Here is a 94,702-nt window from a genome sequence, read left to right on the forward strand (position 1 = left end):
CGACGTCGCGATCACGTTCGCCTGCATCATCCGGCTCATCCCCGCGACCCCGATCGCCGACAACAGACCGCCAATGGTGGTGGGGATCAGACAGACCAGAAGAGCGACAAGTGCGGTGATCGTCACCACCTGACCCGCTTTCGCGACTTCGACGGAGAACATCGAAAACGGCAGTAGCGTCGCGGTGGCGAACAGAAGCACGAGCGTCAGCGCCACCAGCAGGATCGTCAGCGCGATCTCGTTCGGGGTCTTCTGCCGCTTGGCTCCTTCGACCATCGCGATCATCCGGTCGAGGAAGGCTTCACCGGGATTGACCGACACCCTCACGACGATCCAGTCCGACAGCACGCGCGTGCCGCCCGTCACCGAAGAAAAGTCGCCGCCGGACTCACGGATGACCGGCGCGGACTCGCCCGTGATCGCCGACTCGTCGACGGACGCAACGCCCTCGATCACATCGCCGTCAGCCGGAATCGTGTCTCCTGCCTCGATAAGCACGACATCGCCCTTGCGCAGATCGGTCGATGCCATGATGCGCACGGGTGCTTTCGGGTGCGGTTCGTTGAGCTTCTTGGCCATCACGTTGTGCTTCGCGCTGCGCAGCGACGCCGCCTGCGCTTTGGAGCGTCCTTCCGCAAGCGCCTCGGCGAAGTTTGCGAACAGCACCGTGAACCATAGCCACAACGTAATGGCGAGGATGAATCCGGCAGGCGCCTCGGCCTGCCCGGCGAGCGCCGCGAACCAGAGGATGGTCGTAAGAATGCTGCCCACGTATACGCAGAACATCACCGGATTGCGCAACTGCGTGCGTGGCGTCAGCTTCCTGAACGAATCGACGATCGCCGGTTTCACGAGCACCGGGTCGAACATCGAGCGTGCCGCGGTACGTGCCTGGCCAAGATTATCGGGACGATGGGCAGGCGGTTGAACGGAAGTGGTCATGCTTTCCTCGAATTCAGTGACCTGAAATCATCGACAGATGTTCGACAACCGGGCCCAGTGCAAGCGCGGGTACGAAGGTGAGCGCCCCGATCAGCAACACGGAGCCGAGCAACAGCACGACGAACAAGGGTCCATGCGTGGGCAGCGTACCCTCGGTGGTCGCGATACGCTTCTTTTGAGCGAGGGATCCGGCGATCGCCAGCACCGCAACAACCGGAACGAACCGGCCAAGCCACATCGCGATAGCGAGCAGCACGTTATAGAAAGGCGTATTGACAGACAGTCCAGCAAACGCGCTACCGTTGTTGTTGGTAGCTGACGTAAACGCGTAGAGGATCTGCGAGAACCCGTGTGCACCCGGGTTGCTGATGCCGGTAGTCCCGAGCGGAGACAGCACGCCGATGGAGGCACCAACCAGCACGATCATCGGCATGACGAGTACCGCGATCGATACCATCTTCATCTCATAGGACTCGATCTTCTTGCCGATGTATTCGGGCGTTCTGCCGATCATCAGTCCCGCGATGAATACGCCGAGCAATGCAAACACGAGCATCCCGTAGAGGCCCGATCCCACCCCGCCGAACACCACTTCGCCCAACTGCATCATCAGGAGCGGCACGAAGCCGCCCATTGGCGTCAGTGAGTCGTGCATGTTATTGACCGCGCCGCACGATGCGGAGGTGGTGGCCACGGTGAAAATGCCCGAATCGGCAATGCCAAAGCGCGTTTCCTTGCCCTCCATGTTTCCGCCCGGTTGCAGCGTCGAGTGGACCTGATCGACGTGCAGCGGCGTGAGCAACGGATTACCGGCCTGTTCAAAGGCAATCTCACCCCAGCACGCGATTGCGAACGCGATCGTCATCGCGGCGAGTACCGCAAAACCCTGTCGCTGGTCACCGACCGTTCTGCCAAAAACGATGCATAAGGCCGCGCCGATGCACAGCATCGCCACCATCTGAACAAAGTTGGCCAGCGGCGTCGGGTTCTCGTACGGATGAGCGGAATTTGCATTGAAGAACCCGCCCCCATTGGTGCCCAGCATCTTGATCGCTTCCTGCGACGCGAGCGGACCCATGGCAATGGTCTGTTTATCGGCCTTTATGTCCTGCATGACGGGATTGCCCTTCGCGTCCTTGACAGCATTGCCCTGGGCGTCGGTCTTCGGCACCTGATACGTCGTGACCTGAACCGTCGGCACCTCGACATACGCCCCGAGGTTCTGGATTGCTCCCTGACTGATGAACACCAGCGCTATCACAAATGAGATGGGTATGAGGATAAACAGCGTGGTGCGCGTCACATCGACCCAGAAATTGCCGATCGTCTTCGCAGTGTGACGGGCAAAACCCCGTATCATCGCGATGGCCACGGCAATACCCGTCGCTGCCGAGAGGAAGTTCTGCACGGTCAGCGCCGCCATCTGGGTCAGGTAGCTGACCGTCGTTTCCGGCGTGTAGTTCTGCCAGTTCGTATTCGTCGTGAAGCTCACTGCCGTGTTGAAAGCGGCGTCTGGCGTCATTGGGCCAAAACCCTGCGGGTTGGCGGGCAGCCATTGCTGTAGCCTCAGAAAGCCATATACGGCGAAAGCGCCCAGTGCATTGAAAATCAACACTGCGAACGCGTACTCTTTCCACGACATTTCGGCGTCGGGATCGACCCCGGCAAGCCGGTAAAGAAGCCGTTCAACCGGTTGCCCTAGCTTGCGCACAACGACCGATGAGCCGTCAAGGACGGCGGTCATGTAGCGGCCAAGCGGAATTGCGACCGCGATCAGCACCACGATGAACAGCGTCAGGTGAAAAAGGTTATAGGAGTTCATTCGAGATCCTCCGCACGCAGCAGCGCATACACGAGGTAGACCAGCAGCAGTAGCGTCGCAGCGGAGGCCAGCCAGATCATCCATGCGTTCATGGCCGGCCTCCTGAGACGCGGCGGTGCAATTTCTCGCAGCCGTTGGCAAGCGCGAGGCAGAGTGCGCAAAAAATTGCAATGCCGGCGATATAAATCACGTCCATCTTCGTCCTCCGTCGCTGACCCAGCACAGCCGGAACGCAGCGAGAGTTGCCAATCAAAAGCTAGGCGATGCGAAGTAAAAATTGTGCAAATTTGGAAGGATTACCCAGTTCTGGGTCTGGATCCGGAAACCCGGCCGGTTGGAAACTGCCGAGGGCACGAGTAAATGAACCTTTTAACGAGTAATGGGCAACGCCACCACACGTTACCTAATCGAAGCGCTCAGCAATCGGCACCGCTTATCGTCTTGCGGTGAACCCTGTCGTTTGATGCTAGGTCGCCCGTACTGGCTGCCATCGACCAAGGTCAATCCCGCACCATTGCGAGTGGGTCTGTGACTCCCGACGCCGGACAACCCGTTCTGTACTCGCTGCGCCGACCCGTGGCGGAACCTGCCCAAGGAGCGAACAAAAATGAGCGTGACCATTCGACGGCGCATGCCCTGAGATGGGTCACGTGCTGGACGCGGCTAAACTGATACAGGAACCAACTGTTGCTCTGGTCGACGCCGACAACGTCGGCAACCCGCCGCATTGCTGAAGCAGATCCCAGTCCGATCCAATGTCGGTTTTGGCCGACGACTTGCCGGCCGATACGCCGCGCGAATGGCCGTTCCAGTTTTCAACCGGCCATAGGGCTCGTGTTGGGTCAAAAGGCAGTTGTGGGTCGCGTGCTGCCGATCGACGCCTTCCGACGTTCAGGCTGCGTATGCAGATCGTATCAGGCAATGACCGGCCATAAGCGGCCGCCCGCGAGCACTGAGACGTAGACATCCGAATGTCTCCTGCGCACATCCAGGCTGGCATTTCATTCGAACGCCCCCCGGCAGGTTGAAACTTTCTGGTGCGATGCGCCGCGCTGGCAGCGCCCTCTTCAAACGTCGTTCGGTAGAAACGTATACCCCCGCACCCTATATGAGGTAAGATAGTCCCCTACACTATTTTGGGGCTAGCCGTGAGCCATACGATTCGCGAAAAACAGAAGCTGCTCAACCGGGTTCGCCGCATCAAGGGTCAGGTCGAGGCCATTGAGCGCGCACTTGAAGAAGAGCGCGGATGCATGGATGTGCTCCAGCTCATCACCAGCAGCCGTGGCGCGATGAACGGGCTGCTCGCGGTGGTTCTCGAAGACCACATCCGCACGCATCTCGTCGACGCAGAACCGCACGACGATGCGCACGGCAGCGGCACCGAGCAACTGATTGAAGTGGTGCACAGCTACTTCAAGTGAGAGAAATATGAGCCAATTTGAGGACACCGCTTTCGGGGCGGGACACGATCACATTTTTCTGGGCGCAGCCCACGAAGACAACGAGCGCAGAACCTGGATGGTGATTGCGCTGTGCAGTGCGATGATGGTGGCTGAAATTGTCGGCGGGAGTCTCTTTGGCTCGCTGGCACTCGTCGCCGACGGTCTGCACATGTCGACACACGCTGGAGCGATGCTCATTGCCGCTTTGGCTTATACGTACGCCCGCAAGCATGCCGGCGATTCCCGCTTCGTGTTTGGCACCGGCAAGCTGGGAGATCTCGCGGGCTTTACCAGCGCCATCGTACTCGCGATGATCGCGCTGCTGATCGCGTACGAAGCTGTTTCGCGCTTTCTCTCGCCCGTGCCCATCCACTTTGGTCAGGCGATCCCCATCGCCGTGCTTGGACTGCTGGTCAATCTTGCGAGCGTCTGGTTGCTAAGCGGCGATCACCACGGCCACAGCCATGGACATAGCCACGGGCATGGCCATGGTCACGAGGACGAACACAGTCACGAGGAAGAGGTGCATCGCATCTCCGGTAGCGCTGGCGTACTCGCCGTATCGATCTTCGAAGACGGTGTACCGCCTGTCTTCCGCATTACAGCCGAAACGGGTTCCTCGAAACTAAACGCCGATGCTGTTTCCGTTACGACGATCCGCCCCGACGGCGCGCGCCAGACCTTCGCGTTTGCCGATCGCGGAGGCTATCTGGAGTCAAAGGACGACATTCCTGAACCGCATGCATTCAGGGCCGTTGTCCGCCTGCCCGATGGTGAACATCAGGTCGAGTTCGAAGAACACGAGCACGAACACGACGATGCACAAGCTGCCGCACACCGTGACCACAACATCCGCTCGGCCTATATTCACGTCATTGCCGACGCTGCGGTCTCCGTGCTGGCGATCATCGGCCTGCTGCTCGCACGTGCGTTCGGCTGGGTCTGGATGGACCCGCTGGCGGGTGTAATCGGCGCACTGGTGATTGCGAACTGGTCGTGGGGCTTGATGCGCGATACGGGCGGCATTCTGCTCGACATGAATGTGGATAAACGTATGTCCGAGAGCGTCCGTCATGTCATCGAGGACAACGGCGACACCGTGCTCGACCTCCATGTCTGGCGCGTCGGTCCGGGGCACATGAGCGCGATAGTGTCGGTAGCCACCGGTGAGGCGCGGCGCAACCCGGGCTTCTACCGCGCGGCACTCAAGCGTTTCAAGGGACTGTCGCATGTGACGGTCGAAGTGAATCCAGCGCCCGCGGCCTGACCGATGGCAATCAAATCGCCATGCATCGATGTCTGTGCGTTCGATGGCAAGTCCGGGCTCTGCATCGGCTGCTTTCGGACGTTGGACGAAATCCGCTGCTGGAAGAAGATGACGGACCACCGTCGTCATCAGATACTCAATGAGAAGACCCGGCGACAGGCGAAAGTAGCACGCGAGGTGCAGGACGCTGAGGTGAAAAGCTGAAGGAATAGACACGTTCACTGCTCGGGATGTCCGCAGTACAGCATCGTGGGCCGATGGCCGCGAAGGCGAAAGCGGGCCGATCGACTCCAGCTCCACCACACACACTCTCAAGCCCTCGGACGGTGGAGCATTTGCGGCCGCATTTGATTAGCGGCCATTTTTTATTTCTCGGACGGTGCCTTCATGAGGGCCGATACGGCTGCGATCAGTCCGACCGCGTTCACCGGTTTTTGTACGAAGAGATTGTGCAAGGTCGTCTCAGGACCGCCGGTAAAAACTTCAGACGAGGTGAGGATAATCGGGACGGCGGCAAAGCTCGGGTCAGCACGGAACGCGACGCACAACCCGAGTCCGTCTAGACCTGGCATGGACCAGTCCGTGACCAGTAAATCCGGCGTGGCCAACTGCGCCAGCGCGAGCGCGGCTGCGCCGTCCGGTGCCCAAACGACTTCGAAGCCGTTCTGTCGCAGCACCGCCATCCACGCGGCTGCGGATTGGGCATCGTCTTCAGCTAGAAGAACGACCTTGGGCCGCTGTTCAATTGCTCGGGCCTCCGTCGAATCTGACGGCTGGCAGCAGGTAACGTGCCCGAGAGGGCGGATCGGCCCTGTCCGTCAAACGGTCGTCTGCCGGCTCGTGCGTAAGTTGTCCGCAAACCGTCATTGCAGATGGGATTGCGGACCTGTGACTTTGTTGCCATTTGGCACCGGATATCGGCGCTATATGGCACCTTTTTGGAGGCGCACGCGACGGGCGGCAGTCGGCCGATGCTGTTGAAAAAGTCACTGTCCGTCCTTTTCGCTAGGTTTTCAGGGGTCGTCTTACCCTTGACCGGTGTGCGCGAGCGGTTTGCGGGCCGATCTGAGAGGTCGATTTTCTCGCGACAGAACTGAGAAAACCACGCAGCGACTTTTTCAACAGCATCGGCCACTTTCTGCCGCTCGCCAAGGCCACGCAGTCGACACTCGAATGGCTGGTCCACTCGGAAAACCGCCCGATGCTCAGAGCGCGCTTGTCGGCCAAAGCTGACGTTGGTGTGACGACGCTGATTCGCCTGCTTACGTTTGCGGATTCAACCGGTCGATCGCCGATGATTGACTACGAACGACCCTTGCCAAGATGCGTGCTGCCGACCCGGTTTAACTATCCAATACGCCAACGACGAGACGTCGCCTAATGGTTTTGTAAGCGACCTTCACAAGCCACGGTCGCAAGGATAGTTCAACAGAATCAAACTCCCATATGGCCTACGTCAACCAATTACGCTGCGGTGGACGCGTAGGGCCATACTGACACACCCTCTGGCGCAATGGAGAACTGACATATCTGCCCCTCCCAGAGAGGGCTGTTACCGATCGCGGCATCGAAATGAACGGTCTCGATACTTATCTTGGCGAAGCGCTCGCCGTTGCGCAATTCGATCGACTCGATGACAGCATCAAACCCGCTCGATTCCTGCATCGGTCGAATTGCCTGCGAGGCCACGCGCCACATCACGCGGTGGCCGACCTCGATCGACCGCGCCGAAGTTTCGACCAGCAACCGGTCGTTGATTGCAATCAAGCCGGGCGCGTGAACTACGCCGACGCCAACATTGCGCAAGCCCAGTAACTCCGCGACACGCATGCTCGCCGGTTCCTCGAACACACGCTCGATCGCCCCGGACTGCAGCGTCCGTCCCTGATCGATGACGAGCACTTCGTCGGCGAGAAGCGCCGCTTCGTCGGGATCGTGTGTGACGATGACGGTGACCGCATCGATCTCGCGTTGCAATTCGCGCAGTGAGCGCTGAAGCCGTCGGCGTCGCGGCGTATCGAGCGCCGAGAAGGGTTCGTCGAACAGCAACAGTTGACTGTGGCGCGTGAGCGCCCGGGCGAGTGCTACCCGCTGGCGCTGCCCGAACGAAAGTTGGTGCGGCAGACGGTTTTCGAGCGCGGCAAGTCCAAGGTGGCTGACCCAGTAACGGGCGGCCGTCGCGTCCGCATGGATGGGAAACGCCAGTTGCTCTGCCACTGTCATATGCGGGAAAAGCCCATAATCCTGCGGCATGTAGCCAATCTGACGCTGTTCGGGCGGCAGGGTCCCGAGGTCCGCCGTGCCGAGCGTAACCGAGCCGGCCTCATTGGCATCGAGACCGGCGATCAGGCGCAAGCAAAGCGACTTGCCTGAGCCCGATGGCCCGATGATCGCGAGCCGACGCGTCGACGGGGCCCAGTCGATGTCGAGATCGAAGGCACCGAGGCGCCGTGCAAGCCGGAAAGTGAGGCGCAGGTCATTGCTGGCCGCTCCGGAAGCGGGGCGAGCCGCGATGACGTGCGGTTCATCGCCCGACTCGGTCGTGCTGGCGCTCGCCGGCTCCGGTTCGCCGCGGCGATAGGCCGACGAAGCGGCGCAGGCCACGGCGATCGCAAGCGTGGGCAGCAGCAGCGGCATCATCGCGGGTAGCCCTTGTCCGCCAAACACCACATAGGTGTAGACCGGCAACGAGTACGGGTGGTAGGCCACCATCACGGTCGCGCCGAATTCGCCGAACGCGCGGAGCCACGAGAGCACCAGTCCGGCGCGAATCGCGGGCCAGGCGGCAGGCAGCGCGACCCGGAAAAAGCGACTGGCAGCGTGGTGACCGAGCGTTGCCGCGACGTCTTCGAAGACTGGATCGACCGCGACGAATGCCGAGCGCGCCGCGACCACGAGGAAAGGCGAGGCAACGAAAGTCCCGGCGAGCACGATGCCCGTGAAGGTATCGGTGAGGCCGCCTACAACGCGGCCGATCGCGCTGTACGGCCCGACGAGGAACAGAAGCAGCACACCGCTCGTGAGCGGGGGCAATGCCAGTGGCAACTGCACGACGAAGCCGACTATCGAGAGCAAGCGCGACGAGGAGCGTGCCAGCCAGTAACCGAGCGGCACGCCGCCCACCAGAATGATGAGCGAGGCGACGCTCGCGCTGCCGACGGAAACGGCCACTGCGGACAATGCCGCATGCCAGTCGACGCCCACCCAGTCGGCCCTCCCGATCTGCGGGATACTCGCCACGAATGGCGCGCACAGATAGATGGCGAGGAGCAGTGCGAGTCCGGTCAGCGGCCGGGCCGCCTCACGCTTCATTGCGCGGCGTCGAGCACGGCCTGCACCGAGGGCGGTACGGCCTGCCGATGACCGGTGACCGTCGGCTTCACGATGTCCACGCCATGTTCCTGCAGCAATGCGCGTCCCCTGGCGCTCAGCAGAAAGTCAACGAAGCGCACGGCGCCGCTCGCATTCTGCGCATCCTGAAGGATCGTGAGCGTGTAACTCGCCTTCGCCTGCAGTTTGGGCGCGGGACGCACGGACGGAATCTTCAGATCGGAAGTTTCGGTCGAGTAAAAGAAGCCGGCGTCGAGCTGGCCCGATTGCAGCCTGCCTACGAGCGTCTCCTCCGGTAGCACCTGAGCCGGGTTGTCCGGGGCGCCGATTGTCTTTTCGACGAGATCCGGTTGCTGATAGAGCGTCGCGGCTCTGGTCATCATTTCAACCGTGAACGCGCCCTTCGGATCGAGCTTTGGATCCGTACGGCCGACCCGGATGCCGGGTTCCTGTAACACCTGATCCCAGCGTTTCGTCCTGAAGTCCTTGGCGAAGTGGCTTTGCGGGTTATAGCCGATCATCAGCGGCGACTCGGCAAAGTTGACGTACCACGTGACATGATCGCCATTGGCCGAACCCATCAGACCGGTGTTGACCTTCGGGCTCGCGCTGATGAACACGTCGCCGCGCCGCAGATTGCCCTTGATCTCGTTGGCGATCTTGGTCGAACCGGCGGCGTAGCCCTGGAAGTGCAAACCGGTTTCCATCTCGAACGCGGGGCCTACACTGCGCTCCATCAGGTTGACGAGGGAACCGGCATAAAGCACGTTGACTGTGTTTTCGTCCGCAGCGCAGACCTGCGCGGTGAGCGCACCCACCATGACTGCACTGGAAACCAGGAGTTTGCGAAACATTGGACGGTCCTCGCAGCACTATAAAGATCGATATATTACGGTCGTCGGATCGACTTATGGTTGCAGAAATGCGAGTTTCTCCTGGGAGAAAGAAAGGAAAATCGAGGTGGCCTGAAGCGGATGGCGGGGTAAACTGCGCTATGGCTATTCATGCAGGTCGGCGACTCGGACATCGCGGTCACTGCCAACCCGCAGCGCTGACGGATGCCCATATCGGCTCGACAAGCTGTAAAAGACGCGAACGATTCTGTCAGCAGCAGACCGAGCCGAACGATTCTCCCGTCTGCGCTCCGGGGCACTCGAGCGCTTCTACATCCGTGCCTGATCCGGCGCGGCTCCACGGTCGCCTGCGCGCCGGCCTGCGACCATCTGCACCAGCCAGTTCACGACAAGCGCTGTATACGCCCGCTGGCTCGGATCGTCCGATAGCCCATGGTCGGCGCCTTCGATGATCCGGTACGTGAGCGAATGCGCCTGTAAAAAGGCCTGAAGATAGCTGGCGATTACGGTGTGCGGCACGATCTCGTCATGTTCCGATTCGACGAGCAGAACATCGCCGCCAAAGCGGGCTGCCGCGCGCAACGCGCGATTGTCCGACGATGGCACGATGCGTTTGCGATACGCGACGAGATCATGTTCGACGTGCAGGGCGCGCTTCGGCGTGTTCCATCCTTCGTCGAGGTAAAGCGCCGGTACGCGCAGACCCAGCCAGCGCACGGGGCGCAGTTCCGTCAGGATCGCCGCGAGATAGCCCCCGTAGCTGCTGCCGATCACGGCAACCGCATCGCGATCAATCAACGGATGGTCAACGAGCGCGTCGTAGGCTGCAAGCAGGTCCTTCAGATTGGTTTCCCGGGTCACGTTTTGCTGTTCGTCCAGCGTGCGCCCATGTCCCGTCAGATCGAAGGTCAGGCAGACGCAGCCGAATGCGGAAGCCTGCCGGGCGCGCTCGAGATATTGCTCCTGATTGCCGCCCCAGCCGTGCACGAAAAGAACTCCTGGCACCGTTGTCTTCGGCGCGAGCAGGGTCCCGTCGAGGTAGCCGCGTTCGACCTTGATCTGCACACCATAACGCTCAGCTGTCATATGCCACTGCTCCGTTTGAAGGTATGGCGATCCACCGTGTAGTACTTCGTGATGGCTCCCACTCGCGCATCAACGCCCTGATAGATGAGGCAGGCGCCGTCAGGCAGCTGCACGTCTTCTCCGTAAAGCTCCCGTGTCGAGGCGCGCACCGCATATACCTGAGGGTTCTCCCTGAACATGCGCAACGCGCCAATCTCTGCGCCCGTTGCGCCGCCGATCCGCCACGACTGCTCGAGCACGCCGCAATGGCGCACGCCCCGCGCATCGATGCCCCAGGCGACGTCATAGTTGCGTCTCGATGCGAAAAAGCCGGCGTAGTCTTTTTGCACGGCGGCGTCGAATGCACGCGCCTTGATGATCGCCTCATGGATATCGCTCGTGACGTCGAGCTGCGCAAGCATATCGAAGCCACCATGCATGACAACCAGGTCTGTGCCGCCATAGACGTGATGGCCATGGTTGTTGACGGTCAGATGCTGCACACCATAGTAACTCGCTACCAGATCGTCGAGCGTCACCTGGCCGACGCTCAACGTTTCAATGCTGTCCAGATGCCGTTCCACGACGATGCCTTCGGCTCCCAGCGCCGCGTCCCCGAGCGCATCGAGTTCCGCTTCCAGTTCATCCATATCGGCCACCAGTGCCTGTCCCGCTCCGCCGATCCCATAAGGGCGCTTGATCCGCACACGCCCCCCCGGCCAGAGCATGCGCGCCGCGTTGAAGGCATCGTCGCGCGAAAACGCGGAATAGCCCGGCAGCACCAGCGAAGCGGTGTGCTCGCCGAAGACGCGCGACCAGCCAGGGGGCGAAGCCTCTGCGTCGTCGGGCAGCGCGTGTGCGATCACCTTCGTCGCGACGAACGGAAATGGCACGACGCCGCCGAACAGATCGCGCACGGATCGCACGCCGAGCTTGCGCGCTTCGGTCAGCGTCAGCGTGTCGTCGGGGACCAGGTAGCGATGCGCGGGATATGCTTCACCCGTGTTGAACTCGCCAGCAAGCGTCGTGCCTTTGAGTTCAGCGATCTGCCTGGCGAGCGCCCAAAGCGTGTCGACCTCGTGGCCGGTTTGAACGGCCTTGCGTTGCCCACGATATACGAGGACAACGGGCAGCGCTGGCTTCGCCGGAGATAAACACACCTTCAAGTTGTCCTCCCCGCGCCGGGGCGCAATAGTCGCGGTATTCGTGGTCATGCGCGGGCATCATCGGTCGACGGGATTTTTGCGAGTCAGCCACGCCTGTCTCTTGCATCTCCAAAAGACATCATCCGGATGCCATTACGCGCAGCACCGGGTGTCCGTCTACGTTCTTCAGCGGGAAATACGAGTGATGGGTGGCAGGGTCGATGGCGACCACGTGCGCGTTTGGCCCGAGCCGACCCTCGCCGATTTTGGCAACGTTCGGGCCTTTGACACCGAAGATCGAGACAACGCCATCTTCGCCCGCGACAAAGACCCTCCCCAGGCCGGGATCGAACGCGAGCACATCCGGGTCTTTACCGATGGGGAATGACCGGACGACTCGCCGTGCTTGCATATCGAAGACGAGCAGCTTGTCATTACCCTGACAGGCGACAAAGGCAAGCCGGTCTGTCGAATCGATCAACAGTCCATGGTTGTGGTCGGCCCCCGGGAGGGGAAACCGGGCGACGATCCTGTCGACTGTCGGGTCAATTTCAACGAGTTCATTGCGCGTCTGCACGTTGACAAAGATGTGATGCGATTGCGCATCGTATTGCGTGTTGCCAACCTCTCCACCAAGCGGAATGGTCGTGATGCGCTGGTTGGTCCGGACGTCAACGACTGTCTCCGTGCCCCCGGTCTCGTCCGACGCGTAGAGCTTATGCACATCCGGCGCATAAGCCATCCCGTCCGGGTAATGTCCGCCCGGCATGCGCGCGACGATCCTGAGTGTTGCTTCATCGATGGCCACGATCTCGTCCGTTCCCGTCGCTGAGGCATACACGCGCGACATCCCGGGAATGGCGAGCACGCCATGCACCGATGAAACATCAGGAATCCGTGCGACCACGCGCGAAGCATTCACATCAACGACAATCACCTCTCCGTCGCCGAGGTGCGCGATGAACAGCAGATGGCGATCGGGATCGTAGCTTTCGTAGTCAAGCCGGGTGGCGCGACCCGGCAGCGGAATATCGGCGACGTGTGTCAGTGGGAGATTGCTGATCTCCTGCCCGGCAGCGGGCGGAATCAAGTGCACCAGAACGCCCAGGGCTGTACACAGTCCGAGCAGGACGAGGTACAGGAGCACCGCCGGGCGCAAACTCCAAGGTTGCAAGATTTTCATAAAACCCTCCTGCGGCACGACGGCCACCGCTACGCGCGAATGGCGGCTGCGGTGGCATCGCGCAGAATATGGCCGCGCAGCGTTAGCGCGTGATTGCGGCCTGCGCATCCAGAGCCGCCTTGACACCCCTGGCCAGGTCGGCGGCCTTACCCTTGCCCCAGTAATGCAGGAACATGATGCGGGGCGACTCGCCCGTCATATGCTGATGGATGGCCACGATATTGATCCCCGATGCGCGCATGCTCTTGAGTACCGCCTGCAGCTCGCTTTCACGCATCGCGAAATCGCCATCGACAACCGCTTCGTCGTCTGTGCCGGCGAAGGCGGCCCACGTGTTAACTCCCATCTCGTTGCCGACGGTGACGCCGTGCATGCTCGCTGTTCTGCCGACGACGACCTTGAACATGCCGTTGTTCGTCTGGCCCTTCGCGCCGAACACCGCTTCCAGCGGCGCCGGACTGATATTGCTCGGATCCGCAATGTGGCCGGGAAAGACGTTTTCCGGATTCAGGTGCGCAGCCCGATATTCTGCGATGGTGTCGTAGACCTTCTTGACGCCCTCCGCGAGCTTTCCAGCATCGCCCGTGCCGCCGATATGCATGAAGTACACCTTGGGCTGGTCAAAGAAGAAATGATTGTGAAGTGCCGTCACTTCCAGGCCGGCGTCGAGCGCTGCACTCATGGCCGGATTGACCTCATCTTCGAACAGTACGGTGTCGCCCATCATCATGACCTGCGAACCGTGTGCCGGCTTGAATGCTGCATAGGACGTGAGTCCCATGAACGGTGGCATCGTCCAGCCGTCTACCTGGACCTTTACGTCGTTGCGCGGTTTCGAGATCTTGAACACGTCCTCCTGTTTGGAAAATGTGCCCTTCAGGCCGGTGATCTGTTCAATGCGAGCCGTGTCTATTGACGCAGGCTGCTGTGCATTGGCTGGGCTGGTGAACGCACAGACACTGGTGGCGATGATCAATGCGTGCGAGAGGCGTCTTAACGATGACATCAGAAATTCCTCCTTGAACTGGGTGCATCAGCTACGCAGCATTTTTTGTGATCTTCGGGAACTGCGCTCTGTCTGGTTTCCTCCCGCCTGCGTGGTGGAACTGGTCCGGGCCGTTTCGTTCAGCGATCCGGTTTGACGTGACGGAAGACGAAAAGTAGCGAAAGGTCATAGGCGATCTTCAGCGCGCCGCAGGCGACAAGCGGCGCGCCAAGCCACCCGATGCCAATCAGGCCGCCCGCCAGAGACGGTGCGAGCGATGCAGCGAGGCTCCGTGGTACCGAAGTGAAGCTTGCCGCGGCGGACCGCTCGGCCGGCGTAACGACGGCCATCACGTAGGCGGTGCGCGTGGGAACGTCCATCTGGGACAACGCGCTGCGCGCGAGCAGCAGCGCCAAAGTCACTGGCAACGAAGCAGCAAAGGCCGCGGCGATGAGGCACAGGCTTGCTGGGATGTGCGTGAACACCATCGTATTGAGCAGCCCGATCTTGCTGGCGAGTCGCGGTGCAGCCAGCTGGGAGAGAGCGGTAAGCAGCCCTGCCCAGAAAAAGAACTGGCCCGCCGCGCCCGCGGACAGGCCGAAGCGTTGCATGAGCCACAGCGACATCAGAGAATTGACGACCAGACCGCCGGCAAACGCATCGATGCTGAACAGCAACGCCAGACGTGTCACGATGTGCCGTGACTTGCCGAGCGGTGCGCTCAGGCCAGAAGTGTGTGCGCCAGCAGGCGGCAAGCGACGATAGAGCAACCAGATCGCACCGCCCGTCGCCGCATACACGATGAACATCGTGCGCATGGCCGTGAGTTCCGCCATGTGTGCATGTGCTACCAGCCACGCGGGCACGCCCGCTGCGAGCGAACCGACTGCGGCTGAAACGGCACCGACCAGGCTGTAGCGGGCGAATAGCGCCGTTCGTGCATCGCCCGTCGCCATCCCGGCAAGCTGGGATTGTTCGAGGGGGAGAAAAAGGCTGACGTCGCCAGAGCTTGGGTTGAGCGTACCAACAAAGGCGACGATGAGCAGAGGCAGCAACGACGATAGCCCCGCAAAGCCAAGGCCAGTCGCGACCATCAGTACAGCGGCGAAAATAAACATCCGGCGTGCCGCGAAGCGATTGGCCAGCACGCCGACCGCGATCGTGGCCACCGCGGAGCCGACCAGCGTCGCGGTGCTGATCAGCCCGACGTCGACCTTGGCGAACCCAAGCGCGAGCAGATATGCGGGTAACAGCACCGCGATGAAACCGTCACAGAGGCCCCGCAGTCCACGGCTTACCAGCAGCAGTTGCGCCGCGCGGTCGGCTCCTGCTGGCAATACCCGTCTTGACATCCGCGCTGCCAGCGAAACAGTGTGACCTTCCTCACGTGTGTTCATTGCTGCTCTTGCACCAGGCATACAGCGCGTCGTAGACGATCATGCCTTGTCGCAACTGCTCATGATCGTCTGTGAAATTGCGTGACAGGCCGATAGAGATGGCATAGAGCCCGGCCGCCTCAGGAGCCAGATCGAGCCGGCTGGTGTCGGCGCCTCGCACGATGCGCGCGAGCCTGATCAGCGCGGGTTCGTCCAGTTGATATTTCTGCAGGAAGGCATCGAAACTGCAGAGTTCGCCGTGATGACCGAGTTCGACGTCCGGCACATCGAAGGGAATCGCCCTTGTTTGCTGAGCGAGGCGCATGACCTCGTCGCGAGGCACGTAGAGGAACTCCGGTTCCTTGTCGATGAAACGGGCAATCAGCCACGGGCAGGCGATACGGTCGACTTTGGGTCGTTCGCGCGTAATCCATTTCATAACGCTGCTCCTCCTTGAACACAGCTGTGACAAAACGCTTGATCAGTCGTCGTCTTCCTCGTCGCCCCCCGTCGCGACGACCTTTCCCGTCTCGTCGAGAATCAGAGTCTGTTTCTGGTCGCCAGACCCGAGGGTGACGTCGTATTGGGTCGCGCCCCGGGCAGTGTGTTTTTCGATTTCACTTACCGGGCGACCCTGTGCCTGCTGGTCGATGGTCGCTTTGACAGGGGCCGGCACCTGTGAGAGCTCGATGGTCTGTCCACCCGCCTTTTCGCCAGGCCGCTGCTTGCATCCGGTAGTCGCAAACATACACGCCAGCAACAGACTGGCGATCACATATCGTCCGTTGGGAATCAACATCACGTTCTCCCTCTTCGCGCTGAATCGATCATCTGGACCGTCAGATGAGCAGCGCCTCGAATCGTGTCTTTAGCATTTGCGGGCGGGCGCATTCCCTCATGGATTTGTGAGCAGCGCTTCCATTAGCCGTGCGCATGGATGAGCGGGTACACAGCCAGACCGATGAGGGCCGCGGCGATGACGATGATTGGCTCCTGCAGCTTCTTGAAACGCCACAGCAGCAGCACGGTTGCGAGAGCGAGCAGAACCGTGGGCCAATCGATGATCGAACGCCGCGCAATCACAATCACTGAGCCGGTAATAGCGCCAACGGCAGCTGCTGTGATGCCGTCGACGAATGCCTTGATGGCGGGCAGCTTGCCGTACTTCTTGAAGTACGGCGCCGGCAGCACCGTGAAGAGATAACAAGGCAGGAAGGTGCCGAGGGCCGCCACGCAGGCGCCCGCGAGTCCCGCGACCAGATAGCCGATGAAACCAACCGTGATCACGACCGGTCCGGGCGTAATCATCGCGACGGCCACAGCATCGACAAACTGTTTGTCGTTGAGCCAGTGATGCTCGGTGACCACACCGCCGTAAAGGAACGGGACGATTGCGAGGCCGGAGCCAAAAACGAAAGCGCCTGCCTTCGTGAAGAACAGTCCGATCTGGCCGAGCAAAGGCCAGTCGAGGCCGCTGAGCACGCCGCTCGCAGCCGGCAGCTGGGCCGCTGCTGCAGCATTCAGTCCGCCCCTGATCAACCATTTCGGCGGAGAGACGACGAACCAGTTGATGAGGCCGCCCGCAATAAACAGCCACGCGATCTCGGATTCGGTGATGACGGTCACCACCGCGAGTGTCAGGAAGATTGCCCACAGGAGCCTGTTCCTGCCGATGGTCTTCGTGGTGAGCTTGTACGCGCTCATCGCGATGATCCCCACGACTGCGGCACCGACCCCGTAGAAGGCAGCCTGCATCCATGAGAGCCCGCCAAAGTGGGAGTAGGCCCAGCCAAGGCCAACCACCATCAGGAAGGACGGCAGCACGAAGGCGATACCGGCAAGCGTCGCACCGACGATGCGGTAGTGCACATAGCCCATATAGATGCCGAGCTGCGCTGCCAGTGGTCCCGGCATCATCTGTGCGAGCGCCAGTCCCTCACGGTAATCCGAGTCGCTGATCCATTTACGCTGTTCGACGAGATCGCGATGCATATAGCCGACGAGCGCGACAGGTCCGCCAAACCCGAACGTGCCAAGGCGCAGCATGTACAGGACCAGCTGGCCGAGCGTGTAGCCTGGTGCCGTCGCCGTCGTCGTGCTCACGATCGTCCTCCGGCGTCCCGGCCTTTTGCTGCGGAGAGGAAGTGCGTGTAGAGCGAATCGAGCACGCGACTCATTTCATCGAGCAACTGATCGTCGTCCGACGCGCGCTCCCTGGCACCTGCCATCACGGCTTCGAAACCAATGGCTTCGGGCACTGGGGCACCGCCCACGTCGAGTGCGTGGACCATTTCGCCAAGCCGCAGGAGAGCGGGATCCTTGTCGAGACCGAAACTGACGACCAGCACTTGGAACGTCACGCGCTCGCCGACGTGGGTGAAAGCGGCGCCGTCGAAGTCGAAACCAAGCAAGTTGGATGGGCAGGCACTGGGCGATGTGAGCCAGATGAAGTGCGCATCGCGATCGATGAAGCGCCGGATCAGCCAGGCGCTTGCGACGCGGTCGACCCACATGTGTTGCCGTGTGGCCCAGGTGCGCCCCTGATAGTCGCTGACTGACAGGCTCCGGATGGGCCGCTCGGCGGAATGCGGTTCACCCGGCGAAAGGACGGTATCGACCAGTCCGATGAAGTCCTGCCACGCAGCCTCGGCACGAGTTGCGGCGTCGCCCGGGAAGAAGTCAATGGCGACGATGGTTTCGAAATCCTTGCGCAGACGGCGGAGCAGCTTAGAGAGATCAGCCGCTGACTGGCCGGAAACCGTCTTGCGTGCGTCCTTCAGCGCGCGCATGAACTCCGCATGGTCATCACTACGGTCGAAAAGTGCCCGGAATTCCGCTTCCTGCGCGGCATCGAGGCTCGCCGCACGCAGCAGGTGCGCGGTGCCACCACTATCAGCGATAGCACCCGCCAGTTCGCGCAGCATCTGTTCGCGCTCTTCCGTGCGGGGCAACAGATAGATGCCATCGCGCAGTACCGCGCAGCCTTTGGCCTTCAGCGCGCGCCAGAAGCGCATCCGTGCAGTCGCGTTCTCTGTTGGCAGTGTCAGAACAAGGAGGGACCAAGTGGTGATATTGTCCATGTAGATTATGTTACGTACCTGTAGCTCAATCTACAAGTTAACTTTTGGTGGGATCGTGCTTGCCACGACGGAATGCGGGCAAGGCCGGCAGACGACTCACACAAAGACGATCCTTAAGTTGGGTAAACTGTTGCTCAAATCCACCATGTGCGGGGCTTCCCGCACCCCGACCTGGCATGACATCAAGAATTGGCGCGCAGTTTTAACCGCCCTCAGCGCTGCGGCGTTGTTCGGCGCCGCGACGCCTCTCGCCAAAGCCTTACTCGGCTCGATGTCCCCGTTCATGGTCGCAGGCCTGATCTATCTCGGGCGTGGTGTGGGACTCGGTGTCGGGATCATCGCCCGCCGGTTTCGACGGCCGGCTGCCCAAGCCGCGACCAGCCATCACTTTCGGAAAGCTGAAGTGCCGTGGCTGGCTGGTGCGATCGTCGCCGGAGGTGTCGCCGGGCCGGCCCTGCTTATGCTGGGTCTGTCGAGCGCGCCGGCCGCATCGAGTTCGCTTCTGCTGAACCTGGAGGGCGTGGCGACCGCCGTGATTGCGTGGGTGGTTTTCCGTGAGAACGTTGATCTGCAGGTGTTTCTTGGCATGGTTGCGATCGTCGCCGGCGTCGTGATGCTGTCCTGGACGCCGGGCGAGACGGGTCTGTCGGCCGGTGCCCTGCTGATCCGTCGGAGCGTGCCTGTGCTGGGCAGTTGACAACAACCTCACGCGCAAGGTGTCCGCGAATGACGCGATGGTGATCGCCTGCCTCAAAGGTCTGATTTGCGGGGCCCGTGAATCTTGCGATAGCGATCGCGACTGGCGCATCAGTGCCATCAGCAATCACCGTGGGCGCTGCCATGCTCACGGGGCTCGCCGGGTACGGGGTGAGTCTTGTTCTTTTTGTCGTCGCGCTTCGTCATCTTGGAACGGCCCGCACGGGCGCCTACTTCTCGGTTGCACCTTTGTTTGGTGTTGCCATTTCGCTGCTCATCTGGCCAGAACTTCCGTCGATCACCTTCTAGATCGCCGCAGCACTGATGGCGCTTGGCATCTGGCTTCATCTACGCGAGCGGCACGAACACGAGCATACGCACCAACTGATGGAGCACGTACACCGGCACCGCCACGACGAACATCATCAGCACGAGCACGACTTTCCCTATGCCGGTGACGAGCCCCACGCCCATCCGCATGTCCACCTGCCCATCACGCATTCGCACGCGCACTTCCCGGATATCCACCATCGTCACCAGCACTAGGCTTGGCAAAAACACGAAGTTATTGCGCTGCGCGAGTTCAGTGAGTTAGATGTCTCGTTTTTTTGCTTCGTGCGCAGATACCTGAAGGTCTGGGCGCAAACCGACCCGTGCATAGAATCTGATTTCATCCTGTTCGATGAAGCACAGGACAGCGACGGAGTGATGCTGTGGCTCCTTGATCGACAACGGCACGCGCAGATTGTCTTCGTTGGCGATCCATATCAACAGATATACGAATGGCGTCGTGCAGTTAACACAATGGCGCAGATACATGCACCCGAATGCGCCCTGACGGAGTCGTTCCATTTCGGCCCCGCGATTGCCTCGCTGGCCAGTCGGCTGCTCGCTTTGATGGGCGAGGAAACACCCATTCGCGGACAGGAAGCGATCGGCCCGATCGGCGTTGAAGACCCGTCTGTTTCACCACCCGTTGATGCCATCCTGTGTCGCAAGAATGTGTCAGCGATCTGGCATCTTGCCGCGGGGGTATCCTTGCGCGGACCGCGCCGATTCGCGCGCCACCCACGCGCCGGGGCGCGACATGGGTGCTCCTGTTCCAGGACAAGCAACCCGACCGTCGGCTCCGCGGCAACGCGGCCTGCGAGCGGACGTTTGCGACTTTCGCTCCCGCCACTCCCTCACACGTCCGATCCGCCACCGCGATTGCGCCACTGCACCGCTTCGTCATCGCCTCACGGTCCATCTGCCAGATGGTCCGAGCGCTCATCGGGCAACGTCCCTGAACATTGCGGGCTATCAATCACCATAGCCTTCGCGACCTCGACCGCATCGGAGCACTCCGCGGTTTCCTCCCTTCAGGTTTGTCCAACACCTGCCCGCATGCGCTGTCTCGCGCTTGCGAGCCCACGGACATGGGCAGGCGTCGAACAAACCTCAAGACCAGCCGCCGGTCGGCTCAGTTAGGCAGTTGTGACCTGACGGTATCGCAGACGGTATCAACCTCCGAAGTGAACTGGAGATGCATGGTTTAGACGATCTTTGTTAAGCAGGCGGTGCTGATTTTCCGATGCGGCCCCCCCGAGGCCGTTGAGTGCCGGGCGGGAATGTCGGTATCGCTGACGGTATCGCCGGGCGCCATGGGACCCGTGTCAGGCCCAGCGTTGGGTTTGCGGTGGGTAGTTGCTAATCGAGTGGGAATTGTCGGCCAGCTCGACTCAGAAACGCATCGCACTGCTTCGTCGGTACCGCGAGACTGCTTGTAGTGTGCGTGCGACGAGGGACGCAGACTGAAGACTAATCGCTCAGCCTCTGCACATAGTCTCCCCAATCCTGCATCATCTTCTGTCTCTCAGAAAGAAACTCGGCCTTGTTATACGCGCGGCTCACCCGATTTTTTTCGACGTGGGCCAACTGACGTTCGATCGCGAGCGGCGTGAACCCCTGTTCATGTGCCCATGTGCTGAACGTACCGCGTGCGCCGTGTGCCCTGAAAAGGCGTTCGTGATTGAATCCACTTCGGACCAAGGCTGCATTAATGGTGGTGGCTGCCATCGGCCGCGATTCATCTCTGACGTTTGGAAAGAGGTAGTCGTCAGCGCTCTTAGGTCGATTAATTTCCCGGATCTTTTCCAAAATCTCAATTGCCTGCCTGCTGAGCGGCACCACATGCGGACGCTCCATCTTCATGCGCTCTTCGGGGATAGCCCATATCGCAGATTGCAAGTCTATCTCCCGCCACCTTGCACCTCGCAGCTCGACGCTGCGCAGCGAGGTTAGTAGCAGTAAGCGCATCGCTAGGTGTGTGCGCTGAGTTCCGGTGACCGAAAAAGTAGCCAGTAGGTGCTTGAGTTCATGAGCCTCGAGCGCCCGGTTGTGGCGCGTAGGCGGGAGCGTCACCACATCGGATGCCTTAAGCGCTGCAACGGGGTTCGCGTCCACGCGCCCGCTGATGATCGCGCGTCTGAATATAGCGTCGAGGTGTTGGCGAACCCGTATGGCGATATGTGGTGCGCCTTCTGCCTTGCGTTCATCGTCTGCAAGAGCTTTGCGTTTTGCAATCGACTGCAGCAGATCGTACACATGCGACACCTTGATGTCGCGGACCGGCATAGTGCCGAGAGGTGAACCTTTCACGTAGCGCGCAAGGAAACGCGTGGCTTGAGCGTGATAGTAGGGGGTCCATTTTCCCCGATGGTCCTCCAGCCATTCCTCGCACACGGGCCAGAGCGTGTTCTTCTGATGGGCAACAGTCTGCTGTTGTAGTTGCTTCTCGTATGCCTTCGGATGGATGCCAGATGCGACCAGCTTGGCTGCAGCGCTGCGACGTTGACGAGCGTCCGTTATCGAAAGATCGGGGAATCGGCCGAGAGTGTAACTGCAGTCCTTGCCATCCAACCGGTAGTCAAATTTCCAGACTTTCGAGCCCGAGACCGAGACCCGCAAATACATGGAGTCTCGATCACGAAGTTTATAGGGCTTGCTCTGCGGTTTGGCGTTCTGCAGGAGTGGGAAGGTGAGCTTCATGGAGTTCTCCTTGGCGGACAACTACCATAAATTTTACCCGCAATTTACCCGCAAAACCGGCGGAAGCAGGCGGATTTCGTCGGCCTGAGTCGGACGTGCCGGTCGCCACCGGATGCGCCACCGCAGCGAATCCATAGCGTCTGACCCATTCGCTGTAGCCCCCGACCAGAAAGGCTCCGGAGCGTTCGATGTACTGCTGGCGGGACGTTTGATAGACCGTCCGAAGCGCAAACCACGGCACCTGCGGCAAGTCATGATGAACCAGATGATAGTTATTGTTCAGAAACAGCAACCGCCACAGCCATCCCGCTTCATTGATGACCGTGCGATGCGCGGGCTCCTGCGCAATCCGATGCTCATGAAACGAACGCACCGATGCAAGCGCGAGCGAGCCATACCCCGCACCGACGATGAACACCCACGCCGGTATCCCGCACCGCTGCTGCAACCACACAGTGAGTGCAACCAGCGCGGCGAGATGCGCGAGCCATGCGGGCAGGTCGCGCCAATCGCCGTCGCGAATCTTGTCGAGTGCCTGCGCACCGGTCGCGGCAATCGCAAACGCCGGCCCGACCAGCAAGCGACCTATCAACGTATTGCGGAAAACCAGCAACGCACGCATCGCGGTGCCCGCGCGTTGCCAGTCCGCTGCGCTAACGAAATAGCTTTCCGGATCGCTGCCGGGCTCGGTCAAATACGCATCGTCGTGATGGCGCAGATGCGACTCGCGATACACGTGATAAGGGAACCACACCGCGAGGGGCGCGAAGCCGAGCAGCGCGTTGACGAATCGCGAGCGCGTCGGATGGCCATGCAGCAGCTCGTGCTGCAACGACATGTACCATGCGCCGAAGATGGCCAGCAGCGCGGCCGTCAGCGGCAGACCCAGCAGACGCGCGTGCGCGGCGACGCCGAACCAGCCACCGTAGATCGCGACGATCAGCGCCCATGTCGGCCACTGCGTGCGCCAGGCCCGGCCAGCGGCCAGACGGTCGATATCGTTGCGCTGGGAGTCGTCGAGATAGATCGCCATCGTTGCATCGGTCCGCATGTATGTTCGAACCCGCGATGTTGACTCGCAGGTCCAGACCGATCCTACGGGGCGACGCTGTGCGCCCGAACCATTTTATTGAGCAATGCATCCACGCAATCGTGGAAAAGCGGGCGCGGATAGTGCGTATCCGGTAAGCGTTCAATGATCGTCCGCCACGCGGCAGGCGTGATCGAGCAGCCCTTCGGCCGTGCCGCTGCCGCCATCGATGTCGATACCGCTGTTGACGATCAGCCAGCCATCCCGAGCCGCGGACGGTCCCGCGCCGGTGACCAGGATGGTTTGCGTGGCCATCGTCGCCGGATCGGGATTGTCGCGCGCGACGATCCTGAACGGGTCGTCGGCGCCGCTTAGCGAGCTCACGCGCATGATCCTGTAGCGCTTGCCATCGAGCGTCGCCCAGCGCCATTCGCCGGGCGCGTCGTGAGCGTGACTGGCGAGCGCGGCGCTGACTTCACGCCGCATGCAATCGATGTGGATATGCAGCTGGTTCTGCGAGCGACGATATTCGGAGTTGATTTCGAGGCCGAGCTGATCGTCGGGCAATTCGCGTTTGACCGCTTGCTGCACGTAATGGCGCGAATCCCACGCGTCGCTCCAGTAGTCCTTCGCATCGGCCGCGAGGATCAGCGGACTTTCGATGCCGGTGATGCGATCGGTCGGCATCAGCAGAAACTGCGAGCGGCCGAGAATGTCCTTCAGGATGACATAGCGCTTGTCGAGATCGACGACCGTGCATTGCCCCGGCGTGCCGGTGGCCAGCTGCGAAGGCACGCAGCGAATGTCGACGATCTTCCACAGCGCGTTGGAATCGACCGTATCGAGGCGCGCGCAGGCGCTGGCGGCGAGAGCGGCCGCGAGCACGGCGGTCAAGTGAACGATGCGGCGCGCGAGGCCGCGAGATGAGAGGGCGGTGGCGAGGTCCGTCATCGTCGCTTGGGTGGGGTTCGGGCAGGGAAAGCGCCGCAATGCGGGCTGCAATGCGCAGGCATTAGAGCACAAACCGGATGGCGCCGACGTGAAACTCGGGCTTCACAGCACCGGCGCCGGCAACTCTCCCAGTACCTGTTCAATTGCGACACCGATGGCCAGCAGCCGCCTGTCCGAGCCGAGCGGTCCATCGAGTTCGAGGCCGACCGGCAGCCCGCTCGCGCTGATACCCGCCGGCAGCGACAGCCCCGGAATGCCGGATGTGCTGGCCGGATCGGTATTACGCAGGAACGCTTCCATCGTATCGATCGGCGGACCGCCATCGATCGTGACAGTCGACGAACCGTTCAGATCGTCGATCGGCACCGCGACGAGCCGCGTCGTCGGAAACAGCAACGCATCGAGACCGGCATTCGCGAACGTCGCGGCGACGTAGTTCTGCAGCCGCGGCCGCCAGTAATTGAGCGCCGCCGAATAGTGCGAGCCGAGCACGTCGGCGAGCACGTCGTCGTAAATCGCGCGCACGTCCGGGCTCGCGATGCGCACGGCCAGATCGGCGACGGTCTGCACCGGCGCCTGATTCGCGACGAGCCACGCGAGCACGTCGTCGCGCGCTTCGTGAATGGCGAGCGGACCGCCGACCATGCCGTTCAGATGCTCCAACTCGGTCATCGCGACCGGCACGAAGGTGACACCCGCCGCTTCGAGCTTTTGCAGCGCGGCGCGCGCGACGTCTTCGACCTGTCGCTCGAGAGCGTCCCACAGCGGCGCGGGCAAGCCGATGCGCAAGCCGTCGAGCGCAATCGCAGGCAACGCGCCGTCGCCGGTGATCACGCCGTCGAGCAGCGCCAGATCGGCGACGCTGCGCGCCATCGGGCCCACGGTGTCGCGCGTATGGCTGATCGGCACGACCGCGTTGGGGTCGTGATAGCGCCGCTCGGCGCCGCCATTGCCGACCGATGGACGAAAGCCCGCGGTGCCGGTCAGCGCGGCCGGGATGCGGGTCGAGCCGCCGGTGTCGGTGCCGAGCCCGGCGGGCGCGATGCGTGCGGCGATCGCCACCGCGGTGCCGCCCGACGAACCGCCCGGTATCAGCGACGGATCGTACGGGTTGCGCACCGGCCCCGCGTGCGCGGACAGGTTGGTACTCGTGATGCCGAACGCAAGCTCGTGCATATTGGCCTTGCCGAGCACGATCGCACCCGCGTCGACGAGTCGTTGCACCGATGGTGCATTGGTGTTCGGCACGAAGCCGGCGAGCGCGGGCGTGCCGGCCGTCGTCGGCAGGCCCGCGGTGTTGATGTTGTCTTTGACGACTATGGCCAGGCCGCAAAGCGGCAGTCGCGCCCGCTCCGCTGGCGTCAATGCGTCGATGCGCTGCGCGGCGGCGAGCGCGCCGTGGAAGTCGAGCGTGGTGAGTGCGTTCAACTGCGTGAGGGCGGCGGCGCGCGCGAGCAGGGTGGCGACGTAGTCGGCGGCTTTGAGCCGGCCCGCTTGCAGCGCCTCGACCGCTTGTGCCGCGCTGAGCGCGAGTTGTGCATCGACGGTCCATGTCATTACCGGCGTCTCCGTATCGATGGATGCGTCGCGGGCGGCGCGAGGTTCGACTGCATCCGTCGAAGTAGCGGACAGGTCACGCGGGCAGACAGCGAACGCAAGGGTTCAGCTATTCTGGCACATCCGCCTGAGGGCCGATGCCGGGCGATGCACAACGCGCGTCGCGCTCGCTTTCATCGATATCGATGCGCTTACCGGTGATTATCGATCCACATGCGCCCCCAGTCCGACGCATAGGCGAGCGCATGCTCTTCGTCGAAGAAGTAGTCGAGCGCGTCGAACGAATAAGCTTTACGCGTATTCTCGTCGCGCTGCTCGATCGTCAGATTGGCGGCGAATAATCCGTTGGGGAGCAGTTGCGTTGCCGCTTCGACCTCGTAGCCCTTGTAGCGGATGTGTGAGTTCATGATCCTGACTTGTCTGTGTGTCCGCGGGTGTCGTGCGGAATACCAATGCGTGCGGCGCGGCCCCGTCGTTGCCGAAGGTGGGTGAAGCGGCGGGCAGGGTCAAGCGTAGGGCGCGCTGCGCAGCGGGTGAACCAATCTTTCGTCGGAAGCAAATCAGCGCGGCGCGGGAGTGGTAATCAGAAGCCCGGATTGGATCGAAGTCGCTGTGTTCGGGACTCTATTCGAGCGGGGTCGCGATGTCTGTTATGTGGCGCACGGTCGCTCGGCGCAAAGCGTGACGCCACGCGCAATTGCGGCGGCGTCACGGGTGCCGGGGGAGTATTTCAGACCGCGTGCAGGACGCGCGCGGAACGGCCGTCCGCGGCGATCGAGGTGGTGTTTTGTGCGGAGGTCCGGCTCGTGGTCGAATGGCTCGACGTGGCGGGTGCGCCGTGCGCACGCTGTGCATTGAACGCGAGCGCGAACTGCGCGGCTTGCTGGCCGACGGTCGCGAGTTGCTCGATGACTTTCGGATCGGAGCAGCTGTCGACGCTATCGAAACGCGTCTCCAGCGTGTTGATGCCGGCACCGAACGGCGTCGGCCAGCCACGCAGCGCATGCACGATCGAGCGCAGCGACGTCAGCACGGAGCCCGCCGCCTGCCAGCCGTAGGCGGTGACGATGCATCCCACCGCGCGGCCATCCAGATACGGGCGCTCGTCGGCGCGCAATTCCTCGAGCGTGTCGAGCGCGTTTTTCACGAGCCCGGATACGCCGCCGTGATAGCCGGGTGTCGCGATGATCACCGCGTCCGCGCGACGCACCGCGTCGAGCAACTCGAGTTGTTCGTCGGTGCGGGCCGGCTGTTCCGGCGCGTAGTGCGGCAGGCTATGCAGAAAAGTGCCGCCGAACAGGCGGGTTTGCGCGCCGGCGGCTTCGGCGCCGCGCAACGCGAAGGCCAGCGCGCGCTCGGTCGACGAGGCCGCGCGCGTCGTACCGCCAATACCGATGATGAGCGGCGGGCGGGAGTGATCGGATCTGCTCAACGAAATGCTCCTTCGATTGCGGTTCACGCTGCGGTTGACGGCGCGGTCGATGCGGGACTCATGCAGCGTCAGCAACGCATGTGCACGGCCGTGAACGGACCGACCGGAGTGAACCGGACTTTGAAGTGTCATCTTAATGAGCGAGCGCCGCGCCGCTAAGCGACTTTTTGTTCTAACGATATAACCATGCGGCCACGACGCGAAGAGTCGCATCTGCGATGCACGTGAGCAAGCGGGCGATAAGCATATGGCGAATCGTTGGTTGGGCGGGTGCGGGCAAGACCCTAAGATGGACTCGTCTCCTCCATAGATCGCGTTAGACATGGGACTCGGCCTCGCTACGCAAGTGGTGGGGCCTTTTTTTCGTGGGTCGCTGGCGGACGTTGCGCCATGGCGGCAATGCCGGTTGCATATACGTGCGTGGTAGCCGCTTCACGATGACGCCGCTTTTTGCATGCTACGATGCCCGCAGTGATTTTCCGCGAGATCGAGCCCAGCATGGCAACCCTGTATGACACGCTCGGCGTGCCCGCGCACGCCACCGACGACGAAATCAAGCGGGCCTACCGGAAAGCCGCGATGAAGTGGCATCCGGATCGTAATCACGGTGCCGAGGACGTGGCGCGCGCGGCGTTCCAGGAAATCAAGGACGCATACGCGATCCTGTCCGATGCCGAGCAGCGCAAGGTCTACGACACGGTCTACGCCGAACAGATGCGCGAGTGGGAGGCGCAGCACACGCGTCGGCAACGCGCGCAGGCCAAGCGTGAGGCGGCGGCGCGAGCGGCGGACGAAGCCGCGTATGCGGAGATGGTGTCGATCGCGATCCGCTTCGCCGACCAGGGCCACAATCGCGACGTGCTGTTCGGCGTGCTGCTTGGCCGGCAATGCGAACCACAGCGCGCCGCGCAGATCGCCGACAGCGTCGCGGCGTTGCAGGCGGCGCGCCGCGACGAGGCGGACGCCGCGCAAGATGCCCAGCGCGCGGGTAAGGCGGCGAAGGGCGCGGCAGCGGCGCAAGCTGAGGCGGCCGAGGCCGAACCGGCGAAAACCGCGCACGAAACCAGCACGGCTTCAGAAGCCGCCCTTCACGACACACCGCATGTCAAACGCGCGAACCACGCGAAGCGCGATGAGACCGCCAGCGACATCCATCCGGCCGGTGCGCTCGGCAGCCTGTGGTTCCAGTTCCTCAACAGCCTGAAATTCTGACGCGTCGCGACGATCCGGGTTGCCTGCGGCAATCTCATTCGAGGCGACGCTTCCCGCGTACCGCGTATACCCCTACGCGCAGGTCCGCGCGCTGCGATCACGACCCGGCCACGCCGATCGCGCCGAATCGCCGCACCGGCGGCAGCGTCGCCTGATCTGACAAATATTGAAAAAGGGTGCTGAAACTGGGGGCAGGACACTGGTACACTGCCCATTCGCAAAGTTGTGCTCTGTGCCCCGGACTCGAGATAGCTGGCGTGAATCCCGTGGCGCAAATAAAAAAAACGCCGTAGTGTCACGGGGGCGCAAGACTGGAGCGGCACAATTCCGCCCAGAGGTTAAATAAAAAAACATCGGTACGGGGTAAGCGTGTCCAGAAAATATAAGGTGCTGTTTCTCTGCCGCGATAATTCGATCCGCAGCATCATTGCAGAAGCTTTACTTCGCGAACTGGCGGGGCACCGGTTCGAGGCGTTCAGCGCGGGCCCTGAACCGGCCGCGCGCCTTCATCCACTCGCGGTCGCGCAATTGCAGCCCGGCATTTCGGGGCGCGCGGTGCTGAGCCCTAAAAGCTGGCTGGAATTCACCGGCGAATGGGCGCCGCGCATGGATATCGTGATCGCGCTCGACGAATTCGTCGGCGGGCTGCATGCGCCGGTATTTCCCGGCGCGCCGGCATTCGTCTATTGGACCATTGCCGATCCGCTCGCGGGCGGCCACGGGTCCGCTGACGAGCAGGCCCGTCTTTTCGACAAGACCTTCTGGCAGATCGTGCGTCAGGTCAGCGCGTTTATCGAGTTGCCGCAATATGCGCAGCCTGCCTCGAATCGCGCGAATCACGCGAATATCGTCGATGCGGCGAATGCCATCAATGCGGGGAATACGGTGAATGCCGCGAATACCGCGAATATGCCAGGCGGTGGCACAAAACCGGTGCGTGGCACGGCGGTTCGTTTCGAATCCGCAGCCATGGTGTCCGCGCCTTCGAGCGCGGCGGCCTGCACCTAGCGACTATTCGGGCGCGCGAGCCGCGTTCCGGCGAACGGGTCATTCGACCAGTCCACCTGTTTTTTCGGTTGGGCTTTCGGTTGGGGTGCGGGCGCCGGTTTGGCGGCCAATTCAAAATGCTCAATGCTCTGGCCGGCACTAATGGCCTGCTTCAACCATTGCGGCATTTCGCCATTGCCATCCCAGCTGTCTCCGGTCGCATTGCGATAGCGCTCAGCGTTTTTGGCCAATGATTCGTTAGCCAGCGCCGCGGCAAGGTCTTCTGGCCTGATACCAAACTCTTCCATGCGATGGCGGAGATACGCAATCATGCTATCTCGCTTCCGTTCGTCCATAGGATATTTGTCCTTCTAAAACGTGCAGCGTACTGTCGAAGACAGATTGCGGGGAAAAAGCTGCGAAGCGTCGAGCCCGACTGAGTGGGGCCGCCCCGCGGTGGAGTTGTCGATTGACGGAAATGCCATGTGCCGGGTAAAAAACGTTGCTCCCGAATTTGCAATACGGCCTCGGACAAAGACGGCCGCTGGAACAACCGACCCTCAAACTGAGAGCCCCAATCAGCAAATATTTCAGCATGTCGCAGCGCGGCGAACGAGGCCGGTAAGCCTGACGTTCGCTATGAAAAACTCTGAGTCTCGATGCAATGATTGCGAATGGATGGAGTCACTCCACGCTGTCCGTCTTTCACCGGACTTTCGTCGATGTGCGGGTTCGCTTTTTGTGCTTTGTAGCAACATCATAACGCAATGCGCGAGCAAAGCACGCTTAGTTCACATTGAATTTGTCAGTGAATGCGGTTTATCGAACGGTGTGGACAATCGGCCACTCTGCTGGAAGCTCCTGGATTGAATTCCGGGGGGCGCGACCTATAAAAGAAAGACGAAAAGCTGCGCAACGCAGACTTACAACCGCCTTATGTCCGCCGATTCCGCCGACGCTCCAGGAACGCGTCGAGGCATCGGTTGCAAGCGCGGTAATTCTTCATCTGTTTAGTTCGGTGACCCGTCGCAGCAGTAGCGCATTGGCATCGACCCGTTCCTCGGCCCCATTGGGCAGGCTGGCTGTTCGCGGATCAATTCTTGTGGAGGACGAACACTGCTGCGCCGGATCGAGGAGTCCGGAAATGAGAGCACGTATATTGATGATTGCCGCGACCGCCGTCCTGTTTCTGGTACCGAGAACAGCCACCGCGGAGGAACTGAGCGGCCAGGCGGACCCCGGCATGTCAGGTCGCGCGATGATGCAGTTCAATGCGAACGAATCGGCGCAGGCGACGACCGATATGTCCTACGGTCGCAGTTGGGACCCGCGCGAGCAGGGCGTGCGCAACGCGTCGTATGGCGGTGTTCCGGCGGGCGAGTCACAAGCCGGTGGCCGACACAGCCAGTCCTGCTCGTTCAGCACGGAGTGCAAAACCTATTTCGGTCAATGACCGATCGGTGAGCGGCAGCAGGGCGCGCCTAACGAGGCGCGCCCGAATGACTCTGGGTTTCCAGGCAAAGGGCAGGCGTCGCGCGCCGCCGCGGCGGTGCATGCGCTTGACCGCAAGCGCATGCCATTTCACGAGAATGTCAGTTCCCGCGGAACATCAGCGCTGCGCTCGCCGAGGCGCGCGACGATATCGTCGACGCCGCGTACCGTATCGTTGTTTTCCGCCGGATCGTAGTAACCGCGGAACACTTCCAGCAGTGCGCGCCAGGACCCATGCCAGCGCGTTTCCCTTAGACAGACGCCGGTCGGATCGGCAATACGCAATACGCCGTTGTCCGGATAGAAAGTGAGCGTGACGAGACGGCCGTCGATGACGCAGGCGGCGGTGCAGGGGCGAGTCGTGACCATGTGTGTGGTGTCCTTTCGATAATTCCAATGTTTGTGCGTTAAACGCCGACGCGAGCTGGAGCAAACGCTGTGCCTGCGATGCCAGATGACTGTGATCTCGATGGCAAAATTCGCTCGATCAATCCGGCCGTGTGCGCAGTATTCCAATGATTGACGACAATTTTTTGTATTCGTCGCGAAGTGATGCGCAATAGCGTCAGTATCATCCATTAAGGGTTTATGCTGAGTCGTTCGCTGATTGCCAATTCGTCCACAGTCGAAACGACGCGCATCATATTTTTATCGCAAATGAATCGCCACTCGTCATAAAAGTTTTGACGCAGCAAGCCCGATTAATCCGCAATAGCGATGCGCGATCCCTTGTCTTGCTATTCCTTTACCCGTTTGCTAGCATCCCCGAGACAGTTTGAAATAGTCATAACGTACGGCAATTTCCGGACCCGCTTACATTGGGTCACCCGGTAGTCCATCTCCTTGCGAGGTATATGTTATGGCTAGCTCTCAACCCCTCCGCTGACGCTCCGGGAACGCGTGCGCAAAGCCGCGCCGCTCCTTGCGCGCACTCACCCGCTGCCACGCGCTTTTCACGATCAGTTCTGCGAGACAAATCGGCGCATCAGAAAAGAACCGTTACCGGTTTCAAAAATGCGTACCCGTCTGCTAAAAGCGATTAATAGTCCGTTTTCCTTTTTATTCGAAGCGACCGCAGTTGCCGCTGCTGCGCATAGTACGCGATCTGCGACAAAACATTTGCCGTAACAACGACGCAATCAAAAGGAGCATTTCATGGCTTGCAATACAACGGGCTCCAGGCTCATGCGAGTGAAGGCGATCACGGTTGCGTTCGCGGTTTTGGTCGCGCCGGCGGGTTCGGCGTTCGCGCAGGACAACGCGGCGTCCGCGCCGGAACGGCGGGCAATCGGCGCTGCCGCGCTGCTGCACGTTCAGGCGCGCGTCGTCGCGATCGATCCTGCGACGAACAGCGTGACGCTGCGCGGCCCACACGGCGGCGACGAAACCTTCGACGTGAATCCGCAAGCCGCCGACGTCAGCAAGCTGCATATCGGCGACATCGTGACGATTGCGTACAAAAACGCGCTGCTCGTCGGCGTCGACAAACTCGCGCCGAGCGGAATTCGCCAGCGCATCGATACCGAAGTCACGCAGCCCGCGGCCAACGGTGTGGTTGCATCGGCGCGCCGCGTCGAAGTCGTGGCGACGGTGCGCAAGATCGATCGCAAGAGGCGCACGATCACGCTGCGCGGGCCGTCGCGCACCGAAACGCTCGACGTGGCGCCGGACATTCCGCTCGAAAAACTGAAGGTTGGCGATTCGGTGCGCGCGGTGTTCGTGTCGGCCATCGCGGCGGCGGTGTCGCGCAATGGCGCGGACGTCAAATAACGGCGCTCGGGAAGGCTTAAATAAACTACGCTGAAGCGTATCGAGGCGTGCGGCGTCGAACCGCAACCGGGGGTTCGCCGTCGCGCGCCGGCCATCGCAGCTCAGGTTTCACAAGATCATCGCGTCGCGCGCGAAGGAGCGGGGAATGGAACAGAGCGAAACGGAAACCACTGCCGAATCGGAGCGCAAAAGGCTGGTCCGCAGCAAGATCCACGTGGGCCTCGCGGCGGTCGGCACGTTGTCGTCGGTGTTCGGCATCGGCATAGCGATCATCGGCGGCATCAACTTCGACCGGACCAAGGTGCTGGTCGGCGTCGGCATCATCGTCGTGTCGACCATTCTGTATGTGTCGATGCTTTTCGTCGCTGCCGATGACTAGCATCTTCGCTTCCCATTAGCGCTCGATCCCGCCGCCGATTCACTTTTGCTATCGCCCCCTCCGATAGTCGAATTGTTGGTGCATCGCACCGCCCGTATATTGACTGCAGCGATATACAACAACTCGACGGCACGCCACACGGCGGCCTACAGGAGCACAGCAATGAATCGGATCGATCTGGGGGGGCGCGCGGTCGTCATCACCGGCGGCGCGCGCGGTATCGGCTACGCGGTCGCGCAGCGGGCGTTGAAGTCGGGCGCGTCGGTGGCGTTGTGGGATGTCGATAGCGAACGCCTCGCGCGCAGCCAGCGCGAGCTGAGCGAGCTCGGCAAGGTCAGCGCCGTCACGGTCGAGCTGACCGACGAAGCCGCGGTCGAGCAGGCCACCGCGCAAACGCTCGCCGAGCACCGCTCGATCGACGTGCTGATCAACTGCGCGGGCATCACCGGCGGCAACGGCACGACGTGGGAGCTCGAGCCGGACATGTGGCGCCGCGTGATCGACGTCAATCTGATCGGCCCGTACCTGACCTGCCGCGCGGTCGTGCCGCAGATGCTGAAGCAGGGCTATGGCCGCATCGTCAATATCGCGTCGGTGGCGGGCAAGGAGGGCAATCCGAATGCTTCGCACTACAGCGCGTCGAAGGCGGGCTTGATCGGGCTCACCAAGTCGCTCGGCAAGGAACTCGCAACCAGAAACATCCTCGTCAATGCGGTCACGCCGGCCGCGGCCAAGACCGAGATCTTCGATTCCATGTCGCAGCAGCACATCGACTACATGCTGTCGAAGATCCCGATGAACCGTTTCCTGCTGCCGGAAGAAGCGGCGTCGCTGATCCTGTGGCTGTCTTCCGAAGACTGCGCGTTCAGCACCGGCTCGGTGTTCGATCTTTCCGGCGGCCGCGCCACTTATTAATCGCGCTGCTCGAGCATTGCGCACGCGTCGAACGCGCGTTGTCGAGCCGCTTCGACGCCTCTCTCTCACGGAGCCCTTTCATGGCCATGCCTACCATCCGGCACGTGCGTGCCTTCATCGTTCGCGGCGGCGGCGCGGACTATCACGACCAGGCCGGCGGGCACTGGATCGACGATCACATCGCGACGCCGATGGCGCGTTATCCCGAGTACCGCCAGAGCCGCCAGTCATTCGGCATCAATGTGCTCGGCACGCTGGTCGTCGAGATCGAGGCGAGCGACGGTACCGTGGGCTTCGCGGTGACGACCGGCGGCGAGATCGGCGCGTTCATCGTCGAAAAGCATCTCGCGCGTTTTCTCGAAGGGCAGCTCGTGACCGACATCGAGAAGATGTGGGATCAGATGTACTTCGCGACGCTGTACTACGGGCGCAAGGGCGTCGTCCTCAATACGATTTCCGGCGTCGATCTCGCGCTGTGGGATCTGCTCGCGAAGGTTCGCAAGGAGCCCGTATATCAACTATTGGGCGGCCCGGTGCGCGACGAGCTGGTGTTCTATGCGACTGGCGCGCGGCCCGATCTCGCGAAGGAGATGGGCTTCATCGGCGGCAAGCTGCCTTTGCAGCACGGTCCCGCGGAAGGCGAAGACGGACTCAGGCAGAACCTCGAGAAGCTCGCCCACATGCGTTCGCGTGTCGGCGACGACTTCTGGCTGATGTACGACTGCTGGATGAGTCTCGACGTGCGCTATGCGACGCGGCTCGCGCAAGGCGCGCACGGATACGGCCTCAAATGGCTCGAAGAATGTCTTCCTCCCGACGATTACTGGGGTTACGCCGAACTGCGCCGCAACGTGCCACGCGGCATGATGGTGTCGACAGGCGAGCACGAGGCGACGCGCTGGGGCTTCCGGATGCTGCTGGAGATGCAGTGCTGCGATCTGATCCAGCCCGACGTCGGCTGGTGCGGCGGCATCACCGAGCTGATCAAGATTTCCGCGCTCGCCGATGCGCACAATGTGATGGTGGTGCCGCACGGTTCGTCGGTGTACAGCTATCACTTCGTCGTCACGCGCCATAACTCGCCGTTCTCCGAGTTTCTGATGATGGCGCCGAAAGCCGACGAAGTCGTGCCGATGTTCAACCCGCTGCTGCTCGATGAGCCGGTGCCGGTGAACGGGCGCATGAAGGTGCCGGACACGCCGGGCTTCGGCGTGCGGCTCAATCCGGAATGCGCGCTGGTGCGGCCTTACCAGCATTGAACGATTTGAACGCTTTGAACGCGTGCCGAACGGCGAACCCTGGCAAAGGAGACTAAGGTGCTGCTCAAGGACAAAATCGTGATCGTCACCGGCGGCTCGCGCGGCATCGGACGCGCGATCGCGGTGGCCTGCGCCCGCGAAGGCGCGGACGTGGCGATCAACTACTGGGGTGACAACGACGCATCGTATGGCCGCCGCTCGGCGGTCGAGGAAGTGGTCGGCGAAATCGAGGCGTTGGGGCGGCGCGTGATCGCGGTGGAAGGCAACGTCGCCGCGCGCGATACCGGTCGGGAGCTGGTGCGCCGTACGGTCGACGCGTTCGGCAAGGTCGACGTGCTCGCGAGCAATGCCGGCATCTGTCCGTTCCACGCGTTTCTCGACATGCCGGCCGACGTGCTCGAATCGACGGTTGCGGTCAATCTGAACGGCGCGTTCTTCGTCACGCAAGCGGCCGCGCAGCAAATGAAAAAGCAGGGCACCGGCGGCGCGATCGTCGCGACGAGTTCAATCAGCGCGCTGGTGGGCGGCGGCATGCAGACGCATTACACGCCGACCAAGGCCGGCGTGCATTCGCTGATGCAGTCGTGCGCGATTGCGTTGGGGCCGTACGGCATCCGCTGCAACTCGGTGATGCCGGGCACGATCGCAACCGATCTGAACGCGGAAGATCTCGCCGATGAAGCGAAGAAGGCCTACTTCGAGAAGCGCATTCCGCTCGGCCGCCTCGGGCATCCCGACGACGTCGCCGATTGCGTCGTGTTTCTCGCGTCGGACCGCGCGCGCTATGTGACGGGCGCCGCGCTGCTCGTCGACGGCGGCCTGTTCGTGAACCTGCAATAAGCGACGCGAAATGCGGGCGTCAATTGACCGTGGCGGGCGTAGTCAGCGCGCCAGGTGCGATGGCAGGATTGTCGCGCGCAAGGTTGCGCGAGAAGCCGCGCAGCAACTCGATCAAGCGCAGCGCCGGCTCGGCGAGCGGCTCTTCCTTGCGCGTCAGAATGCCGAAACCCGCGAGACTCTTGCCGATTTCCAGCGGCAGCGCGACGAGCAGCCCGCCGCGCACATGATCGCGCACGACCGACTCCGGCAGCATCGCGACCGCATCGTAGTTTTCGAGCAATTGCAGCGTCGCGAAGATCGACGCGCATTCGGTCAGATTGACTGGCGTGGCGAGCCCCGCGCGCGCGAGTTCTTCCTCGAACAGCACGCGCGCCGGACTCGTGATCGGCTGCGCCACCCACGGCCACGCGACCAGTTCGCGCAATGTGACGCGCGGGTGCCGCGCGAGCGGATGCACGGCACGCACGACGAGCAGCAGCGTTTCGCGCGCGAGCGGCTCGAAACTGAAGTCGTTGTGCTGCAAAGGATTGGTCAGGCGCCCCAGCGCGAGATCGACCTCGCGGCGATGCAGCAATTGCACGACCTGGTCGCTCGTTTCGCCGAGGATGCGCACGTTGAGCAGCGGGCTTTCGGTCTTCAGCACGGCGACCGACATCGCCAGCAGATCGGGCGCGGCGCCCATGATCGCGCCGACGGTCAACTGCCCGTGACCGCCGCGGCGTTTGACGTCGAGGTCTTTGGCGAAGCGTGTGAGTTCGGCAAGCGCGCGGCGCGCGTAAGCGAGCGTGACGACGCCGAGCGGCGTCGGCGTCATGCCGCGGGCGTTGCGTTCGAACAGCAGAAAGCCGAACGCTTCCTCGATATCGCCGAGCATGCGGCTCGCGCTCGGTTGCGCGACGTTGACGGCCTCGGCGGCCTGGTGCAGGTTGCGGGTGTCGTCGAGCGCGACGAGCAGGGCGAGATGCTTGAACTTGAGACGGTTGACGAGTGCGACGGCGGCTGAATGTTGGCTCATGGTGCCAGTAGAGGTGCCCGTGCGATTCGGTTTGTGGATCGCCCAATCCCAACAACGGATTGAGAGGCTATCGATGCAGGAATTATAGTCGTTCGAAGAAGTCGACAGGAGACAGGCCGCAATGGAGACGATCGCTTTCCGGATGGTGCTGAACCCCGGCATGCGCGAAGAGTACGAACGGCGTCATACGGAGATCTGGCCCGAGCTCGTTGACGCATTGCACAACGCCGGCGTGCGCGACTACCGGATTTTCTTCGACCCCGACACGCATCATCTTTTCGCGGTGCTGTCGCGCACGAGCGATCACACGATGGATCAGTTGCCGCAACTCGACGTGATGCGCAAATGGTGGGATTACATGGCCGACATCATGCAGACCGCGCCCGATCACACGCCGCTGTCGCAGACGCTCGAACCGGTCTTTCATCTCAGTCATTGAGGTGCCGCATGCAGGTTGTCGATTCGCATATCCATCTGTGGGATCTGAAAACGCATCGCTATCCGTGGCTGGAGAACCCGGGCGTGTCGTTCGTCGGCGATGCGCGGGAGCTGAAGCATGACTATCTGCTCGACGATCTGCTCGGCGAAGCGGGCGACATCGACGTGCTGAAGCTCGTGCACGTCGAAGCGAATCACGATCCGGCCGATCCCGTCGAAGAAACGCGCTGGTTGCAATCGATCGCGGATCGCGGCGCGTCGCGCGGCATGCCGAATGCGATCGTCGCCGCCGTGGACCTGTCCGCGCAGAACGCACCGGCGTTGCTCGAAGCGCATGCGTCGTTCGCCAATACGCGCGGCATCCGGCAGATCCTCAACGTGCACGACAACAAGCTGTTCGATTACGTCGGCCGTCACTATATGCGCGAGCCGCAGTGGCGCGAGCATTTCGCATTGCTGCGCCGGTTCGACCTGTCGTTCGACCTGCAAATTTATCCGTCGCAGATGGAAGAGGCGGCCGCGCTAGCGCGTGCGCATGCGGACACGCTATTGATCGTCAATCATGCGGGCATGTTCGTCGATCGCAATAGCGTGGCCGGTTATCGCGCGTGGCGCGACGGCATGCGCGTGCTCGCGGCCTGTCCGAACATCGCGGTGAAGATCAGCGGGCTCGCGATGTTCGATCATCACTGGACCGTCGAAAGCCTGCGCCCGTATGTGCTCGAAACGATCGATACGTTCGGCGTCGAACGCGCGATGTTCGCGTCGAACTTTCCGGTCGACCGGCTGTTCGGTTCGTATACGGATTTGTGGCGCGCGTATGCGGCGATCGTCGCCGATGCGAGCGAGGCTGAGAAAGACGCGCTGTTTCGGCGTAACGCGGAACGGTATTACCGGATTTGACGTGCCGCCGCGTCGAGCAGAACACAGCCGCAAAAAAGGAGACACGCAGTGCAGCCATCCCCATCCGCGGTGCCGCGACTCGAATTGCGGCACGCGAGCAAATCCTTCGGCCGGGTGCGCGCGCTGTCCGACGGCGACCTCGTGCTGTGGCCCGGCGAGGTGCATGCGCTGCTCGGTGAGAACGGCGCGGGCAAATCGACAGTCGTGAAAATTCTCGCCGGCGTGCATCAGCCCGATGCCGGCGAACTGCTGGTGAACGGCGAGCCGCGCCGCTTCGCGACACCCGCCGAAGCGCGCGACGCCGGACTCGCGGTCATCTATCAGGAGCCGACGCTGTTCTTCGATCTGTCGATCGCGGAGAACATCTTCATGGGCCGCCAGCCGGTCGACCGCTTCGGCCGCATCCAGTACGACGCGATGCATCGCGAAGTGGACGGACTGCTTGCCTCGCTCGGCGTCGAACTGCGCGCGGATCAACTGGTGCGCGGTCTGTCGATCGCGGATCAGCAGGTGATCGAAATCGCCAAGGCGTTGTCGCTGAACGCGAGCGTGCTGATCATGGATGAACCGACGGCCGCGTTGTCGCTGCCCGAAGTCGAGCGGCTGTTCGCGATCGTGCGCAAGCTGCGCGAACGCGACGTCGCGATTCTGTTCATCACACACCGGCTCGACGAAGTGTTCACACTGACGCAGCGCGTGACGATCATGCGCGACGGCGCGAAAGTGTTCGACGCACTGACCGCCGATCTGAGCACCGACGCGATCGTCGCAAAGATGGTCGGCCGCGATCTGGAAACGTTCTATCCGAAGGCCGATTGCACGCCTGGTGAAGTGCGTCTGTCGGTGCGCGGCTTGACGCGCATCGGCGTGTTCAAGGACGTCTCGTTCGATGTGCGCGCGGGCGAGATCGTCGCGCTCGCGGGTCTGGTCGGCGCGGGGCGCAGTGAGGTCGCGCGCGCGATCTTTGGTATCGATCCGCTCGATGCGGGCGAAGTGTGGCTGTCCGGCAAGCGGCTCGACACCGGCAAGCCCGCGGCCGCGGTGCGCGCCGGGCTCGCGCTGGTGCCGGAGGATCGTCGCCAGCAAGGCTTGGCGCTGGAACTGAGCATCGCGCGCAATGCGTCGATGACGGTGCTCGGCCGGCTCGTGCGGCATGGCCTCATTTCGACGCGCAGGGAAACGCAGCTCGCGAACAAGTGGGGCACACGGCTGCGCCTGAAAGCCGGCGACCCCAATGCGCCGGTCGGCACGCTGTCGGGCGGCAACCAGCAGAAGGTCGTGCTCGGCAAATGGCTCGCGACCGGCCCGAAAGTGCTGATCATCGACGAACCGACACGCGGCATCGACGTCGGCGCCAAGGCCGAGGTGTATAGCGCGCTCGCCGAACTCGTACGCGACGGCATGGCCGTGCTGATGATTTCGAGCGAGCTGCCCGAGGTGCTCGGCATGGCCGATCGGGTCCTCGTGATGCACGAAGGCCGCATCAGCGCGGAGATCGCGCGCGCCGACGCGAACGAGGAGCGCATCATGGGCGCCGCGCTCGGTCAGGGACTCTCACCATTGGGACGTGCAGCATGATGCGCCATTCGACCCATCCCGCGCCGGTCCAGCAATCGCTGCCGAAACGTTCGGCCGCTTCGTCGGGCGGTCTTGTCGCGAGCATCGCGAAGAGCCGCGAAACCACGTTGTTCGTCGTGCTGATCCTGCTGATCGCGGGGACCGGGCTTGCGAAGCCGCAGTTCCTGAACATGCAGAATCTGCGCGACGTGCTGCTGAATGTGTCGATCATCAGTCTGCTGACGGCGGGCATGACCGTCGTGATCCTGATGCGGCATATCGATCTGTCGGTCGGCTCGACGGTGGGTGTCAGCGCGTATGCGGTGGGGAGTTTGTATGTTGCGTTCCCGCATATGCCGGTGCTCGTCGCGCTGGCCGCGGGACTCGCGATCGGGCTCGTCGCGGGCGGCATCAACGCGCTGCTGGTCGCGGTGGGGCGCGTGCCTTCGCTGGTCGCGACGCTGTCGACGCTGTACATCTTTCGCGGCGCCGATTACGCATGGGTGCACGGCGGCCAGATCAACGCGACCAGTCTGCCCGACGCGTACTCGCGGCTCGCGACCGGCACGCTGCTCGGTATCCCGACGCTCGCGCTGATCGCGATCGTCGTGCTTGCCGGGCTGTCGGTATATCTGAAGCAGTTTCGCGCCGGTCGAGAGCACTATGCGATCGGCTCGAATCCGGAGGCCGCGCGGCTCGCGGGCGTCAACGTCGAGCGTCGCGTGATGTCGGGCTTCCTGTTGTCCGGCGCGATCGCGGGCTTTGCGGGCGCGTTGTGGCTCGCGCGCTTCGGCACCGTCGATGCGAGCACCGCGAAGGGCATCGAGTTGCAGGTCGTCGCGGCGGCGGTGGTCGGCAGCGTCGCGATTACGGGCGGCGTCGGCACGATCCTCGGCGCGACGCTCGGTGCGCTCGTGCTCGGTGTGATCAGCATCGCGCTGGTCGTGCTGCACGTGTCGCCGTTCTGGGAGCAGGCGATCCAGGGCGCGCTGATCGTCGCCGCGATCGCCGCCGATACGCTGCTGGCCCGCTCCGTCGCCAAACGCATGATGAGGAAACGCGATCATGGCTAAACCCGATTCCGCGCTGCTTACGCGCAAACGCGAAACGCCGCTGCAATGGGAAGTGTTGCTGGTGATCGTGCTGATCGTGTCGCTGGGGTTGGGGCGCTGGTTGTCGCCGGTGTTTCTGACCGGCGCGAACCTGAGCAACGTGTTCGCCGATCTGACCGAGATCGCGCTGATGGCGCTGCCGATGACGCTGATCATCGTCGCGGCCGAAATCGATCTGTCGGTCGCGTCGGTGCTGGGCGCATCGAGCGCGCTGATGGGCGTGCTGTGGCACATGGGTCTGCCGATGCCGGTCGTGATCGTGCTGGTTCTGATCGCCGGCGCGTTGGCCGGTCTGCTGAACGGCCTCGTGATCGTCAAGCTGAACCTGCCGTCGCTCGCGGTTACGATCGGTACGCTCGCGCTGTTTCGCGGTCTCGCGTATGTGCTGCTCGGCGATCAGGCGGTCGCGGATTTTCCGGCCGCGTATACGGCGTTCGGCATGAACACGCTTGGGCCCACCTTCATCCCGTTGCCGTTCGTGATCGTGATCGTCGCGGCCGTGCTGTTCACCGTGCTGCTGCAAGCCACCGCGTTCGGCCGCAGCCTCTACGCGATCGGCGCGAATCCGACCGCCGCCGCGTTCTCTGGCATCGAAGTCGCGAAGATCCGCTTGCGCCTGTTCGTGATGTCGGGTCTCGTCAGCGCGGTCGCGGGCATCGTCTATACGCTGCGTTTCACCAGTGCGCGCGGCGATAACGGCGAGGGCTTCGAGCTATCGGTGATCGCGGCTGTGCTGTTCGGCGGCGTCAGCATTTTCGGCGGACGCGGCTCGATGGTCGGCGTGCTGTTGTCGCTGCTGATCATCGGCGTGCTGAAAAACGCGTTGACGCTCGACGACGTATCGAGCGAAACGCTGACCATCGTGACCGGCGTGCTGCTGCTCGCGTCGGTGCTGATTCCGAACCTCGTCGCGCGCTGGCGTGCGGCGCGCGACCGGCGTTTCATCGCGAAGTCCGCAGCGGCGTCTTCTTCATCCTGATCGTCACCGTTCTTACGAAGCTCCCAAGGACCGATAACCCGGCCCCCTCTCTGTCCAACAACAACGCAGGAGACACTTCATGTTCAAACCTCTACGTCACACCGGCATGGCTGCGCTATGCGCCGCGCTGCTCGCGATCAGCTGCGGCGGCGCATTCGCCGCGGACCTGAAAAGCGGCCTGAAGATCGCGTTCGTGCCGAAGCAGATCAACAACCCTTATGAAGTGATCGCCGACGACGGCGGCCTCTCCGCGATCAAGGAGTTCGGCGGCGTGGGCAAGGCGGTGGGGCCGTCGGATGCGGGTGCATCGTCGCAGGTGTCGTATATCAACACGCTGATCACGCAGCGCCAGGACGCGATCGTGATTGCCGCGAACGATGCGAACGCGGTCGTGCCGTACCTGAAGAAAGCGATGGGCCAGGGCATCAAGGTCGTCACGTTCGACTCCGATACCGCGCCCGAAGGCCGCCAGCTGTTCGTCAATCAGGCGAACGCTGAGGGCATCGGCCGCGGCCAGGTGCAACTGGTCGCGAAGCTGATGGGCGGCGAGGGCGAGTTCGCGATCCTGTCCGCGACGCCGAACGCGACCAACCAGAACACGTGGATCAAGTGGATGCAGGAGGAATTGAAGAAACCGGAGTACTCGAAGATCAAGCTCGTCAAGATCGCGTACGGCAACGACGACGATCAGAAGTCCTTCGTCGAAACCCAGGGCCTGCTGCAGGCCTATCCGAACCTGAAGGCGATCGTCGCGCCGACGACGGTCGGTATCGCGGCGGCGGCGCGCTACATCTCGTCGTCGTCGAGCAAGGGCAAGGTGGCGGTGACGGGCCTCGGCACGCCGAACCAGATGCGCGCGTTCGTGAAGAACGGCACCGTGACCGCGTTCCAGTTGTGGGACCCGAGCGAGCTCGGCTATCTGGCCGCGTACGCGGCGGCGTCGCTCGCGTCGGGCAAGATTTCGGGTAAGGAGGGCGAATCGTTCGACGCGGGCAAGCTAGGCAAGCGCACGATCGGCGCGCAAGGCGAGATCATTCTCGGGCCGCCGACCACGTTCGATGCGAGCAATATCGACAAGTACAACTTCTGAGCTTCGGCGGCGCCGACTGTCCACTCGACCGCCGTCGGCGGCGCGTGGGCAGTTAGCGCATCAGTACGAGCGTTCGCGTGCGGTCTGCTCAGCGGCGGATCGCGAAACGCTGTCCATACGCGGCGGGCGATGATCCGCTTCCCCATACCTCACCATCGATCAATACCCGTGTCACATCCTCGCCAGGCACCCGCACGTTCACCCGCGCGGCGGCCTCGCGATACAGCTGCGTCTGGTTGATGCGCGCGGCGATCGCTTCGTGATCGTTGCGTGCGTCGATGATCCCCCAGCGCTCGAACTGCGTAAGGAACCACGCACCTTCGATTGGATGCGGATAGTTGACCGCGCCGTCGTCGAAGAAGCGCATCGGCAAGCGGCGCGGGTACGCCGTGTCGACCCGGTCGCCAAGCCGCGCTGCGATCAGCGATTCGTCGATACCGATGTAATCGGACCGCGCGAGCCAGCGCGCAATTTCGTCGCGGTGCCCGGCGCCGTCGAGCCAGCGGCACGCTTCGAGCACGGTCTGCACGAGCGCGCGTGTCGTGCGCGGATGCGCGTCGACGAAATCGCGGCGGCAGGCGAGCACTTTCTCCGGATGCTCGGGCCACACCTCGCTCGTATAAGCGATCGTTGTGCCGACGCCATGCGCCTCGGCCATCGCATTCCACGGCTCGCCGACACACAGGCCGTCGAGCCGGTCTTCGGCGAGCGCCGCGACCATCTGCGGCGGCGGAATCGCGACGCTGTCGATGTCGCGCAACGGATCGACGCCTTGCGCCGCGAGCCAGTAGTACAGCCACATCGCGTGCGTGCCGGTCGGGAAGGTGTGCGCGAACACCGGCTTGCGGCCGAGCGTCGCGAGCGCCTCACGCAAAGTCCCGTGCTTCGCGAGCGCATCGGCGAGCCGGTTCGACAGCGTGATCGCCTGGCCGTTGCGGTTCAGCACCATCAGCACGGCCATGTCGGTGCGCGGTCCGCCGAGGCCGAGCTGCACGCCATACACGAGCCCGTAAAGCGCGTGCGCGGCATCGAGATCGCCCGACAGCAGTTTGTCGCGCACGGCGGCCCACGACGGCTGGCGGCACAGTTCGAGCGTGAGTCCATGCGCATGGCCGAACTCGAGCAGCTTCGCGGCGATCAGCGGGGCCGCGTCGGACAACGCGACGAAGCCGAGCCGCAGGTGGGTCTTTTCAGGCGGCTCTGCAAAGGCCGCCGCGGTGACGGAAGTGGCTGGATTCATGAGCGCATCATTTGAGCGAGGCGGCCGACGCGACGACCTCGCGCGCGACCTCGGCGAGTTTGACGCCCTGGTTCATCGCGCGTTTGCGCAGACTCGCGTAGGCGGCCGGTTCGGTGAGTTTCTGCTGATCCATCAGCAGGCGTTTCGCGCGGTCGATCAGCTTGCGCTCGGCCAGTTCGTTTTCGGCCTGCGCGAGCCGTTCGCGCAATTGCGACTCCTGCGCGAAACGCGCGAGCGCGACTTCGAGGATCGGCGCGAGCCGCTCGGTCGCGAGGCCTTCGACCAGATACGCGGTGACGCCCGCGTTGACCGCTTCGCGGATCAACTGCTGGTTCGCGTCGTGGCTGAACATCAGCACAGGGCGCGGCGCGGTCGCGTGCATCACGGCGAGCTGTTCGAGCGTATCGCGCGACGGCGACTCCGTATCGATGATGATCACGTCGGGCCGCTCGTCTTGCACCGCGCGATGCAGCGCCTGCGGCGTCGCGGTGCCGGCGAGCATTTCGCAGCCGAGACAGGCGAGCGCGTCGCGCAGATCGCCGATGGGTTTGTCGGTGTCGGTGACAAGAAGAACGCGCAGCATGGAGTCAGGGGAAGGGACATCTGACTACCGGTAAAGCAATGGATATGCCAGTCATCGCGCGATGGGGATTGGCGACGTGTGTGAGCAGCGTGCGCGCGCGCAAATGGCGCGGGCAAATCGGGATTTTTGTGACGATCGCCGCGAATCGTCCGCGAACGAGATGTGCGGCTATCTCGATCGCGCTGCACCGGCACGGGGCACGCTGGACAGCGGACGCCCGATGCACCGAAGCGGCGCATCGCATACAAAGCGGTCGAAGGCTCGAAGCCTCAAAGCCAGCGCGAATAACTGCGTGGCGAAAACAGCAAGGTCACCGCCATCATTGCGGCGATGCAGCCGGCGAGCATGATCCACGCGGCGGCGAACCCGCCGCTCCAGCCGCGCACGATCCCGGCCACGAGCGGCGTGACGGCCGCGACGATGAAGCCGACGCCCTGCGTGAACGCGACCAGCTGGCCGGCCACGCGATGATCGCTCGAATGATCCATCGCGGTCACGAGCGTCAGCGAAAACACGCCGCCGAGCCCCGCGCCCGCGATACCGACCCACAGCAGCGGCGCGGCGTCGGGCAGTGCGATCAGGCCGAGCACGCCGGCCAGTTGTGCCGATAGCCCGAGCATCAGCCACGGGCGGCGATCGCGGAACGACGCGGCGGCCAGCGGCAGCAGCAATGCCGACGTGGCCTGGAAGACCGTCATCGCAGCGAGCAGCGAGCCGCTCGCTGCGACGCCCGTGCCGCGCTGCTGATAGAACGCCGGCAGCCACGCGACCAGACTCGTATAACCGCCATTGACGATGCCGAAGTACAGGCCGAGCGTCCACGCGCGCCGCGTCGTCCACGGCGAGAACGCCGACGCGGGCACGGCAGAGGTGCGCAGCGTGGCGGGGGCCAGCGCATGCCGCCGCGTCAACAGCCACCAGCACGCGAGCGCGCCACAGGCCGGCAGCGCCCACACCGCGAGCCCCGCGTGCCACGTCTGCATTGCGCGGCTGACCCACGGACCCAGACTCGCGCCGAGGCCGCCTCCGCCCATGATCGACGCGGAGAACACGCCCATCGCGAGCGGCACGCGGGCGTGGAAACGCTGCTTGATGACGGCGGGCAGCAACGCCTGAATCGCGGCCACGCCAGCGCCTGCGAGCAGGGCCGTAGAAAGCAGCGTGAAGCCGCTCGACGCAATCCAGCGCGCGGCGCACGCAAGCGCGATCGCGGCGAGGCCGAGCGCGACTCCGCGCGTTTCGCCGACGCTGCGCGTCAACGCCGCTGCGCCGAATGCGCCGACGCCCATCGCGACGACCGGCAGGCTGGTCAGCAATGACGCGCCGTAGAAGCTCAGGCCGGTCGCGCCGCGAATCGTGGTCATCAACGGGCTGATCGAGGTCAGCAGCGGACGCAAATTGATGCCGATCACGACGATCGCGCCGAGCCACGCGAGGTCGTGCCATGTGAGCGCGGAGCGGGCGCGGCTTGCGGAGGTACTGTGAGGAGTAGCGCTGGTGGGCGAATTCATGGCGAGCCTGAGAGCCGGACTGCGGGAAAACGTTGCACTCTGCGTTTTGGTCAACCATAGTAACTTAAAATGGTTAACCATTTTCCCGAATGTCCGGTATAAGCAGCGGCGTAGCCCGGCAGATTGGCGTCGTGCGCGGGGCATCGCTAGAATGCTGCGGCTTTGTTCCGTTCTTGTTTTCCACCGTCTACGGTCACTGAAATCATGGCTACGCGTTCCTCGCGTTCTTCCTCCGCAGAATCCGCTCCGCCCGCACCCCCCGCGAGCGGCGACGCCTCGCCGAGCGTCGAAGAGCGCATTTACGCGTCGATTACCTCGGCCTTGCTGCAGGGGCGTTTGCGGCCCGGTGCGCAACTGGTCGAGCGCGATCTCGCGGCCGCGTTCGGCTGCACGCGCGGCGCGCTGCGCAAAGTGCTGGCGCGGCTAGGCTTCGAAGGCAAGCTCGTGCTCGAAGCGAATCGCGGCGCGTTCGTGCCGTCGCCGTCGGAGGAGGACATTCGTCAGGTGTATCGGGCGCGGCAGATCGTCGAGGCGGGCATCGTCGCATCGCTGTGCGGGGCGCTGAGCGGCGCACATAAGCGGCGCTTGCGCGCGCATGTGCGTAGCGAGGAAAAGGCGCTGCGCGCGGGCGCCATCGATGAATCCGTGCGCCTGGCCGGCCAGTTTCACGTACTGCTGACGGAGCTGGCGGGCGGCACTGAGTTGCTTGGACTGGTCGGGCAACTGGTCGCGAAGACGGAGCTGTACAAGGCGCTGTTCGACCCGTCGAAAGGTTCGAGCTGTTCCGCCGATGAGCACGCGCGGATCATCGACGCTCTCGATGCCGGCGACCTGCAAGCCGCGTTGACGGCGATGCGCGAGCATCTGTCGGAGCTGGAGGAGCGGGTGGTCGAGCAGGTGCGCAAAAGCGCGGATGGGGAGGATTTGGGGGCGGTGTTCGGAGTGTAGCGAGACGCGCTGCGACGTGCGTGGTCGCCGAAGCGGCGCGCCGCCAGATTTCAGTCAAGACGCCGCGCGTTCGTTCAGGCAGAACGCGGAGTCGGAAGGTATAACGCGAGTCTGTAGGGCCTCGCGCTGACTCTCGATGCTCGGGCGGGCTGCCCGCGTCACCTGCATGGCATCGCAGGTACGCTGGGCGGCGCCGTCACCACGGCTTATCTACGCCGCGCACCCTGCGACGCCGGCCGTGGCGCGCCGCCGCCGCTCGGGCGTTCGTCCTTGTGGCGGAAATTGATCCGTCCCTTGGTCAGGTCGTAGACCGACATTTCGAGCGTCACGCGATCGCCCGCGAGAATACGGATATGGTTCTTGCGCATGCGTCCGGACGCATAAGCGCCGACCACGACGCCGTTGTCGAGCGTCACGCGGTAGCGGCTATCGGGAAGCACTTCGTCGACGATACCGTCAAGTTCAATCAGTTCTTCTTTCGCCATGCATCACTCCTGGTCGATGGGATAAAGGGGAAATCGGCCGCGGGCATTGCGAGCGGCGCGAGTGTGGATTCGTTGGAAAAGCAGCGGCGCCCGCAAGCACGCTGCGCGACATGAGTGACGCGCCGATGACGCCGCTCAAAGATCGGTGACCGACTGACCGCTCACCTGGCCGTCGATCAGCCGTTCCGCATGCGCCATGCACGCGATGCGCGCCTTGCCCATGCCGTCGAACGGAAACAGATACTGCAGACGGAACACCCGGCCGTCGGCCGCCGGATTGGCGCCGACGCGGCAGATCCGCACCGACGCGTCGTAACCGGCGCCAGGATTGCGGGTCGCTTGCGCGCCCGCCGCGCGGCGCGGATAGACGAGCGGGTGAATTTCGTAACCCTTGTAGGTCCTGACTGCTGAATTCATGAAAACGTGTCCTGTATTGCGTGGTCGGCGCGCCGCGTGCGGGGCGCTGCTTGCGGCAACGTCTCCTCGAGGCGTCGTGACGCGGACCGGCGGCGCAGCACCAATGGGCGCGCCGCGATGAAAATGGTTGGCACAGGCCTGCTAGACCCGGCGGGCTCAATGACAATGGCTCGAGCGGTCGCGCGAAAACGCGGATTCGACCGAAAACGCTGAAGCGGCGCGCCGATTCGTGCGCCGGGCGCATGATGCTGAACCGCTCGGTGTACTTCTCGCGGCGGCGAATGCGGACGTCGCATTGCCGGAGTGACGGGATCGCCGATAAGGGGCGGTCGAACTGTCGGGGGTGGTGCGGCGATGCCGGGTTGAGACTGCCTGGTGCTGCCAGTGCTATATGGGTGCGAGGTGCAACTATTGCAATATGATGCCTGAAATAGGCCTGATTGGATAGTGCAAACTTCAGCACACGGCCGGAACGCCCGCCTGACGGGGCTTGGCGGGCGTCAGCGCGACGTCTCGGCGACGCGCTTCTGCAATTCGCGCGCGGCTGCCAGCGGCAAGCGCGCATCGTTCCAGCTGGCCAGCCATTCGACTTCCTTCGCCGTGAAGACCTGACCATAGTTGCGCAGTGCGTACTGCAGCGAATCGATGATGTGATTACGAATGATCTCAGGCGTACGCGTGTCGTCGAGCACGGCGCGAAGCGCTTCGAGTGTGGCCATCGGTTGGCTCCGGACGGTTGGATGTCGGTGGATCAGTGTTTATCGCACGAAAAAAATGCGCTCGCGAGGTCGACAAAATTGCCGTCTGGCGTCGATTCGCGGCGCCCGCGCGAGGCCGCTACAATGGCGGCTTCCTGAATGGCGGACCGAGCATGCGCGCCGAAGCCTGCTGCTGGCATCTGGCAACTGGCATCCGCGATCGCGCGCCGCCTCCCTCGAACCTCGCGTTTTTTCCATGCGCAACCCGAACGTGTCTCCTATCAAAGACCTGCTGTTGAAGCGCTACGCGCCGATCGCCGACGGCATCGCCGCGCTGCTCTATCCGTGCGCCGAAGTGGTGATTCACGATCTGCGCGATCAGACCATCGCGTATCTGGCGAACAATCTGTCGCGGCTCGAGGTGGGCGCGCCGTCGGTGCTCGACGACGCGCACTTCGCGGCGCGCGGCCAGACCATCGGTCCTTACGAGAAACTGAACTGGGACGGCCGCCGCATGCGCTGCGTGAGCAACATCCTGCTCGACGACGATGGCAGGCCCGCCGGCATCCTGTGCGTGAACTTCAACATCGCGGTGTTCGAGGATGTGCGCTCGACGCTCGATCTGTTCATCAAGGGCGGCACGATGACGGACGCGCCCGGCGACGATCTGTTCCGCGACGACTGGCAGGACCGCATCAACACGTATCTGCACACGTGGTTGCGCGACCGGCAGATCGGCATCAATGCGCTGACGCGCGAGCACAAGCGTGAAATCGTCGAAGCGCTGCACGCGCAGGGCGCGTTTCGCGGCCGCAGCTCGGCGAACTACGTGGCCGCGGTGCTGACGATGGGTCGCGCGACCGTCTACAAGATCCTGAAGCAGATGAAAGAGGGCGGCTGAGCTCAGGCGCACCGTGCTTGAAAATGCTTCGATGACGCCCAAAATAAGGACATACGCGATGCGCTACCGACACTACAAAGGCGGCATTTACGAGCTGGTCTGCGAGGCCACGCTCGAATCGGATCCGACGGTCACGATGATCGTCTACAAGGCGGCCAATGGTACGATCTGGACCCGTCCAGCGACGGTGTTTTTCGAGCTGGTCGAGCAGGACGGCGTCAAGGTGCCGCGCTTTGCGCCGCTCGATGAGTTCAACAACGAAGCAGATGCGTCCCGCTCGGACTAACGCATGCTGCCTTAACGACAGGAACAGGAAAACCGAATGCGTCTTTTGCTTGCCATCATTCTGCCGTGGTTGCAGTTTTTCACGATCGGCCGTCCGTTTGCGGGCATCATCTGCCTGATTCTGCAAATCACGGTGATCGGCTGGGTGCCGGCGGCCATCTGGTCGGTGTATGCGCTGAGCCAGTACAACACGGACAAGAAAATCGCCCGCGCGATGGGCAACGGGCGGTAACACGCGGCGTCTGAAGCCGTCGGCGAGTGTGGGCGCGTCGCGCTCACGCTCGCGCCATCATTCACCCACCGGTATCACGACCGCATCTGGAACTTCGATCACCACGTCGGTTTCCGCGATCGCCACGCACGGCAGGATATAACCGTCCGCCTTTTCCTCACGGCTCACACCGGGCCATTCGATCGAATAGCGCACACGCCCCGACGTCATCCGGCACAAGCATGTGCGGCACGTGCCATTGCGGCACGAACGCGGCAAACGCAGATTTGCGAATGCGGCGGCTTCGAGAATCGTCAGCGAATCGGGCGCTTCGAAGCTCTGGCCGAGCGGTTCGACGCGGACTACAGGCGGGCGGGAGGGGGCGGACATCGTGCGGGACGGTTACCAGGTGCGCGACACTTTACACGGGATCGGACGCCGCTTGATACCGCGCTGCAACATAGGCAAATCAGTCGCATCTTCAAGAAAAAATCGGGGAAATCTTGCACCTCGCCCGAACTCGTCTAAAGTGAATCAATTCACCTCCGCGTGGCGCGAACTGACTATGCCGCGTTGAAGTGACGGCCCGCGTCGACTGCATGGGACAAGGAGGAACTAGCGGCTGACGCGATAGCAAACAATCGGCGCGCGCATTACCCGAGCGCATCGCGTGCGCACTCTTCCAGGTGACTCCCATGCAGATCCAATTTCCGAACGAAGCCCCTGAATATTCAGGTCGCGAACTTACTTTGGCGTTTCCGGCAATGGTCGATGGGCAGAGGGTGGAGTGCATGATCACCGCGGAAGCGCTCGAGGATCACTTCGGCGCCGCGTCCCCCCGGCAGGAAGACATGATCGTTGCGTTCGACACGCACCGGCCGCGCATCGAGGCCGCCACGCGCCGGCTGTTGTCGGAAACGCGCGCGCAGTGTCTGGTGCTCAGAAGCGGCTACGTGCGTTTTTACGAGGCGAACTGGCGTAACTGACTGCACGCAGCCGGCCGCATCGCTTTCAAATGATCCGCCGCAGCGCCCGATCCTTGAACACCACATGGTGCGCGATCGCCGCGAGCGCATGCAGGCCGATCACCCAGTAGAACACGTTGCCAAGCCACTCGTGTGCGTCCTTCAACAGCGGCCGCGCGATCGAATCCGCTCGCACCAGCGTGAAGCTGATGTCCGTCCAGGCGAGCGACACCGGCCGCCCGCCCGCGTTGACCATCAGAATGCCGAGCAGCGGCTGCGCGAAGATGAACACATAGAGCGCGAGGTGCGCGGAGCGCGCGACAAAAGCGAGCAGCCGGTTGTTTTCGAGTTCCTCCGGCGCGCCAGCCCACAGTCTCCATAGCAGCCGGAGCACGGCCAGCACGAGCACCAGCGTGCCCGCCCAGAAATGCACGCCGGTCCAGAACTCGCGGCCCTCGGAGCCGCGCGGTCCGCGGATTTCGATGGCCAGATAGGCCAGCGCCACCAGCAGAAAAATCATCCAGTGGAAGAAAATCGCGGGCCTCGTGTAGCGGTCCGTCGTGCGGTTATATGAGGACATGGCGGCTCCTGGGGCGGCGACCCGTGTCGCTGCGACCCGGGCGATCGTCGTTCGAAAGATCGGATGATAAACGGTCCCTGAACCCGACGACACATTCGCCCCCGGCCCCGCAACATCCTCACTCGCTGCCGAGATAGAAATACCGGAACAGGAAAATCGCCGCGATGATCCATACGACCAGCTTCACCTGGCGCGCCTGGCCCGTCAGCAGCTTGAGCGCCGCGTACGAGATGAAGCCGAACGCGACGCCGTTCGCGATCGAGTAGGTGAACGGCATCAGCAGCGCGGTCAGCGCGGCCGGCACCACTTCGGTCGCGTCGTCCCACGGCAGGTCGACCAGTTCGCGCAGCATCAGGCACGACACATACAGCAGCGCGGGCGCGGTCGCATACGGCGGCACTACTTCGGCGAGCGGCGCGAAAAACAGCGCCGCGACGAACAACAGGGCGACCGTGATCGCGGTCGCGCCGGTACGGCCGCCGGCCTGCACGCCCGACGCGCTTTCGATATACGCGGTCGTCGACGACGTGCCGAGCATCGAGCCAGCCAGAATCGCGGTGCTGTCGGCGAGCAGCGCGCGATTCAGCCGATGCATCTTGCCTTCGACGAGCAGCCCCGCGCGGTTCGCGACACCCATCAGCGTGCCGGTCGCATCGAACAGCTCGACGAGGAAGAACACCAGTACCACGTTCAGAATCCCGCTCGACAGCGCGGTGCGGATATCGAGCTTGAACAGCGTCGGTGCGATCGACGGCGGCATCGACAAGACGCCGTGAAACTGGTTGCCGCCAAAGAAAAAGCTCAGGATCGTCGCGCCGACGATACCGATCAGGATCGCCCCGCGCACGCGCAGATGATCGAGCGTGACGATGCCGAAGAAGCCGATCGCCGCGAGCACGACGTGCGCGTCATGCAGATTGCCGAGCGTGACGAGCGTGGCCGGATTGCCGACCACGATGCCCGCCGACTTCAGCGAAATGATCGCGAGAAAGAGGCCGATACCGCCGGTGATCGCGATCCGGATCGAATGCGGGATGCCCTTGACGATCACCTCGCGCACGCGGAACAGCGTGACGATCAGGAACAGGCAGCCGGAGATGAACACCGCGCCGAGCGCGGCCTCCCACGTGTAGCCCATGCCCTTGACGACCGTGTACGCGAAGTACGCGTTCAGGCCCATGCCGGGCGCGAGCGCGATCGGGTAGTTCGCGTAAAGCCCCATGATCAGCGACGCGAGCGCGGACACGATGCAGGTCGCGACGAACACCGCGCTCTTCGGCATGCCGGCGTCGCCGAGAATCGCCGGGTTCACGAAGATGATGTAGGCCATCGTCAGGAAGGTGGTCACGCCGGCTAGCACTTCGGTGCGCAGGTTGGTGTCGACGGCGTCGAAGCCGAAGTAGCGTTTGATCGAGTCCATGGGGCGGGTTTCTCTTTCGTCGTTCGGAAAGTGTTTTTGTGATTGAGGCAGTCTCCGCGCGGCCCCGGCAAAACAGGCCGCGCGGCGGTGTTACGGCGGAATTGTAAACACCAACGGCGGCGCCCCGTCGCTTGCGGCTGCCCCGGCAGGCCTGCCGGGCCCGTCAGGCGGGCGGTTTGCCGGGCGACTGTGGCGCTGGCACATCACCGCGCGGCGCATGACGCGCGAGCCAGCGATCGAGTTCGCCAGCAAACGTCTTGCCATCCCGCGCGCTGAAGGCGGACGGACCGCCCGTGTCGACGCCGCTCGCGCGCAACTGGTCGAGCATCGAGCGCATGCGCAGCCGTTCTTCGATCGTGCCGGGCGTGAACCAGTTGCCGCGCGGATCGAGCGCGTGGGCATTTTTTGCCAGCACGGCGGCGGCGAGCGGGATGTCGCCGGTGATCACGAGGTCGCCCGCGACGACCCGCTCGACGATCAGCTGATCGGCGGCGTCGAAGCCGGCCGGCACCTGGATCGCGCGGATCAGCGGCGACGGCGGCACGCGCAGGAACGCGTTGGCGACCAGCGTCAGCGGCATGCCGGTGCGGCGCGCCGCGCGATAAAGCATGTCCTTGACGACGGCCGGGCAGGCGTCGGCATCGACCCAGATTGGCATGGTGCGGGTTCCGGCTAGGTGCGGCTGGTTTGCTGCGTGGGGGTTGGAGGGACGGGATGATACCTTGCCGCGACGCAAAGGGCTTCCCTGCCGCCCGCGGCGGGCGGCATTCAGGCTGCGGGTGCGGCAGCGACTGCTTTTACTGCACTGTCGTCGGTTCGAGGCCTTGCCGTTCGGCGCGGCGTTGCGCGACGATCCGGCCGGCTTCCTGCGCGTTCTCCGGATAGTTGACCCAGTCGTTCGGATCGTAGCCGGCGGCAAGCCATTCGATGAGTTCGGCGCGGACCTGGGCGCGCGTTTTCGGCGCCGACGGGTCGTTGGGCTGCATCACCGTTTGCGCGTAGACGGTGCTGATACTTACGGCGGCCAACAGCGTGCCGAGTCCAATGCGGGAGAACAGATTCATGGCGGGCTCCTGCGGAGCGGAAAAACAGCCGGGCCTGGTCATTTTTCGGTGCGCGCCGGGTAAAGCAGTAGAAAGCGGCGCACCATTTCTGCCGGCGGATCGAACCCGCCGCGAGCCGAGTTCCCCACGGAGTGCAAGCAACGCGGAAGCGGGCGGGTTTGGCTAAAACTTCAAAATTTCGGCGCTAGTCGATGCCAAATGGGCGTCCTGACAAGATCTCGTCCTATCACGCCGAGGGCTTGCCGAACCGTTCCATCACCGCGCTCACCAGGTCGATCGGCAGCGGAAACACGATCGTCGAGTTCTTGTCGGCGGCAATCGTCGTCAGCGTCTGCAGATAGCGCAGCTGCATCGCCTGGGGTTGGCGCGCGAGCGTCTGCGCCGCTTCGAGCAGCTGCCGCGACGCCTGCAACTCGCCTTCCGCGTGAATCACCTTCGCGCGCCGTTCGCGCTCGGCCTCAGCCTGACGCGCGATCGCGCGGATCATCGTTTCGTTGATATCGACGTGCTTGATCTCGACGATCGACACCTTGATGCCCCACGCATCGGTTTGCGCGTCGAGCACCTTCTGGATGTCGGTGTTCAGCTGTTCGCGCTCGGACAGCAGCTGGTCGAGGTCGTGCTTGCCGAGCACCGCGCGCAGCGTCGTTTGCGACAGCTGGCTGGTCGCCTCGAAGTAGCGCGCGACCTGGATCACCGCCTTCTCCGGATCGACGACGCGGAAATACACGACCGCGTTGACCTTCACCGACACGTTGTCGCGCGTGATCACGTCCTGCGTCGGCACGTCGAACACGACGGTGCGCAGATCCATACGCACCGCCTGCTGCACGATTGGAATGATCAGCACCAGCCCGGGCCCTTTGACCTTCCAGAAGCGGCCGAGCATGAACACGACGCCGCGTTCGTACTCGCGAAAAATGCGCACCGACGACGCGATCAGCACGGCCACCAGCAGGATCAGGATGCTGCCGAAGCCGAATGTGAAGCCGATCATGAGGGTTCTCCTTGTCCTTGTATTGGGGCGGCTGGCTTGACGGGCACCACGGTCAGCGTGAGGCCGTTGCGCGCCGTGACGCGTACGCTCTGCCCCGGCGCGGCCGGCGTCGTGCTCGACACGCGCCAGCGCTCGCCGTGCACGCGCGCCCAGCCGCCAAGCGGGCCGCTGGCCGAGTGTTCGGGTTCGGGCAGCAAGCCGCCGTCCAGCACCACGCCGACGCAGCCGATCAGCGCCTCCGAGCCTGTCACGACCGGCCGGCGCCGCGCGCGCAGCGCGAGCCGCGACACGCCGAGCACGAACGCGACGCTGAACACGACGACCGCGGCGATCAGCGGCAGCGGGATGCCGTAGCCGGGCACGTCGGTATCCATCAGCATCATGGCGCCGACCACGAACGCGACTACGCCGCCGAAACCGAGCGAGCCGAAGGTCGGCAGGAACGCTTCGCCGATCAGAAAGGCGATGCCGAGAAAGATCAGCCCGAGGCCGACATAGCTGACGGGCAGCATCTGCATCGCGAACAGACCGAGCAGCAGGCTGATCGCGCCGACCACGCCGGGCAGCACGAAGCCCGGATTGGCGAATTCGAAGAACAGGCCGTACATGCCGAGCATCAGCAGAATCAGCGCGACGCTCGGATCGGTGATCACGGCGAGGAAGCGGCTGCGCCAGTCGGGTTCGAGCGTGATCAGCGGCGCATGCGCGGTCTGCAGCGTGACGCTGCCGGCGCTCGTGACGACTGTGCGGCCGTTCAGCTGGCGCAGCAGGTCGGGCACGTCGCGCGCGACGATATCGACGACGTGCTGCGCGAGCGCCTCTTCATCGGACAGGCTGACCGCTTCGCGGACCGCGCGCTCGGCCCAGTCGGCGTTGCGCCCGCGCATCTGCGCGAGGCCGCGGATGTAGGCGGCGGCATCGTGGACCTGCTTGCGCAGTTCGGTCGATTGGGTGTCGAGCGGCAGCGCGCTGGCGGCTTCGGATGACGCGCCGGGCGACGCAGGCGCCGACGCGGACGCGGGCCCGGACGCGCCGCCCGGCAGCGTGCGCATGTCCGGCAGTCCCGGCGTGCCTGGGGTGCCCTGCGTTCCCGGTGTTCCGGGTGATCCAGGTGTGCCCGGCATTCCCGGCGGGCCGCCGGCGGGCGGCTCGTTACCGCCGATGCCCATCTGAATCGGCGTCGCGGCGCCGAGGTTGGTGCCCGGCGCCATCGCGGCGATATGGCTCGCATAGACGATGTAGGTGCCGGCGCTGGCGGCGCGCGCGCCGCTCGGCGCGATGAAGGTCGCGACCGGCACCGGCGACGCGAGGATCGCCTTGATGATCTGCCGCATCGACGTATCGAGGCCGCCGGGGGTATCGAGTTGCAGCACTGCGAGCTGCGCGTGCTGACTGGCCGCGCGCTGCAAGCCCCGCACGATGAAATCGGCGCTGGCCGGCCCGATTGCGCCGTTCACCGGAATCACCTCGACACTGTCGGCGGTTGCGGCGGCAACGTTGGCCACGCGCGCCGCATTGGCCGCTTGCAGCGGCGCCAGCGCTCCGCACGTCGCGAAGCCGAACGCGCAAAGCACGCCGAGCACGGCGATGCCGCGCATCAAACGGCCCGCGATGCCGCCGTGGATAAGCGGCGTGCGCGGACCGGACTGCCGGAGCGGGAGACGCGGAGTCGTGTTCATCGCTGACGGCCGTCGCGCCAGCCGGTGCGAACCGGCGGCGCGGGCCCATACCTCGATCAAGGCTGGCCGGTTGCCGCTTAAAGCTTAGTCCGATTCGGCGCGACGCGTGAGATCGAGCCCCGCGGCCCGGGCCGGCCGATAGTCGGTCGGGCGCATGCCGGTCCATTTGCGGAACGCGCGATGAAACGCGCTCGGCTCGGCGAAGCCGACGGCGTTCGCGATATCGGCGATCGTGCGCTGCGTTAGTTGCAGTTCGGCAATCGCGATGTCGCGCCGCAGCGCGTCCTTGATCGACTGATACGTGTGGCCCTCCTGCTTCAGATGCCGCCGCATCGTCGCCTCGGCAACGTGCAGTCGCGCGGCCATCTGATCGGCCGCGGGCCAGCCGGACATCGGCAGCGCGCGCAGCGCCTTGCGCACGCGCGCCGCGAGCGAACCCGGATTGCGGTACTTGACGATGAAGCTGCCCGGCGCATCGCGCAGAAACGGGCGCGCCGAGCGCGAAGTCTGAATCACTGGCAGTTCCAGAAACGCGGGATCGAGATCGACGTACGACTCGGGCTCGTCGAAATACATGTCTTCGCAGAACATCAGCCGGTATTCGTGCGCGGCCGGAGGCGCGGTGCAGCGAAAGCGCGCTTCGAGCAACGGAATGCGCCGGCCGACGAGCCAGCAGACAAGCCCGTACACGAGAATGAAATACGTCGCGTAAGCGAACATCGCCGGCTTGCGCTTGCCCGCGCGTTCGACGAACTTCAGGCGCACGCGCTCGGCGTCGGTGTCGATCGTCGCGCCGAGGTCGTCGAGCACCAGCCGCATGAAGCCGACCGCGCGCGCGAGCGCCTGCGCGCCGTTGCGCGCGCCGAGCGCCATCTGCGTCATCGCGATGAAGCTGCCGCTTTTCATCGGATGCGAGTCCTGGCCGAAGAACTCGTCGTCGAGCGCGCGCGCGATGCCGGCCCACAGCGCGCCGTATTGCGCCGACGACACGCGGCTTTTCGGCGACGCGAGCATCGGCGCGGCAATGCCGGCCGCTTCGGCGAACGCTTGAGCATCGAGCCCGCGCGCCGTCGCGAGCGCGAGCGTTTCCTCGACGAGACTGACGGAGATCGTGCCTTTGTCGCTTTTCATCGGAATTTGGTTTCTCTGGCAAAAGCGCTCAGCATCGGTTGGCTCATGGTCCGTGAAGCCCCTGAAATGACGAGGCTCCATGCACGCGCATGGTAGCAGTATGGCAAAAGCGCTCAGCAAATGTGAGCGCAGCGAGCATCGAGTGGCGCGGGCCGCTTGCCTACACTTGCCGCATCACCGAGATCGCCAGCACGGCCGTCAGCACCCACGAGGACGCAGTCATGGACAGCTTCTACACCGACGAACAACGGATGATCCGCGACGCCGCGCGCGACTTCGCGACCGACTGTCTCGCGCCGCACGCGGCGCAATGGGATCGCGACGCGCAACTGCCGGCCGAGGTCGTCGCGCAGATGGGCGAGCTCGGTTTTCTGGGCATGATGGTGCCGGCCGAGTGGGGCGGCTCCTATACCGACTACGTCGCCTACGCGCTCGCGCTCGAAGAGATCGCGGCGGGCTGCGCCGCCTGCGCGACGCTGATGAGCGTGCACAACTCGGTCGGCTGCGCGCCGATCCTGAACTTCGGCAGCGCCGCGCAGAAGGACCGCTATCTGCGCGACCTTGCCACTGGCCGCACGATCGGCGCGTTCTGCCTGACCGAGCCGCAGGCAGGCTCCGAGGCGAACAATCTGCGCACCCGCGCGCAGCTGCACGACGGGCAGTGGGTTCTGAACGGCAGCAAGCAGTTCGTGACCAACGGCGCGCGCGCCGGGCTCGCAATCGTGTTTGCGGTCACCGATCCCGAGCGCGGCAAGCGCGGCCTGTCCGCCTTCATCGTGCCGACCACGACGCCGGGCTTCGAGGTCGGCCGGCCGGAACACAAGCTCGGCATTCGCGCGTCCGACACCTGTCCGATCTCGCTCGATCACTGCGCGGTGCCCGAGGCCAATCTGCTCGGCGAACCGGGCGAGGGTCTGCGCATTGCGCTGTCGAATCTCGAAGGCGGGCGCATCGGCATCGCCGCGCAGGCGGTCGGCATCGCCCGAGCCGCGTTCGATGCCGCGCGCCGCTATGCGAGCGAGCGTGAACAGTTCGGCAAGCCGCTGAAGGACCATCAGACCATCGCCAACATGCTCGCCGACATGGCGACGCGGCTGAACGCCGCGCGCCTGCTCGTGCATCACGCGGCGCGGCTGCGCTCGGCGGGGCGGCCGTGTCTGTCGGAGGCGTCGCAGGCGAAGCTGTTCGCGTCGGAGCTGGCCGAGCAGATCTGCTCGAACGCGATCCAGATTCATGGCGGCTACGGCTATCTGGAGGACTATGCGGTGGAGCGCCACTATCGCGATGCGCGCATCACGCAGATTTACGAAGGGACGAGCGAAGTGCAGCGGATGGTGATTGCGCGCCATGTTTGAGGGCGGCGTTTGAGCGCACAATAGCCTGGCTGCGAATGCTTCGTTGAGCGTCGCGGCGGCAAAAACCAGAGGCAAAAAAACCGAGCGCGCCCTGCGCCGAACAGGAGACGACGATGACAGCAGCGAAAGCCTTTCTCGAAGCGCGCGATCTGCTAGTGCGCCATCGCACCGACTACGAGCGCGCGTACCGCGAATTCACCTGGCCGGCGCTCGACGAGTTCAATTGGGCGCTCGACTACTTCGACGCGATCGCGCGCAACAACGACAACCCCGCGCTGTGGATCGTCGACGATCCTTCCAGCGACGGCCTGCGCCTGTCGTACGCGCAGATGTCGGAGCGCTCGTCGCGGATGGCGAACTTTCTGCGCGGCGCGGGCGTCGGTCGAGGCGACCGTGTGCTGCTGATGCTGCCGAACCGCGTCGAGCTATGGGACGTGATGCTCGCCGCGATGAAGCTCGGCGCGATCGTGCTGCCCGCCACCACGCAGCTATCGGCCGACGACGTGCGCGACCGCGTGCAGATCGGCGGCGCGAAGTTCGTCGTGGTCGACAGCGCGGAGCTGGGCAAATTCGATGCGCTCGAAGTGCCGCTCACGCGCTTCTCGGTCGGCGCCCCGCGCGACGGCTGGATCGATGTCGCCGCCGCGTACGAGGCGGCGCCGGATTTCACGCCGGACGGCGTCACCCACGCCAGCGATCCGATGCTGCTGTACTTCACGTCCGGCACCACCTCGAAGCCGAAGCTCGTCGAGCATACACATCAGAGCTATCCGGTCGGGCATCTGTCGACGATGTACTGGATCGGCCTGCAACCCGGCGACATCCATTGGAACATCAGCTCGCCGGGCTGGGCCAAGCACGCGTGGAGCTGCTTCTTCGCGCCGTGGAACGCGCAGGCCTGCGTGTTCGTGTTCAACGTCCCGCGCTTCGTGCCCAAAGACACACTCGCCGCGCTCGTGCGTTTCAACGTGACCACGCTGTGCGCGCCGCCGACCGTCTGGCGCATGCTCGTGCAGGAGCCGCTCGGCGACTATCCGGTGAAGCTGCGCGAGATCGTCGGCGCGGGCGAGCCGCTGAATCCGGAGGTCATCGAGCGCGTCAAGCACGCGTGGGACATCACGATCCGCGACGGCTACGGTCAGACCGAGACGACCTGCCAGATCGGCAATTCGCCGGGCCAGCCGGTCGTGGCCGGCTCGATGGGGCGTCCGCTGCCCGGCTACCGCGTCGAACTGCTCGATGCGGACGACCAACCGGTGACCGAAGGCGAAATCGCGCTGCCGCTCGCCGAACGGCCGCTCGGCCTGATGACCGGTTACGCGAACAATGCGAACGCGACCGCCCAGGCGATGCGCAACGGCTTCTATCGCACGTCGGATGTCGCGCTGCGTCGCGACGACGGCTACTACGTGTACGTCGGCCGCTCGGACGATGTGTTCAAGTCGTCCGACTATCGGCTCAGTCCGTTCGAACTCGAAAGCGTGCTGATCGAACACGAAGCGATCGGCGAGGCGGCCGTCGTGCCGAGCGCGGACGCGTTGCGCCTGTCGGTGCCGAAGGCGTTCGTCACCGTGCGTCAGGGCTATGAAGCCGGTCCCGAACTCGCGCGCGCGGTGTTCGCGTTCTCGCGCGAAAAACTCGCGCCGTACAAGCGGATTCGTCGTCTGCAATTCAGCGAACTGCCGAAGACGATCTCCGGCAAGATCCGCCGCGTCGAGTTGCGGCGCCGCGAAATGGAGCGCGCGGCCGAGCCCGCGCGTCTGGCCGACGAGTACTGGGAGGAGGATTTTCCCGACTTGCGTTGACTGCCTTTATTCCTCGCTATTGCTGGTTTTCCCGCACCGGTTTGAATCGCACGTGTTGAATTCGAGCTTCGGATTCGACGCGTCGGGGCACCGTTTTTTCTTCCCTATCGCTGTCCGGCCGCCGCGCGGCCATCGCACAGGAGTTTCAGCATGAGCACCCTTGCTTCGAACGAGACCAGCCGCGACGTTGCCGGCGCCGTGGCCACCGTCAAACTGCTGATCGACGGCGAGTTCGTCGAATCGAAGACGACCGAGTGGCGCGACATCGTGAACCCGGCCACCCAGGCGGTCCTCGCCCGCGTGCCGTTCGCGACCGTCGCGGAAGTCGACGCGGCGGTGCGCAGCGCGCACGCCGCGTTCAAAACGTGGAAGGGCACGCCGATCGGCGCGCGCATGCGCATCATGCTGAAGTACCAGGCGCTGATTCGCGAGCATATGCCGCGCATCGCGAAGACGCTGTCAGCCGAGCAGGGCAAGACGATTCCCGATGCCGAGGGCGATATCTTCCGCGGCCTGGAAGTCGTCGAGCACGCGTGTTCGATCGGCACCTTGCAGCAGGGTGAATTCGCCGAGAACGTCGCTGGTGGCGTGGACACCTACACGCTGCGTCAGCCGCTCGGCGTGTGCGCCGGCATCACGCCGTTCAATTTCCCCGCGATGATCCCGCTGTGGATGTTCCCGATGGCGCTCGTGTGCGGCAACACCTTCGTGCTGAAGCCATCCGAGCAGGACCCGCTGTCGACGATGCAGCTCGTCGAACTCGCGCTCGAAGCCGGCGTGCCGAAGGGCGTGCTGAACGTCGTGCACGGCGGCAAGGAAGTGGTCGATGCGCTGTGCACGCATGAGCTGGTAAAGGCGATTTCGTTCGTGGGCTCGACGGCGGTCGGCACGCACGTCTATCGCCTCGGCAGCGAACACGGCAAGCGCGTGCAAGCGATGATGGGCGCGAAGAACCACGCGGTCGTGCTGCCCGACGCGAATCGCGAACAGACGCTCAACGCGCTCGCGGGGGCCGCATTCGGCGCGGCCGGGCAGCGCTGCATGGCGACTTCGGTGGCGGTGCTGGTCGGCGCCGCTCGCGAGTGGCTGCCCGAGCTGGTTGCGAAGGCGAAGACGCTGAAGGTCAATGCGGGTCACGAGCCGGGCACCGATGTCGGGCCGGTCGTCTCGCGCGCGGCGAAAGAGCGCATTCTCGGATTGATCGACGCCGGCGTGAAGGAGGGCGCGACACTCGCGCTCGACGGCCGCGACGTGAGCGTGCGGGGCTATGAGCAGGGCAACTTCATCGGCCCGACGGTATTCAGCGACGTCACGACCGACATGGAAATCTACCGCACCGAAATCTTCGGACCGGTGCTCGCGGTCGTCAACGTCGCGACGCTCGACGATGCGATCGCGCTCGTCAACGCGAACCCGTTCGGCAATGGCGTGGGCCTCTTTACGCAAAGCGGCGCGGCGGCGCGCAAGTTCCAGAGCGAGATCGATATCGGCCAGGTCGGCATCAACATTCCGATTCCGGTGCCGGTGCCGTTTTTCAGCTTCACCGGTTCGCGCGGCTCGAAACTCGGCGATCTCGGTCCGTACGGCAAGCAGGTCGTGCAGTTCTACACGCAGACGAAGACGGTCACCGCGCGCTGGTTCGACGACGACACCGTGAACGACGGCGTCAACACGACGATCCGCCTGCGTTGAACGCATTGAGCGCATTGAGCGCATTGAACGCACATACGGAGACGACACCATGAAAATAGCCTTTATCGGACTCGGCAACATGGGCGCGCCGATGGCGCTGAACCTGCTGAAGGCGGGCCACGCGCTCAACGTGTTCGACCTCAGCGCGCAGGCCGTGCGCATGCTCGTCGACGCGGGCGCGCAAGCGGCCGGCTCGCCGAAGGCGGCCGCGAGCGACGTCGAATGCGTGATCACGATGCTGCCCGCCGCGGCTCACGTGCGCAGCGTGCTCGTCGCGGACGACGGCATCCTCGCCGGCATCGCGCCGGGCGTGCCGATCATCGATTCGAGCACCATCGATCCCGCCAGCGTGAAGGCGTTTGCCGAACTCGCCGCGGCACATGGCAACAGCTTCGTCGATGCGCCGGTCTCGGGTGGCACCGGCGGCGCGGCCGCGGGGACGCTGACCTTCATGGTCGGCGGCAGCGCGAGCGCATACGAGCAGGTGAAACCCGTTCTGCTGGCGATGGGAAAAAACATCGTCCATTGCGGCGATACCGGCACCGGCCAGGTCGCGAAGATCTGCAACAACCTCGTGCTCGGCATCTCGATGGCGGGCGTCGCGGAGGCGATGTCGCTCGGCGAGGCGCTCGGTATCGACACGAAGGTGCTCGGCAGCATCATCAACACGTCGACCGGGCGTTGCTGGAGTTCGGACACGTATAACCCGATGCCGGGCGTGGTCGAAACCGCGCCTTCGTCGCGCGGCTATACCGGCGGCTTCGGCACCGACCTGATGCTGAAGGACCTCGGCCTCGCCACCGATGCCGCGCGCGGTGTGCGTCAACCGGTCTATCTCGGCGCGCTCGCGCAGCAGCTTTATCAAACGATGAGCACGAACGGCTCGGGACGTCTGGACTTTTCGGCGGTGATCAAGCTGTATCGCTCGCGAGACCGCGCTGATGACGGCCAGGGAGGCGCGCAATGATCGAGCTCGATTACGCGCACGACGGCGCCGTTGCGTTGATCACGTTGAAACGGCCGCCCGCGAACGCCTTCACGCCCGACGGCCTGCTGCAATTGCAGCGCACCGTCGAGCAGTTGAACGCCGATGCGCGCGTGCGCGCGCTGGTGATCACCGGCGACGGCCCGAAGTTCTTCAGCGCGGGCGCCGATCTGAACACGTTCGCCGACGGCGATCGCGAAGTCGCGCGCACCGCGGCGGCGCGCTTTGGCGCGGCGTTCGAAACGCTGCAGAATGCGCGGCCCGTCGTGATCGCGGCTCTCAACGGCTTCGCGATGGGCGGCGGTCTCGAATGCGCGCTCGCGTGCGATATCCGCATCGCCGAGCAGCATGCGGTGCTGGCGCTGCCCGAGACCGCGGTCGGCCTGCTGCCTTGCGGCTGCGGCACGCAGACGCTGCCGTGGCTCGTCGGTGAAGGCTGGGCCAAGCGGATGATTCTGACCGGCGAGCGCGTCGATGCGGCGAGCGCGCTGCGCATCGGTCTGGTCGAAGAAGTGGTGGAGCGCGGCGCCGCGCGTGAAGCCGCGCTGAAGATGGCGCAGCGCGTCACCGGTTTGATCCCGCAGGCGGTCAGCTTCAGCAAGGAGCTGATCCATCAGGCGCGGCATGGCGTGCCGCGCGCCGCCGCGCTGGCGCTCGAACGCGAGCGTTTCGTCGATCTGTTCGATGGCGCGGATCAGCGCGAGGGCGTCAACGCGTTCCTCGAAAAACGCGCGCCGCGCTGGCAGACGAGCCATGCACCACGGGAGACGCAGCGATGAGCCCATTGCAAAGCGTTGTGGTCGAAACGCGCGACGCGTCGAATTCGCAGGCCGAAGCGGACGTGCTGTTTCGCGTCGTCAACCGCGTGGCGATCATCACGCTGAACCGGCCTGCCGCGCTCAACGCACTGTCGCACGCGATGGTGCGCGAGCTCGCCGTGCTGGTCGAGCATTGCCGCACCGATGCCGGGATCGTCGCGCTGGTGCTGAAGGGCGCTGGGGACAAGGGCTTTTGCGCGGGCGGCGACGTGCGCGAGGTGCATCGGCTCGCAACTCAGGGCGATCCGCGCTGGCTCGCGTTCTTCGTCGACGAATACCGGCTCGACTACGCGTTGCATACGTTTCCGAAGCCGGTGGTCGCACTGCTCGACGGCATCGCGATGGGCGGCGGCATGGGCCTCGGCCAGGCGGCGCGGCTGCGCATCGTGACCGAGCTCAGCCGCATCGCGATGCCGGAAACACGCATCGGCTTCGTTCCCGATGTCGGCGCAAGCCATTTTCTGAGCGTGATGCCGGCCGAGCTTGCGCTGTATGTCGGGCTGACCGGCGCGACGCTAGCGGGCGCCGACGCGATGCGCCTGCAACTGGCCGACCTGTGCGTGCCGGCCGACTGGCTGGCGAGCTTCGAGGAGCGGTTGCAGCGCATGTCGCACGACACGTCGGACACCGGGCGCATCGACGCGCTGCGCGCCGTGTTCGAGCCGCCGTGCAATATCGTGCCGCATGCGCCGCTCGGCGCGCTGACGCAACTGATACTGCGCCACTTCGACCGGCGCTCGGGCGTCGAGCGCATCGTCGCGACGCTGCGTCAGGATCTCGAACGCGAACCGCCGCGCGAGGTGCGGCAATGGCTGCAAGCGACCTACGACGCACTGAGCGCCCATTCGCCGACGATGCTGCACGTGACGCGCGAAGCGCTGCTGCGCGGCCGGCAGATGACGCTCGCCGAATGCTTCCGGATAGAGCTCGGCATCGTGAAGCGCTCGATCGAGGAAGGCGATTTCCGCGAGGGCGTGCGCGCGCAACTGATCGACAAGGACCGCAGGCCGCGCTGGTCGCCGGCGACGCTCGCCGATGTGCAACCCGAGCGCGTGCGGCATTTCCTGAGCTCGCCGTGGCAAGGCGACGCGCATCCGCTGGCGGGGCTGGGCGCGGATCATGGCGACTGACTTGTGCGGCATCGCGCATGCCGCATGGTGAGCGGCGAGCGGGGCCCGGCGTCCGCGCGCCAGCCTGGAGCGCCAGCGGCCTTAGCTCTGCCTGGCATCACGGCTCCGGACGTTCCACCCGTCAGCCGCCCGGCGCCGATTGTGGTCTGGCGCACACAGACCGCGCGCGCTAATTGACATCCACCTGGGCGCAATCTTAGATAGAGAGTTCAGCCCCGTCCCGACTGGCATAGCCTGCTCACAGCCCTCATCACGGGCGCTCTTCCGACCTACGGTGAGTTCACACGTCACCGTTTCCGCATTCTCGTGCTCTTGATCGGATCAGGAGGCAATGCGTATGGAAAAGCCGTCAGATGAGAATCGCCGCTCCAAAAGCTTCGGCGACAAACCCGATTCCCGCGTCGAGCAGGGCCCCGGTGCAACAAAGCTCGTCCTCACTGCGCTAGGCGGCGTGGTGGTGGCGGCGGGCAGCGTCGTCTACTGGGTACTCACCTTTTCGCATCGCGTGCCGGGTGCGAATTGCTTTCCTCCCGGCATCGAGTGCTTTAACAAGGTCGTCGCGGTGATGAAGGAAGTCAGCGACGCGGAGCGCGCCACCAGCATAGGCGAGAGCTGGCTGCTCGCATTGCTGGTCACGGCCTTCACGTTGCTGGTTTTCTACGTGCACATTTGCCGTGGCGAGGAAGAGCGGGCTCGGACGATCGCGGAGCGTGAATTCGAAGAGCGCAAACGCATCGCGCAAGAGGAAGGGGAACCCGCGCCCGCAAGCATCTCCCGTTCGAAGGGGGGAATCGGCAGGCTGCGAAAGTGGTTCGTGTCGCGCTGGTGGATTCCCGTGTTCTGCTATTTCCCCGCGGTATTGCTGTTCGGCGGAGAAATATGGGAGGGCTATACCGATGCGGTCGTACTCGCGTTGGCGCTCGCCGCGATCTACGTGGCCGCCGAACACTATTCCGCGCTCGAGCAGCAGCGCAAGCTCGTCGATGAGCAGGAAGCGGTGCTCGAGACCATCCGCAAGGAACTCAGCGACAAGGTGGCCAGTATCGATAACGCGATGGGAACCCGCTACGGTCTTCGCGTGATTTACGACGCTTATCGCGACCCAAACCGCGACCAGTCCCGCGCGGATGAGAGAAAGCGTTCGCAGCCGGGTGGGGCGCATCAGGCCCAAGGCGGCGCGGCGAACGTTCACGAGTCGGAGAAAGGCATTTTCTCGATCTATCGTTTCTTCGATATCGACAAGCAATGGTGGGCGCGCGAGTCGTGGGACGAGTATTGCAACAGCCCTGCGGCGACGCTGTATCGGACCTTGAAGGAAGGCGCGCGCACGAAGATGACGCTGGTGACGCCGCTCGAATATCCCGAGTTCCACGACGAATCGATGCAGGACAAGGCACTCTTCTTCGGCAAGTTCATCGGCCTCGTATGGCATTACGTCCTGTTGTGGCACGTTCGGCGCGCGCTCGAGGGCGACTCGAAAGAGTTCGTGTGCGAACACAAGATCCGCATTGCGCAGACCTCGCTGTGGCTGCATGTGGTCGACCGGACCGTCTATCAGATTCTCGGCGACGATCGCGGCAGGGACGTCAAGGTGCGCAACCTGACGCATGACATGGATGAGATCTCGGTCTCGCTCGCACGCTGGGCCAAGCGGGAAATTCAAACGCTGGCCGCGCGTGGCCCGACCGCCGAGGAGTACATCTGCACCTGCCTGACCGACGCCCATCAGGCCATACCAGCGGACGGCGCCGCCACCTTCGGACAGAACGAGGATCACATACTCGACAGACTCGGATTCAAGGAGTGGGCGAACGAAGGCGACGCGCCGTCGGGCATTCGCAAGAAAGTATTGGCGGCACGCTGCAAGGGCTTGATCCGGTATGCCGTGGCGATCATCGCCGCGTCCGAGCCGACGCAGACGGCGACGATCGACGGCCAACACGATCCGTCGATCAAAGAGATCGCAGCGGAGGTCGAATGATGAGTACTTCCATCGATGCGATGCTGGCCGACCTGGAGATCATCAGCGGCCTGGTGATGTCCATCGTGGTGCCGACAAAAACCACGGACCGCTCGAATTTCACGACGCCGATTTCATTGACGGTCAGGCATCATCTGGTCGGCGGGCAGTCGCCGCTTGCCGATCGCGACGTGCGCGCTCTCGTCGACCGGCTCAAGGCCTGCGCCAGCGCGCTGTGCAAGGTCGGTTCGGGCAAGAAGCTGCTCGCCGACCCGCAGTTGATGCGGGGCATTCCGGCAGCGCCTTATCAGGCGAATCAGTTCTATGTCGAGTTGCTGACCGCGGTGTCGCTGGGTCTCTACTTCCTCGGCGTGCCGATCGGCGAGCCGTGGGATCTGGTGCAGACTTGGGCCGACGAAGAGGGCGGCGGACTGCCGAACGGCATCTGCGTGGCGAAGGCGATCGGCGATATCGTGCGCTCGTCGCGCAAGTGGCATCCCTCGTTGCCGGCGCAAGCCGATGCGAACGAGCGCGCCAAACGCCGGGCGTCGACGGATCTGATCGTCCATTCGTTCCTGCCGATGATCCTGTTTCGCGATCTGATCCTGCGGGGCGGCGGACAACCGGAACCGGAGAATTCAGGGCTGCCGGACCATCCGTCGATTCGCAGCCAGACGGCGATCGGACCCAGCGAAGGTGACGAGTCGGATGAAAGGTCTTTGCTCGTACCGTCGATCCATGCGTTGGGGCGCTGTTACGAAGTGTTTCAACTACAACTTTACCTGAGGGCCGGTTATCCGATTTACTATGCCGTGCCAGAGGACATTCTGAAAGCCGAAATCTTGCGGTCTTGCGCGAAGGGAAAATCCACCGCGGAGTGCTGGGAAGAAATGTGCACTTTTCTGCGGGACAAGATCTTCCGTGGCAAGCTGCCGGAGGCCGGCAATCTGCAGAAGCAGTGCGTCTATGTGATCGACCGGACCAAGCCTCCCGCGTGCTTCATCAATCACGATGCGGGGCTGCTGACCTTCGAGGGCATCGATCTCGATGTGGGCAGCCGGGAACTGCCGTTACCGGCGAGCTACATGCTCGACGAACGCAGGGAGCGCTACCGCAAGCGAGTGCTTTCGTTCAAGCCCGCGGATGACGATGCCGCGCTGCGGAACCTTTTGAATGGCGCAAAGAACAAGGAACTATTCCAGCATATCTTTCACGGCCCGAAAGGCGATCATCCTGAACCGGCTCAAGGCAAGGATGCCGCCAGCGACGCCGCGAAGGGCACCGTCACGGTCAAGTGACGAAGCGCGGCGCATGAGTATCGGGAACGTCGCATGCTAGGAATTTTCAGGTTGCTCCGACGCGGATCGTTTCGTCAGAAGGGATCCGCGCCATCACGAGGCGCGTCGCGCCGTACGTTGGCTGTTTCGTTGCAACGCCAGAGGCAACTCCACAGTCAAACCTAGCAGGAAGGCACCATGGACAGGAATCGAGAAGAAGGTACAGCGAAGGAGCTCAAGGGCTCCGTCAAGGAAGCGATTGGCAAGGTCACCGGCAATCGCGCGAAGCAGGCCGAAGGAGCGGCCGAGAAGATCGCCGGCAGAATCCAGGCGAGGATCGCCGAAGAAGCCCAGGAGGAACGTGAGCGCGTGAAGAGCTAGCGCGTCGCGGTTTCGCGTACCCCAGCGTTACCTATCCGGACTGCCCGGTTTCGGGCGCATCAAAGTCAGGCACGCGATTCGTGCACTGACGCACCACGTGCGTAGCGCCTCGCACGCCGTCGGTGCTCGTCGCGTCGCGCCCTCGCGGCGCGGTATTCGACACACGTATCGTGTAAATTTCTGTTACGGTCCAGAGTCGGCCGGCGCATTCCTTGCGTCGGTACCGCATCGCTCATTCGAGGACGCTTCATGCTGGGATTCGACGTCGGCGCGGCCAGGAAGGTCTGGACCGCGTCTCTGCTCGCGCTGCTGTTTTTCGTCATCTATGTCGCGTCGACGACGGTGCTCGTCATCGTGTTCGCGGTGTTCTTCAGCTATCTGATCTACCCGATGGTCGCGCTGGTCGAACGCGTGAGGCCGCGCCGCGTGCCGCGCGTGATGTCGATCGCGGTCGTGTTCGTCGTCGTGGTTGCGCTGCTCGCGGTGGTCGGCTCGGTGTTCGGCGTGGAATTGCAGGATCAGGCGACGCGCCTCTTTTCGCAATTGCCCGGGCTGCTACGTACCGACGTGCCGAACCGTTTGCCGTTGCCGCATTTTCTCGAACCGCTGCGCGAGCGGATCGTCGATTTCCTGCGCAGCCAGATCGAGACCGGCTCCGACAAGGCCGTGCCGTTGGCGCGCAGCCTCGGGCTCGGGGTCGTGCATGCGGCGAGCAACCTGATCTATCTGGTGCTGATACCGATCCTGAGCTTCCTGTTGATCAAGGACGGCGAACGGATGCGCGACGCGTTTCTCGCGTTGCTGAACCGGCGGCATCGCGTGCTGTGGAACGAGATCGTCGACGATGTGAACGTGCTGCTGTCGAAGTACGTGCGCGCGCTGCTGTTCCTGTCGCTCGCCACGCTGTTTTGCTACGGCATCGCGTTCTCGCTGCTTGGCGTGCCGTATGCGTTTCTGCTCGCGGTCAGCGCGGGGCTGCTCGAATTCGTGCCGTTCGCGGGGCCGCTGGCGGCAGTCGCGATCACGCTGGTGGTCGCGGTGTTCAGCGGCTATCCGCACCTCTTGTGGCTGGTGATTTTCATCGGCCTGTACCGGCTGTTCCAGGACTACGTGCTCAATCCGTATCTGATGAGCGAAGGCGTCGAGGTCAGTCCGTTTCTGGTGATCGTCGGACTGCTCGCGGGCGACCAACTCGGCGGCGTCGCCGGGATCTTTCTCGCGGTGCCCGTGATCGCGACGCTAAAAATCGTGATTGGCCGGGCGCGCGTGTTTTACGCGACGTCGCACGAGCAGGGCGAGGCCGCGCGGCGCGCGCTGACCGGCAGCACCGACGACGAGACGTAGCGCGCGGCCTTGCATCGTCAACCTTCTCCGGCGATGCGCGCTTCGAGGCCAGCGGCGCGAGGCATCGTCGCGCCAGCGTCGCTGGCCGGCCCCGCTTCGCGCGGCGCGGCCTTCACACGCGAGACCCACAACACCGCCGCACACGCGACCGCCACCGCGGTCCAGCCGACGGTTCCATACCCGGCGATGCGGCCATCGGCCGACGTGCTCAGCATCAGGCCACCGAGCCACGCGCCGGTGCCCGTGCCGAGCGCCTGCAGCGCGCTGTTCGCGCTCAGGAACGCACCGCGTCGGGCGGGCTCGGGGACCGTGGTCAGCAGCGCCTGCATCGGCACCATGCGGCCGTTCATCACCACGAGGAAGCACGGGAAGAACAGCAGGAGCGCATAGAACGGCAGGTCCGGCAGATGCGTGACGAACAGCACCGGCACGAACGACAGCAGCGCCGCGCAGCGGAACACGCGCTGCGTGCCGAAGCGGTCGGCGAGCCTGCCGACGAGCCGCGACGTGAAGAAGGTCGCCGCACCGCCGCCCATATACAGCCACGACAGCTGACGCGGCGCGACCCGGTGATTGGCGACCAGCATCGGCGAGATGAACGGAATCACCAGCATGTGCGCAATCATCATCACGAACGTCAGCGCGAACGCATTCAGATGCCGCGGGTTGCTCAGGAGCCTCCACAGCTCGGGCAGCACTTCCGCGAGCGGCGGCTGTCTGCGGCTCAAATGCGCGGCCAGCGACGGCACCTGCCGCGAGGCCGCGAACCACACCAGCAGCGACAACGCGACCAGCAGGAAGAACGGCGCGGCCCAGCCGAACTGCGCGCCGAGCATCACGCCGGCCGGCACGCCGGCGATCGCCGCGAGCGAGAACGCGGTCATGATCGTGCCGGTCGCGGCGCCGCGCCGTTGCAGCGGGATCACGTCGCCGACGATCGCCATGATCACGGAGCCGAGCACGCCGCCCGTGATGCCGGCGAATGCGCGCGCGGCGAGCAGCAGCGCGAAACTCGAAGCGAGCGCGCACGCAAGGTTCGACAGCACGAACAGCGCGTAGATGGCGAGCAGCAGACGGCGGCGGTCGAAGCGGTCGATATAGGTCGCCGCGAACAGACCCGACAGCCCCGAGCACCACGAATACGCGGACACCGCCGTCGCGAACGCGGCCGGCGCGATCTGGAACGCGCTCATGATCTGCGGGCCGAGCGGCATCATCACCATGAAGTCCATGATGATGGTGAACTGCGTGAGCGCGAGCACCCACAGCAAATGGCGTTCGTGCCGTGCAGTGATTGAGTACATCGGTTGATTTCCCTTTGTTGTTGTTCGAAGTACGCCGCTGATGCCGCGCGCGACGCGAGCAGGAGCTCAGTCGTCGATCGTTTCGTGGACCGCGACCGCACCCTGTTTCCAGTAGCTGGCCGCGCGAATCCGCGCTTTGTCGACGCCGCGCTCGCCGCACAGATGCTGACGCACCGCGCGGATCGCCGCCGCCTCGCCGGCGGCCCACACGTAGCCTTCGCCGTTCTCCGGCAGCCAGGTATCGCGCACCGCGTGCAACAGCGCTTCGCCGCGCGTGCCGGTCTGCGTGTCGGCTTCGCTGCGATAGCACCAGACGAGGTGCAGCTCGGCTTCAGTCGTGAACTCGATGCGCGCGGACGGATCGGCGACCTCGATTACCGCGGCGACGCGCGTGCCGGCCGGCAACTCTTCGAGACGTCGTGCGATCGCGGGCAGCGCGGTGTCGTCGCCGATCAGCAGATGCCAGCCGAAGCCGGTCGGAATCACCAGCGAGCCGCGCGGGCCGCCGACGCCCAGATACTGGCCTACCTGCGCCTGCGCGGCCCATATCGCCGCGGGGCCTGCGTCGTGCAGCGCGAACTCGATGTCGAGCTCGCGGGCGTCGCGATCGAAACGGCGCGGCGTGAAATCGCGCGCGGTCGGCCGCTTGCCTTCGGGGAACACCGGGCCGTCGGGGCCGGCTTGCGGCAGCGTCGGTTTGTCGGCGCCGGGTTCGGGGAAAAACACCTTGATGTGGTCGTCGAACGACGCTGACACGAAGTCGTGCAGATCGTCGCCGGTCAAGGTCACGCGAATCAGGTGCGGCGTCAGCGCGCGCACCTGTTTGACCTGCAGCAGACGAAACTTCAACGGATGCCGCACGCGATGCACGGCGAGGTCGGGGCGAGTGAGTTGTTCTTGCATGAGCGTGGTGCTCCTGTTCGGTTTGGGAGGACGCGCGGGTTGTCTCGTGGACGAGCGCGCGTTGTCAGACGGTCGGCTCGCTGTCGTTGCCGGTCTTCGCTTTGTTGCCGTTGCCGCCGCCTTCGATTTCCCTGGCCGCGCGCATCAGGATCGCGGCGATGCGGCGCTGCTCGTCGGCCGGCGCGTTGTCGCGGCGCAGCAGCGCGTTCTTCAGCGTGCGGCGCGCTTCGTTCAGCTCCGGCACCCAGCCGCCTTCGCTGACGTCGGCCGGCTCTTCGCCGGCCAACGCGCGGCGCACCGAATCCATCTTGCGGGCGATATGCGAGAGCCGCGCGAACATCAGTTCGACGCGCTCGCGGTTCGCGGCCAGATATTCGCGGCCCGCATCGGCCAGCTCATAGCGCTTGCGGTTGCCTTCGAGCTGCACGGTGACGTAGCCGAGCTCTTCGAGATAGGTCAGTGCCGGATAGACCATGCCGGGGCTCGGGCTGTAGAAACCGTTCGAGCGGGTTTCGAGCGCCTTGATCAGTTCGTAGCCGTGACTCGGCTGCGTGTCGATCAGCGATAGCAGCAGCAGTTGCAGATCGTCGGAGCTGAATTTGCGGCCACGCGGGAAGCCATCGCCGTCGCCGCCGAAGCCGCCCGAGCCGCCGCCGAAACCACCGTATCCGCCCATGCCGCCGGGGCCGCCATGACCGCCGAAGCGCGAGCCGCGGCCGCCGAAGCGTTGCTCGTGATGATGGCCGAAGCCGTGAAGCAAAACGTGGAACAGGAAGCGGTGCCGAGGGTCGAGGGAAGCGCCGCGGCCGGCGACGTCGCCCGCATGCAGCGGCGGATGGCCGAAGCCCGCGTGACAACGGTTCTGCGCATCGCGCGGACCGGAAAAACGATGAGGATGACGCATCTGGGATGCCTCCCATGAATGTCGTAAGATGCATCGTAAGATATATATCTTACGATAGTCTGTCAAATCATTTTTTATCTGCGCGCGCACAGACCTATCGGGGCACAACAAGGTCTGCGGGAAGGCAAAAATTGCGTTTCGGGAACACCAAAGTGTGCGGGAATCTCGAAACTCGGTCTGCCACGCACAATTTTTCGCGAGCTTTGCTATCGAAGGAGGTGATTCTGATAGAACGACAATGACGCGCAGATTATGTGCACCGCGGAGCACAGGGCGCATCTTCGTTTGTCCAAAATTTGGGGGCATGTTCAACCCGACCGGCTCGCGTGTTTGAAGCGCCGGCTTTCGGCCTTCGGGTTCGCTGGGGGCGTCGCGCAGACTTGCGGCTTAACTTGCTCACTACGAAATTCCGCGGCATCGAAGAAGCGCGCGGCCGACGCCGGCGCTGCGCTTTTCTTCCGATGACGCCGTGATCGAAGGCGCTTGGCCAGTTGGTCGATTGCTACGAGCCCACGATAGGTGCGTAAATGAAGGCGAAACGTAATATAAAACTTTCCAGACATTCCTAAAGTAAAACCCGGTTCTTGCCGTTATTCGTCACACAAAAGCGCGACTGCAACGACCGCGCGTAGTAGCCGATTGACCAAAGAGAACCCGCAACGACCGGTTGCGTGAACAGAAAAATGTTGACCAGCGTACGAAGTAGCAGCGCGGGCCACGGGGGCTCGCGTCGATATGGATTGCAAGTCAGGTTGATTGTCGCCGCGCTCACTGCCGTCCCCTACAGTTCTTATGCAGTTGGCATATCGGTTGATGGCGGAACTACAACCACCGTTTCAACCAGTGCAAATGGCCATCAAACTGTCAATATCGCGCCGGCGTTCGCGGGCGTTTCAAATAATACCTACACGAATTTCAGCGTAGACGCGGCAGGCGCCACGCTTAATAACGTGGGTATTAATGCCAGAACGATTGTCAATCAGGTAACAAGTACCAATCCCAGCATAATCAGCGGTCAAATCGATGTGCTTGGTTCGCGTGCCAACGTGATATTGGCGAATCCGAACGGCATTACGGTTAATGGCGGGTCTTTCGTCAACACGGGGCGCGTTGCGCTCACCACTGGACAGGTCAGTTTCAAGGACACCATTCCGGTCGCGGGGCCTCCGGAGCGGGACATCTTGCTCGACACGAACACCGGGACCATCGTCGTCGGTCCGCAGGGACTGGCGAGTGCACTGATTGGGCTCGATCTGATCGCAAAGAACGTGCAGATCATCGGGGCGCTCAGCAACAGCTTCTCGTCGCCGACCGCGTACGTGCGTGCCGTGGCAGGCAACAGCCATGTCTCCTTGAACACGGCAGTTTCGCCCAACGATAACTCTAACGAGTGGCTTACGCTGAGTCCGACCATCAGCGCGGCCACGGCCAGTTCATTCGCGATCGACATCACCGCTGCGGGCAGCCTGTCGAGTGGCCGTGTGCAGCTGATCGTCACCGACAAGGGCCCAGGCGTGCGCAGCGCGGGGCCAATGAACGCGACCCTCGGCGATTTCACGCTGGCGTCGAACGGCTCGGTGCAGTTCCTGAACACTTCTCTCACGGCGGCGAACAACCTCGATCTGCAGGCGCAGGACGGCATCACGCTGTCGGATACGACGCTGACGGCGAAGGGTGGCTCGGCGACATTGACCACCACTGGCGCCGTGAGCCTCACGGGCAGCAGCGTGCTCGCGAATGCTGGCATCGACGTGAGCGGCGCGGGCATCGCGTTGGCGCAGGACGTCGCCGGGCAATCGGTTATTGGTTCGACCACCAGCGGTGTCGTGCTGACCAGCACGGGCGACATCACCAGCGTCGGTTCGCTGATACAAGGCCAGCAGAAGAACGCTCAGGACAGCGCATCGCTCGGCGCAGTCACGCTGAAGGCGGCAGGCAACGTGCTGAACCGGTCGACGCCCGACAGTTCCCTCGCCGTGATATTCGGGAGGGGCGGCGATGTGTCCGTGACGGCCGGTGGCTCCGTGACGAATCAGAACGCGCGCATTTTGTCGAACCAGAATCTGACGATCAGTGCGGGCGGCGATGTCGACAACATCGTCGATCATTCGAGCGGTGTGAACGGCGGCGCACCGGTCAGCTACTCGGACCGCAGCTGGCGCCTGATTTTCGTCGAACACCGTGACGACGGTTTCAACGTCGACTACGGCGCGCTCGCCGATCCGGACAAACTCTCTTACCTGAGCGCGAACGCCGGCAACGTGACCATTGCCGCGCAGAACGTGCACAACATCGGCGGCACGATTCTCGCGCAAATCGACCCGCAGAATCCGACCGCTGGCGGCTCCATTTCGATCACCGCACGTGACCAGTTACTGACGCAGGCGATCTTCACCGGGCAGGCGTCGTTTCATCAAACATGCTTCTTCTTCTGCAGTTCGAGTTCGTCGAGCAATGTGCAGGGCTACGGCGGCGTGATCCAGGCGAACAATGACATCGCGCTGAAAGCCGGCACGCAGATCACCAACACCGGTGGTCTGGTGTCGGCGGAAGGCACGCTCAAACTCGACGCGCCTAAAACCCTCGCACAAGCTGTACTCGGCTACACCGCGATCAATCGTACGCATGATCTCAAGGCCTGGTTCGGCAACTCGTGGTCGGCGATCTTCGCGGCTGATACGGGTGGTTTGTTCAGTGGCGGCTCTGGCCAGGTTGAGCTAACCGGTGAGGCGGATATTGAAGGTGGCTCGTTCAGCGCGCCTGGCGGCGTCAACGCCGCGGGCGGTGTGAATACCATTCGCGTGCCGTATCGCGCCCCGGTCACGATCGGCAATCACAACCATCTTGGGCTCGTGTCGTGGTTCGGTCTATGAAGTGGGCCTCAGACATGGTCACGAGTTGGGCAACAAGCCGGACCACTCCGCACGCTGTGAAGCGCCACAAGCCACGGCTTGGACGTTGCACGCTGGCGATACTCGCCGGTGCAGCGGCGGCGCGGGGATTCGCGCAAGCGCCGCCGAGTATGCCGAATGCGGCGGCATTGGGCGGCGTGCCGTTCCGGGCCGAACAGGACCCGGCGCAACGGTTGCTGCAAGAGCAACGCGACCGCCAGCGGCGCAACGAAATCCAGCAGCCGCCTCCACAGATCGAAGTGCCCCAGCCGACAGTAGTCAATCTGCCCGAAGGGGCGGATGTCGAAACGCTGCCCGACGTCGAGCCGCTGTTCAAGATCGACCACATTGATTTCATCGGTGACACCGTGCTTGGCGCGAGCGAACTCGACCGGATCGCCGCGCCGTTCATCGGCAAGCAGCTCGGCCGCAACCGCATCAACCTGCTGTTGCGCCGCGTGACCGAGGCGTTCATCGCACGAGGCTACATTACGACGCGTGCATATCTCGGCGCGCAGAATCTCGCCTCCGGTACGCTGAGAATCAACATCGTCGACGGCAAAGTGTCGGCCTTCACGCTGAACGGAAAACCGCTGCGTCCACGCGATCCGAACGAGCCGTGGTACACGACACACGGCGGCGGGCTGCTAACGGATGCGGGCACCGTATGGGCCTTCGGCGATAGTACGGGCGATGTGCTGCGCTTGCCCGATCTCGAACAGGGCGTCGACCAGATCAACCGGTTGCGCCGCAATCAGGCCGAGATCCAGATCATGCCAGGCGCGACGCCGGGCGATTCGGTGGTGGCGATCACGAACCACTACGGCGACCGCGTTTTCTATGACATCGGCATCGACAACTACGGCAGCTCGCAAACCGGCACGCTGCGCTACCGCGCCGGTGTCGAAGCGGACAACGTAATTGGTTTGCAGGAGTCGTTGTCGTTCAACTACGTCGGCACGCAGGACAGCAACGCCGTGGTGTTTTCCGCGGCGGCGCCGTACGGCTATCAGACCTTTAGCTACACGACGTCGCTCTCCGAATACCAGCAGACCATCAGTGATGTGGCGCTGCTCCAGGGCCGCACATTCAGCCAGATTCTCGGCTGGAACGATGTGCTGACGCGCTCGCGCGCCGGCCGAAGCAGCGTCGACGTGACGCTCACCAAAATGCGCACGGAACGCAGCCTGAATGGCATCGACCTGGCGCCGCAGGACCTCACGGTGTTACGTATCGGCTTGAACGGCTTACGCCGCTTCGTCGCGCAAGATCAGGCCGCGGCCGCGACGTGGGACATCGGTGTGTCGCAAGGCTTGCCGTGGCTCTCCGCGAGCCATGACGCCCCCGATATCGACGAAGTCGATGCGCACAGCCAGTTCACCAAAGTGGACGCGACCGCTACGCTGCAGGTCGCGCTCGGGACGTTGGCTAGTATGCAATGGACCTATCGCGGCATGTTGCGTGGCCAGTACAGCCATGTCGCGATGTTCGGCAACGAGCAGATCTTCCTCGGCGGCATGGGTTCCGTGCGCGGCTTTACCGAAGGCGGCATTGCCGGCGACAGCGGCTTCTATCTGCGCAACGAGGCCGCGTGGCAAAACGTGCCGGTCTGGCACGACGCGCATCTCGAACCGTACGTCTTTCTCGACGGCGGCAAATCGCATCTGGTCGCGCAGGGCGGCTGGCCGACGCTCATGGGCACCGGCATCGGCGCACGCGCGCAATGGCGCTACAAAACACAAACCGTCACTAGCGAGGTGCTGCTTGGTCAGGCCTTGCTCCAACCCGCGGCGCTGGGGAAAAAAGCCACCGTGCTGCTCGCCACACTCAACTGGTCACTCTAAAGAGGTTCACATGAAACATCGTCCGATCGCAGTCAGGATTCGCAACGCCATGCTGATCGCCACGATCGGTCTTGCAGCCGGTTTGCCGCCCGCGGCGCATGCTGCCAACAGGCCCAAGGCAAAAGCCCCGGCCGACAAAGCCGCAGATGCCATCGGTGGTCCGTTGCCCGCCAACGGCGTGGCACGCGTCAACAACGTCGTGATTACGCAGGACCAACTCGACCAGGCCGTGCGTGCGTTGAACGTGCCGGATACGCCCGCGTTGCGCGCGGCAGTCAGGAACCAGCTGATCGCGCGTGAACTGTTCCGCCAGGCTGCTGAGAAGCAGCATTACGAATCGCGTCCGCAAGTCGTGGCCGCCGTCGAGCAGGCGAAGACCGCCGCGATGATCGCTGCGTATCTGCGCGATGAGGTCAAGCCCACACCCGTCACCGATGCCGATGTGAAGGCGAAATACGACGCGATCGTCGCGACCCTCGGTGACAACGAATACAAGCCGAGCGCAATCGCCGTGAAAGATGCCGACACCGCTCAAACGGTGCTAGCGCAACTGAAGAAGGGCACCGACTTCGCGCAACTCGCGAAGCAGTACAGCCAGGGCCCGGGCGCGGCACAAGGCGGCGCAATGAACTGGATTTCGTTCAAGACGCCAATTCAGCCGGGTAACACACAGAACTGGCCGCAGCCGCTCGCCGAAGCGCTCGTCAAGTTGCCGCAAGGCGGCGTTTCAAGCACGCCGGTGCAAACCGGCGACGCGTACTGGATTCTGCGGGTCGACGAAAAGCGTCCGACGCAGATTCCCCAATACGACCAGATCAAAGATACGTTGCGTAAGCAGTTCGAACAGGTCGCGCTGGAGAAAGCCACGGCACAGGTCGTGGTCGATCTGATGAAAAACGCCCGCATTCAGCAGCAATAAAAAACCTCGCTTTTGCAGAGCGCGCAGCGGACGGGATGAAACCGCTGCAACGCCGTTTCGGGTTGGTCGCCCGGAACGGCGAAGAAGAAGTGCCGGAAGTACAAGAACCAAAAAAAAGACGAGCGCACCATGAACGTGTCCACACGCAACGCTTTACGACAACTCGAACAAAACCGTCAGGCACACGACGAGCGGCACGCCCGCGGCATGCGCTCCGCGCGGCTGTGCCGGGCGGTGCCGATGCCTGCGCGTGCGTTTCGCGTATGGCAGCGCGCGGTGTCGGCGTTCGTCGCATTGACGCTGTTCGCCGGACCGCTCTCGATCACGTTCGAGCAAAGTCGCGACGCTGCAGGAGTGCTGGCTTCCGGCAGCCATCGTCTGGATGACGAGGCGTGGCAACGCATCATCGACCTGAGCGCGGTGCGTATCCGTTTTGCGATGCAAATGGCGCAGGCCGCGCCAATTGTCGATCCGAGTGCGCCGATCACGTTTCAACCTAAGATCACGCAGACCACCGGCGCGGGCGGCGGCGTGCCTGTCGTGAACATCACCGCACCAAATGCGACAGGGATTTCGCTTAACAAGTACCAGCGTTTCAACATCGATCCGGTCGGTCTGATTCTGAATAACAGCCTGATGGGTGGCACCTCGCTCACAGGTGGCGATCTGCAGGCGAATCCAAATCTCGTGGGCCGTACAGCGAGCGTGATTGTCAATCAGGTGACGTCGACGGGCGCTGCGTACGCGAGCTTGCTCAACGGGCCACTCGAAGTGTTCGGTGCGCCTGCAACCGTCATTATTGCGAATCCCAACGGCATCACGACCAACGGCACCGGATTCACGAATACGATCGGCGTCACCTTGACGACCGGCACGCCCCAATTTTTGAGCGACCTCAAAGGCACGGTTACCGATTTTAATAGCGCGCAGGCGATCGGTTATAGCGTAACCGGTGGCCATATTCAGGTCGAAGGCAACGCGGGCGTAAACGGCCCGGGTGCCGGTATTGAAGGCACGGTCGGCACGATCGACCTGATCGGCGAAACCATCGGCATCAATGCACCTCTGTATGCCGGCTCGCGGATCAATGCGATTGCCGGGCGACAGTTCGTGCTGCCGTCGGCGGTGAGCAGTAACGGCACCACGTATGCGACGTCCGCGAACGGTTCGGATAACTCCGCCAACGCGATCAATAGCGCCAACGGCCACGCCAATAACGGTCTCGCCATCGACGCCACGGTGTTTGGCGCGATGACCGCCGGCCAGATCCAGGTGATCGGCACCGCGGCCGGCATGGGCGTGCGCACCGATGCGCAGATGGCGGCGAATACCGGCGATCTGCTGCTGTCGTCGAACGGCGACTTGACGGTGAACGGCTCGGTCGCGCAACAACAAGCCACGCTGCAGGCGAGCGGCAACCTGTCGATGACCGGCGCGCACGTCGGCATCAGCGGTTACTCGATCAACGCGAATGGCGACGTCACGTCGACCGGCACGATTCAGACCGGCGGGAAGCTCGCCGTCACGGCCGGCGGCAACGTCAACGTGGCGAATGCGCAATCGGACGGCGATACGGCGGTTACGGGCGGCGCGAACGTCACGCTTGGCGACGTGCAAACCGGCGGCGCGCTCGCGGTGAGCGCTCGAGGCAACGGCGGCACAGGCGACATCAACCTGAACGGCACCTCCGTCATGAGCGGCGCGACGAGCTTGCAGGCCGCGCGTGACATCAACGTCAACGGGCAGACCAACGGCAGTACGTTGCAGGCGGCAGCGCAGCGCAACGTCAACGTGAACGGCGCGCTGCAAACGTCGAGCGATCTCGCCTTGACCGCGACGCAAGGCAGCGTGACGACCAACGGAACCGTCAGGAGCGGCAATAACCTCGCGCTGACGTCGGGTCAGGACACGAATGTGGTCGGGCAGGCCACCGCGCAGAAAGGCGTGGTGGTGACGGCGGGCCAGGACTTCTCGGTGAGCGGATCGCTTGCAAGCGGCACCACGCTCGCTGCCAATGTCGTGCGCGATATCTCGGTAGCGGGTTCGCTGCTCGTTGGCACCGATGCGCAAGTGAGCGCGGGGCGCGACCTCGACGTTCCGGGCATAGTCATCGTCCAGCAGGATGGCGAGTTCAGTGCGCGGAACAATCTCGCCGGCAGCGGGTCGGTGGCGTTCGGCCACAACGGTACGTTGACGACGGGACAGGACGTCGCGTTCACCGGCAAGCTGCTCGCCAATGGTCTGCAAGTCACGGCGGGCAACAACGCGAGTCTTGCCGATGTGCAGGCGGGCGGTGCGTTCAACGTGGCGGCGAACGGGATCACCAGCAATCCGGCCGGCGGCGGTGACGTGACGTTCAACGGCAACGCTGCTTCGGTTGGCGCGGCGAATGTTCGGGCGGCACGCGATGTGATCGTCAATGGCACGCTGGCGGGTGGCTCGCAGGTCACGCTAACGGCGCAACGCAATGTTGCGGTTGCCGCGGCGGGCACCGTGCAGGCGGTTGGCGATCTGTCGGTCGCGGCGGTGAATGGCAGCGTGAATTCGAGCGGCACATTGAACGGCGCGGCGAACCTCGTCGTTAGCGGTGCGCAGGATGTCGCGCTGACCGGTTCGACGAGCGTAACCGGCGATACGACGCTGACGGCGGGGCATGACCTAACCATCGGTGGCACGCTGGCGGGGCAGGGGGCGGCGACGCTGAGCGCGGGTCATGACGTGATCGCGGGCGGCAGCAGTGGGTTCGCCAATGATGCGAACGTCTCTGCCGCGAACGACTTGTCGGTGACTGGCGCGTTGCAAGGCGCGGGCGTCGCGTTGACTGCAGGTCATGGTGTGGCGTTGAACAACGTGCAGGCGAACTCGGCGCTTCATGTTGTGGCGAACGGTGGCACTCTGGCAGTCAACGGACTGGTGGCGTCGTTGTCGACGGCGTCGTTGACTTCGAGCGGCGACACGTCGATCAATGGCGCACTGCAAAGCGCGAACCCGCTGAACGTGACGAGCGGCGGCAACACGTCGATCGCCGGCAGCGTCGCGTCGAACGGCAACGTCACGCTGACAAACGCAGCGGGCTCGCTGACGAGTACCGGCAACATTCAGTCCGGCGACAACTTGCTGATTAATGCAGCGCAATCGGTCGACCTCGGTACGCAAGGCACTTCCGCGCTCGGCGATCTGACTGTCAACGCGGGCCAGAGCCTGACGATGAACGGCTCGGTCGTCGCGCAGGGCAACGGCACGTTGACGGCTGGCGGCACGATTGCGGGCTCGGCGACCAGCGCGTTCGGCCTCGCGGCGAACGTCAGTTCCGGTGGCGACACGACCTTGACGGGTTCGCTGCGCGGCGGCACCGTGCAGACGAACGCGGGCGGCTCTGCGACGTTGCATGACGTGCAGGCGGCATCGAGCCTCGCGCTTTCGGCGACTCAGGATCTGAACATCACCGGTGCGGTGACGGGCGGTGCGGCGGTCACGCTAAATGCCGGTCAGAACATCGGCATCAGCGGATCGATTCAATCGGCTGGCGACACCACGCTGACCGCGCAGAACGGTAGCGTCGGTTCGACAGGCACGATCGCGAGCAACGGCGCGTTCAACGTGCAGGCTGGCACCGACATCAACTTCGGCGGCACGACCACCGCTGCGTTCGACGCGACGCTCAACGCAACGCGCGACGTCAACGTGACCGGCATGCTTGCCGGACAGGGACAAGGCATTGTCACAGCGGGTCGTGACATTAGCGGCGCGGGCACGATGACCTTCACGCAGGCGACTACGCTGAACGCGGGCCGCGATGTGGCGCAAGGTGGACTGATCCAGGGTCAGGCGGTTCAGGTGACGGCGGCGGGCAACATCAGCGTCAACAACGTCGAATCGGCCAGCACCGTTGCGTTGAACGCGAACGGCACGAATACGGCTAATGGCTCGGGCAATCTCACGGTCAACGGTTCGGTTGCCGCGGCAGGTACTGTGACGGCGACGGCGCAGAACGATGTGACAGTGGCGGCGACGGGCAAGATCGCCAGCGGCACGACCGTTGGCATTAACGCGCAACACGATATCAACGTTGCGGGCGCGGTCGAGTCGGTTGGCGATGCAGTGCTAAATGCGCGGCAGGGCAGTCTGAACGCGACGGGCGGTATCAACAGCGGCGGCGCGCTGGCGATCACGGCCGGTCTCGATCTATCGTTGGGCGCGAGCACAAGCGCGGTCGGCGACGTCACGTTGAATGCGGGTCGCGATGCGTTCCTGAATGGCTTGGTGGTCGGCCAGGCGAATGGTGTCGTGGCGGCGGGGCGCGATATCGGCGGTGCCGGTACGCAGGCGTTTACACAAGCGGCGCACTACACGGCGCAACGTGATATCGCGCTGAGCGGCGGGGTGCAGGCGAATGTCGTCAATGCGACGGGCGGCAACAACGCATCGCTGAACGACGTCAATTCGGCGACCACGCTGACGCTCATCGCGAACGGCAATGCGGGCGGCGGCGATGCCGCCATCACGGGCACGGCAACGGCGCCTGGCGTCGTCACGCTGGCTGGCGCGCGCGACGTGCTGCTCACCGGTTCGCTAACCAGCGGCGACGCGCTGACCCTGGCCGCGCAACGCAACGTGACGGCAAGCGGCACGCTGCAAACCACGGCCGGCGATCTGACTGCGACGGCCGCGACCGGCAGCATCGCGCTGACCGGTGCAACGACGACCTCCGGCGCGCTGAACCTGATATCCGGGCTCGATACGCAGTTCGGCGGCCAGATCAACGTGGTCCAAGCCGTGACCGTGCAGGCCGGTCGTGATATCCAACTGACCGGCGCGCTTGCCGGCCAGCTCGGCGGCACGCTGACGGCATCGCACGATATCAACGGCGCGGGTACGGCGGCCTTTGCTCAGGCAGTAACACTGAACGCGGCGCATGACCTGGCATTGACCGGCGCACTGCAAGGCGCAAGCGTCACGGTGACGGGCGGCAACAACGCCGGCCTCGGTAGCGTGCAGGCGGTGACCGGCAACCTCGCCGTGACCGCGAATGGCAACGCAGACGGCGGTGACGTCACGCTCGCCGGCACGGCGACGGCACTCGGCACGCTGACGCTGCAGGCCACGCGCGATGCCACCGTGGGCGGCGCGATCAATGCCGGTGGAACGACGACGATCGACTCCGCGCGCAACATCGCACTCGCCGATGTCAATGCCGCGGGCGATCTGACGCTGACGGCGACCAATGGCAACGCGAGTGCTGCGAATGTCATAACGCAAGGCAACCTGAACGCGAACGCTGGCCAGGCGCTGACCTTCTCCGGTGCGACGACGGTGGGCGGCAATGCGCAACTCACATCGGCTGGCGACCTGACGTTGACCGGTGGCATCGGCGCACAGAACGTGGGTACCTTGACGGCAGGCGGTTCGATCAACGCGGGTTCCGTCGCGTTTGGCCAGCAGGCTACGCTGAACGCGGGCGGCAGCATCGGTGTGAGCGGCATCGTCGCGACCAACGGCACCTTGAGTGCGACAGCGGGCAACGATCTGTCAATGGGCATGGCGCAAGCCGGCGGCGCAATTGCGTTGCAGGCGCAAGGACACGATGGCGCGGGCGATGTGAGCGTGGGCGGCACGCTCGCCTCGGGCGCGTCGCTCAGCGTGACGGCCGTGCGCGACGCGACGATCGGCGGAAATGCTTCGGCTGTCGGCGCGCTCACGGTGACCGCGGGCCGCAATCTCGCGGCAAACGGCATGCTCGGCGCGAATTCGGATGTCACGTTGAGCGCGGGCGGCGGCATTTTGAGCGTCGGCGGCGCGGTGACGAGTCAAGGCAACCTGAAGGTAACATCGGGAGGCGCGCTGGCGCTGAATGGTGGACTCGTCAACGGCGACACGACGATCAGTTCAGGTGGCAATGCTACGTTGACCGGCGCATTCCTCGGCCTCGGCCTCGCCACCATCAACGCAGGCGGCTCCGTCAACGGCAGTGGCTCGCTGACGTTCGGCAAGGACGTCACGGTCGGTGCGGGCGGCGCCGTCACGCTTGGGGAGATCCAGGGCGCGGGCCTATTCACGGCGACCTCGGTTGGTGATATGTCGCTCGGCGCGACGACGGCCGTGGGCAATGTGACGGCAAATTCCACGGGCGGCAGTGTTGGCTTTAGCGGCAACGTGCAGTCCGGCGGCAACGTGGCGATTCAGGCGGCCAATAACGCGACGGTGATCGGCGCAGTGTCGTCGATGGGCACGGTCAATGTCGCGGGCACGCACGGCAATGTTAACGTGGCGGGCGTCTCGGCGAACGGCGATACGACGCTGAGCGCCGGGCAGACGCTCACGTTGAGCGGGACTAGCACGGTGGCGGGGCAGTTCACGCTGAACGGCGGCAATGTCACGTTGAGTGGCTCGCAAGGCGGCTCGAAGAATGTGAACGTGAGCGCGCAGGGGACGGTCGATGCGAGCCAGACGTCGATGGTGTCGACAGGCAACATGCAGTTCAGTGGCACGAATGTGAGCTTGGGTTCGGCGCTTGTCGGCGGGACCTTGGCGGCCTCTGCGTCGAATCAGCTCTCATTGGTCGGCGCCGCGATAGATGTGGTCGGCGGGGCGACGCTGACCTCCGGCAATGGCTTTTACAACGCGAGCCAGGTGTTGTCCGGCGGTGCGTTGTACGTGTCCGCCCCGAGCCTGACGAATGCGGCGAACGCGTCGCTGGCGTCGACGACCACAACGACGATCAACGCAACGAACTTCACCAACGCGGGCCTAGTGAATGGCTCGACGACGAATATCTCCGTTGCAGGCAGCCTGAATAACTCAGGCGGATCGTTGATGGCCTTGAACGGCCTGTCGGTCAACACGGGCACGTTGAATAACCAGAACGGGCTCATCTTCGCGGGAAATCCGAATGCACCCGGTGGCCCGACGACTGGCGACGTCTCGCTTACGATCAACGGCGGGGACGGTTCGTTCTACAACGCCAGTGGCCAGATTCTCGCGCAGCGCAACATGGGCATCAGCGCCGTGAATATGGCGTTTGATCCATCGCAGGGAACGATTAGCCAGGGCGGTCAGCTCTCGATTACCGCGGGGTCCATCAATAACACCGGAACGTGGAGTTATGGCGGTCAAAGCGTGACGCTAACGGGGCTGAACGGGATCAACAACTACGGCACGATGACCGGCACGGCGCCGTTGACGATCACGACCAATGGCGCGTTCACGAACTTCGGTCAGATCGCCGGCAACGACGTAACGTTCAACGGCACCTTGAACAACGCCGTCGGCGCGGTGATGCATGCGGGCGACGCGCTGACGCTCAACGGCAACGCTACGAACCGTGGCACTGTGGAAGCGGGCAACCTGCTTTCGGTGAACGGGGGCAACTACGACAACCAGGGCGCGACGACGCAGTCCAACGGCAACATGCAGTTTTCGCTGGGCGGCACGCTGCAGAATACGACGGGCACGATCTCGGCCGCGGGGAACCTCACCATCAATGCGGGCGCGGTCGTCAACGATGGTGTTCAGGGCGGTTTGACATCGTCTACCCAAGTGGTTTCGGCCGCCGACGACCCGTCACTGTATGGCTCGATAGTGGTCGGCACGCAGACGGTTCATGGGTTCACGGGCGGCAACGGCGGATCGTATTACGACGCGACCTATACCTACAACGCGACCTTGTCCGACCTGGGCCCCGACCTGGCGAATGGCGTGCTCGACGTGGCGCACAACGCTGCCTTGACCGGCATGTATGGCGCACAACTCACGGAGCCGACGCAGGTCGGCAGCAATTTGCAGCAAGCCGGCGTTTCATATCAGACGATCGCTCTGCCGGGTATCGATCGCACTGTCACGGCTCCAGGCGCCGGCACGCCGGGCACCATCATGGCGGGGGGCAACATCACCCTGACCGCAGGTTCACTGTCGAACGCCGATGGCATCATTTCTGCCGGCGGCAATGTCAACTTCAACCTTCAGTCGCTGAATAACGGTTCGCTTGGAGATGTGACGGCGACGGTGGTGGACACGGTCGACCAGACACAACTCAACGCTTTCATGGCGCAACTGCATGCGCTGGGGAGCGTCGGTCTTTACAACGCGCCGATCCCTTACGAGCTTGGCGGATACGTGGGCGGCGAAAGTACGGCTACGTTCAATTCGACCGCGTCGGTTCCTGCGAGCATCACGACTACGACCACAACGTTTGGCCAGCAAGGCTTGATCGTGGCCGGCCAGGATGTGAACCTGTCGGGCGGCAACCTCGTCAACAGCGGGAATATCTATGCGGGCCGCAATTTCAACGCAAGTGGCGCCCAGTCATTCAGCAACCAGGGTGAGCGCATTACGTCGACGAGCAGTTCGCCCGGATGCGCGACGGGCGTGTCGGCCAGCGAGTGCGCCGCCGGAATGGGCTATCGGGGAGACAACCCGACGACGACGAGTTTCAGCTACGCGCAGCAGAGCGCGACGATATACGCCGGCAACGACCTCGTTATCGCCGCCGGCCAGGTCAGCAATACGTATGGCAATCTTCTCGCTGGTCACGACATCGTGATTGGCGGTGTCGGTACGACTGCCAGTGCGACAACCCCTGCGCAAGCACTGACCAACACGTCGGGCCAAATCGTGGCGGGCAACAATATCACGCTCAACGTGTCGGGCGCGATAACCAACACGTTGCCGCCGCCAGTTCCGGTTCATCAGGACTATGGCTCGAAGGAACAATATTCGGGCTGTATGACGGCGGGCGGTTACAAGGAGAGCTACTGCGAAGGTTATGTCGACCAGCAGTCGGGCAGTTCCTCGGTGATCAGCGCGGGCAATAACCTGCAGATCAATGCGGGCAGCCTGACGAACATTGGCAGTCTGATTAGCGCGGGGACTGCGGCGACTATCACGGTGGCAGGTCCGGTGGTGAATGAGGCACAGACGCTCAATGCGTACTGGCACTCGCACTGGGTGCAGGAAACCGGCATGTTCAGCGCGGACAAGCGTCATGACGTCTGGGCGTGCGGGTCGCCGGCCGAGTGCACGGCGCTCTATGGCAGTGCCTATACGAACACGGGGGGCACGATCGATCCGCCGCAGCCGGTCGGCAACATTGCGGCCACGATTCAGGCGCCGAATCTGACCATTACGTCGGGCGGACAGATCCAGAATGTCGGCAACGTGATCGGCACGTCGGTTACGTTGACCGGGCAGAAGCTGATCAATGGCATCACGACGGCCAACACCTATACGCCGCGTGTCAATGGGCCGTCGCAGGTTATTTCGCTCAGCCCGGTGAATATGCCTGGCATCAGCATCACGATGCAGCGTCAGGTGGGCGGCGCCTTACCGGCTGCAGTGGCTGGGAAGGCTTCATACGTGGATGGCTCGCTGGGTACGTCCACGCTCGGCAACCTCGGTCCGCAGGATTTGATCAATGCGCTTCCGGCCAACCTTCAGCCTACCTCAACGCTGTTCTATTACAACCCGCAGGAGGAAGACCTGGTTTTGCAGCAGGCGGCGTTGCAGCAAACCGGCAAGGCGAGCTTTGTCGATGGACTGACGTATGACAGCAAGACCAATACCTCGGTGACGGAGCAGGAGAAGAGTTACCTGTATCAGAACGCGCTCGACTACGCGACGGCGAACAACGTGCAACTTGGTGAGGCGCTGACGCAGACGCAGATCAACGCGCTCGACAAGCCGATGCTGTGGTATGTGGAGCAAACCGTTCCGGATCCATCGTGTACGGCGACGGGCCCGGCGTTGAATACGTGTCCGACGATCACAGCGCTAATGCCGCAGGTTTATCTGCCGACCAGCAGCAATGCAATGTCGGCGGGCGGCAATATCTCTGGCCAGGACGTCACGCTGAATTTCGGCAAGGATGACGGTGGCAGCATTCTCAATACAGGGAGCATTAGCGCTTCGGGTACGCTTACGGTCAACACCGATACGTTGACCAACCAGGCCAACCAGGTCGACGTCGGGCAGATCTGGGCGAAGGTGAAGGGCGGCTATATCGAGGAGACAGGTACGACGGTTCAGCCGGGCGGCTTCATGAGCGCGGCGAACATGAACCTGAACGTCGAGACGCTAAGCCAGATTGGTGGAGCGCTGCAGAAGCTCAATGCGGATGGGACGGTTGATCAGCCTGGTACGCAGATGATTCTCGGCCAGATTCAGCAAGAACTCGGCAGCGCGTTTTCGCAAGTCGCAGTGAGCGACAACCTGCATACGCAGTTTGTCCAGGAGGGCGGCCTCGGCGCATTTGGTCAGGTGCTGAGCGCGGCGATTGAGATTGTTGCGTCGTTCTATCTCGGTCCGCTTGCCGGTGCGCTTATCGGCAGCATCGCCGGTCAGATAATCACGACCGGGTCCGTGGATTGGGGTTCTGTCGGTAAAGCGGTAGCGGTTGAAGAACTCACAGTTGGTATTGACTCCGGGCTGGGGCTGGACAGCGTTAGTGGGTTCAGCGACCTCGGCAACGGCGTGGTAGCCGCAGATTCATCCATCACGCTCGCCAATTTGGGACAGACGGCGCTCAGTGTGGGGGAGCGCTCGCTTGTTAGCGCAGGTGTCTCGACTGCGATTTACGGCGGTAGCTTTGGCCAAGCGCTAAAGAACGACCTGGTGACGAATATTGCCGCGGTCGGAGCAAACGCGATTGGAGACACTTTCACTGACTCGTCGGGCATGTTCAGCAACACGAGCCCGCTTTACTATGCGGCACATGCGGCATTGGGCTGCGCGGCCAGTGCGGCGGAGGGCACAGGGTGTGCAGGCGGAGCCGCGGGCGGTGCACTCTCCGCCGGGCTGAACCCGGTTATCGATGCGAACGGGAATATCCCGCCGGCCGCGTTGACGGCGATCGAAACGCTGGTGAGCGGCAGCGTTGCGGGCGCATTGGGCTTCAACGTGCAGGGCGCGGTGACGGCCGCGCAAAACGAGACGCTGAATAACTGGCTGAACCACGTCACGCTCGTCGGAGAGCAGTCGCAAGCGCAGCGGCTTCAGTCCGCGATGTCGGGATGCGACAGTGGAAATGCGGCTGCGTGCGCGACAGCGGCCACGTTGATGCAGACGTCAAGCGCAAACGACCGGGCGTTGGCTACGGCATGCCAGTCGCCAGGCTCGCTGGCATGTGCATACCAGAAGTCACTCGCCTCTCTGGCAGGCAATAACATTTCTGTTGTCGACGGTGTTACGGTTGCGACTGATGCACCGCAGCCGACATACACAGCGCCGAGTCAGGCAGCAGCGACACTCGACAATATGCTGGGAAGTCCGCTCGCAGGAATCATGGGCGGAGCGGCCTATCTGTCCGGGGGATCGACACAGACAGCCTACTATCTGTCTTCTCTGGGTGTCGCAGCCGATGGCATCGCCGCAGGTGCGGCCGGGTTCGGAGCATCGAAGACCGTCGACGTTGTTTCCGAAGCCACAAACAATTCGGCGACGACTGGGTCTCGCGTACTCGGTAACATTGCGGCGACCCAAGCAGGTAACGCTAGCTCGAACTTTGGTCAGTTCGTCGCAACGGAGGGCCAACTTCAAGAAGCATTGGGCATATGGCCCCCCAATAGTGGTGGTTACTCGCCGACCTACAATGTGACACTTGAAACAGGAACGCAGCTTGATCGATACGGTTACCCGGGCGGCAGTTTTGTTTCGCCCACTGGAGTTCCATTTGACGAACGTGCGTTGCCGGCGTCCTATTTGACCACGAAGCCATACTTCCAATACGAGGTAACGCAACCGATTCCTGGCGTGACGCAGGCCAAGGTCTTGCCTTGGTTTGGGCAACCGGGGACAGGGACGCAATATCAACTCCCCAATTCGGTGCAATGGTATTTGGATAACGGATATTTGAAAGCAAAATGACACGAGATCAGTTAGAGGCTGCGCTGGCAGCTATCGGTGTCCACGCGAACAGCTACTCGTTGGACGGACTTCGGCACAGCGATTGCGTATGTGTAGTGAGTGAAAGCGGCAAATGGAAAGTGTGCTATGTCGAGCGTGACAAGCCTACTGAACTGGCCGAGTTTGACGCATTGGAGGACGCTTACGAGTTCGTGCACAAAACATTCTGCAAATGGCTTGATATAAAGAAGTCATAGGCGGCGTTGGGGTGTGCAGCATCCGCGGCCGACGGAACCGGATGTGCGGGAGGTGCGATTGGCGGGGCGGTGTCGGCGCTCAGTGCGAATACGATCGCCACGGCAGTCACGGGCGGGCAGGGCGTCACCGATCAGGGGCAGCTTGCAGCAATCGTGGCGGCTACGACCCTGCTGGGCGGCACTGCTGCCGGTCTGCTGGGCCAGAACGTGCAGGGCGCGGTGACAGCGGCCCAGAATGAGACGCTCAACAATACGTGTGCGCCAGGCCACGATTGCGGCACGCTGAAAAGCGCGATCGCGGGTACCGGGCGCGCAGCGTGGAACACGGCACTGGGCATCGTGCAGTCAATCCCCAACGCGGTGAACGGCGCGCTACCGGGCTACCCGGACTATGTGCCGTTCCTGAGCAGTGCGATGCTGCCGTATGACGATCCGGGTTTCGGGAGCCTGGTGTCGCTGGTGGGAACGGTTGGGGCTTTGTCGGCGCTTGGCGGTTCGAGCGCGGGCGGTGCAACTGCGGGTGATGCGATGCCTGCGGCTGGTAGTATCAGGAATGTCATTCCAACCGGCGGCGACATGAACTGTGTCAACGTGTCAACTGCGCAATAGCGACCGATGCTACTTTGCGCGGTAATCCAGCCAGTGCGCTGCCCGGTAGTCCAACGAGCCTCGTTGTTCTTCAGCAGCAGTTTGGGAGTAGGTTTGCGCCGGCGACGACGAGCAGCATCGAGCAGTCGTTGCTTCAACAAGGCAATGGTGCGACTGGGATTGTGTACGGCTTTCCGCCTGCCGGCTCAGATGTGGGGCATGTATTTAATGTTGTCAATCAGAATGGCACTATTAGATATCTCGATGGGCAAACGGGTACTGTTGCAAATCCAGCAGTCTTTCCGAAGTTGTTGTTCATGCCTGTGAAACCAATTGGTGCGAAATGACTGCAATTCCTCTAACAGCCGCAATTGAGATTGCAGAGAACTATCTGAACGAGTCGGTTCGCACCCCCTACAATTCTCTTGAAGATGATCGATGGGTCGTGTCGACGGAAAAAACCGTGGACTGTGGGGAATGCTGGCTCTTCCATTATCAATCAGCCTTGTACTTGAGCACTGGTGACCCAGCTTATCTGCTTGCTGGAAATCTTCCTCTTAGAGTTTCCAAGGCGGGAGCGGTGTTAGGATTTGGCGAACACGATTGAGCATGTTCCTGATGCAAGAGTCGTGACGCGAACCCGGCCACGTGCCGGGTTTGTCGTTTATGGCGTCGGTGAGCGTTGCGTCGTCTTCGTTCCATTTGCTTGATTCATCGTCGGCCGCGTGCTCGACGCGCAGTCACTAGAAAATCCTCCCTGCCACTTCGCGGCACACGTCCTCATCGAGGTGCATGTGCCGAATTCCGTCGATCGCGCGCCGGAGCCACGCATCGGCAATGACCCGATGTTCGTCGTGTGGCCGGTCGGCCGGCGCGGCCGTCGAATTGCCCAATTGCTGGTCGCGGTTCGTCATCAAAATCTCCCCTTGAAATGGCACAGACATGACGCACGTAACAAAACGCGTGCAAACCGGCGGCAAACCCGCGCGGGTCATGGGTTTGCGGTGTACCAAAAAAATATGTGACAGGGCGATGCCGGGAGCTGGTGAATCGCCCGAAGCCCATACGGGGCCATTGGCGGGGCGGTGTCGGCGCTCAGTGCGAACACGATCGCCACGGCGGTAACGGGCGGTCAGGGCGTCACCGATCAGGGTCAGCTTGCGGCAATCGTGGCGGCGACGACGCTGCTGGGCGGCACTGCTGCCGGTCTGCTGGGCCAGAACGTGCAGGGCGCGGTGACGGCGGCCCAGAATGAGACGCTCAACAATACGTGTGCGCCGGACCATGACTGCGGCACGCTGAAAAGTGCGATTGCGGATACTGGGCGGGCTGCGTGGAATACGGCGCTGGGTGTCGTGCAGTCGATCCCCAACGCTGTGAACGGCGCGCTACCGGGCTACCCGGACTATGTGCCGTTCCTGCAAGGGGCGATGCTGCCGTATGACGATTCGGATTTCGGGAGTCTGGTATCGCTTGTTGGGGCTGTCGGTGCGGGCTCGCTGCTTGGCGGTTCAAGTACAAAATCGGCAGCAGCGACTGAGGGAGCCACAAACAGCGCAGGTCCAGTTACAGCGCAAAACTTTTTCGATGGAAGCCAATGCACATCGAAGGTTCTCAATCAGGCTGCGTCCGGGGACCATCACGGCTTCCCGCAGTCGGTAGATGCCTTCTCGGGAGAAGGGACTGTTTCGCAGATCGTAGGCGGTGACGGCGTGACGCGTTCTATGCTGACGATACCCGGCACATATAATGGCAAAACAGGCGTATTCGAGTACATCCGTAACCCGGATGGCACCATCAACCACCGATTGTTCGTTCCGAATAAGTAAGCGATGCCAGTATCGAAAATACTTGAGCTATATGCTCGAAGTGGACAGAGCCTCATCGAGAATGGGTTAAACGAGGCTGCGCTTCCAGTGCGTGAAGCAGGCGTTGCGCTGAATCTATTCGAACAACAGCGATGGCGCGTGCTTGGTGGTGATGTGTACCACTTGACCGATGCTGGCCGAGGCCGTGTAAAAACGTGCTTGATAGCCTAGACTAAATCAACCTGTTGGCGCGAGAGGGGAAGATGGGGCGATTTGTCGAAGGTGCAGACCGCAATCAGGCAACGCTGCTGCCGGAATGTCTCGATGACTTTATTGCAGAAGACAATCCCGTCCGGATCATCGACGCATTCGTTGAAGAACTCGAACTGGTTTCTCTGGGATTTGAAGGCGCCACGCCTGCAATCACTGGTCGACCGTCTTACCACCCCA

Annotated in this window: 82 protein-coding genes and 3 pseudogenes (1 of these 85 only partly in view); 43 read left to right on the forward strand and 42 right to left on the reverse strand. The window is 63.3% G+C overall.

Annotation, left to right across the window (positions count from 1 at the left end):
* The 3 genes in view from kdpB to AB3X89_RS03730 are tightly spaced (at most 13 nt apart) and all read right to left on the reverse strand, a layout consistent with a single transcriptional unit that may run on beyond the window.
* A protein-coding gene (gene kdpB, locus AB3X89_RS03720; RefSeq protein ID WP_368581883.1) for a potassium-transporting ATPase subunit KdpB crosses the window boundary here: on the reverse strand, positions 1 to 942 show its start. Its footprint begins 1,209 nt before the window's first position; only the first 942 of its 2,151 coding nucleotides appear in the window; the start codon lies at positions 940 to 942; the stop codon falls past the left edge of the window.
* Between the two features lie 13 nt (positions 943 to 955).
* Positions 956 to 2,764 carry a potassium-transporting ATPase subunit KdpA gene (gene kdpA, locus AB3X89_RS03725; protein ID WP_368581884.1) on the reverse strand — a complete coding sequence of 603 codons (1,809 nt, stop codon included), beginning with the start codon at positions 2,762 to 2,764 and terminating at the stop codon, positions 956 to 958.
* Positions 2,761 to 2,856, reverse strand: a complete 96-nt coding sequence (locus AB3X89_RS03730) for a potassium-transporting ATPase subunit F (protein ID WP_008918365.1) — start codon at positions 2,854 to 2,856, stop codon at positions 2,761 to 2,763. The genes kdpA and AB3X89_RS03730 overlap by 4 nt, the downstream gene beginning before the upstream one ends.
* Positions 2,857 to 3,912: 1,056 nt before the next feature.
* Between AB3X89_RS03730 and AB3X89_RS03735 the strand changes: the two genes are divergently transcribed.
* Genes AB3X89_RS03735 through AB3X89_RS03745 form a run of 3 tightly spaced genes read left to right on the forward strand, consistent with a single transcriptional unit; the run spans position 3,913 to position 5,680 of the window.
* Entirely contained in the window at positions 3,913 to 4,188 is a 276-nt protein-coding gene (locus AB3X89_RS03735; RefSeq protein WP_028362895.1) for a metal/formaldehyde-sensitive transcriptional repressor, read from the forward strand.
* A gap of 7 nt (positions 4,189 to 4,195) precedes the next feature.
* Complete coding sequence (gene dmeF / locus AB3X89_RS03740; protein WP_368581885.1) at positions 4,196 to 5,476, forward strand: CDF family Co(II)/Ni(II) efflux transporter DmeF; 1,281 nt, start codon at positions 4,196 to 4,198, stop codon at positions 5,474 to 5,476.
* Positions 5,477 to 5,479: 3 nt separating this feature from the next.
* A complete protein-coding gene (locus AB3X89_RS03745; protein WP_368581886.1) occupies positions 5,480 to 5,680 on the forward strand; it encodes a DUF1289 domain-containing protein in 201 nt (66 codons plus the stop codon).
* A 161-nt stretch (positions 5,681 to 5,841) separates the two neighbouring features.
* Here the strand turns inward: AB3X89_RS03745 and AB3X89_RS03750 are convergent, their stop codons facing one another.
* The 12 genes from AB3X89_RS03750 to AB3X89_RS03805 form a co-directional block, all read right to left on the reverse strand.
* Positions 5,842 to 6,222, reverse strand: a complete 381-nt coding sequence (locus AB3X89_RS03750; protein ID WP_368581963.1) for a response regulator — start codon at positions 6,220 to 6,222, stop codon at positions 5,842 to 5,844.
* A 718-nt stretch (positions 6,223 to 6,940) separates the two neighbouring features.
* Positions 6,941 to 8,788 carry an ATP-binding cassette domain-containing protein gene (locus AB3X89_RS03755; protein WP_368581887.1) on the reverse strand — a complete coding sequence of 616 codons (1,848 nt, stop codon included), beginning with the start codon at positions 8,786 to 8,788 and terminating at the stop codon, positions 6,941 to 6,943.
* Positions 8,785 to 9,660, reverse strand: coding sequence for an extracellular solute-binding protein (locus AB3X89_RS03760; protein WP_368581888.1), 876 nt, complete (start codon positions 9,658 to 9,660; stop codon positions 8,785 to 8,787). Before AB3X89_RS03760 ends, AB3X89_RS03755 begins: the two co-directional genes overlap by 4 nt.
* A 309-nt stretch (positions 9,661 to 9,969) precedes the next feature.
* The gene (locus tag AB3X89_RS03765; protein WP_368581889.1) at positions 9,970 to 10,746 is read right to left on the reverse strand and encodes an alpha/beta hydrolase family protein; all 777 of its coding nucleotides are present in this window, start codon (positions 10,744 to 10,746) and stop codon (positions 9,970 to 9,972) included.
* Entirely contained in the window at positions 10,743 to 11,939 is a 1,197-nt protein-coding gene (locus AB3X89_RS03770; RefSeq protein WP_368581890.1) for a DUF3182 family protein, read from the reverse strand. The genes AB3X89_RS03765 and AB3X89_RS03770 overlap by 4 nt, the downstream gene beginning before the upstream one ends.
* 70 nt (positions 11,940 to 12,009) lie before the next feature.
* Entirely contained in the window at positions 12,010 to 13,053 is a 1,044-nt protein-coding gene (locus AB3X89_RS03775; RefSeq protein WP_368581891.1) for a hypothetical protein, read from the reverse strand.
* Positions 13,054 to 13,135: 82 nt separating this feature from the next.
* Positions 13,136 to 14,059 carry a DUF1259 domain-containing protein gene (locus tag AB3X89_RS03780; protein WP_368581892.1) on the reverse strand — a complete coding sequence of 308 codons (924 nt, stop codon included), beginning with the start codon at positions 14,057 to 14,059 and terminating at the stop codon, positions 13,136 to 13,138.
* A 119-nt stretch (positions 14,060 to 14,178) separates the two neighbouring features.
* Positions 14,179 to 15,435, reverse strand: a complete 1,257-nt coding sequence (locus tag AB3X89_RS03785; protein WP_368581893.1) for an MFS transporter — start codon at positions 15,433 to 15,435, stop codon at positions 14,179 to 14,181.
* Positions 15,422 to 15,853 carry a chromate resistance protein ChrB domain-containing protein gene (locus tag AB3X89_RS03790; RefSeq protein ID WP_368581894.1) on the reverse strand — a complete coding sequence of 144 codons (432 nt, stop codon included), beginning with the start codon at positions 15,851 to 15,853 and terminating at the stop codon, positions 15,422 to 15,424. Before AB3X89_RS03790 ends, AB3X89_RS03785 begins: the two co-directional genes overlap by 14 nt.
* Before the next feature lie 42 nt (positions 15,854 to 15,895).
* On the reverse strand, positions 15,896 to 16,213 hold the full coding sequence (locus AB3X89_RS03795) for a hypothetical protein (RefSeq protein WP_368581895.1): 318 nt from the start codon (positions 16,211 to 16,213) through the stop codon (positions 15,896 to 15,898).
* A 122-nt stretch (positions 16,214 to 16,335) separates the two neighbouring features.
* Positions 16,336 to 17,517 (reverse strand): chromate transporter, encoded by a 1,182-nt coding sequence (locus AB3X89_RS03800; protein ID WP_368581896.1) that lies wholly within the window; start codon positions 17,515 to 17,517, stop codon positions 16,336 to 16,338.
* Entirely contained in the window at positions 17,514 to 18,494 is a 981-nt protein-coding gene (locus tag AB3X89_RS03805) for a chromate resistance protein ChrB domain-containing protein (protein WP_368581897.1), read from the reverse strand. The genes AB3X89_RS03800 and AB3X89_RS03805 overlap by 4 nt, the downstream gene beginning before the upstream one ends.
* A 145-nt stretch (positions 18,495 to 18,639) precedes the next feature.
* Here AB3X89_RS03805 and AB3X89_RS03810 point away from each other — a divergent pair.
* Together AB3X89_RS03810 and AB3X89_RS03815 are read left to right on the forward strand one after the other, a co-directional pair.
* A pseudogene (locus tag AB3X89_RS03810) lies at positions 18,640 to 19,736 on the forward strand (DMT family transporter).
* Positions 19,737 to 19,814: 78 nt separating this feature from the next.
* Positions 19,815 to 20,225: pseudogene (locus AB3X89_RS03815) on the forward strand (UvrD-helicase domain-containing protein); the annotation flags it as partial.
* A 765-nt stretch (positions 20,226 to 20,990) separates the two neighbouring features.
* Here AB3X89_RS03815 and AB3X89_RS03820 read toward each other — a convergent pair.
* From AB3X89_RS03820 to AB3X89_RS03845, 6 genes are all read right to left on the reverse strand, one after another.
* Positions 20,991 to 22,220 carry a tyrosine-type recombinase/integrase gene (locus AB3X89_RS03820; RefSeq protein ID WP_368581898.1) on the reverse strand — a complete coding sequence of 410 codons (1,230 nt, stop codon included), beginning with the start codon at positions 22,218 to 22,220 and terminating at the stop codon, positions 20,991 to 20,993.
* Positions 22,165 to 23,253: a fatty acid desaturase gene (locus AB3X89_RS03825; RefSeq protein WP_368581964.1), complete on the reverse strand. Its 1,089-nt coding sequence runs from the start codon at positions 23,251 to 23,253 to the stop codon at positions 22,165 to 22,167. Before AB3X89_RS03825 ends, AB3X89_RS03820 begins: the two co-directional genes overlap by 56 nt.
* 159 nt (positions 23,254 to 23,412) lie before the next feature.
* Positions 23,413 to 24,201, reverse strand: a complete 789-nt coding sequence (locus AB3X89_RS03830; RefSeq protein WP_368581899.1) for a CDP-diacylglycerol diphosphatase — start codon at positions 24,199 to 24,201, stop codon at positions 23,413 to 23,415.
* A gap of 102 nt (positions 24,202 to 24,303) precedes the next feature.
* The gene (iaaH, locus tag AB3X89_RS03835; protein ID WP_368581900.1) at positions 24,304 to 25,758 is read right to left on the reverse strand and encodes an indoleacetamide hydrolase; all 1,455 of its coding nucleotides are present in this window, start codon (positions 25,756 to 25,758) and stop codon (positions 24,304 to 24,306) included.
* A gap of 191 nt (positions 25,759 to 25,949) precedes the next feature.
* Entirely contained in the window at positions 25,950 to 26,165 is a 216-nt protein-coding gene (locus AB3X89_RS03840; RefSeq protein WP_176106231.1) for a transcriptional regulator, read from the reverse strand.
* A gap of 323 nt (positions 26,166 to 26,488) precedes the next feature.
* Positions 26,489 to 27,190 carry an NADPH-dependent FMN reductase gene (locus AB3X89_RS03845; RefSeq protein WP_368581901.1) on the reverse strand — a complete coding sequence of 234 codons (702 nt, stop codon included), beginning with the start codon at positions 27,188 to 27,190 and terminating at the stop codon, positions 26,489 to 26,491.
* 498 nt (positions 27,191 to 27,688) lie between these two features.
* On the opposite strand from AB3X89_RS03845, the gene AB3X89_RS03850 reads away from it, so the two are divergent.
* Both AB3X89_RS03850 and AB3X89_RS03855 read left to right on the forward strand, forming a co-directional pair.
* Positions 27,689 to 28,402: a J domain-containing protein gene (locus AB3X89_RS03850; RefSeq protein WP_368581902.1), complete on the forward strand. Its 714-nt coding sequence runs from the start codon at positions 27,689 to 27,691 to the stop codon at positions 28,400 to 28,402.
* A 369-nt stretch (positions 28,403 to 28,771) separates the two neighbouring features.
* Positions 28,772 to 29,410, forward strand: coding sequence for an arsenate reductase ArsC (locus AB3X89_RS03855; protein ID WP_368581903.1), 639 nt, complete (start codon positions 28,772 to 28,774; stop codon positions 29,408 to 29,410).
* Here the strand turns inward: AB3X89_RS03855 and AB3X89_RS03860 are convergent.
* Positions 29,407 to 29,745 carry an H-NS family nucleoid-associated regulatory protein gene (locus tag AB3X89_RS03860; protein ID WP_368581904.1) on the reverse strand — a complete coding sequence of 113 codons (339 nt, stop codon included), beginning with the start codon at positions 29,743 to 29,745 and terminating at the stop codon, positions 29,407 to 29,409. The genes AB3X89_RS03855 and AB3X89_RS03860 overlap by 4 nt on opposite strands.
* 788 nt (positions 29,746 to 30,533) lie before the next feature.
* On the opposite strand from AB3X89_RS03860, the gene AB3X89_RS03865 reads away from it, so the two are divergent.
* Positions 30,534 to 30,842, forward strand: a complete 309-nt coding sequence (locus tag AB3X89_RS03865) for a hypothetical protein (protein ID WP_368581905.1) — start codon at positions 30,534 to 30,536, stop codon at positions 30,840 to 30,842.
* A gap of 128 nt (positions 30,843 to 30,970) precedes the next feature.
* Here the strand turns inward: AB3X89_RS03865 and AB3X89_RS03870 are convergent, their stop codons facing one another.
* Positions 30,971 to 31,249 (reverse strand): hypothetical protein, encoded by a 279-nt coding sequence (locus AB3X89_RS03870; protein ID WP_368581906.1) that lies wholly within the window; start codon positions 31,247 to 31,249, stop codon positions 30,971 to 30,973.
* A 786-nt stretch (positions 31,250 to 32,035) separates the two neighbouring features.
* Between AB3X89_RS03870 and AB3X89_RS03875 the strand changes: the two genes are divergently transcribed.
* The 5 genes from AB3X89_RS03875 (at position 32,036) to AB3X89_RS03895 (ending at position 36,043) form a co-directional block, all read left to right on the forward strand.
* Positions 32,036 to 32,650 (forward strand): copper-binding protein, encoded by a 615-nt coding sequence (locus AB3X89_RS03875; RefSeq protein WP_368581907.1) that lies wholly within the window; start codon positions 32,036 to 32,038, stop codon positions 32,648 to 32,650.
* 145 nt (positions 32,651 to 32,795) lie between these two features.
* Positions 32,796 to 33,029, forward strand: a complete 234-nt coding sequence (locus tag AB3X89_RS03880; protein ID WP_018434370.1) for a hypothetical protein — start codon at positions 32,796 to 32,798, stop codon at positions 33,027 to 33,029.
* A 162-nt stretch (positions 33,030 to 33,191) separates the two neighbouring features.
* Positions 33,192 to 33,944, forward strand: a complete 753-nt coding sequence (locus AB3X89_RS03885; RefSeq protein ID WP_368581908.1) for an SDR family NAD(P)-dependent oxidoreductase — start codon at positions 33,192 to 33,194, stop codon at positions 33,942 to 33,944.
* Between the two features lie 80 nt (positions 33,945 to 34,024).
* Positions 34,025 to 35,203 (forward strand): L-rhamnonate dehydratase, encoded by a 1,179-nt coding sequence (gene rhmD / locus AB3X89_RS03890; RefSeq protein ID WP_368581909.1) that lies wholly within the window; start codon positions 34,025 to 34,027, stop codon positions 35,201 to 35,203.
* Positions 35,204 to 35,260: 57 nt separating this feature from the next.
* Entirely contained in the window at positions 35,261 to 36,043 is a 783-nt protein-coding gene (locus AB3X89_RS03895; protein ID WP_368581910.1) for an SDR family NAD(P)-dependent oxidoreductase, read from the forward strand.
* A 19-nt stretch (positions 36,044 to 36,062) separates the two neighbouring features.
* On the opposite strand, the gene AB3X89_RS03900 is transcribed toward AB3X89_RS03895, so the two are convergent.
* A complete protein-coding gene (locus AB3X89_RS03900) occupies positions 36,063 to 37,058 on the reverse strand; it encodes a LysR family transcriptional regulator (RefSeq protein WP_368581911.1) in 996 nt (331 codons plus the stop codon).
* A gap of 121 nt (positions 37,059 to 37,179) precedes the next feature.
* Here AB3X89_RS03900 and rhaM point away from each other — a divergent pair, with 121 nt between their 5' ends.
* The 6 genes from rhaM to rhaS all read left to right on the forward strand — a co-directional run bounded on the left by rhaM (position 37,180) and on the right by rhaS (position 43,137).
* The gene (rhaM, locus tag AB3X89_RS03905; protein WP_176106219.1) at positions 37,180 to 37,497 is read left to right on the forward strand and encodes an L-rhamnose mutarotase; all 318 of its coding nucleotides are present in this window, start codon (positions 37,180 to 37,182) and stop codon (positions 37,495 to 37,497) included.
* 8 nt (positions 37,498 to 37,505) lie between these two features.
* Entirely contained in the window at positions 37,506 to 38,399 is an 894-nt protein-coding gene (locus tag AB3X89_RS03910) for an amidohydrolase (RefSeq protein ID WP_368581912.1), read from the forward strand.
* Positions 38,400 to 38,447: 48 nt separating this feature from the next.
* Positions 38,448 to 39,977: a sugar ABC transporter ATP-binding protein gene (locus AB3X89_RS03915; protein ID WP_368581913.1), complete on the forward strand. Its 1,530-nt coding sequence runs from the start codon at positions 38,448 to 38,450 to the stop codon at positions 39,975 to 39,977.
* Positions 39,974 to 41,029, forward strand: coding sequence for an ABC transporter permease (locus tag AB3X89_RS03920; protein WP_368581914.1), 1,056 nt, complete (start codon positions 39,974 to 39,976; stop codon positions 41,027 to 41,029). The genes AB3X89_RS03915 and AB3X89_RS03920 overlap by 4 nt, the downstream gene beginning before the upstream one ends.
* Positions 41,022 to 42,047: an ABC transporter permease gene (locus AB3X89_RS03925; protein WP_368581915.1), complete on the forward strand. Its 1,026-nt coding sequence runs from the start codon at positions 41,022 to 41,024 to the stop codon at positions 42,045 to 42,047. The genes AB3X89_RS03920 and AB3X89_RS03925 overlap by 8 nt, the downstream gene beginning before the upstream one ends.
* A gap of 79 nt (positions 42,048 to 42,126) precedes the next feature.
* Positions 42,127 to 43,137 carry a rhamnose ABC transporter substrate-binding protein gene (gene rhaS, locus AB3X89_RS03930; RefSeq protein ID WP_368581916.1) on the forward strand — a complete coding sequence of 337 codons (1,011 nt, stop codon included), beginning with the start codon at positions 42,127 to 42,129 and terminating at the stop codon, positions 43,135 to 43,137.
* Between the two features lie 88 nt (positions 43,138 to 43,225).
* On the opposite strand, the gene AB3X89_RS03935 is transcribed toward rhaS, so the two are convergent.
* From AB3X89_RS03935 to AB3X89_RS03945, 3 genes are all read right to left on the reverse strand, one after another.
* Complete coding sequence (locus tag AB3X89_RS03935; RefSeq protein ID WP_368581917.1) at positions 43,226 to 44,377, reverse strand: CmpA/NrtA family ABC transporter substrate-binding protein; 1,152 nt, start codon at positions 44,375 to 44,377, stop codon at positions 43,226 to 43,228.
* 7 nt (positions 44,378 to 44,384) lie between these two features.
* The gene (locus AB3X89_RS03940; RefSeq protein WP_368581918.1) at positions 44,385 to 44,960 is read right to left on the reverse strand and encodes an ANTAR domain-containing response regulator; all 576 of its coding nucleotides are present in this window, start codon (positions 44,958 to 44,960) and stop codon (positions 44,385 to 44,387) included.
* Positions 44,961 to 45,229: 269 nt separating this feature from the next.
* Positions 45,230 to 46,471: a cyanate transporter gene (locus AB3X89_RS03945; RefSeq protein ID WP_368581919.1), complete on the reverse strand. Its 1,242-nt coding sequence runs from the start codon at positions 46,469 to 46,471 to the stop codon at positions 45,230 to 45,232.
* 204 nt (positions 46,472 to 46,675) lie between these two features.
* Here AB3X89_RS03945 and AB3X89_RS03950 point away from each other — a divergent pair, with 204 nt between their 5' ends.
* The gene (locus tag AB3X89_RS03950; protein WP_368581920.1) at positions 46,676 to 47,419 is read left to right on the forward strand and encodes a GntR family transcriptional regulator; all 744 of its coding nucleotides are present in this window, start codon (positions 46,676 to 46,678) and stop codon (positions 47,417 to 47,419) included.
* Positions 47,420 to 47,625: 206 nt separating this feature from the next.
* Here AB3X89_RS03950 and infA read toward each other — a convergent pair whose 3' ends face one another.
* From infA to AB3X89_RS03965, 3 genes are all read right to left on the reverse strand, one after another.
* On the reverse strand, positions 47,626 to 47,904 hold the full coding sequence (gene infA / locus AB3X89_RS03955) for a translation initiation factor IF-1 (protein WP_008924062.1): 279 nt from the start codon (positions 47,902 to 47,904) through the stop codon (positions 47,626 to 47,628).
* 135 nt (positions 47,905 to 48,039) lie between these two features.
* Entirely contained in the window at positions 48,040 to 48,321 is a 282-nt protein-coding gene (locus tag AB3X89_RS03960) for a hypothetical protein (protein ID WP_368581921.1), read from the reverse strand.
* A gap of 500 nt (positions 48,322 to 48,821) precedes the next feature.
* Positions 48,822 to 49,040 (reverse strand): hypothetical protein, encoded by a 219-nt coding sequence (locus AB3X89_RS03965; protein ID WP_368581922.1) that lies wholly within the window; start codon positions 49,038 to 49,040, stop codon positions 48,822 to 48,824.
* 235 nt (positions 49,041 to 49,275) lie between these two features.
* Here AB3X89_RS03965 and AB3X89_RS03970 point away from each other — a divergent pair, with 235 nt between their 5' ends.
* Genes AB3X89_RS03970 through AB3X89_RS03980 form a run of 3 tightly spaced genes read left to right on the forward strand, consistent with a single transcriptional unit; the run spans position 49,276 to position 50,437 of the window.
* On the forward strand, positions 49,276 to 49,920 hold the full coding sequence (locus AB3X89_RS03970; protein ID WP_368581923.1) for a transcriptional regulator: 645 nt from the start codon (positions 49,276 to 49,278) through the stop codon (positions 49,918 to 49,920).
* A 58-nt stretch (positions 49,921 to 49,978) separates the two neighbouring features.
* On the forward strand, positions 49,979 to 50,206 hold the full coding sequence (locus AB3X89_RS03975; RefSeq protein ID WP_368581924.1) for a DUF1653 domain-containing protein: 228 nt from the start codon (positions 49,979 to 49,981) through the stop codon (positions 50,204 to 50,206).
* Between the two features lie 36 nt (positions 50,207 to 50,242).
* Positions 50,243 to 50,437, forward strand: a complete 195-nt coding sequence (locus tag AB3X89_RS03980; RefSeq protein ID WP_013092013.1) for a YqaE/Pmp3 family membrane protein — start codon at positions 50,243 to 50,245, stop codon at positions 50,435 to 50,437.
* A gap of 57 nt (positions 50,438 to 50,494) precedes the next feature.
* On the opposite strand, the gene AB3X89_RS03985 is transcribed toward AB3X89_RS03980, so the two are convergent.
* Positions 50,495 to 50,806 (reverse strand): 2Fe-2S iron-sulfur cluster-binding protein, encoded by a 312-nt coding sequence (locus tag AB3X89_RS03985; protein ID WP_368581925.1) that lies wholly within the window; start codon positions 50,804 to 50,806, stop codon positions 50,495 to 50,497.
* A 305-nt stretch (positions 50,807 to 51,111) separates the two neighbouring features.
* On the opposite strand from AB3X89_RS03985, the gene AB3X89_RS03990 reads away from it, so the two are divergent.
* Positions 51,112 to 51,402, forward strand: coding sequence for a DUF1488 domain-containing protein (locus AB3X89_RS03990; RefSeq protein WP_013092011.1), 291 nt, complete (start codon positions 51,112 to 51,114; stop codon positions 51,400 to 51,402).
* Between the two features lie 25 nt (positions 51,403 to 51,427).
* Here the strand turns inward: AB3X89_RS03990 and AB3X89_RS03995 are convergent, their stop codons facing one another.
* The 7 genes from AB3X89_RS03995 to AB3X89_RS04025 all read right to left on the reverse strand — a co-directional run bounded on the left by AB3X89_RS03995 (position 51,428) and on the right by AB3X89_RS04025 (position 58,252).
* A complete protein-coding gene (locus AB3X89_RS03995) occupies positions 51,428 to 51,961 on the reverse strand; it encodes a cytochrome b (RefSeq protein WP_368581926.1) in 534 nt (177 codons plus the stop codon).
* Positions 51,962 to 52,079: 118 nt separating this feature from the next.
* The gene (locus AB3X89_RS04000) at positions 52,080 to 53,381 is read right to left on the reverse strand and encodes an NCS2 family permease (RefSeq protein WP_368581927.1); all 1,302 of its coding nucleotides are present in this window, start codon (positions 53,379 to 53,381) and stop codon (positions 52,080 to 52,082) included.
* 163 nt (positions 53,382 to 53,544) lie between these two features.
* Positions 53,545 to 54,039, reverse strand: coding sequence for a YaiI/YqxD family protein (locus tag AB3X89_RS04005; protein ID WP_176106202.1), 495 nt, complete (start codon positions 54,037 to 54,039; stop codon positions 53,545 to 53,547).
* A gap of 139 nt (positions 54,040 to 54,178) precedes the next feature.
* On the reverse strand, positions 54,179 to 54,445 hold the full coding sequence (locus AB3X89_RS04010; RefSeq protein WP_368581928.1) for a DUF4148 domain-containing protein: 267 nt from the start codon (positions 54,443 to 54,445) through the stop codon (positions 54,179 to 54,181).
* A 226-nt stretch (positions 54,446 to 54,671) separates the two neighbouring features.
* Complete coding sequence (locus tag AB3X89_RS04015; RefSeq protein WP_368581929.1) at positions 54,672 to 55,442, reverse strand: slipin family protein; 771 nt, start codon at positions 55,440 to 55,442, stop codon at positions 54,672 to 54,674.
* Positions 55,439 to 57,121: a nodulation protein NfeD gene (locus tag AB3X89_RS04020; protein ID WP_368581930.1), complete on the reverse strand. Its 1,683-nt coding sequence runs from the start codon at positions 57,119 to 57,121 to the stop codon at positions 55,439 to 55,441. The genes AB3X89_RS04015 and AB3X89_RS04020 overlap by 4 nt, the downstream gene beginning before the upstream one ends.
* 84 nt (positions 57,122 to 57,205) lie before the next feature.
* Positions 57,206 to 58,252 carry an AraC family transcriptional regulator ligand-binding domain-containing protein gene (locus tag AB3X89_RS04025; RefSeq protein WP_368581931.1) on the reverse strand — a complete coding sequence of 349 codons (1,047 nt, stop codon included), beginning with the start codon at positions 58,250 to 58,252 and terminating at the stop codon, positions 57,206 to 57,208.
* 221 nt (positions 58,253 to 58,473) lie between these two features.
* Here AB3X89_RS04025 and AB3X89_RS04030 point away from each other — a divergent pair, with 221 nt between their 5' ends.
* The 10 genes from AB3X89_RS04030 to AB3X89_RS04075 all read left to right on the forward strand — a co-directional run bounded on the left by AB3X89_RS04030 (position 58,474) and on the right by AB3X89_RS04075 (position 70,999).
* Positions 58,474 to 59,607, forward strand: a complete 1,134-nt coding sequence (locus tag AB3X89_RS04030; protein WP_368581932.1) for an acyl-CoA dehydrogenase family protein — start codon at positions 58,474 to 58,476, stop codon at positions 59,605 to 59,607.
* A gap of 113 nt (positions 59,608 to 59,720) precedes the next feature.
* Positions 59,721 to 61,412 (forward strand): AMP-binding protein, encoded by a 1,692-nt coding sequence (locus AB3X89_RS04035; protein WP_368581933.1) that lies wholly within the window; start codon positions 59,721 to 59,723, stop codon positions 61,410 to 61,412.
* 150 nt (positions 61,413 to 61,562) lie between these two features.
* Positions 61,563 to 63,104, forward strand: coding sequence for a CoA-acylating methylmalonate-semialdehyde dehydrogenase (locus AB3X89_RS04040; protein ID WP_368581934.1), 1,542 nt, complete (start codon positions 61,563 to 61,565; stop codon positions 63,102 to 63,104).
* 49 nt (positions 63,105 to 63,153) lie between these two features.
* On the forward strand, positions 63,154 to 64,071 hold the full coding sequence (mmsB, locus tag AB3X89_RS04045) for a 3-hydroxyisobutyrate dehydrogenase (RefSeq protein ID WP_368581935.1): 918 nt from the start codon (positions 63,154 to 63,156) through the stop codon (positions 64,069 to 64,071).
* Positions 64,068 to 64,868 (forward strand): enoyl-CoA hydratase, encoded by an 801-nt coding sequence (locus tag AB3X89_RS04050; protein WP_368581936.1) that lies wholly within the window; start codon positions 64,068 to 64,070, stop codon positions 64,866 to 64,868. Before mmsB ends, AB3X89_RS04050 begins: the two co-directional genes overlap by 4 nt.
* A complete protein-coding gene (locus tag AB3X89_RS04055; protein WP_368581937.1) occupies positions 64,865 to 66,037 on the forward strand; it encodes an enoyl-CoA hydratase/isomerase family protein in 1,173 nt (390 codons plus the stop codon). Before AB3X89_RS04050 ends, AB3X89_RS04055 begins: the two co-directional genes overlap by 4 nt.
* Positions 66,038 to 66,374: 337 nt before the next feature.
* Positions 66,375 to 68,018, forward strand: coding sequence for a hypothetical protein (locus AB3X89_RS04060; protein ID WP_368581938.1), 1,644 nt, complete (start codon positions 66,375 to 66,377; stop codon positions 68,016 to 68,018).
* Positions 68,015 to 69,295 carry a hypothetical protein gene (locus AB3X89_RS04065; RefSeq protein WP_368581939.1) on the forward strand — a complete coding sequence of 427 codons (1,281 nt, stop codon included), beginning with the start codon at positions 68,015 to 68,017 and terminating at the stop codon, positions 69,293 to 69,295. The genes AB3X89_RS04060 and AB3X89_RS04065 overlap by 4 nt, the downstream gene beginning before the upstream one ends.
* Before the next feature lie 177 nt (positions 69,296 to 69,472).
* Complete coding sequence (locus AB3X89_RS04070; RefSeq protein WP_368581940.1) at positions 69,473 to 69,655, forward strand: CsbD family protein; 183 nt, start codon at positions 69,473 to 69,475, stop codon at positions 69,653 to 69,655.
* Positions 69,656 to 69,904: 249 nt separating this feature from the next.
* Positions 69,905 to 70,999 carry an AI-2E family transporter gene (locus AB3X89_RS04075; RefSeq protein WP_368581941.1) on the forward strand — a complete coding sequence of 365 codons (1,095 nt, stop codon included), beginning with the start codon at positions 69,905 to 69,907 and terminating at the stop codon, positions 70,997 to 70,999.
* A 17-nt stretch (positions 71,000 to 71,016) separates the two neighbouring features.
* On the opposite strand, the gene AB3X89_RS04080 is transcribed toward AB3X89_RS04075, so the two are convergent.
* The 3 genes from AB3X89_RS04080 to AB3X89_RS04090 form a co-directional block, all read right to left on the reverse strand.
* Complete coding sequence (locus AB3X89_RS04080; protein WP_368581942.1) at positions 71,017 to 72,303, reverse strand: MFS transporter; 1,287 nt, start codon at positions 72,301 to 72,303, stop codon at positions 71,017 to 71,019.
* A 66-nt stretch (positions 72,304 to 72,369) separates the two neighbouring features.
* A complete protein-coding gene (locus AB3X89_RS04085; RefSeq protein ID WP_368581943.1) occupies positions 72,370 to 73,206 on the reverse strand; it encodes a siderophore-interacting protein in 837 nt (278 codons plus the stop codon).
* Positions 73,207 to 73,270: 64 nt separating this feature from the next.
* Positions 73,271 to 74,110, reverse strand: a complete 840-nt coding sequence (locus AB3X89_RS04090) for a PadR family transcriptional regulator (RefSeq protein WP_368581944.1) — start codon at positions 74,108 to 74,110, stop codon at positions 73,271 to 73,273.
* A 683-nt stretch (positions 74,111 to 74,793) separates the two neighbouring features.
* Here AB3X89_RS04090 and AB3X89_RS04095 point away from each other — a divergent pair.
* The 7 genes from AB3X89_RS04095 to AB3X89_RS04125 all read left to right on the forward strand — a co-directional run bounded on the left by AB3X89_RS04095 (position 74,794) and on the right by AB3X89_RS04125 (position 93,051).
* Positions 74,794 to 76,983, forward strand: a complete 2,190-nt coding sequence (locus AB3X89_RS04095) for a filamentous hemagglutinin N-terminal domain-containing protein (protein WP_368581945.1) — start codon at positions 74,794 to 74,796, stop codon at positions 76,981 to 76,983.
* 149 nt (positions 76,984 to 77,132) lie between these two features.
* Positions 77,133 to 78,845: a ShlB/FhaC/HecB family hemolysin secretion/activation protein gene (locus AB3X89_RS04100; protein ID WP_368581965.1), complete on the forward strand. Its 1,713-nt coding sequence runs from the start codon at positions 77,133 to 77,135 to the stop codon at positions 78,843 to 78,845.
* A gap of 10 nt (positions 78,846 to 78,855) precedes the next feature.
* Positions 78,856 to 79,764, forward strand: a complete 909-nt coding sequence (locus AB3X89_RS04105) for a peptidyl-prolyl cis-trans isomerase (RefSeq protein ID WP_368581946.1) — start codon at positions 78,856 to 78,858, stop codon at positions 79,762 to 79,764.
* Between the two features lie 129 nt (positions 79,765 to 79,893).
* Positions 79,894 to 91,620, forward strand: coding sequence for a glycohydrolase toxin TNT-related protein (locus AB3X89_RS04110; protein ID WP_368581947.1), 11,727 nt, complete (start codon positions 79,894 to 79,896; stop codon positions 91,618 to 91,620).
* A 305-nt stretch (positions 91,621 to 91,925) separates the two neighbouring features.
* A complete protein-coding gene (locus tag AB3X89_RS04115; protein ID WP_368581948.1) occupies positions 91,926 to 92,465 on the forward strand; it encodes a hypothetical protein in 540 nt (179 codons plus the stop codon).
* 14 nt (positions 92,466 to 92,479) lie between these two features.
* Positions 92,480 to 92,791, forward strand: coding sequence for a toxin glutamine deamidase domain-containing protein (locus AB3X89_RS04120; RefSeq protein ID WP_368581949.1), 312 nt, complete (start codon positions 92,480 to 92,482; stop codon positions 92,789 to 92,791).
* Complete coding sequence (locus tag AB3X89_RS04125) at positions 92,788 to 93,051, forward strand: YrhB domain-containing protein (RefSeq protein ID WP_368581950.1); 264 nt, start codon at positions 92,788 to 92,790, stop codon at positions 93,049 to 93,051. The genes AB3X89_RS04120 and AB3X89_RS04125 overlap by 4 nt, the downstream gene beginning before the upstream one ends.
* Before the next feature lie 136 nt (positions 93,052 to 93,187).
* On the opposite strand, the gene AB3X89_RS04130 is transcribed toward AB3X89_RS04125, so the two are convergent.
* Complete coding sequence (locus tag AB3X89_RS04130; RefSeq protein WP_368581951.1) at positions 93,188 to 93,358, reverse strand: hypothetical protein; 171 nt, start codon at positions 93,356 to 93,358, stop codon at positions 93,188 to 93,190.
* Positions 93,359 to 93,529: 171 nt separating this feature from the next.
* Here AB3X89_RS04130 and AB3X89_RS04135 point away from each other — a divergent pair, with 171 nt between their 5' ends.
* Both AB3X89_RS04135 and AB3X89_RS04140 read left to right on the forward strand, forming a co-directional pair.
* Positions 93,530 to 94,273 carry a hypothetical protein gene (locus AB3X89_RS04135; RefSeq protein WP_368581952.1) on the forward strand — a complete coding sequence of 248 codons (744 nt, stop codon included), beginning with the start codon at positions 93,530 to 93,532 and terminating at the stop codon, positions 94,271 to 94,273.
* Positions 94,274 to 94,515: 242 nt separating this feature from the next.
* Positions 94,516 to 94,702: pseudogene (locus AB3X89_RS04140) on the forward strand (IS5/IS1182 family transposase); the annotation flags it as partial.

The sequence above is a fragment of the Paraburkholderia sp. BR14320 genome (genome assembly GCF_040948665.1).
Lineage (GTDB): Bacteria > Pseudomonadota > Gammaproteobacteria > Burkholderiales > Burkholderiaceae > Paraburkholderia > Paraburkholderia youngii.

Bases quoted from the DNA above. Each gene is read 5' to 3' on its own strand.
- kdpA (WP_368581884.1), bottom strand. From the start codon at position 2,764: ATGAACTCCTATAACCTTTTTCACCTGACGCTGTTCATCGTGGTGCTG.
- AB3X89_RS03730 (WP_008918365.1), bottom strand. From the start codon at position 2,856: ATGAACGCATGGATGATCTGGCTGGCCTCCGCTGCGACGCTACTGCTG.
- dmeF (WP_368581885.1), top strand. From the start codon at position 4,196: ATGAGCCAATTTGAGGACACCGCTTTCGGGGCGGGACACGATCACATT.
- AB3X89_RS03745 (WP_368581886.1), top strand. From the start codon at position 5,480: ATGGCAATCAAATCGCCATGCATCGATGTCTGTGCGTTCGATGGCAAG.
- AB3X89_RS03755 (WP_368581887.1), bottom strand. From the start codon at position 8,788: ATGAAGCGTGAGGCGGCCCGGCCGCTGACCGGACTCGCACTGCTCCTC.
- AB3X89_RS03760 (WP_368581888.1), bottom strand. From the start codon at position 9,660: ATGTTTCGCAAACTCCTGGTTTCCAGTGCAGTCATGGTGGGTGCGCTC.
- AB3X89_RS03765 (WP_368581889.1), bottom strand. From the start codon at position 10,746: ATGACAGCTGAGCGTTATGGTGTGCAGATCAAGGTCGAACGCGGCTAC.
- AB3X89_RS03770 (WP_368581890.1), bottom strand. From the start codon at position 11,939: ATGACCACGAATACCGCGACTATTGCGCCCCGGCGCGGGGAGGACAAC.
- AB3X89_RS03775 (WP_368581891.1), bottom strand. From the start codon at position 13,053: ATGAAAATCTTGCAACCTTGGAGTTTGCGCCCGGCGGTGCTCCTGTAC.
- AB3X89_RS03780 (WP_368581892.1), bottom strand. From the start codon at position 14,059: ATGTCATCGTTAAGACGCCTCTCGCACGCATTGATCATCGCCACCAGT.
- AB3X89_RS03785 (WP_368581893.1), bottom strand. From the start codon at position 15,435: ATGAACACACGTGAGGAAGGTCACACTGTTTCGCTGGCAGCGCGGATG.
- AB3X89_RS03790 (WP_368581894.1), bottom strand. From the start codon at position 15,853: ATGAAATGGATTACGCGCGAACGACCCAAAGTCGACCGTATCGCCTGC.
- AB3X89_RS03795 (WP_368581895.1), bottom strand. From the start codon at position 16,213: ATGTTGATTCCCAACGGACGATATGTGATCGCCAGTCTGTTGCTGGCG.
- AB3X89_RS03805 (WP_368581897.1), bottom strand. From the start codon at position 18,494: ATGGACAATATCACCACTTGGTCCCTCCTTGTTCTGACACTGCCAACA.
- AB3X89_RS03820 (WP_368581898.1), bottom strand. From the start codon at position 22,220: ATGAAGCTCACCTTCCCACTCCTGCAGAACGCCAAACCGCAGAGCAAG.
- AB3X89_RS03825 (WP_368581964.1), bottom strand. From the start codon at position 23,253: ATGGCGATCTATCTCGACGACTCCCAGCGCAACGATATCGACCGTCTG.
- AB3X89_RS03830 (WP_368581899.1), bottom strand. From the start codon at position 24,201: ATGACGGACCTCGCCACCGCCCTCTCATCTCGCGGCCTCGCGCGCCGC.
- iaaH (WP_368581900.1), bottom strand. From the start codon at position 25,758: ATGACATGGACCGTCGATGCACAACTCGCGCTCAGCGCGGCACAAGCG.
- AB3X89_RS03840 (WP_176106231.1), bottom strand. From the start codon at position 26,165: ATGAACTCACACATCCGCTACAAGGGCTACGAGGTCGAAGCGGCAACG.
- AB3X89_RS03850 (WP_368581902.1), top strand. From the start codon at position 27,689: ATGGCAACCCTGTATGACACGCTCGGCGTGCCCGCGCACGCCACCGAC.
- AB3X89_RS03860 (WP_368581904.1), bottom strand. From the start codon at position 29,745: ATGGACGAACGGAAGCGAGATAGCATGATTGCGTATCTCCGCCATCGC.
- AB3X89_RS03865 (WP_368581905.1), top strand. From the start codon at position 30,534: ATGAGAGCACGTATATTGATGATTGCCGCGACCGCCGTCCTGTTTCTG.
- AB3X89_RS03870 (WP_368581906.1), bottom strand. From the start codon at position 31,249: ATGGTCACGACTCGCCCCTGCACCGCCGCCTGCGTCATCGACGGCCGT.
- AB3X89_RS03875 (WP_368581907.1), top strand. From the start codon at position 32,036: ATGGCTTGCAATACAACGGGCTCCAGGCTCATGCGAGTGAAGGCGATC.
- AB3X89_RS03880 (WP_018434370.1), top strand. From the start codon at position 32,796: ATGGAACAGAGCGAAACGGAAACCACTGCCGAATCGGAGCGCAAAAGG.
- AB3X89_RS03885 (WP_368581908.1), top strand. From the start codon at position 33,192: ATGAATCGGATCGATCTGGGGGGGCGCGCGGTCGTCATCACCGGCGGC.
- rhmD (WP_368581909.1), top strand. From the start codon at position 34,025: ATGGCCATGCCTACCATCCGGCACGTGCGTGCCTTCATCGTTCGCGGC.
- AB3X89_RS03900 (WP_368581911.1), bottom strand. From the start codon at position 37,058: ATGAGCCAACATTCAGCCGCCGTCGCACTCGTCAACCGTCTCAAGTTC.
- rhaM (WP_176106219.1), top strand. From the start codon at position 37,180: ATGGAGACGATCGCTTTCCGGATGGTGCTGAACCCCGGCATGCGCGAA.
- AB3X89_RS03910 (WP_368581912.1), top strand. From the start codon at position 37,506: ATGCAGGTTGTCGATTCGCATATCCATCTGTGGGATCTGAAAACGCAT.
- AB3X89_RS03920 (WP_368581914.1), top strand. From the start codon at position 39,974: ATGATGCGCCATTCGACCCATCCCGCGCCGGTCCAGCAATCGCTGCCG.
- AB3X89_RS03925 (WP_368581915.1), top strand. From the start codon at position 41,022: ATGGCTAAACCCGATTCCGCGCTGCTTACGCGCAAACGCGAAACGCCG.
- rhaS (WP_368581916.1), top strand. From the start codon at position 42,127: ATGTTCAAACCTCTACGTCACACCGGCATGGCTGCGCTATGCGCCGCG.
- AB3X89_RS03935 (WP_368581917.1), bottom strand. From the start codon at position 44,377: ATGAATCCAGCCACTTCCGTCACCGCGGCGGCCTTTGCAGAGCCGCCT.
- AB3X89_RS03940 (WP_368581918.1), bottom strand. From the start codon at position 44,960: ATGCTGCGCGTTCTTCTTGTCACCGACACCGACAAACCCATCGGCGAT.
- AB3X89_RS03945 (WP_368581919.1), bottom strand. From the start codon at position 46,471: ATGAATTCGCCCACCAGCGCTACTCCTCACAGTACCTCCGCAAGCCGC.
- AB3X89_RS03950 (WP_368581920.1), top strand. From the start codon at position 46,676: ATGGCTACGCGTTCCTCGCGTTCTTCCTCCGCAGAATCCGCTCCGCCC.
- infA (WP_008924062.1), bottom strand. From the start codon at position 47,904: ATGGCGAAAGAAGAACTGATTGAACTTGACGGTATCGTCGACGAAGTG.
- AB3X89_RS03960 (WP_368581921.1), bottom strand. From the start codon at position 48,321: ATGAATTCAGCAGTCAGGACCTACAAGGGTTACGAAATTCACCCGCTC.
- AB3X89_RS03965 (WP_368581922.1), bottom strand. From the start codon at position 49,040: ATGGCCACACTCGAAGCGCTTCGCGCCGTGCTCGACGACACGCGTACG.
- AB3X89_RS03970 (WP_368581923.1), top strand. From the start codon at position 49,276: ATGCGCAACCCGAACGTGTCTCCTATCAAAGACCTGCTGTTGAAGCGC.
- AB3X89_RS03975 (WP_368581924.1), top strand. From the start codon at position 49,979: ATGCGCTACCGACACTACAAAGGCGGCATTTACGAGCTGGTCTGCGAG.
- AB3X89_RS03980 (WP_013092013.1), top strand. From the start codon at position 50,243: ATGCGTCTTTTGCTTGCCATCATTCTGCCGTGGTTGCAGTTTTTCACG.
- AB3X89_RS03985 (WP_368581925.1), bottom strand. From the start codon at position 50,806: ATGTCCGCCCCCTCCCGCCCGCCTGTAGTCCGCGTCGAACCGCTCGGC.
- AB3X89_RS03990 (WP_013092011.1), top strand. From the start codon at position 51,112: ATGCAGATCCAATTTCCGAACGAAGCCCCTGAATATTCAGGTCGCGAA.
- AB3X89_RS03995 (WP_368581926.1), bottom strand. From the start codon at position 51,961: ATGTCCTCATATAACCGCACGACGGACCGCTACACGAGGCCCGCGATT.
- AB3X89_RS04000 (WP_368581927.1), bottom strand. From the start codon at position 53,381: ATGGACTCGATCAAACGCTACTTCGGCTTCGACGCCGTCGACACCAAC.
- AB3X89_RS04005 (WP_176106202.1), bottom strand. From the start codon at position 54,039: ATGCCAATCTGGGTCGATGCCGACGCCTGCCCGGCCGTCGTCAAGGAC.
- AB3X89_RS04010 (WP_368581928.1), bottom strand. From the start codon at position 54,445: ATGAATCTGTTCTCCCGCATTGGACTCGGCACGCTGTTGGCCGCCGTA.
- AB3X89_RS04015 (WP_368581929.1), bottom strand. From the start codon at position 55,442: ATGATCGGCTTCACATTCGGCTTCGGCAGCATCCTGATCCTGCTGGTG.
- AB3X89_RS04020 (WP_368581930.1), bottom strand. From the start codon at position 57,121: ATGAACACGACTCCGCGTCTCCCGCTCCGGCAGTCCGGTCCGCGCACG.
- AB3X89_RS04025 (WP_368581931.1), bottom strand. From the start codon at position 58,252: ATGAAAAGCGACAAAGGCACGATCTCCGTCAGTCTCGTCGAGGAAACG.
- AB3X89_RS04030 (WP_368581932.1), top strand. From the start codon at position 58,474: ATGGACAGCTTCTACACCGACGAACAACGGATGATCCGCGACGCCGCG.
- AB3X89_RS04035 (WP_368581933.1), top strand. From the start codon at position 59,721: ATGACAGCAGCGAAAGCCTTTCTCGAAGCGCGCGATCTGCTAGTGCGC.
- AB3X89_RS04040 (WP_368581934.1), top strand. From the start codon at position 61,563: ATGAGCACCCTTGCTTCGAACGAGACCAGCCGCGACGTTGCCGGCGCC.
- mmsB (WP_368581935.1), top strand. From the start codon at position 63,154: ATGAAAATAGCCTTTATCGGACTCGGCAACATGGGCGCGCCGATGGCG.
- AB3X89_RS04050 (WP_368581936.1), top strand. From the start codon at position 64,068: ATGATCGAGCTCGATTACGCGCACGACGGCGCCGTTGCGTTGATCACG.
- AB3X89_RS04055 (WP_368581937.1), top strand. From the start codon at position 64,865: ATGAGCCCATTGCAAAGCGTTGTGGTCGAAACGCGCGACGCGTCGAAT.
- AB3X89_RS04060 (WP_368581938.1), top strand. From the start codon at position 66,375: ATGGAAAAGCCGTCAGATGAGAATCGCCGCTCCAAAAGCTTCGGCGAC.
- AB3X89_RS04065 (WP_368581939.1), top strand. From the start codon at position 68,015: ATGATGAGTACTTCCATCGATGCGATGCTGGCCGACCTGGAGATCATC.
- AB3X89_RS04070 (WP_368581940.1), top strand. From the start codon at position 69,473: ATGGACAGGAATCGAGAAGAAGGTACAGCGAAGGAGCTCAAGGGCTCC.
- AB3X89_RS04075 (WP_368581941.1), top strand. From the start codon at position 69,905: ATGCTGGGATTCGACGTCGGCGCGGCCAGGAAGGTCTGGACCGCGTCT.
- AB3X89_RS04080 (WP_368581942.1), bottom strand. From the start codon at position 72,303: ATGTACTCAATCACTGCACGGCACGAACGCCATTTGCTGTGGGTGCTC.
- AB3X89_RS04085 (WP_368581943.1), bottom strand. From the start codon at position 73,206: ATGCAAGAACAACTCACTCGCCCCGACCTCGCCGTGCATCGCGTGCGG.
- AB3X89_RS04090 (WP_368581944.1), bottom strand. From the start codon at position 74,110: ATGCGTCATCCTCATCGTTTTTCCGGTCCGCGCGATGCGCAGAACCGT.
- AB3X89_RS04095 (WP_368581945.1), top strand. From the start codon at position 74,794: ATGTTGACCAGCGTACGAAGTAGCAGCGCGGGCCACGGGGGCTCGCGT.
- AB3X89_RS04100 (WP_368581965.1), top strand. From the start codon at position 77,133: ATGCCGAATGCGGCGGCATTGGGCGGCGTGCCGTTCCGGGCCGAACAG.
- AB3X89_RS04105 (WP_368581946.1), top strand. From the start codon at position 78,856: ATGAAACATCGTCCGATCGCAGTCAGGATTCGCAACGCCATGCTGATC.
- AB3X89_RS04110 (WP_368581947.1), top strand. From the start codon at position 79,894: ATGAACGTGTCCACACGCAACGCTTTACGACAACTCGAACAAAACCGT.
- AB3X89_RS04125 (WP_368581950.1), top strand. From the start codon at position 92,788: ATGACTGCAATTCCTCTAACAGCCGCAATTGAGATTGCAGAGAACTAT.
- AB3X89_RS04130 (WP_368581951.1), bottom strand. From the start codon at position 93,358: ATGACGAACCGCGACCAGCAATTGGGCAATTCGACGGCCGCGCCGGCC.